Source organism: Bradyrhizobium paxllaeri, assembly GCF_001693515.2.
In the GTDB taxonomy this organism is placed as follows: domain Bacteria; phylum Pseudomonadota; class Alphaproteobacteria; order Rhizobiales; family Xanthobacteraceae; genus Bradyrhizobium; species Bradyrhizobium paxllaeri.
Genome location: NZ_CP042968.1, coordinates 7,385,895 through 7,500,787, shown reverse-complemented (window position 1 = coordinate 7,500,787; position 114,893 = coordinate 7,385,895). Strand labels below are relative to the sequence as shown.

Annotated in this window: 98 protein-coding genes and 1 tRNA gene (2 of these 99 cut by a window edge); 51 read left to right on the top strand and 48 right to left on the bottom strand. The window is 61.3% G+C overall.

From position 1 onward, the window contains the following. A protein-coding gene (locus tag LMTR21_RS35865; RefSeq protein ID WP_246174921.1) for a substrate-binding domain-containing protein crosses the window boundary here: on the bottom strand, nt 1-463 show its 5' portion. Its footprint begins 431 nt before the window's first position; 463 of the gene's 894 nt are visible here — the first part of the coding sequence; its start codon is at nt 461-463; the stop codon falls past the left edge of the window. A gap of 84 nt (nt 464-547) precedes the next feature. Here LMTR21_RS35865 and LMTR21_RS35860 point away from each other — a divergent pair, with 84 nt between their 5' ends. The 4 genes from LMTR21_RS35860 to LMTR21_RS35845 are packed head-to-tail and all read left to right on the top strand — an operon-like array spanning nt 548 to nt 3,615. Next, nucleotides 548-1,240 (top strand): ABC transporter permease, encoded by a 693-nt coding sequence (locus tag LMTR21_RS35860; protein ID WP_065752178.1) that lies wholly within the window; start codon nt 548-550, stop codon nt 1,238-1,240. Between the two features lie 2 nt (nt 1,241-1,242). After that, a complete protein-coding gene (locus LMTR21_RS35855; RefSeq protein WP_141688232.1) occupies nt 1,243-1,965 on the top strand; it encodes an energy-coupling factor ABC transporter ATP-binding protein in 723 nt (240 codons plus the stop codon). 16 nt (nt 1,966-1,981) lie between these two features. Beyond that, nucleotides 1,982-2,809 (top strand): ABC transporter substrate-binding protein, encoded by an 828-nt coding sequence (locus tag LMTR21_RS35850; protein ID WP_065752311.1) that lies wholly within the window; start codon nt 1,982-1,984, stop codon nt 2,807-2,809. After that, a complete protein-coding gene (locus LMTR21_RS35845) occupies nt 2,809-3,615 on the top strand; it encodes a molybdate ABC transporter substrate-binding protein (protein WP_065752176.1) in 807 nt (268 codons plus the stop codon). The genes LMTR21_RS35850 and LMTR21_RS35845 overlap by 1 nt, the downstream gene beginning before the upstream one ends. An 81-nt stretch (nt 3,616-3,696) precedes the next feature. Here LMTR21_RS35845 and LMTR21_RS35840 read toward each other — a convergent pair whose 3' ends face one another. Further along, a complete protein-coding gene (locus LMTR21_RS35840) occupies nt 3,697-3,909 on the bottom strand; it encodes a hypothetical protein (RefSeq protein WP_141688231.1) in 213 nt (70 codons plus the stop codon). A 173-nt stretch (nt 3,910-4,082) separates the two neighbouring features. On the opposite strand from LMTR21_RS35840, the gene LMTR21_RS35835 reads away from it, so the two are divergent. After that, nucleotides 4,083-4,412, top strand: a complete 330-nt coding sequence (locus LMTR21_RS35835) for a hypothetical protein (protein ID WP_065752310.1) — start codon at nt 4,083-4,085, stop codon at nt 4,410-4,412. A gap of 62 nt (nt 4,413-4,474) precedes the next feature. Here LMTR21_RS35835 and LMTR21_RS35830 read toward each other — a convergent pair whose 3' ends face one another. Next, the gene (locus LMTR21_RS35830) at nt 4,475-5,494 is read right to left on the bottom strand and encodes a lytic transglycosylase domain-containing protein (protein ID WP_065752174.1); all 1,020 of its coding nucleotides are present in this window, start codon (nt 5,492-5,494) and stop codon (nt 4,475-4,477) included. A 122-nt stretch (nt 5,495-5,616) separates the two neighbouring features. On the opposite strand from LMTR21_RS35830, the gene LMTR21_RS35825 reads away from it, so the two are divergent. The 4 genes from LMTR21_RS35825 (at nt 5,617) to LMTR21_RS35810 (ending at nt 10,242) form a co-directional block, all read left to right on the top strand. Next, entirely contained in the window at nt 5,617-6,798 is a 1,182-nt protein-coding gene (locus tag LMTR21_RS35825; protein WP_065752173.1) for an MFS transporter, read from the top strand. A gap of 55 nt (nt 6,799-6,853) precedes the next feature. After that, nucleotides 6,854-7,804, top strand: coding sequence for an oxygenase MpaB family protein (locus LMTR21_RS35820; RefSeq protein WP_065752172.1), 951 nt, complete (start codon nt 6,854-6,856; stop codon nt 7,802-7,804). 92 nt (nt 7,805-7,896) lie between these two features. Beyond that, the gene (locus LMTR21_RS35815) at nt 7,897-8,244 is read left to right on the top strand and encodes a hypothetical protein (RefSeq protein ID WP_065752171.1); all 348 of its coding nucleotides are present in this window, start codon (nt 7,897-7,899) and stop codon (nt 8,242-8,244) included. Between the two features lie 207 nt (nt 8,245-8,451). After that, the gene (locus LMTR21_RS35810) at nt 8,452-10,242 is read left to right on the top strand and encodes a peptide ABC transporter substrate-binding protein (protein ID WP_065752170.1); all 1,791 of its coding nucleotides are present in this window, start codon (nt 8,452-8,454) and stop codon (nt 10,240-10,242) included. 375 nt (nt 10,243-10,617) lie between these two features. Here the strand turns inward: LMTR21_RS35810 and LMTR21_RS35805 are convergent, their stop codons facing one another. The 9 genes from LMTR21_RS35805 to LMTR21_RS35765 form a co-directional block, all read right to left on the bottom strand. Then, the gene (locus LMTR21_RS35805) at nt 10,618-11,208 is read right to left on the bottom strand and encodes a LabA-like NYN domain-containing protein (RefSeq protein ID WP_065752169.1); all 591 of its coding nucleotides are present in this window, start codon (nt 11,206-11,208) and stop codon (nt 10,618-10,620) included. Nucleotides 11,209-11,252: 44 nt separating this feature from the next. Next, entirely contained in the window at nt 11,253-11,780 is a 528-nt protein-coding gene (locus tag LMTR21_RS35800) for a cupin domain-containing protein (RefSeq protein ID WP_084030533.1), read from the bottom strand. A 264-nt stretch (nt 11,781-12,044) separates the two neighbouring features. Continuing rightward, nucleotides 12,045-13,715 (bottom strand): thiamine pyrophosphate-dependent enzyme, encoded by a 1,671-nt coding sequence (locus LMTR21_RS35795; RefSeq protein WP_065752168.1) that lies wholly within the window; start codon nt 13,713-13,715, stop codon nt 12,045-12,047. Nucleotides 13,716-13,747: 32 nt separating this feature from the next. After that, complete coding sequence (locus LMTR21_RS35790) at nt 13,748-14,635, bottom strand: branched-chain amino acid aminotransferase (RefSeq protein ID WP_065752167.1); 888 nt, start codon at nt 14,633-14,635, stop codon at nt 13,748-13,750. Between the two features lie 26 nt (nt 14,636-14,661). Then, nucleotides 14,662-15,519 carry an acyl-CoA acyltransferase gene (locus tag LMTR21_RS35785; protein ID WP_065752166.1) on the bottom strand — a complete coding sequence of 286 codons (858 nt, stop codon included), beginning with the start codon at nt 15,517-15,519 and terminating at the stop codon, nt 14,662-14,664. A gap of 48 nt (nt 15,520-15,567) precedes the next feature. After that, complete coding sequence (gene metA, locus LMTR21_RS35780) at nt 15,568-16,671, bottom strand: homoserine O-succinyltransferase MetA (protein WP_084030532.1); 1,104 nt, start codon at nt 16,669-16,671, stop codon at nt 15,568-15,570. A gap of 27 nt (nt 16,672-16,698) precedes the next feature. Beyond that, complete coding sequence (locus LMTR21_RS35775; RefSeq protein ID WP_065752165.1) at nt 16,699-17,973, bottom strand: O-acetylhomoserine aminocarboxypropyltransferase/cysteine synthase family protein; 1,275 nt, start codon at nt 17,971-17,973, stop codon at nt 16,699-16,701. An 83-nt stretch (nt 17,974-18,056) separates the two neighbouring features. After that, nucleotides 18,057-19,001, bottom strand: coding sequence for an amino acid--[acyl-carrier-protein] ligase (locus LMTR21_RS35770; protein WP_065752309.1), 945 nt, complete (start codon nt 18,999-19,001; stop codon nt 18,057-18,059). A 32-nt stretch (nt 19,002-19,033) separates the two neighbouring features. Further along, nucleotides 19,034-20,260: an acyl-CoA dehydrogenase family protein gene (locus LMTR21_RS35765; protein ID WP_065752164.1), complete on the bottom strand. Its 1,227-nt coding sequence runs from the start codon at nt 20,258-20,260 to the stop codon at nt 19,034-19,036. 239 nt (nt 20,261-20,499) lie between these two features. Here LMTR21_RS35765 and LMTR21_RS35760 point away from each other — a divergent pair, with 239 nt between their 5' ends. From LMTR21_RS35760 to LMTR21_RS35725, 8 genes are all read left to right on the top strand, one after another. Further along, on the top strand, nt 20,500-20,766 hold the full coding sequence (locus tag LMTR21_RS35760) for an acyl carrier protein (RefSeq protein ID WP_065752163.1): 267 nt from the start codon (nt 20,500-20,502) through the stop codon (nt 20,764-20,766). Between the two features lie 130 nt (nt 20,767-20,896). Next, nucleotides 20,897-22,714: a long-chain-acyl-CoA synthetase gene (locus LMTR21_RS35755; RefSeq protein ID WP_065752162.1), complete on the top strand. Its 1,818-nt coding sequence runs from the start codon at nt 20,897-20,899 to the stop codon at nt 22,712-22,714. Nucleotides 22,715-22,756: 42 nt separating this feature from the next. Then, complete coding sequence (locus LMTR21_RS35750) at nt 22,757-23,002, top strand: phosphopantetheine-binding protein (protein WP_065752161.1); 246 nt, start codon at nt 22,757-22,759, stop codon at nt 23,000-23,002. Further along, a complete protein-coding gene (locus tag LMTR21_RS35745) occupies nt 22,989-24,371 on the top strand; it encodes a class I adenylate-forming enzyme family protein (protein ID WP_065752160.1) in 1,383 nt (460 codons plus the stop codon). The genes LMTR21_RS35750 and LMTR21_RS35745 overlap by 14 nt, the downstream gene beginning before the upstream one ends. Further along, a complete protein-coding gene (locus LMTR21_RS35740; RefSeq protein WP_065752159.1) occupies nt 24,364-25,092 on the top strand; it encodes an SDR family NAD(P)-dependent oxidoreductase in 729 nt (242 codons plus the stop codon). The genes LMTR21_RS35745 and LMTR21_RS35740 overlap by 8 nt, the downstream gene beginning before the upstream one ends. Nucleotides 25,093-25,646: 554 nt before the next feature. Then, a complete protein-coding gene (locus LMTR21_RS35735) occupies nt 25,647-26,690 on the top strand; it encodes a TAXI family TRAP transporter solute-binding subunit (RefSeq protein ID WP_084030531.1) in 1,044 nt (347 codons plus the stop codon). Beyond that, nucleotides 26,687-27,319 (top strand): hypothetical protein, encoded by a 633-nt coding sequence (locus tag LMTR21_RS35730; RefSeq protein ID WP_065752158.1) that lies wholly within the window; start codon nt 26,687-26,689, stop codon nt 27,317-27,319. Before LMTR21_RS35735 ends, LMTR21_RS35730 begins: the two co-directional genes overlap by 4 nt. Nucleotides 27,320-27,353: 34 nt before the next feature. After that, a complete protein-coding gene (locus LMTR21_RS35725; RefSeq protein ID WP_065752157.1) occupies nt 27,354-27,974 on the top strand; it encodes a DsrE family protein in 621 nt (206 codons plus the stop codon). Between the two features lie 128 nt (nt 27,975-28,102). Here the strand turns inward: LMTR21_RS35725 and LMTR21_RS35720 are convergent, their stop codons facing one another. The 7 genes from LMTR21_RS35720 to LMTR21_RS42185 form a co-directional block, all read right to left on the bottom strand. Beyond that, entirely contained in the window at nt 28,103-29,533 is a 1,431-nt protein-coding gene (locus LMTR21_RS35720) for an HlyD family type I secretion periplasmic adaptor subunit (RefSeq protein ID WP_065752156.1), read from the bottom strand. Continuing rightward, complete coding sequence (locus tag LMTR21_RS35715; RefSeq protein WP_141688239.1) at nt 29,520-32,222, bottom strand: type I secretion system permease/ATPase; 2,703 nt, start codon at nt 32,220-32,222, stop codon at nt 29,520-29,522. The genes LMTR21_RS35720 and LMTR21_RS35715 overlap by 14 nt, the downstream gene beginning before the upstream one ends. 122 nt (nt 32,223-32,344) lie before the next feature. After that, nucleotides 32,345-33,949 (bottom strand): heparin lyase I family protein, encoded by a 1,605-nt coding sequence (locus LMTR21_RS35710; RefSeq protein WP_065752155.1) that lies wholly within the window; start codon nt 33,947-33,949, stop codon nt 32,345-32,347. A gap of 835 nt (nt 33,950-34,784) precedes the next feature. Beyond that, the gene (locus LMTR21_RS35705; protein ID WP_065752154.1) at nt 34,785-36,749 is read right to left on the bottom strand and encodes a heparin lyase I family protein; all 1,965 of its coding nucleotides are present in this window, start codon (nt 36,747-36,749) and stop codon (nt 34,785-34,787) included. 921 nt (nt 36,750-37,670) lie between these two features. Further along, entirely contained in the window at nt 37,671-38,408 is a 738-nt protein-coding gene (locus tag LMTR21_RS35700; RefSeq protein WP_065752153.1) for a class I SAM-dependent methyltransferase, read from the bottom strand. A 514-nt stretch (nt 38,409-38,922) separates the two neighbouring features. Beyond that, nucleotides 38,923-39,957: a DUF354 domain-containing protein gene (locus LMTR21_RS35695; RefSeq protein ID WP_065752306.1), complete on the bottom strand. Its 1,035-nt coding sequence runs from the start codon at nt 39,955-39,957 to the stop codon at nt 38,923-38,925. 67 nt (nt 39,958-40,024) lie between these two features. Further along, nucleotides 40,025-40,285 (bottom strand): hypothetical protein, encoded by a 261-nt coding sequence (locus tag LMTR21_RS42185; RefSeq protein ID WP_488225949.1) that lies wholly within the window; start codon nt 40,283-40,285, stop codon nt 40,025-40,027. 385 nt (nt 40,286-40,670) lie between these two features. Here LMTR21_RS42185 and LMTR21_RS35690 point away from each other — a divergent pair, with 385 nt between their 5' ends. The 5 genes from LMTR21_RS35690 (at nt 40,671) to LMTR21_RS35670 (ending at nt 48,924) form a co-directional block, all read left to right on the top strand. After that, entirely contained in the window at nt 40,671-42,641 is a 1,971-nt protein-coding gene (locus LMTR21_RS35690; protein ID WP_084030526.1) for a heparinase II/III family protein, read from the top strand. A 551-nt stretch (nt 42,642-43,192) separates the two neighbouring features. Then, nucleotides 43,193-44,296 (top strand): Gfo/Idh/MocA family protein, encoded by a 1,104-nt coding sequence (locus LMTR21_RS35685; protein ID WP_065752304.1) that lies wholly within the window; start codon nt 43,193-43,195, stop codon nt 44,294-44,296. 36 nt (nt 44,297-44,332) lie between these two features. Beyond that, a complete protein-coding gene (locus LMTR21_RS35680; protein ID WP_210250544.1) occupies nt 44,333-45,193 on the top strand; it encodes a hypothetical protein in 861 nt (286 codons plus the stop codon). 593 nt (nt 45,194-45,786) lie between these two features. Next, nucleotides 45,787-47,709, top strand: coding sequence for an asparagine synthase (glutamine-hydrolyzing) (asnB, locus tag LMTR21_RS35675; protein WP_065752152.1), 1,923 nt, complete (start codon nt 45,787-45,789; stop codon nt 47,707-47,709). A gap of 57 nt (nt 47,710-47,766) precedes the next feature. Further along, on the top strand, nt 47,767-48,924 hold the full coding sequence (locus tag LMTR21_RS35670) for an O-antigen ligase family protein (RefSeq protein WP_065752151.1): 1,158 nt from the start codon (nt 47,767-47,769) through the stop codon (nt 48,922-48,924). 109 nt (nt 48,925-49,033) lie between these two features. Here LMTR21_RS35670 and LMTR21_RS35665 read toward each other — a convergent pair whose 3' ends face one another. The 8 genes from LMTR21_RS35665 to LMTR21_RS35630 form a co-directional block, all read right to left on the bottom strand. Then, entirely contained in the window at nt 49,034-49,942 is a 909-nt protein-coding gene (locus LMTR21_RS35665) for a hypothetical protein (protein WP_187399267.1), read from the bottom strand. Between the two features lie 214 nt (nt 49,943-50,156). Next, on the bottom strand, nt 50,157-51,143 hold the full coding sequence (locus LMTR21_RS35660; protein ID WP_084030547.1) for a polysaccharide deacetylase family protein: 987 nt from the start codon (nt 51,141-51,143) through the stop codon (nt 50,157-50,159). Between the two features lie 522 nt (nt 51,144-51,665). Then, complete coding sequence (locus LMTR21_RS35655; protein WP_084030525.1) at nt 51,666-52,814, bottom strand: glycosyltransferase family 4 protein; 1,149 nt, start codon at nt 52,812-52,814, stop codon at nt 51,666-51,668. Nucleotides 52,815-52,832: 18 nt separating this feature from the next. After that, nucleotides 52,833-55,166: a non-hydrolyzing UDP-N-acetylglucosamine 2-epimerase gene (wecB, locus tag LMTR21_RS35650; protein WP_084030524.1), complete on the bottom strand. Its 2,334-nt coding sequence runs from the start codon at nt 55,164-55,166 to the stop codon at nt 52,833-52,835. A 73-nt stretch (nt 55,167-55,239) separates the two neighbouring features. Then, nucleotides 55,240-56,190: an FkbM family methyltransferase gene (locus tag LMTR21_RS35645; protein WP_246174919.1), complete on the bottom strand. Its 951-nt coding sequence runs from the start codon at nt 56,188-56,190 to the stop codon at nt 55,240-55,242. Beyond that, the gene (locus LMTR21_RS35640) at nt 56,187-57,524 is read right to left on the bottom strand and encodes an oligosaccharide flippase family protein (protein ID WP_065752149.1); all 1,338 of its coding nucleotides are present in this window, start codon (nt 57,522-57,524) and stop codon (nt 56,187-56,189) included. The genes LMTR21_RS35645 and LMTR21_RS35640 overlap by 4 nt, the downstream gene beginning before the upstream one ends. Before the next feature lie 21 nt (nt 57,525-57,545). Continuing rightward, complete coding sequence (locus LMTR21_RS35635) at nt 57,546-58,619, bottom strand: Wzz/FepE/Etk N-terminal domain-containing protein (RefSeq protein ID WP_065752148.1); 1,074 nt, start codon at nt 58,617-58,619, stop codon at nt 57,546-57,548. Between the two features lie 143 nt (nt 58,620-58,762). Continuing rightward, on the bottom strand, nt 58,763-60,256 hold the full coding sequence (locus LMTR21_RS35630; protein ID WP_065752147.1) for an undecaprenyl-phosphate glucose phosphotransferase: 1,494 nt from the start codon (nt 60,254-60,256) through the stop codon (nt 58,763-58,765). 314 nt (nt 60,257-60,570) lie between these two features. Here LMTR21_RS35630 and LMTR21_RS35625 point away from each other — a divergent pair, with 314 nt between their 5' ends. From LMTR21_RS35625 to galE, 3 genes are all read left to right on the top strand, one after another. After that, a complete protein-coding gene (locus LMTR21_RS35625) occupies nt 60,571-61,992 on the top strand; it encodes a polysaccharide biosynthesis/export family protein (RefSeq protein ID WP_246174896.1) in 1,422 nt (473 codons plus the stop codon). Between the two features lie 397 nt (nt 61,993-62,389). Continuing rightward, nucleotides 62,390-64,405, top strand: a complete 2,016-nt coding sequence (locus LMTR21_RS35620) for a coiled-coil domain-containing protein (protein ID WP_246174882.1) — start codon at nt 62,390-62,392, stop codon at nt 64,403-64,405. 33 nt (nt 64,406-64,438) lie between these two features. Next, the gene (gene galE / locus LMTR21_RS35615) at nt 64,439-65,494 is read left to right on the top strand and encodes a UDP-glucose 4-epimerase GalE (protein WP_065752146.1); all 1,056 of its coding nucleotides are present in this window, start codon (nt 64,439-64,441) and stop codon (nt 65,492-65,494) included. Nucleotides 65,495-65,735: 241 nt separating this feature from the next. Here the strand turns inward: galE and LMTR21_RS35610 are convergent, their stop codons facing one another. Then, nucleotides 65,736-66,626, bottom strand: a complete 891-nt coding sequence (locus tag LMTR21_RS35610; protein WP_065752145.1) for a LuxR C-terminal-related transcriptional regulator — start codon at nt 66,624-66,626, stop codon at nt 65,736-65,738. A gap of 694 nt (nt 66,627-67,320) precedes the next feature. Between LMTR21_RS35610 and LMTR21_RS35605 the strand changes: the two genes are divergently transcribed. Next, complete coding sequence (locus tag LMTR21_RS35605; RefSeq protein ID WP_065752144.1) at nt 67,321-68,013, top strand: sigma-70 family RNA polymerase sigma factor; 693 nt, start codon at nt 67,321-67,323, stop codon at nt 68,011-68,013. A 180-nt stretch (nt 68,014-68,193) separates the two neighbouring features. Here LMTR21_RS35605 and LMTR21_RS35600 read toward each other — a convergent pair. Then, nucleotides 68,194-68,278: transfer RNA gene (locus LMTR21_RS35600), tRNA-Leu, on the bottom strand. A 168-nt stretch (nt 68,279-68,446) separates the two neighbouring features. Between LMTR21_RS35600 and LMTR21_RS35595 the strand changes: the two genes are divergently transcribed. After that, on the top strand, nt 68,447-68,989 hold the full coding sequence (locus tag LMTR21_RS35595) for a disulfide bond formation protein B (protein ID WP_065752143.1): 543 nt from the start codon (nt 68,447-68,449) through the stop codon (nt 68,987-68,989). An 824-nt stretch (nt 68,990-69,813) separates the two neighbouring features. Here LMTR21_RS35595 and LMTR21_RS35590 read toward each other — a convergent pair. The 3 genes from LMTR21_RS35590 to LMTR21_RS35580 all read right to left on the bottom strand — a co-directional run bounded on the left by LMTR21_RS35590 (nt 69,814) and on the right by LMTR21_RS35580 (nt 71,925). Beyond that, the gene (locus LMTR21_RS35590) at nt 69,814-70,260 is read right to left on the bottom strand and encodes a hypothetical protein (protein ID WP_065752142.1); all 447 of its coding nucleotides are present in this window, start codon (nt 70,258-70,260) and stop codon (nt 69,814-69,816) included. 105 nt (nt 70,261-70,365) lie between these two features. Beyond that, nucleotides 70,366-70,725: an ElaB/YgaM/YqjD family protein gene (locus LMTR21_RS35585; RefSeq protein WP_057862569.1), complete on the bottom strand. Its 360-nt coding sequence runs from the start codon at nt 70,723-70,725 to the stop codon at nt 70,366-70,368. Nucleotides 70,726-70,791: 66 nt separating this feature from the next. Beyond that, on the bottom strand, nt 70,792-71,925 hold the full coding sequence (locus tag LMTR21_RS35580) for an AI-2E family transporter (RefSeq protein ID WP_065752297.1): 1,134 nt from the start codon (nt 71,923-71,925) through the stop codon (nt 70,792-70,794). 264 nt (nt 71,926-72,189) lie between these two features. Between LMTR21_RS35580 and LMTR21_RS35575 the strand changes: the two genes are divergently transcribed. Beyond that, a complete protein-coding gene (locus tag LMTR21_RS35575; protein WP_065752141.1) occupies nt 72,190-72,960 on the top strand; it encodes a L,D-transpeptidase in 771 nt (256 codons plus the stop codon). A 34-nt stretch (nt 72,961-72,994) separates the two neighbouring features. Continuing rightward, complete coding sequence (locus LMTR21_RS35570) at nt 72,995-73,639, top strand: DUF2865 domain-containing protein (RefSeq protein WP_065752140.1); 645 nt, start codon at nt 72,995-72,997, stop codon at nt 73,637-73,639. Between the two features lie 44 nt (nt 73,640-73,683). Here LMTR21_RS35570 and LMTR21_RS35565 read toward each other — a convergent pair whose 3' ends face one another. After that, entirely contained in the window at nt 73,684-75,777 is a 2,094-nt protein-coding gene (locus LMTR21_RS35565; RefSeq protein ID WP_065752139.1) for a methyl-accepting chemotaxis protein, read from the bottom strand. Between the two features lie 201 nt (nt 75,778-75,978). On the opposite strand from LMTR21_RS35565, the gene LMTR21_RS35560 reads away from it, so the two are divergent. Continuing rightward, entirely contained in the window at nt 75,979-76,131 is a 153-nt protein-coding gene (locus LMTR21_RS35560; RefSeq protein ID WP_141688227.1) for a Thivi_2564 family membrane protein, read from the top strand. An 85-nt stretch (nt 76,132-76,216) separates the two neighbouring features. On the opposite strand, the gene LMTR21_RS35555 is transcribed toward LMTR21_RS35560, so the two are convergent. From LMTR21_RS35555 to cysD, 4 genes are all read right to left on the bottom strand, one after another. Next, nucleotides 76,217-76,417: a CsbD family protein gene (locus LMTR21_RS35555; RefSeq protein WP_057837434.1), complete on the bottom strand. Its 201-nt coding sequence runs from the start codon at nt 76,415-76,417 to the stop codon at nt 76,217-76,219. A gap of 86 nt (nt 76,418-76,503) precedes the next feature. Then, on the bottom strand, nt 76,504-78,666 hold the full coding sequence (locus tag LMTR21_RS35550) for a malate synthase G (RefSeq protein WP_065752138.1): 2,163 nt from the start codon (nt 78,664-78,666) through the stop codon (nt 76,504-76,506). A gap of 132 nt (nt 78,667-78,798) precedes the next feature. Beyond that, nucleotides 78,799-80,715: an adenylyl-sulfate kinase gene (gene cysC / locus LMTR21_RS35545; RefSeq protein ID WP_065752137.1), complete on the bottom strand. Its 1,917-nt coding sequence runs from the start codon at nt 80,713-80,715 to the stop codon at nt 78,799-78,801. A 24-nt stretch (nt 80,716-80,739) separates the two neighbouring features. Further along, nucleotides 80,740-81,534, bottom strand: a complete 795-nt coding sequence (gene cysD / locus LMTR21_RS35540; RefSeq protein ID WP_065752296.1) for a sulfate adenylyltransferase subunit CysD — start codon at nt 81,532-81,534, stop codon at nt 80,740-80,742. A gap of 255 nt (nt 81,535-81,789) precedes the next feature. On the opposite strand from cysD, the gene cysG reads away from it, so the two are divergent. The 12 genes from cysG (at nt 81,790) to LMTR21_RS35480 (ending at nt 93,228) form a co-directional block, all read left to right on the top strand. After that, on the top strand, nt 81,790-83,226 hold the full coding sequence (cysG, locus tag LMTR21_RS35535; RefSeq protein WP_065752136.1) for a siroheme synthase CysG: 1,437 nt from the start codon (nt 81,790-81,792) through the stop codon (nt 83,224-83,226). Further along, nucleotides 83,223-83,537 (top strand): DUF2849 domain-containing protein, encoded by a 315-nt coding sequence (locus tag LMTR21_RS35530; RefSeq protein WP_065752135.1) that lies wholly within the window; start codon nt 83,223-83,225, stop codon nt 83,535-83,537. The genes cysG and LMTR21_RS35530 overlap by 4 nt, the downstream gene beginning before the upstream one ends. A 12-nt stretch (nt 83,538-83,549) precedes the next feature. After that, nucleotides 83,550-85,205: a nitrite/sulfite reductase gene (locus LMTR21_RS35525; RefSeq protein ID WP_057862577.1), complete on the top strand. Its 1,656-nt coding sequence runs from the start codon at nt 83,550-83,552 to the stop codon at nt 85,203-85,205. Further along, a complete protein-coding gene (locus LMTR21_RS35520) occupies nt 85,192-85,707 on the top strand; it encodes a DUF934 domain-containing protein (protein WP_065752134.1) in 516 nt (171 codons plus the stop codon). Before LMTR21_RS35525 ends, LMTR21_RS35520 begins: the two co-directional genes overlap by 14 nt. A gap of 5 nt (nt 85,708-85,712) precedes the next feature. Further along, a complete protein-coding gene (locus tag LMTR21_RS35515) occupies nt 85,713-86,435 on the top strand; it encodes a phosphoadenylyl-sulfate reductase (RefSeq protein WP_246175959.1) in 723 nt (240 codons plus the stop codon). 138 nt (nt 86,436-86,573) lie between these two features. Continuing rightward, nucleotides 86,574-87,563 carry a sulfate ABC transporter substrate-binding protein gene (locus LMTR21_RS35510; protein WP_065752295.1) on the top strand — a complete coding sequence of 330 codons (990 nt, stop codon included), beginning with the start codon at nt 86,574-86,576 and terminating at the stop codon, nt 87,561-87,563. Between the two features lie 90 nt (nt 87,564-87,653). Continuing rightward, on the top strand, nt 87,654-88,439 hold the full coding sequence (gene cysT, locus LMTR21_RS35505) for a sulfate ABC transporter permease subunit CysT (protein WP_065752132.1): 786 nt from the start codon (nt 87,654-87,656) through the stop codon (nt 88,437-88,439). A 106-nt stretch (nt 88,440-88,545) separates the two neighbouring features. Next, the gene (cysW, locus tag LMTR21_RS35500) at nt 88,546-89,430 is read left to right on the top strand and encodes a sulfate ABC transporter permease subunit CysW (protein WP_065752294.1); all 885 of its coding nucleotides are present in this window, start codon (nt 88,546-88,548) and stop codon (nt 89,428-89,430) included. Further along, on the top strand, nt 89,427-90,476 hold the full coding sequence (locus tag LMTR21_RS35495; protein WP_065752131.1) for a sulfate/molybdate ABC transporter ATP-binding protein: 1,050 nt from the start codon (nt 89,427-89,429) through the stop codon (nt 90,474-90,476). Before cysW ends, LMTR21_RS35495 begins: the two co-directional genes overlap by 4 nt. 141 nt (nt 90,477-90,617) lie before the next feature. After that, nucleotides 90,618-91,154: a CAP domain-containing protein gene (locus tag LMTR21_RS35490; protein ID WP_065752130.1), complete on the top strand. Its 537-nt coding sequence runs from the start codon at nt 90,618-90,620 to the stop codon at nt 91,152-91,154. 104 nt (nt 91,155-91,258) lie between these two features. Continuing rightward, the gene (locus LMTR21_RS35485; protein WP_065752129.1) at nt 91,259-92,434 is read left to right on the top strand and encodes a DUF3734 domain-containing protein; all 1,176 of its coding nucleotides are present in this window, start codon (nt 91,259-91,261) and stop codon (nt 92,432-92,434) included. A 5-nt stretch (nt 92,435-92,439) separates the two neighbouring features. Next, the gene (locus LMTR21_RS35480; RefSeq protein WP_065752128.1) at nt 92,440-93,228 is read left to right on the top strand and encodes a 3-hydroxybutyrate dehydrogenase; all 789 of its coding nucleotides are present in this window, start codon (nt 92,440-92,442) and stop codon (nt 93,226-93,228) included. A gap of 30 nt (nt 93,229-93,258) precedes the next feature. Here the strand turns inward: LMTR21_RS35480 and LMTR21_RS35475 are convergent, their stop codons facing one another. The 4 genes from LMTR21_RS35475 to LMTR21_RS35460 form a co-directional block, all read right to left on the bottom strand. Further along, nucleotides 93,259-94,089, bottom strand: coding sequence for a sulfite exporter TauE/SafE family protein (locus tag LMTR21_RS35475; RefSeq protein WP_065752127.1), 831 nt, complete (start codon nt 94,087-94,089; stop codon nt 93,259-93,261). 289 nt (nt 94,090-94,378) lie between these two features. Next, on the bottom strand, nt 94,379-94,615 hold the full coding sequence (locus LMTR21_RS35470; protein ID WP_065752126.1) for a hypothetical protein: 237 nt from the start codon (nt 94,613-94,615) through the stop codon (nt 94,379-94,381). A gap of 56 nt (nt 94,616-94,671) precedes the next feature. Beyond that, on the bottom strand, nt 94,672-96,039 hold the full coding sequence (locus LMTR21_RS35465; protein ID WP_065752125.1) for an oligosaccharide flippase family protein: 1,368 nt from the start codon (nt 96,037-96,039) through the stop codon (nt 94,672-94,674). 203 nt (nt 96,040-96,242) lie between these two features. Then, the gene (locus tag LMTR21_RS35460; RefSeq protein WP_065752124.1) at nt 96,243-97,079 is read right to left on the bottom strand and encodes a protein-disulfide reductase DsbD domain-containing protein; all 837 of its coding nucleotides are present in this window, start codon (nt 97,077-97,079) and stop codon (nt 96,243-96,245) included. A gap of 137 nt (nt 97,080-97,216) precedes the next feature. On the opposite strand from LMTR21_RS35460, the gene LMTR21_RS35455 reads away from it, so the two are divergent. Further along, on the top strand, nt 97,217-97,867 hold the full coding sequence (locus tag LMTR21_RS35455) for a YqgE/AlgH family protein (protein ID WP_065752123.1): 651 nt from the start codon (nt 97,217-97,219) through the stop codon (nt 97,865-97,867). Between the two features lie 114 nt (nt 97,868-97,981). Here LMTR21_RS35455 and LMTR21_RS35450 read toward each other — a convergent pair whose 3' ends face one another. Together LMTR21_RS35450 and LMTR21_RS35445 are read right to left on the bottom strand one after the other, a co-directional pair. Further along, nucleotides 97,982-98,869: a TauD/TfdA dioxygenase family protein gene (locus tag LMTR21_RS35450; RefSeq protein ID WP_065752122.1), complete on the bottom strand. Its 888-nt coding sequence runs from the start codon at nt 98,867-98,869 to the stop codon at nt 97,982-97,984. Nucleotides 98,870-98,967: 98 nt separating this feature from the next. Beyond that, nucleotides 98,968-99,747: an SDR family NAD(P)-dependent oxidoreductase gene (locus tag LMTR21_RS35445; RefSeq protein ID WP_065752121.1), complete on the bottom strand. Its 780-nt coding sequence runs from the start codon at nt 99,745-99,747 to the stop codon at nt 98,968-98,970. A 110-nt stretch (nt 99,748-99,857) separates the two neighbouring features. Between LMTR21_RS35445 and LMTR21_RS35440 the strand changes: the two genes are divergently transcribed. Beyond that, nucleotides 99,858-100,592, top strand: a complete 735-nt coding sequence (locus LMTR21_RS35440) for an SDR family NAD(P)-dependent oxidoreductase (protein WP_065752120.1) — start codon at nt 99,858-99,860, stop codon at nt 100,590-100,592. An 89-nt stretch (nt 100,593-100,681) separates the two neighbouring features. Next, entirely contained in the window at nt 100,682-101,056 is a 375-nt protein-coding gene (locus LMTR21_RS35435; RefSeq protein WP_065752119.1) for a CsbD family protein, read from the top strand. Nucleotides 101,057-101,217: 161 nt separating this feature from the next. On the opposite strand, the gene LMTR21_RS35430 is transcribed toward LMTR21_RS35435, so the two are convergent. Both LMTR21_RS35430 and LMTR21_RS35425 read right to left on the bottom strand, forming a co-directional pair. Beyond that, nucleotides 101,218-102,948, bottom strand: a complete 1,731-nt coding sequence (locus LMTR21_RS35430) for a DUF459 domain-containing protein (RefSeq protein ID WP_065752118.1) — start codon at nt 102,946-102,948, stop codon at nt 101,218-101,220. 225 nt (nt 102,949-103,173) lie between these two features. Then, complete coding sequence (locus LMTR21_RS35425) at nt 103,174-104,556, bottom strand: lytic murein transglycosylase (RefSeq protein ID WP_141688225.1); 1,383 nt, start codon at nt 104,554-104,556, stop codon at nt 103,174-103,176. Nucleotides 104,557-104,809: 253 nt separating this feature from the next. Here LMTR21_RS35425 and galU point away from each other — a divergent pair, with 253 nt between their 5' ends. Next, nucleotides 104,810-105,688, top strand: coding sequence for a UTP--glucose-1-phosphate uridylyltransferase GalU (galU, locus tag LMTR21_RS35420; protein WP_065752117.1), 879 nt, complete (start codon nt 104,810-104,812; stop codon nt 105,686-105,688). Nucleotides 105,689-105,798: 110 nt separating this feature from the next. On the opposite strand, the gene LMTR21_RS35415 is transcribed toward galU, so the two are convergent. Next, entirely contained in the window at nt 105,799-107,322 is a 1,524-nt protein-coding gene (locus LMTR21_RS35415) for a sensor domain-containing diguanylate cyclase (RefSeq protein WP_065752116.1), read from the bottom strand. A gap of 131 nt (nt 107,323-107,453) precedes the next feature. Here LMTR21_RS35415 and LMTR21_RS35410 point away from each other — a divergent pair, with 131 nt between their 5' ends. The 5 genes from LMTR21_RS35410 to LMTR21_RS35390 all read left to right on the top strand — a co-directional run bounded on the left by LMTR21_RS35410 (nt 107,454) and on the right by LMTR21_RS35390 (nt 111,664). Continuing rightward, on the top strand, nt 107,454-107,711 hold the full coding sequence (locus tag LMTR21_RS35410; protein WP_057833971.1) for a DUF7662 domain-containing protein: 258 nt from the start codon (nt 107,454-107,456) through the stop codon (nt 107,709-107,711). Between the two features lie 256 nt (nt 107,712-107,967). Next, nucleotides 107,968-108,471, top strand: a complete 504-nt coding sequence (locus tag LMTR21_RS35405) for a copper chaperone PCu(A)C (protein ID WP_084030521.1) — start codon at nt 107,968-107,970, stop codon at nt 108,469-108,471. Nucleotides 108,472-108,626: 155 nt separating this feature from the next. After that, a complete protein-coding gene (locus LMTR21_RS35400) occupies nt 108,627-110,381 on the top strand; it encodes a PQQ-dependent dehydrogenase, methanol/ethanol family (protein ID WP_246174853.1) in 1,755 nt (584 codons plus the stop codon). Between the two features lie 135 nt (nt 110,382-110,516). Beyond that, nucleotides 110,517-111,017: a c-type cytochrome gene (locus tag LMTR21_RS35395; RefSeq protein ID WP_065752291.1), complete on the top strand. Its 501-nt coding sequence runs from the start codon at nt 110,517-110,519 to the stop codon at nt 111,015-111,017. Then, complete coding sequence (locus tag LMTR21_RS35390) at nt 111,017-111,664, top strand: hypothetical protein (RefSeq protein ID WP_141688223.1); 648 nt, start codon at nt 111,017-111,019, stop codon at nt 111,662-111,664. Before LMTR21_RS35395 ends, LMTR21_RS35390 begins: the two co-directional genes overlap by 1 nt. Nucleotides 111,665-111,689: 25 nt before the next feature. On the opposite strand, the gene LMTR21_RS35385 is transcribed toward LMTR21_RS35390, so the two are convergent. Both LMTR21_RS35385 and LMTR21_RS35380 read right to left on the bottom strand, forming a co-directional pair. Then, complete coding sequence (locus tag LMTR21_RS35385; RefSeq protein WP_065752114.1) at nt 111,690-114,566, bottom strand: EAL domain-containing protein; 2,877 nt, start codon at nt 114,564-114,566, stop codon at nt 111,690-111,692. A gap of 120 nt (nt 114,567-114,686) precedes the next feature. Beyond that, nucleotides 114,687-114,893: the end of an NAD(P)H-quinone oxidoreductase gene (locus LMTR21_RS35380; RefSeq protein ID WP_065752113.1), read on the bottom strand. Its footprint extends 792 nt past the window's final position; only the last 207 of its 999 coding nucleotides appear in the window; its start codon lies beyond the right edge, outside the window; the stop codon is at nt 114,687-114,689.

Here is a 114,893-nt window from a genome sequence, read left to right as displayed (position 1 = left end):
CGACCAGAATGCCTTGCTCGCGTCGGGCAAAGCCGAGCACGACGGCATCGTGCAATCCCGCCGCATCGGCGACCGCCTCGACATTGGCTCTTTCGTCGTCGCCGTGCAGCCGATGCAAATGGATCGCCGCGATTATCACCTCGCCACGCGTCAGCCGCCGCAGGCCTTCCTCGCTGCCTTCGGGGAGGCTGGCGAGGCCGGAATTGCTTTCGCGCAAGCCCCATTCCAGCAGCGGATCGTGGCTGCCGCCGACGATCGGGGGCGCCGACACCTGGGCTAGGCCGGCCGGAGCGATCAGGCCGGCGGATACCCAGCGGTCCAGCGCGGCGCGCGAAAACAGCCAGCGCCCGGTCACCTTGCTGCAAGGCACTGCGCGGTCCGCCACCAGCTCGTAGAGCTTGCGTTCCGAGACCCGCAGATAGTCGGCAGCCTCGTCGGTTGTCAGGAGTTCCCGCATAGGCATAAATATGCACCTGGATGCAGCATTTCCGCAAATTGACCATGTCAGGACCGTCTGCGCAAGATGTTTTGCCAAACGGAATTTCCAATGTCTGCCGACACATCCGCCCTGCAACTCGTGCTCTCCGGCGATCCCGCGCTGTTCGCCATCGTGCGGCTGTCGCTCTATGTCAGTCTGTCAGCGGTGGCGCTGGCGGCGTTGATCGGCATTCCCCTCGGCGCCTGGATTGCGCTGACGAATTTCCGCGGGCGCCAGGGCGTCATTGTCCTGCTCAATGCCTTGATGGGCCTGCCGCCGGTCGTCGTCGGTCTGGCGGTGTATCTGGCGCTGTCGCGCTCCGGACCGCTGGGCTCGTTCGGCCTGTTGTTCACCCCGGGCGCCATGATCGTCGCGCAGACCGTGCTGGTCACACCGATCATCGCCGCGCTGACGCGCCAGACCATCGAGGATCTCTGGATCGAATACCGCGACGAACTCACCGCGATGAATCTCGGCCCCCTCGGCCGCGTCGCGGCGCTGATCTGGGATGCGCGCTTCAGCCTCGTCACCGCGCTGCTCGCCGGCTTCGGCCGCGCCGCGGCGGAGGTTGGCGCCATCATCATCGTCGGTGGCAACATCGAAGGCTTCACCCGCACGATGACGACGGCGATTGCGCTGGAGACGTCCAAGGGCGACCTGCCGCTCGCGGTCGGCCTCGGCCTCGTGCTGATCTCAATCGTGATCGCCGTCAACGCGCTGGCCTGGACCGCGCGCCGTGCCGGCGAGCGACTGGCGGGATGACCATGCGCGCGCCGTCAAGCGAACTGCCGATTGAATTCGATGGCGTCACGGTTGCGGCCGGCGACGTCACGATCCTCGATAACATCGCACTCACGCTTAAGTCGGGACCGCCGACGGTGCTGATCGGTCCGAACGGTTCGGGCAAATCGACGCTGCTGCGGGTGGCGATGGGGCTGCTCGCGCCCTCCCGCGGGCGCATCACCTGGGGCGGGCTGGAAAACGTGCCGCCGCACAAGCGCGCGATCGTGTTCCAGCGGCCGGCAATGCTTCGACGCAGCGCCGCCGCCAATATCCGCTTCGCGTTGCGCGCCGCAGGCACCCCACGTGCCGAGCATGCGCGCCGCACCGGCGAACTGCTCGCACTGGTTGGTTTGCAGGCGCTCGCCGACCGCGCCGCGCGCCGGCTCTCCGGCGGCGAGCAGCAGCGGCTGGCGCTTGCGCGTGCGCTCGCACGCGATCCCGCGGTGCTGTTTCTGGACGAGCCGACCGCGAGCCTCGATCCGGTCGCGACCAAGGCGGTGGAAGACATCATCCGCGCGGTCAGTGAACGCAACATCAAGGTCGTGATGGCGACCCACGATTTCGGCGAGGCGCGCCGGCTCTCCGGCGACGTCGTCATGCTCCACCGCGGCCGCATCGTCGAAACCGGCGCGGCTACGTCGTTCTTCGGCGCGCCGCGAACCCTCGAGGCGAGGACGTTCCTCGCCGGTGAATTGTTGATTTGAGGAGAAACGAATGAACATGCTCACGCGCCGTTTGCTGATCGCAGCCGCTGCCACTCTCGCACTCGCCGGCAACGCCGTCGCGCAGGACAAATCGATCGTGGTCGCCTCGACCACCTCGACGCAGGATTCCGGCCTGTTCGGCCACATCCTGCCGATATTCAAGGCCAAGGCCGGCATCGACGTGAAGGTGGTGGCGCAAGGCACCGGTCAGGCGCTCGATACCGGCCGCCGCGGCGATGCCGACGTGGTATTCGTCCACGCCAAACCTGCCGAAGAAAAATTCGTCTCCGAAGGCTTCGGCGTCAAACGCTACCCCGTGATGTACAACGACTTCGTCCTGATCGGGCCGAAGAGCGATCCGGCCGGCATCAAGGGTTCGAAGGATATCGTCGCGGCGCTTTCCGCGATCAAGGCCAGGGGCTCCGACTTCATCTCGCGCGGCGACAAGTCCGGCACGCATCAGGCCGAGCTCAATCTCTGGAAGGTTGCCGGCGTCGATATCGCGAAAGACAAGGGCCCCTGGTACAAGGAGATCGGGCAGGGCATGGGCGCGGCGCTCAACACCGCGTCCGCCTCCAACGCCTATGTGCTCGCCGACCGCGGCACCTGGCTGTCGTTCAAGAATCGCGGCGATCTCATTATTGCTGTCGAAGGCGACAAGCGGCTGTTCAACCAGTACGGCGTCATGCTGGTTAGCCCGGAGAAGCATCCGAACGTCAAGAAAGACCTCGGCCAGCAATTGATCGACTGGCTGGTATCATCCGAGGGCCAGAAGGCGATCGCCGATTACAAGATCAACGGCGAGCAGTTGTTCTATCCCAACGCCAGCGATTCCGGCGCGTGATGCGGACCCGGCTTTCGGCGGCGCTTGCGGTTTTCCTGGTCATGATGATGCCGGCGATGGCAGAAGAAGCGGTATTGCTCCACGCCGCCGGCAGCTTGCGCGCGGCACTGAGCGAGGTGGCAAAGGCGTTCGAAGCAGCAAACCTCGGCAAGGTGCAGCCGAAGTTTGGCGCCTCCGGTCTGCTGAAGGACGAGATATCGGCGGGTGCAAAGGCAGAAGTGTTTGCCTCCGCCAACATGGAGCACCCGCAGGCGCTCGCGCAGGACAAACGCAGCGGCCCGGTGGTGCTGTTCGCGCGCAACCGGCTGTGCGCGCTGGTGCGGCCCGGCCTCGAGGTTACGCCGGCCGCGCTGCTGGACCGCATGCTCGATGCGTCGGTGAAGCTCGGCACCTCGACGCCGAAAGCCGATCCGTCGGGCGATTACGCCTGGGAGGTTTTTCATAAAGCCGAGAAGATCAGGCCCGGCGCCTATGCCACGCTCGAGAAAAAGGCGCTGCAGCTCACCGGCAGCCCCACCAGCCCGCCCGCACCGCGGGGCCGCTCGGTCTATGGTGAACTGATCGCGCAGAACGCGGCCGACGTCTTTCTGACCTATTGCACCAATGCGCTCGCCGCGCAGCGCGAGAATCCGGCGCAGCAGATCGTGCAACTGCCCGATGCGCTCGCGGTCGGCGCCGATTACGGCCTGACCGTGCTGAACGGCGCCTCGGCGCCGGCGTACAAATTTGCGCTGTTCATTCTCTCGGCGGACGGTCAGCGCACGCTGGCAAAACACGGCTTTGCCGCGCCGGCCCTGCCGCAATAGGAGACTTTTCGATGCGGCGCTCCTCGCCGCCGTCGTGCTGGTGATCCGAGCGCAGGTGACGATCAGCCCGGTGCAATAGGTTCACGATCCGAGCGCTGTGGGCGGTGTCTCTTCGTCAGGCTTGGTTGTGGGCTCCACGATCCGCCGATAGGTCGGCACCCACGCGCTGTCCCATGCTTCGAGCGTCGCGCCGCACGCCGTGCACTCAAAGCTGTCGATCTCGCGCGAGGGCGCCATCGCTTCGGTGCGGTGGTAGACCGCGCCACATCTGCATTGCCGCTGCTTTTCGATCACCACAAATCTTTACGCTGCGACTCATCGCCGGACAACGCTACTCTTGTCGCAGGAACTTCGCGTTCATCTTCGTGAATATTTGTTCAAGCAGCGAAGCGCGGTCGTTATGTCGCACGCCGGAACGTCGGGCGCTCCCGCTGGTTAGCCCAGACATGTTTCACTGGAGTTCGATGATGAAGAAGCTAGCTATCGTATTCGCCGTTGGTGCTGCTGCGCTGATGGGAGGTTCCGCAGCCAACGCCGCCGACAATGCGGTGAAGGCAAGGAATGCGCCGGGTGCCGCCCAGACGTCCACCGACTTTAGCGCCCAGCACCGCCATTGGCGCCATCACCACCACCATCACGGGCGCCACCACCACTGGGGTCACCATCACCACCGGCCTTATTACAGGAGCTATAACTACTACGCGCCGCGCGCGTACGGCTATTACGGTCCCCGCTACTACGGTCACCGCCACTACGGCGGCCCAGGCGTAACCTTCAGCTTCGGCAGCGGCTGGTAAAGCAGGCTGACGAATTAAAGCCCGCGAGCAATCGCGGGCTTTTTTCGTTTGACGAACCGTCGCTACAACTCCCGTGCCGCCCTCGATGATTTTCGGCCGGAAGATTCCGACGCGAGGCGCACGGCGGATTTCTTCCCTGATTTCCGCGCTGCCAGCAGCACAGCGCGGGCCTTGGCCTTGCTCGCCGCCGCACGGACGCGTCGAGCCACCGAGCTTGCTGCCACACGCAGCTTCCTGACGGCCGCGTTCTTCTTCTCCTCGGCCTCACCGGCTTCCGCCTTGCGCACCATCGCGCTGGCTGAAGGCGTCAGGTCGACATTGACCGTGGCGACCTGGTCTTCCCGCGACAGGCCGCCGACACCCTCGCATGGCGCCTTGTGCGGCAGGTCGGTCGGCATGTAGACGGTGCTTTCCTCGTCGATCCAGGCTTCGGCCTTGTGGCCGGTGATGATCTTGACGTAATCGCGCGTTTCCTTTGGCAACGAGCTGCGCCGCGACAGCCACTTTTCGATCCTGCCGCCGCCGGCATTGTACGCCGCCGCCGCCAGCCCGAGATTGCCGAACTGATCATGCAGCTTGCGCAGGAACTTTGCCGACGCCGGGATCGCCTGCAGCGGATCGAATGGGTCTTGCAGGCCCACTTCGACCGCTGTCTGCGGCATGAACTGTGCGATGCCCCGCGCGCCTGCGGAACTGACTTCCCTAGCTTTAAACCTGCTTTCCTGCCAGAGCAGGCGCACGAAAAATCCGATCGGAATATCGTTGTCCTCGGCGGCAATCTTGACCGCTTCACAGATCACGTCGGATGCCGCGGACGCCGTGCTGACCGAGACGGCTGCATGAGCATCGGCATCGGCCGTCGCTGCAGATGGCGCGGCAACAATGCTTGCTGCGTCCAATCCTTGCGAGGTTTCGACCGAAGCGGTCGCAGTTCCCGTGGGAGAACTCGACACCGCGGCGGGTTCCGATTGCGCTTCCGCGACGACGAACAATTGTTCCGCCCATACCGATCTGATGTCGGAACTTTCAAAATCCACCGAGATCACAAACACAGCAATCACGGCGGCGAAAACATATCGCATCAACTTCCATCCATGGTGTGTGATGGCGGTCGGTTAGAATTTGGATGTGGAAATTTCGCGGATGAACTGCGGCAGAGCCGTGTTCTTATCGCCCGTAATTCTACCGTGTGGAACTTTGGATTATGCGTGTCAGCGGACCGATCGCCTACATCGCTCTTTACGCTGCGCTGTATGCAGCATTCGGCGTGGCGTCGCCGTTCTGGCCGAAATATTTCGAGACCAGATCGCTCACGCCCGAGCAGATCGGGCTGATACTCGCGGCCGCGCTAGTGGTGCGGCTTGTCGCGGGACCGCTCGTCGGAATGTTCGCCGACTTCCTGCAAGCGTTGCGGCTCGTGCTCGCCGCCTGCGCTGCGCTGGCGGCCGCTGCGGCCGTGGCGTTGCTGCGGGCGGATAGCTTCTGGCTGTTGCTTCTTGTCGCGTTGGTGCAAGCAGCGGCACTGGCGCCCACGACGTCGATCGCCGATGCGTTGTCGGTCAATGCAGCGAGGCCCCAGATAGCGGGGAGGCCGTTCGAATATGGCTGGATCCGCGGTGCCGCGTCCACTGCTTTCGTCTGCGGCACGCTGATCATCGGGCAACTTATCACTTCCAGCGACCTCACGCGTGTGATTTGGCTGAACGCGGTCCTGTTGATCGCCGCCGCCGGCGTTACGGCGCTGGTCCCCAGGGTTTCTGCTCCGGCGGCGCATATCAGCGCATCGAAGCTTGCGTATGAAATTCGCGGGCTGCTCGGGATTGCGCGATTTCGAATCCTGATCCTCGTCTCCGCGCTGATCTATGGCAGCCACGCCGTGCATGATGCCTTTGCGGTGATCCGCTGGAGCAATGCCGGAATAGATACCACTGTCATCAGCATCCTGTGGTCGGAGGCCGTCGCTGCGGAAGTCATCGTGTTCTTTCTGATCGGCCCGGCATTGCTCAACCGGCTGGGCCCGCGTGGCGCAGCGGTGCTGGCGGCCACCGCCGGAATCATCCGCTGGTCGGTCGCGGGGACAACGACATCAGTCGTGGCGCTCGCAGTGGTACAGCCGCTGCACGGATTGACATTTGCGCTGCTGCACCTCGCCTGCATGCGGATGATGGCGGTTCTTATCCCGACACATATGGCCGCAACCGCTCAAGCTGCCTACGCGTTCGGTTCTGGCGCGGTGACGGCTGCGCTGACGCTGTTCTCTGGATTCTTCCACGCGAATTATGGGGGAGGGGCGTTCGTCGCGATGGCGGTTCTCTGCGCGCTCGCATGGCCGCTCGTCTGGTTTGGCTTTGCGGATGCGCAAGACACGCCTGCCCGTGCCCGCTGAATTGCGGTAGAATCCGCCTCGCGAAAAGCAGGTCAATCGTTCGAAGGTTCGCCAATTGGTCTCGGAAAGTGATCTTGAGTCTACGCTCGATGTCGTCAGGGCCGGCGCCGCCGGACCGGCCGAGGGCATTTTTGGTCCGGCGTCGGTGACGTGGAAGATCGACCGGGAAGCCGTCATCTTTCTCGGCGCCGGACGCGCCTTGCTGCTTCAACTGGCGCATCCCTGGGTCGCCGCCGCCATCGCCGAGCATTCGCGCACCTTTGCCGATCCGATCGGCCGCTTTCACCGTACCTTCGAGGTGATGTTCACGATGGTATTCGGCTCGCTCGACGGCGCAACCGCCGCTGCCCGGCGCCTGCACCGGCGGCACACCGGCATCTCCGGCAACTTGCCCGAAGCGGCCGGCCGCTTTGCCAAAGGCTCGTCCTACAGCGCCAACGATATCGCCGCGTTGCGCTGGGTTCACGCCACCCTCGTTGAAACCGCCTTGATCGCCTACGACCTCGTCTTGCCGCCGCTCTCGACGGAAGAGCGCGAGCGATACTGGACCGAAAGCCGGCTGTTCGGATCATTGTTCGGGCTGAAGCCGGAGGATCTGCCGGCGGATTGGGCGTCCTTCGCGGATTACACCGCCGCGATGGCGCAATCGGATACCCTGTCCGTCAGCCCCGCGGCGCGTGACGTGGCCCAGCAGATCTTCGCCGGCGCGCGGCCATGGCTGCGACCGCCGCGATGGTACCTGGCGCTGACCGCGCAGATGTTGCCCGAACACCTGCGCACAGGTTTCGGCCTCGATCTCGACGAACGCGACCGGAGAGCCGCGGAGCGCGCGCTGAAGTGGATACGCCGCGTATATCCCCATCTGCCGGTCCGCCTCCGCTACGCCGGTCCCTATCACGAAGCCCAGGCGCGGCTGCAAGGAAAGCCGCGGCTCGGCGTTACAACCCAATGGCTTAATCGGGCATGGACCGGACGACCGCAACTGGATGATCGTCGGGAGCGGTGAGATCAATGGGCATCGGCGTGTCATTGCAGTAAAAAGCCTGACTGCCGACGATTCCCGAGAACCAACCTTGCAGAATGGGGCTTTTTGGACCGATGGACGAGGACGACGACCCGATCGAGGAGATTTCGCGGATCGAAGCGCAGCTCGAGGAACTGGCCGAGACTGCTGAGCGATGTCGCAAGATCACGCTGGTCTCGAAGTTGGCGATCGCTGCCGGGGCCGGACTGATGCTGGTCACGTTACTCGGCCTGCTCGGGTCCAATCAGATCGCCGCCATCGGCTCCATTGCCGCGGTGCTGGGCGGCATCGTATCGCTCGGCTCGAACGCCAGCACCTTGCGACAGACCATGGCCGCCATGAGCGACGCCGAGGCGCTTCGTTCGGACCTGATCGGCAGGATCGACCTTCATGTGGTCGGTGACGAGACGCGCCACGCCTAATTCGCAGGCGATGCCATTGAGGCGTGACGTGTCAATTAGGTGGCACTGCCGCCGCAATTCCCCACTGCCGGCTGACGCCGCGTCATCTTGCCTCGGATCGGCCCGGCATGATGGCCCGCATCCTGCTTTGACAGCTTCGCGCCGACCTGATCCATTTCCAGTATCGCGCGTGGCGAGGCATTCAGCACCAGTTGAGGAGTAGGTCTCATGAAAGAACGGGAAATTCGAGACCTGATTGCAGACGTCAAGACCGGCCACCTGTCGCGACGGGCCTTTGTTCAGCAGATGATCGCCATCGGCCTTTCGGCGCCGATGGCCGGGATGATGCTGAGCCAGTCCGGGGTCGCGATGGCCCAGACCGCGCTTCCCTACAAGCCGACCAAGGCCGGCGGCGGCGGCGTGCTGAAGCTGATGTACTGGCAGGCCATAACGCTGCTCAACCCGCATTTCGCCGTCGGCACCAAGGATCAGGAAGGCTCCCGGATATTTTACGAGCCGCTGGCGGGATGGGATGGTGACGGCAATCTGGTTCCGATCCTCGCAGCCGAAATTCCGAGCAAGGAGAATGATGGATTGGCCGAGGATGGCCGCTCGGTGATCTGGAAGCTGAAACGCGGCGTCAAATGGCATGACGGCATGCCGTTCACGGCCGACGACGTCGTCTTCAACTGGGAGTACGCCAAGACGCCGGAGACCGCGGCAGTCTCGATTGGCAGCTACAAGGACATCACGGTCGAGAAGGTCGACGACTTCACCGTCCGTCTCACCTTTGCCAAGCCGACGCCGTTCTGGGCCGATGCCTTTGTTGGCAATTACGGCATGATCATCCCGAAACACCTGTTCAAGGATTACGTCGGCGCCAAGTCGCGCGAGGCGCCGCACAATCTGAAGCCGGTCGGCACCGGCCCTTATCAATTCGTGGATTTCAAGCCGGGCGACATGCTCCGCGCCAAAATCAACCCCAACTACCATATCGCCAACCGGCCGCATTTCGACGAGGTGGAAGTCAAGGGCGGTGGCGATGCGGTGTCGGCGGCGCGCGCGGTGCTGCAGACCGGCGAATATGATTATGCCTGGAACATGCAGGTCGAAGAGGAGATCCTGCTGAAGCTGGAAGCCGCCGGAAAGGGCAAGTTGAACATCACGACGTCAGGCAACGTCGAATTCATGCAGCTCAACTCGACCGATCCCGCGGTCGAGGTCGACGGCGAACGCGCCAGCATCAAGACCAGACATCCGCTGTTCAGCGATCCAGCCGTACGCCAGGCCATCAATCTCCTGATCGATCGCGCCTCGATCGAAAAATTCATCTATGGCCGCACGGCGAAGGCCACCGCGAACTTCCTCAACAACCCTGAACGCTTCCGGTCGAAGAACACCAAGTTCGAATTCAACATCGAGAAGGCCAACCAGATCCTGGAGGCTGCTGGCTGGAAAAAGGGCGGCGACGGCATCAGGGTCAAGGATGGCAAGCCGCTGAAGTTCGTATTCCAGACCTCGATCAATGCGCCGAGGCAGAAGACCCAGGCCATCTTCAAGCAGGCCTGCCAGAAGGCCGGCATCGACGTCGAGCTGAAGTCGGTGGTGGGATCGGTGTTCTTCTCCTCCGATACCGCCAATCCCGACACCTACACGCATTTCTATTGCGACGCGCAGATGTACAACACCACCATGCCGCAGGCCGATCCGCAGTTCTTCATGAACCAGTACACATCATGGCAGGTGGCGAACAAGGATAACAAGTGGCAGGGGCGCAACGTCTCGCGCTGGCAAAGCAAGGAATATGACGAGATCTACAAGCAGGTCGAACGGGAGCTCGACGCGGTGAAACGCGCAGCACTGTTTGTCAAGCTCAATGACCTCGTCGTGACGGACAATTACATCCAGCCCATCGTCTCCCGCACCCGCGTCGCCGCGCTCGGCAGCAAGCTGACCGCGCATATCTCGGGCTGGGATGCCGATCTGTGGCAGCTTGGGAGTTGGTATCGGGAGGGGTGAGGGCGTGCCGTGACGGTAAGCGCCAATTAGCCCGCCGAGCCGAAGCTGCAAAGCAGCGCAGGATTGCGCGTATCAGTGGCGAAGCTGCAGAGCAGTCGCTTGTCTCAATCCTGTCTCCTTTGCGCAACATTCGACCTGTTCCTTGTCTGGGAACAGCATTTGCGACTCCACACGCGAAGATAATCGGCTCGGTGTGTCGAAGAACCGGGATGGCGGATCGAGCGTTTTTCATACTGATGCATTTGAGCCCGGTGGGCCGCAGCGCGAGAATGCCTGCGGTCTTTTCGCTCCAGGATTCGTCGGCGCGATTGCAACATGGAAAACGCGAGGCCACCATCGCGCGTGGAGCGTTGCCTGATCATTTGAAGCTCGTCGTCAGTTGTCGTGGCGGTGCAATGATAATGTGTGGTGGCGCGCCTCGCGCGAGGCTGGCCGCTCGGACGGATCGCGGCCAAGCTTGGGCTTCAACTCCACGAGGTCGATGAAAGCGTCGGCCTGCCGCCGAAGTTCATCGGCAATCATCGGAGGATGGGTGGCAATGGTCGAGACGACCGTGACGCGAACGCCTCGACGTTGGATCGCCTCCACCAACGGGCGGAAGTCGCCGTCACCCGAGAACAGAATCATGTGATCGATATGCTCGGCAAGCTCCATGGCATCAACAGCGAGTTTGATGTCCATGCTGCCCTTCGCCTTGCGATGGCCGCTGGCGTCGGTGAACTCCCTCATCGGTCTGGTGGCCACGGTATAGCCGTTGTAGTCGAGCCAATCGATCAAGGGCCGGATCGACGAATACTCCTGATCCTCGATGACCGCGGTGTAGTAAAATGCACGAACGAGCGTGCCGCAACTCTGGAATTCAGCCAGCAGTCGCTTGTAATCCACATCGAAGCCAAGCATCTTGCTGGTCGCATAAAGATTGGCGCCATCGATAAGGAGCGCGATCTTGGTGGAGGAAGCGGACATTAATGCGTGGCTCCCAAATCGAACAGCAGGGCGCACTGCAGACATCAGTTCACGTTGTGTGATTCGCGGCGCAACGAAACGACATCGTAGGTAGCCTTGACCGTTGGATCACTTAACAGGACAGGATCTTGTTGTCGCGTAGAGCGAAGCTTGCCGGGCGCGAAGAGCATCCGCTTGAGCTTGTTGACGGCGCGAACGGCCAGATCGAGACCAGAGGGAATGGTCTGGCGGAAGAAGGCGATCTTCTTGACATAGCCTTCGACATGCCATTTGGCGTGTGCGCCGTTGCGGAAAAAGATTACGTCGCCGGCGCCATAGCGCTTCGGTGGCAAGTCCTCGCTCTCGAGTACGATCGATCCTTCGAGGATCATGATGGTCTCATCTACATCGTAGAACCAGTGGAACTTACCCTCGGTGCAGGACCAGATCACGGTTGTGGCAGCGCGATCCGCGCTGGTCGACAGCACGTGCGAGCGGGCTTCTGGATTGCCTTCAACGATCCAGGACGGCTCGATCGGCGATGGTTTGAGCTCCGCGTTGCAATTGTCGGTTTCAATAAGAGTAAGCGGCATCGATCACCTCGGCGGATTGAACAAGCAGGGATGGTTCAGCAGCGTTCCGGTGGCGCTAGTTGCAGATCGCAAATTCTTCCAAGACCTTTGCGATCAGATTATCCCAAAAAGAATGAACAAGCTAATTTGCCGCAAGCAACTCGAGCGGTTCGCTCGACGAGGCGCTCGATGGGGAGTTACCTCTAAAGGGGCACCTCGGACTGTATCGTAACTTGAGATGAAGCCGAGAGAGCGTGCAAGCCTTCGTAGCTTCGTTCTTGAATTTCAGGCTACCGGAGCACTATGTGCGCCAGCCGACGCTGCAGCGAGGGACCGGTCGATCGTTTGGCGTACGTCGGATCGGACTTCGATCACGACGGGGCCGTTCGCGGACATTGCTTCCGTGACGATCTCGGCCACGTGCGCTGCGTCCGTGATCGTGTAGCCCTGCGCGCCGAATGCGCGGGCGAGGGCAATAAAATCGGGATTAGACAGGTCCGTACCCCAAGGACGTCTCGGAAATGCTCTCTCCTGATGTGTGCGGATGGTGCCGTAGGACTGATTATTGGAGATCACGATCTTTATATTGAGCCGGCGGGCAACGGCCGTTGCCAACTCATTCCCGGTCATCAGGAAGCCGCCGTCGCCGCAGAACGCGATCACCTGACGATCCGGATAACGAAGGCCCGCACTCAGGGCAGAGGGAATACCGCTGCCCATTGCGCCACAGGCGGAGCCGAGCAGCCGGGCTGACGGTGTGAGGCGGAAAATCCGGTGTACCCAGGCGGCGAAGTTGCCGGAATCGGTCGTTACGATGCCATCTGCGCGGAAAAGTTTGGCGATGGCCGCAACCGCATGGCCGAGGACATCGGCGCTGGGGGTGCGCTGCTCGGGCCACGCGTGCACCGCTTCCCTGGTTTTCGCTACGGCTTCGATCCACTCGCCGCGCTCGCGCGCGACAGCCGGTAACTCAAGCGAGGATCTTACGAAGGGATGTGCCGACGCCACGATCGCAAGATCCGTATGGAAGTGAGTCCCGATCGCATTCGGGTCGGGGTAGACGTGAACCAGAGGCTGAAGCGTCGGCGATTGCCGCGGAAACCGAAATCCCAGGGAAGACAAGTCGCCGAGCCGGGTTCCGACCGCAATGATCAGGTCCGCTTGCTCAAAGAGCCTGACATGAGCCGGCGACATGAAGAAGCCAAGGTGCCCGATCCAGAGCCGGTGATCGTTCGGATACTGATCCTGCATCTTTGCGGTTACGGCGACCGGCACGTTCCAGTGCTCGCTCAGTGCGACCAGATCCTCGCGAAATTCCGCAGTGCGACACTCTCCTCCGACCAGCAGAATCGGTCTCTCCGCGTCGTCAAGCAAGATCGCCGCCTGTTCGACGGCGGCGCGACTGGGCTCGGCTCGCGCTACGCCGTGTACTCTGGCGGAGAGCTGACCGGCCTCCATCTCGAGAACGTCTGCGGGAAGCTCGATCACAACTGGCCCGGGCGTGCCGCCAAGCGCCACGGAAAATGCGCGTGCCATCATCTCGGGCACCTGGGCGGCGGACTCGATTCTGGTGGACCATTTGATCAGACCACTGAACGCGCGCCCGGTGTCGATCTCCTGCACTGCGTCACGATTCAGGTTCGGCGTCTCGACCTGACCAATCAGCAAAACGAGAGGTATGGCCTCCTGTGAAGCGACATGGAGGCCAATCGCTGCGTTGGATGCGCCCGGTCCGCGGCTTGCCATCGCGACACCGGCGCGGCCGGTGAGCTTGGCGTCGGCGATTGCGGCAAGACTGGCGCTTCCCTCGTGGCGGCAAGTCACGAGATCGATTTCGTCGCGTTCGTACAGCGCGTCAAGGAGTGCAAGAAAGCTTTCGCCGGGTACGCTGAATGCCCTGTCGACGCCGTGGGCGATTAGAATATCAACGACTAGATCGGCGACCCGGAAAGTCATGCGACACCATCGTGTTCAAGAGGTCATCACCATCACGCCGCAAGCCTGACGGCGTGTGCGAAATCCCAATACAGCTTCCGCGCACGCGCATAGAAGGGGCCGGGCGTCAGCTGACGGTCGTCGATCCGGATCACCGGCGCGACCTTGGCGAAATTGCCGCTTGAAAAGATCTCGTCTGCGGCGACGAAATCGGCATAGCGCAGGGTGGTCTCTATTACCGTGATGCCGTCGCCGCGCAAGAGTTCGATCACGCGCTGCCGGGTGATGCCGTTCAGGAACGTACCGTTCGGCGCCGGCGTGTAAACAGCACCATCCTTTGCCATGAACACGTTGGCATTGCCGAATTCCGCGACGTTGCCGAGCATATCCAGCATCAGGCAGTTCTGGAAGCCGCGCGAGGCCGCCTCGATCAATGCACGCGAGCAGTTCGGGTAGAGACAGGAAGCCTTGACATCGACCGGGGCGCATTCGGCGGTCGGCCTGCGAAACGGCGACAGCGTGATCGCGTTGCCGACAGGCTTCGGGATCGGCGCTTCGTAGATGCAAAGGCACCAGTCGGTCGTTTCCGGATCGTAGAGCACGCCGCCGCCGACGCCGCTCTGCGGCCAGTACATCGGCCGGATGTAGAGCTCCGCATTGGCCGGGAAGCGCGCGATGCCTTCTCGCGTCAGACCCAGCCAGGTGTCGAGATCGACGATCGGCTTGAGCCCGAATTTCACAGCGGATTGATTGACGCGCGCGCAATGCTGGTCCAGGTCAGGCGTCACGCCTTCGAAGGCGCGTGCACCATCGAAGATGGTCGAGCCGAGCCAGAGCCCATGGGTGCGTGGCCCCATGATCGGCACATTTCCCTCGTGCCATTGTCCCTGGAAGAACGTCCATGTCCGCGAGTGGCTGACGGATTTACTGTTCGGAATCATGACGGTTCTCCATTTCGGCGACTGAGTTACGGTCCATAGATCACCAGCTCGGTATCCGACAGATCGGCAAGCCGGGGGCGCTGCGGGCCCATGAAGTATTTGCGGCCGCGCGGCGCGCGATAGAAGCCGAACAGGTCGTTCATGTGGCCATTGGCGTCGAGGGCGACCGAGATCCGGCCGCGCCGGAGCAGGAAGCGGCCGATGGCGCCGGCGCAGGCGATATAGTCGGCCACATCGTGGCAATAGATCAGCTGCATCGCCGGCGCGATCCGGCGGATCCGTATCGGTTGCAGGACGAACGGAAAGCTGTGGCCGTCTGCCGCGCGGCACACCAGGCTTAGGCAGCCGTAGGCCGCGTGCCGTGCAAGCAGCGCGACGTCGGCGTTGGAGAGACCGTCGATCGCCTTCGCGTCCCGCTGCACGACTTCAACACGCATTCCCTTCGCCGAACGCGACAGCGCGGGAAAGGAAAAGAACACGCCGCCGCAATAGGCGCTGAATCCCTGAGCCTCGATGGTCGGCCAGGTCCAGCGCGCCGGGCTGATGTTGACGTAAGTGACATCCTTGTGGCGTTGCGCGACCTTGGTCAGCATCGGCGCGTAGTTGCGGAAGGTAGGTTCCACATACCAGCTGGAGACATTGCAGCGGATGCAGGTCTCGCCGCTGTGGTCGCGCGCAGCATAGATCAGCAGCAAAACACCAACGGGCGTTCCCTCATGGTCGAGCATGTAGCCAAAGCGCGGGAAACCTTCGGGCACCTCGCGCACGGACGTGCGCCGGAGCCCTTCCATCCAGTAGTCGCGCGAGCGGCTCTTAAAGCCGCGCATCAAAAGATCGGCGACGGCGGGAAGATCGGCTATTCCTATCTCGCGGCATCGGATCATCGTCCGAACCCTGTCATACGATCCGATCCCGCCTCTTGCGGCCCCGCGCTACCCATGGTGGCCGGGTGCACGGTGTCCGTCGCGATCCGGATCCGAATCCGGTCTCGTTCGGTACCTTTCGTTAAGGAGCTGCGGCGGCCTCGAGCGCCCGGCTCGCTGCGACGCCATATATAACAGCCAGTTGCGGTAGATGTGCGTGGCCGGCCGATGCCAGGCGTTTCTCAGATCTCTCGCCAGGCGATCGGCCGGGAAATCGGCGAAGAATTCCGCACATCTGTCCGAAAGGGCTTTTTGCCGGTACGTGGTCAGGAGCTCTTCCGCCTCCGCGCCAAAATAGCCTCTCGGTATCGTCGGACAGACTTCGTTTTCGCCGCGGAGGAACCGGCCCATGTCCCTTCTGTATTCGCCCAGCAGGGTCTGGGTCTCGTATTCCGGATGGCCCTGGAAATAGACGAAGAGGCTCTTCTTCTGCTGTTTGACGAAACAGTCGACGCCGGACTGTGCCGACGTGGTGAGAACGGAGTATCCGCAGCTCGCGAGCTCTCCCTCCGTTACCTCATTCCAGCGGGCGTGCGGTATTCTGAACGTCGCCGGGACGTTGTGCATCAAGGGATGCTTTATCGTCTTCGTTTGAGCGAAGACGCCGATGCATTTGGCCGGCAGCTTGTGGCGCTCCACGCCATCCATGTGCAGGACGGCGCCATGGACGGCCAGACAGGAATACACCGATGACAGGGTATTCTCCCGGGCCCAGTCGACGAGCTGGACGAAGGAGTTCCAATATGGCTCTTCCGTCAGGTTGGCGGCTCTCGGCTCGGTGCCGGTCACGATCACGCCGTCCAGGCTTCCATTGAGCAGATCGTCGGTGCTGCGGTAGTAGCGACGCACGTAGTCGTGTCCCCATTCCGAACGGGGCGTCGTCGCCATCGTGTAGAAGTGCAGCCTGACGACGAGCCCTTCGGCCGCCGCACCGACCAGATCAAACAGCTGGCGCTCGGTGGACATCAGGGCGGCGTCGGGCATGTTGTTGATCAGCCCGATATCGAGGCACTCCACGCGCTTTCCCGGCGACGCCATCGCGGCGGTGCCTCCGTTCGGCGCTCTCGAGAAGAGGTGATGTTCGTGCGAGTCTATGTCGATTAGCACGGGCATCGGAATGCCTTCATGGTTGACTTAAAATCAATCCGCGGCTTCGAGCGCCTGATCGAGGTCGGCGATGATGTCGTCGACGTGTTCGATTCCTACGCTCAGCCTGATCATCTCGGGCCGCACGCCGGCCTTTTCCTGCTCTTCGGGCGACATCTGCCGGTGCGTGGTCGACGCCGGATGACAGGCGAGCGATTTCGCATCGCCAATATTGACCAGCCGCTTGACCAGCTTCAGCGCGTCATAGAACCGCTTGCCGGCCTCGAACCCTCCGGCCACGCCGAAGGTCAGCAGCGAACACGCCCGGCCGCCCAGATATTTCTGCGTCAGCGCGTAATAGGGGCTGTCTTCGAAGCCCGCATAGTTCACCCATCCGACGCGGCGGTCGTTGCGCAAGAAACGCGCGACGTCCTCGGCATTCTCGACGTGGCGCTCGATCCGCACCGCGACGGACTCGATGCCCTGGAGCAGCAGGAAGGCGTTCATCGGCGCCAGAATGGAGCCGGTGTTCCTCATGGCGACGGCGCGGCAGCGCGCGATGTAGGCGGCAGCCCCGTAACGTTCGGCGAAGACCAGCCCGTGATACGATTTCTCCGGCTCGTTCATCACAGCAAAGCGCCGGCCATGCTCCGCCCACGGGAATTTGCCGGCGTCGACGATGATTCCGCCAAGCGTGGTGCCGTGTCCGCCCATGAACTTCGTCAGTGACTCCACCACGACATCAGCGCCGTATTCGATCGGTCGGAGCAGGATCGGGGTTGGTACCGTGTTGTCGACGATCAGCGGCACGCCGTGCCTGTGGGCGACCTCGGCAATCGCTTCGATGTCGCAGATGTTTCCAGCCGGATTTCCGACGCTCTCGCAGAACACCGCCCGCGTGTCGTCGTCGATCAGTTTTTCCACACTCGTCGGACGGTCGTCTTCGGAGAACCGGACCGTGATGCCCTGCTGCGGCAGGATGTGCGCGAACAGCGTGTAAGTGGTGCCGTAAAGTTGCGGGACCGACACGATGTTGGTGCCCATCCCGGCGATGTTGGTCACCGCATAGTTCACCGCGGCCTGGCCGCAAGCCACGCTGAGCGCCTCGACGCCGCCTTCCATGGCAGCAACGCGCTTCTCCAGCACCGCATTGGTCGGGTTGCCGATCCTGGTGTAGCGGAAGCCGTCCACTTCGAGGTTGAAGAGTGCGGCGCCATGGTCGGCGCTGTCGAAGGCATACGAGGCCGTCTGGTAGATCGGCACCGCAACGGCCTTGGTGGTCGGATCGTCCACGAAACCGCCGTGGACGGCGAGAGTCTCGCGTTTCATCGAGGTTGGCCCTTCGGCTCTTCGGGCGCGGGCTACCTCGGGACTTCGCTGGTGCATTGCAATTCCTCGAACGCTGAACTCGTCTAGCGATCCATCCGCGGGAAGCCGAGCAGGTCCCGCACCGCGTTCGGCCATCTGGTGACGTTGCTGCCGTGGGTGTGGAACATGGCGACGGCGAGACGGTCCATGCCGAAGGCCACGCAGGCGGTATGGGCCGGCTCCCCGGAGGCATCCGTGATCCCCCAGGTGGTGCCGAAATGATCGCGGTGGTAATTGAAGCTCATGCAGGCGGTTGGTTGCTCCTCGGAGCGCAGAGGCACCAGCAGCTCGAACTTCAGCGCCTGCTGCTGCTGGCTCACCGCCATCATCCGTCCGACCCGGCCGAAGAACGGATCGCTGGCGTAGTCGATCCTGAAGGCCAGGCCGAGATCGGTGGCGATCTCCTTGGCAAGCATCATCCAGCGCTCGCGGAATTGCGAGACGTGATCGGGGCTGCCGATGCAGACGTATTCGCGCATCCTGAAGGATTGCAGCCGGTCGAGATGGCGCGAGGGCTCGCGACGGAAGCAATCGGCGGCGACGTCGAAGCACCAGCCCTCCGCCGGCACCGGGCCGCGGCTCGCTGCGATCGGATAGACCGGATAGCAGGCGGCCGGCGACAGCACGAGGTCGGCCGGCGACAGCGACGAGGTCCAATCTCCCCCGGCATCGAAGCGGTCGACCGCGCGGTCGATCTCACTCTCCGTGCCGTGCAGGCCGCAGACGCAGCCGAGCAGGTTCGGGAAACTCTTCAGATAGCCCGATCGCTCGAGCTGGCCGCGGTTCATGACGGGAGGGAAGCGCATCACCTCGGCATCCGGTTCGCGATACCGCGTGATCAGCGCCGCAAGCCGCTCCACGATGTCTTCATAGAGCGCGGTGCGGCCATAGACCCCCGGCGAGCCCATCCGGTGGAACAGCACATCAGTGAGATGGTCCAGCGGATCGGCGGTTTCTTGCGGTGCAGCGGCAAACATGGCCACGTTCATGTCGAGCCCCATTCCTTTCGAGGAGAAAAAAATCAGTCGCGCAGGGATGCCGGAACGGCGCTCATCAGCGCGGCGCTACCCATATTGGCGAGGATGCGATCATTGTTGATCATGATTGGAGCTGAAAGAACGTCGCGGAGGTGACGGCCAACGCTGACGTCGGTGTCGTTGCGGTAGCCGGACAAGCCGCAGGCGCGCATCGCGTGCAGCACGGTCGTGACAGCGAGCTCGGAGGCCTCCACCTTCAGAAGGTTGATCGACGACTGAAAGTCGATCGACGACAGCGCGCGCTCATCGTGTTCGCGCGCCGCATAGGACTCGAGATTGGCGGTGATGATGGCCCGCAGCTTCGTCAGCGTCATCCTGGCGGCGGTGAAATGTGACGCGCCGGGAGGCATGTTGCCGCCGGCACCGCGCGCGGCCTTGCGGATGAACAGCTGCGCGCGGTCCACTGCCGCGGCCGCGATTCCCGCCCAGACCGACGACCAGCACAAATGGGCAACCGGCGTCATCGTCTGCGCATGGATCTTGTCGTAAGACACAGGGAATATCTGTTCCGCGGTACCCTTGAAGTCCAGCTTGAAGCCGGCGCTGCAGGTTCCGCGCATGCCGAGCGTCTCCCACGCAAGGGTGGGCTCCAGCGTATAGTCGTCCCGGGTGATGGCCAGCATCACCTGATCGGATCCCGCGGCGGCGTCGTCGCGGCGGGCGATGGTGACGATGCCGTCCGCCTCGGCGCCATACGAAATCACCGTCGCGTCGCGAGCCAGCGAAATCTCGGCGCCGGCGCGCTCCACCGCCGCCGAGCTGAAACGAATATTCCCGCCGTTCTGGCCTTCGGTGGTCGACGACGCGAGCAGCAGCTGCTCGGCGGCTACGCGGCACATCAGCCTTTCGTGCCAGCCGCTACCCGCGCCGTGGCGAACCAGACACGCCACCTTGGTCTGATGCATTGCGAAGATCATCCCGGCCGATGCGCAGGCGCGGCCGAGCGCGTAACACATGTCGGTCACCTCGGATATCGATGCGCCGTCTCCGCCGAATTCGATCGGGATCTGAACGCCCAGAAGCCGCTGCTCTCGCGCCGCGTCGATGGCCTTCCGCGGGAAGCGCGCCTCACGGTCCACCGCTTCGACCTCCGTCGCCGCTGCTTCCGCGACAGCCGCCGTCCGCTGCCGGAACGAGGCGCGGTCGGAGTAGGATTGCAGTTGGTTGCTTTCCGGGGCGAAGTTGCGGAGCTGGACTTGCTGCAGGTTCATAGCCAATGTCTCCCATTCGAAAATCGTGCGTCCCGCACCGCGTCGAAATGAACTCAGCGCCAATCTGAGGGGCAATCTAGCCGACCGTGTCTGCGGAGTCGGCGGTGCAAAAGAGGGTGTCGATGGGTAACGCGCTTCCGGGCGAGGTACCTCCGAAGTAGAACTATTGACCTCGGTTGCAGTCAGCTATCGTTGCGTCGATTACGATCGTGCTGCGTTACGCGATATGTGGGGTTGAAATGCAATACGTTGCCAGCGTCCAGGACCGTGTTCTTTTCGTCGTCAGGAGCGTCCTCGAGCAGAACGCGATCAAGGCGGATATTCACCCGGAGTCGCGGCTGGTAGATATCGGGCTGGACTCGATGGATATGGTCGCGCTGATGCTCAAGGTCGAAGCCGAGTTCGATCTCATCCTTCCTCAACCCGAGATCACGCCCGAGAATTTCCAATCGGTGAGGACGCTGGAGGCGATGATCCTCAACCAGCTCGGACCCGGAACGGGATAAACGACTTGAACAGCAATGCTTCTTCGGCCGAGCGAAGCGGCATTCACAATGATCGCAAGTCGCGCCCGTTCCGGGGCGCTGCGTCACCCGCCGCGCCGACACCGATCAAACCCATCTGCATGGTCAGGTCATGGAAGCAGCGGTAATCCAGCGGGCGACCGGAAGAAGCGCTCCGCAGCGCGGTCCCTCCGTCGCCAAGACCTGGCTGAAGGCCATCGAACTGACCTCGCAGATCGAGGCCGGGCCGCATCGGCTGTTCGCCGATGTCGTGGAGGACTGGGCGCAGCGGCAGCCCGGACGCCCTGCGTTGCTCTCGGATGGTCGGACCTTCACCTACGGGGAACTGGCCGGGCGGATCAACCGGTATGCGCGCTGGGCACTGGGCTTGGGCATCCGTACCGGCTCCACCGTCTGCCTGCTGATGCCGAACCGGCCGGACTACCTTTCCTGCTGGCTCGGCATCAGCAGCGTCGGCGGCACGGTGGCGCTGATCAACACCAGGCTGGTCGGTCGGTCGCTCGCTCACTGCATCGACGTCGCACGTGCCGATCATGTCATTCTTGCCGCCGAGTGCGTGGATGCGTTGCAGACCGCACTTCCGCATCTGGACCGCGTGCCGCAAATCTGGGGTCTCGGCGCCGGCGGTGTCGGCTCCGATCTGGACGCAGCCCTCGCCGCCGCGGATACAAGCCCGCTTTCCTCCACCGAGCGCGGCCACGTCACGGTCGATGAACGCGCGCTCCTCATCTACACCTCGGGCACCACGGGACTGCCGAAGGCGGCGAACGTCAGTCATCGCCGCATCCTCTCCTGGGGCGGATGGTTTGCCGGGCTCACGGACGCTTCCGTGGACGATCGTCTGTATGATTGCCTGCCGCTCCATCATTCCGTGGGCGGCGTCGTCGCGCCCTGCAGCATGCTTCACGCAGGCGGCTCGGTCGTGATCGCGGAGAAATTCTCCGCGACAAACTTCTGGGACGACATCGTGGGTTTCGACTGCACCGTCTTCCAGTATATCGGCGAGCTCTGTCGCTACCTGCTGAAGGCGCCGGCGTCCGGGCTGGATACAGGACACCGGCTGCGGCTCGCGGTCGGCAACGGATTGCGCGGCGACATCTGGGAGGCGTTCGCCGGGCGGTTTGCGATTCCGCGTGTCCTCGAATTCTACGCCGCGACGGAAGGCAATTTTTCGCTGTTCAACGTCGAGGGAAAACCCGGCGCGATCGGCCGGATCCCGCCGCTGCTGGCGCATCGCTTTCCCGCCGCGATCGTGAAGGTCGATGCCGACAGCGGTAGCCCGGTCCGCGGTAAGGACGGGCTCTGCATTGGCTGTGCTCACGGCGAGGTCGGCGAAGCGGTTGGGCGCATCGGCGCCGCCGATCGGGGCGGCAGTCCCTTCGAGGGGTATACCGATACGGCCGCGACCGCGAACAAGATCCTGCACGACGTTTTTGCCGAAGGCGATACCTGGTTTCGCACCGGCGATCTCATGATGCGCGACGAGCAGGGCTACTTCCATTTTGTCGATCGGGTCGGCGACACGTTCCGCTGGAAGGGCGAGAACGTCGCGACCGGCGAGGTGAACGACGCGATCAGAGACTGCCCCGGCGTTCTCGATGCCTCGACCTACGGGGTCGCAGTCCCCGGTGCCGACGGCCGTGCCGGCATGGCGGCTTTGGTCGTGGATCAGGACTTCGATTTCTGGACCTTCACGGAACACCTGGCGCATCGCCTCCCGGTCTATGCGCTTCCGATCTTCGTCAGGTTCTGTCGCTCACTGGAGGCCACCGAGACCTTCAAGCAGAAGAAGCAGCAGCTGATCCGCGAGGGATTTGATCCTTTGGTCGCGGGCGACCCGTTGTTCTTTCGCGATCCGGTGACCGGCGACTTTCGTCCGATCTGTCGCGCCGTCTACGCGAGCATCGTGGAGGGCAGGTTCAGGTTCTAGGCAATCGGCTCGAAAGCCGTTTTTTGAGAGGTGAGGTGTTCCATGTCGGTAAGGTCGAAGATTTTCGCGGCGATGCAGCAGATCGCTGAAGAACAGAAGGTCAAGCTGCCGCCGCTGCTGGACGATCTATCGCTCCACGACACCGGGTTCGACTCGCTGGCATTCGCGATCCTGGTCGCGCGGCTGGAGGACGATCTCGGGATCGATCCTTTCACCATCGCAGAGGATGCGGCCTTCCCGTCGACGATCGGCGAGTTCGTCAGGGTCTACGAGAATGTCCCCGCCTGAGGTCCTGGCGCTGCGTGAGTATCTCGGCCCGGAGCCGAAGGGCCGCACGATTTCCGATGCCAGGTATAGCGTATCGCTGACCGACATTCTCAGGCACAGCTGCCTGATCGGCAGATCCCGCGAACTGTCCGGCCGATCGGTGCTGCTTGCGGTGTCGGGGCAGCTGCATTCCGCGCTTGCCATGATCGAGCTCGACGGCGTCGCCCGCCGCATGCTGCTGTGCCCGCCCGACCTCGATCCGGATCACATCCAGGCCTTGCTTGCGGATGCCGAGATCGATGCGATCGTTACCGATCGGCCGGATCGATATGATACCGGCGCGTATCTTGTCGCCGGCGTTGGCGTGACCGAACGTGCGGCCGCGAGATGGAGGACCGAACGCGCGACAGAGTGGCTGATGCTGACCTCGGGGACCTCCGGGCTGCCGAAGATCGTCGGACATACGCTCGATGGGCTGGCCGGCGCGATCGTTGCCGACGGACCGGCGCGCCATCCGAATGCGACCTGGGCGACATTCTACGACATCCGCCGCTATGGCGGCCTGCAGATATTCCTGCGCGCCGTGATCGGCGGCGGATCGATCGTGCTGTCGGAGCCCGGCGAAGCCATCGCCGACCACGTGGCACGGCTGCGGGCGGGCGGCGTCACGCACATCTCCGGAACGCCGTCGCACTGGCGCAAGCTCCTGATGAGCGGCGCGGCCGAAAACTTCTCGCCGCGCTACGTCCGCCTGTCCGGCGAAATCGCCGACCAGGCGGTGCTCGATGCCCTGGCCCGGGCGTTTCCGCATGCGTCGATCGGCCATGCCTATGCTTCGACCGAGGCCGGCGTCGGTTTCGCGGTGGACGACGGGCGCGAGGGTTTTCCCGCCGATCTGATCGGGCGGAATCGCGACGGCGTCGAGATGAAGGTCGTCGACGGTTCGCTCCGGATCCGCTCCCACCGCACGGCGCACGCCTATATCGGTGCCGCCGCGCCGCCGCTCGCCGATGCCGAGGGCTTCGTCGACACCGGCGACATGGTCGAACTGCGCGGCGAGCGTTACCATTTCATCGGCCGGCGCGGCGGCATCATCAACATCGGCGGGCTGAAGGTTCATCCCGAGGAGATCGAGGCCGTGATCAATCGGCACGAATCGGTGCGGATGTCACGGGCGCGGTCGCGCAAAAGCCCGATCACCGGCGCCATCGTGGTCGCCGACATCGTGCTCGCCGACGGCACCGATGCGGATCGCCAGGAAACCATCCGCACGGAAATTCTCGCCCGATGCAAGGATTCGCTGGCCGCATACAAGGTGCCTGCGGTGATCCGCTTCGTTGAGCGGCTCGAGGTCACGGCGGCGGGAAAAATGGTGCGCGCCGATGCGTAACGTCCTTGTCACCGGCGGCAGCCGCGGCATTGGGCTTGCGATTGCGCGCAGGCTCGCCGCATCCGGCGACTACAACGTGGTCGCGGTCGCGCGTCGCGAGAGCGAGGATCTCGGACGGGCGATCCGTGAAACGCGCGCGGGGCGGCTGCACTTCAGGGCATTCGATCTCAGCCGGATCGACGAGATTCCCGCCTTCGTAAAGGAACTGCGCGATGCCTTCGGCGCGCTCTACGGCCTCGTCAACAATGCCGGGCTCGGCACCGAAGGATTGCTGGCCACCATGCACAATTCCGAAATCGAGGCGTTGATCCGCCTGAACGTGCTGTCGCCGATCGTTCTGACCAAATACGTGGTGCGCCACATGATGGCCGACGGCGCCGGGCGCATCGTCAACATCTCCTCGATCATCGCCTCGACCGGTTACAACGGCCTGTCTGTCTATGCGGCATCCAAGGCCGCGGCCGGAGGCTTTACCCGTTCGCTGGCTCGCGAAGTCGGCAAACTCGGCATCACTGTGAACGCGATCGCGCCCGGCTTTGTCGACACCGAACTGACCAGGTCCCTGGACGACGACGGTCGACGGCGCATTGCCGGCCGCAGCGCGTTGCGCCGTCTGCCCGAGGCCGGCGACGTCGCTTCCATGGTCGAGTATCTCCTCGGCGAAGGCGGCCGCAACATCACCGGCACCGTTCTGACTGTCGACGCCGGCAACACCGCCTGATCGCGCGACGGCAGAGATGCACGCTCGCGTCGCATGCTCCTTTGAGCGGAAGCTGGCTGGCGAAAACTCGTGCAGCCTCGCGCGCAGCAAGGAGTAGGGGAGTTCGAAACGACAGGTTGAATTGAAAACATTCCAGATGCGGCGCTCTCCCGCCGACCTACGGTGGTTGCCGAAATCAAGCTCTCGATCTGGTTGGTAATCGCGTCGCCTGATGCTGAGAGCCGCTTCCTTGGATGTACCTCTTAAGAGTTTCCCAGCAGCGGGCAAGCGAAGTGCATAACGTGCGTGATGACGCTTTGTAAAAACGTCATCTCACCGTGCGGCGGTGATGGCATGTGGGTTGCCCCATGAAGAATCGGTCATTCCCAGGCAAGGATGACGTAGCTTTCGCCTACGAGATCGTGGGCACGTCGCACGTCGATTCGGACAGGACACCATTTACCCGGAATACGATGATGCGCCTGCAGGCGGAGGGACGAGCGGCGCCTGTGTGAACCGCTGCTTCCGGTTCCGACGATCGGCCGCACCTTCAAAGCTTGAAGAGGAATTGATTGATGAACCGGCTTTTTGGTTTAGCTACGCGACTTTTTCTTATCATTTTGGTCTCGTTGCCCGTGATCGTTCAGCCGTTTGCTGCGGAGGCGCAGACGCCGAACGCCCGGACGCAAGGCGATCGTTTGCTGGCTCGCGCGCCGCCGTCACAGAAGCCGCAAGTGACGATGAATGCATGGACAGTCGGTATCGCGGGAGGCCTCATCGAGGGTGCGCCGATCCGCCTGGCGGCGGAGATCGCCCGCGTCGTCGATGATGGAAATAATCTGCACGTTCTGCCGATCGTGACACGCGGCGCCACGGAGAATGTGAATTCGCTGCTCTATCTGCGCGGCATCGACGCCGCGATCATCAATTCGGATGTGCTGGAGGAATACAAAAGCCAGGTGCCGGATATTCAGCAGCGGCTTGCCTACATCCTGAATCTATTCCCGTCCGAGCTGCATATCTTCGTTCGTCCCGAGATTCAGAGCCTGAACGAGCTGTCCGGCAAGAAAGTAAACTTCAATACCCAGGGTACCGCGGCGGCCTATTCCGGCCCGCTGATCTTTAGCCGGCTCGGCCTCGACGTGGAAAAGACGTTCATCCCGCATCAGGTCGCGCTCGAACAGATGCGCAAGGGCGAGATGGCGGCGGTCGTCTTCATTACCTCGAAGCCGGTAGACGCGTTCGTGCGCGGCCGTTGGGAGCCGGGGTTCAAGTTCCTGCCAATCCCCTATGACAGCAAGTTCGAGGACTATTATCTGCCCGCCACGCTCGACGCTGCGGACTATCCCAATCTGATCAAGCCGGCCGAACGGGTAACGACGATTGCCGTTCCGACCGCTCTCGTCGCCTTCAATTTCTCAGCCAAATCGAACCGCTTCCAGCGCATCGCACGTTTCGTCGATCATCTGTTCTCGCGAATCGACAAGCTGCAGCAGCCGGGCTTCGACCCGAAATGGAAATCGATCAATCTCGCGGCAACGGTTCCTGGCCTGGCGCGCTTCCCTGCGGCGCAGGCGTGGCTGGAACGCCGACCGCGCGCAGCGCATGCATCACAATGAGAAGCGCGGCTATCCCGATCGTAGCTGGAATCGCCCTCGCAAGCGGGATTGCCTGGACGCGAGGGGCAGAAGGCCCGACGGCCCAGCTTCGCGACTGCAGCCCGATGGAGGGCGTCGAACGGCCGGAGTGCCCGGACAAGGCGTCGCCGGCGGCCGCGCCCGTGCAACAGCCGGTCTCCAAAGGAGATAGCTGGATCGTCAGCCAAACGACATCGCCCGTCGACTATTCACCCGTCGCCATCGCCACGATCTTGTCGCACGATGGTGCCGTCGAATCCGCAATGAAGCTTTCGATTCACTGCCGCAGGGGGCGAACCGAACTGGTGGTCGCGGGGCCCGACATCCGTGGCCGCGGCAACGATTACGCGGTTTCCTATCGCGTCAACGACGGTCAGCAGGTGCAGATCGCGGCAGCGCTGCCGGTGTCCGGAGCAGGGGTCGCGTTCGGCGGTGACGTCATTCGCCTGCTGCAGTCGCTTCCGGACGCTGGAAGCCTCAGCGTTCACCTCGCACACCGGACAGGAGCCGCGGTGGATGGAACGTTTTCGCTCGGAGGGTGGGAAGCGGTGCGCGCGAAGATGATCGTTGCGTGCAAATGGTCTCACCCGGCCGCGAAGCCGAGCAGATGATCGTGTTGATGAAGTTTGTGCATAGGAGAATCCGATGAACATGTTTCAACATATTGCCAGCGTAACCACCATAGTAGCCGCTACAGTCCTGTTCGCCCCGTCATTCGCTGCGGCAGAGCAAGGCGGACGGTACTGGGTGCCGACAACGACGTATCCCGCTATGTACCAGCCGCCCGTTGCAGAAAGAGCTGCTGCCCCGCGTAAGGCCGCCAAACATAGTAAAGCCGCCAAACATAGAAGGGAACGGTCCCTGCTTGCCGCCCACGCGAGGCTTGCGTCCGACGCCAAGGCGCACCGTTTAGTTCTGCAAGTAAACACGAACGACCCCGCGGCGATGAACCTCACGCTCAACAACGCAACGAATGTTGCGCAGTACTATAAAGATCTCGGCGAGAAGGTGAAAATCGAGGTGGTCACGTTCGGGCCGGGCCTGCATATGCTGCGCGACGACACGTCGCCGGTAAAGGCCCGTATTGAGGAGATGGCGCTGAGCAGGCCGGAGGTATCGTTCAAGGCCTGCGGCAACACTCAGGAAAGAATGCACAAGGCCGAGAACAAGGACATCCCGATCATTTCTCAGGCAGAGGTGGTGAAATCAGGCGTCGTGCGCGTGATGGAGTTGCAGGAAAAAGGGTGGTCCTACGTAAAGCCATGAGCGAAGCGGCGCTCAAGACGATCAGCGACCCCCGCGGGATGACCTTTCTTCGAATCGTCATCCCGCTTTATCGTTTTGTTTGAGTATGATCTTTCGGAAAACCGCTGCACGCTTTTCCGGATCATACTCTAGCGCTCCCGCAAGGACTCCTGCTTGTATCTTGCCAGCGGCGAGAGGAGATAGCTGATTATCGTGCGCGAGCCTGTTTTGATCTCAACCGTCACGGCCATCCCGGGCCCGAGCTTGACGAGTTTTTCGTCAACCTGCATGGCTGCGCGGTCGAGCGAGACGCGCGCGGCATACTCCAGCTCCTGACCTTTCGGCTCGCTGCTGCTCGTCGCCGCACCCATAGCTCGATCATTTGAGGTGCCCTGCCTGTCGCGGGTGATTGCGTCAGATGAAACGCTGATCACTTCGCCATGAAGAAGCCCGTAGCGCGTGAAGTTGAACGTGTCGACCTTGATCTCCGCTTTCTGTCCCGGATGCACGAATCCGATGTCGCGGTTGGAAAGCATGGCCTCGATCTCGAGCTGGCTCTCGCTCGGAACCACCACGGCGAGCGCCTGGGCGGGCGTCACCACGCCGCCCACGGTATGAATGGCAAGCTGTTGCACGACGCCATCGACCGGTGCAGTCAAACGCTGAAGTTTCGTGCGCCGCTCCGCCTTGATCGCCTCCTGCGCGGCGCTCGCAGACTTCTGTTCCGCTTTGGCTAGTGCGTCATAGGTCAGCCGCCGATACTCCGCGGCGGTCCTCTCTCTGGTTTCCTTCAGCAACGCCAGGGCGGCATCGGCTTCGCGAAGCCGGCTTTGCTGCAGCACGAGATCCTGCTGAAGGCCGACCAGTTCCTGGTATTCGGAGAGATAGACGACCTTGGAAGCCAGTGCCTTGTCGACCAGGTTCTTGCGGATGTCGACGCGCTCCTGCAGCACCGGAATCGTCGCCTGCAGCTTTGCGACGCTCGCCGAGGTGGTCGCCCGTTCCGCGTCCTTCTGGCCCTGCTGACGTTCGATCTCGGCGAGCTTGGCGTTCTGTTCGGCGCGCTGGCTGATCAGGAACTGGCGGTGCATCTCGACCTCCGCGGCGCTTGCGCTCTGCGGCGGCCGGAAGGCGGCAAGCGGATCCTCCGCCAGCGCGGCGCGCAGCCGGGCCACGTCGAGTTCGGCCGCAATGAGATCGCTCTTCTGACGTTCGTGATCGGCTTCCGTCATCGTCGGATCGAGTTCGATAAGAACGTCGCCGGCTTTCACGGTCTGCCCGTCGCGGACGTGGATGGCGCGGACGACGCCCGTCTCGAACGGCTGGATCAGCTTGGTGCGTCCGCCGGGCACGATCTTGCCGGTCGCGGAGGCGACGATATCCACGCTGCCGAACGTCGCCCACAGTAGCGCGACGCAGAACACCGCGATGATGCTGGCGCCGATAGCGCGCCCGATCGGCGAGGGCGGTGTTTCGGTGATCTCAAGCGCCGCCGGCAGGAATGCGATTTCCTGCTCGCGTCGGCGGGCCGGAGCCGGTCGGTTCGGAAACGGGACGATGTTTCGGCTAGCGGACGTCATGGATACCGGCCTGCAGATAATGGAGGTTTGCGTAACGCCCGTTCGAGCGGATCAGCTCATCATGGTTGCCGTCCTCGACGATGCGGCCATGTTCGAGCGTGATGATGCGGTCGGCATTGCGCACCGTCGAGAGCCGATGGGCGATGACGAACACGGTTCGGCCAGCGGAAATCCGCTTCATGTTCTGCTGGATGGCACGCTCGCTTTCGTAGTCGAGTGCGCTGGTCGCCTCGTCGAGGATGAGGATGCGCGGGTCGGTAATCAGCGCGCGCGCGATCGCGACACGCTGGCGTTGTCCGCCGGACAGGCTGCTGCCGCGTTCGCCGACGACGGTGTCGTACCCCTCGGGCAGTTCCAGGATGAAGTCGTGCGCGCCGGCGAGCGTTGCTGCCTCGATGACGCGATCCATCGGCATGGCCGGATCGGCCAGCGCGATGTTCTCGCGAATCGAGCGGTTGAACAGCACGTTCTCCTGCAGGACGACGCCAATCTGGCGCCGCAGCCAGGTCAGATCGACCATTGCGAGGTCGACGCCGTCGACCAGCACGCGCCCGCTCTCCGGCACGTAGAGACGCTGGACCAGCTTGGTGATGGTGCTCTTGCCAGAGCCGGACGAGCCGACGATGCCGATGACCTGCCCGGGCTGGACGTTGAATGATACGTTGTGAAGCACCTCGGGACCGTCGATGCGATAGCGGAATGTCGCATGCTCGAACGTGACCTGCCCGTCGATCGGCGGCAGTGCGGCACGGCTCGGACTGAAGCTCGGCTCCGGCATGGTGTTGAGGATGTCACCGAGGCGATCGATCGACAGTCGGGCCTGGTGGAAATCCTGCCACATCTGTGCGAGGCGCAGCACCGGCATGCTCACACGTCCGGCCAGCATGTTGAACGCGACGAGCTCGCCGACGGTGAGATCGCCACCGATCACAAGTCTGGCGCCGAAGTAAAGCGTGGCCGCGGTGACCAGCTTGTTGATCATCTGGACCGCCTGGCTCGCGGTATTGTTCAGGCTGAGCACGCGGAAGCTCGCAGCCACATAGCCGGCGAGTTGCTCTTCCCACCGTCGCTGCATCTGCGGCTCGACCGCCATGGCCTTCAGCGTCTCGACGCCCGTGACGCTCTCGACCAGGAATGCCTGGTTCTCGGCTCCCCGGTTGAATTTCTCATCGAGGCGCCGGCGAAACAGCGGCGCAGCGCCCGCGGAAATAGCGATGTAGAACGGGAATGAGGCCAGAACGATCAGCGTCAACGTCGTCGAGTAGTAGAACATCACCACAAGGAAGACGACGGTGAACAACAGATCGATGACAAGCGTAAGCGCCGAGCTCGTCAGGAACTGACGAATATTCTCAAGCTCACGGACGCGCGCGACCGAATCGCCGACCCGGCGAGCCTGGAAGTATGCGATCGGCAACGCCATCAGATGACGAAACAGCCGGGCGCCGAGCTCGACGTCGATGCGGTTCGTAGTGTGCGCAAACAGATAGACGCGGAGCGTTTCAAGAACGGCCTCGAACACCGTCAGCGCAACAAGACCTATGATGAGAACATCGAGTGTACTCATGCTTCGATGCACGAGCACCTTGTCGATGACCACCTGGAAGAACAGCGGAGAGATGAGGGCGAAGATCTGCAGGAAGAACGATGCGACCAGCACCTCGCTGAGAAGACGGCGATACTTGTGGATCGCGCCGACGAACCAGCTGATATCGAAACGGCGGGCGAGATCGGTCAGGGATGCGCGCCGCGCCATCAGGATGATGTCGCCATCCCAGATCGCCTCGAGCTCGGCCTGCGTCATTGTTTCGGGCTGGGGAGACAGCGGGCGCTGAACCAGAAGCTTGTCGTCGACGACCTTGCCCAGGATCAGGAAGCCGCCGTCGCGCAGCATGGCGATTCCTGGCAGGGGAGTAACTGCAAGCCTGTTCCAGTTCGTCTTCTGTGCCCGCGCCTTGAGCCCGAATTCCTTGGCACAGCGCAGGATCTCGGTAACACCGAGCCGCGCCGCGCCCATTCGATGCCGGATTTGGCCCGGATCTGCCGCGATGCCGTGGCAACGCAGCAGAATTGCCACGGCCACAAGCCCAGATTCGTCGCCGCTCTCGGGTTCGGCGCTCACAATCTCGGAGTTGATGGCCGGCTGGACAGCCATATCACTGCGTCCGCCGAAGCGCGTACTCATCAATGTATTGCGGGCATGCATGATGGCATCACGGGCGCGCGTCGAAGCTTCGCGGGCACGTCCAGCCAGCTCGCGTCCGCGGTCAGTCACGTCGGCAACGGCACGAAGCACTCGATTGGCGACGTTTTGCGACCCCGTGAGGATCAAGCGGCCGTCCCAGATCTCCTCAAATTGCGTGCGCGTCATCAGCTCCGGACGCGACGCGGTCGGATGCAGCACGAGCGCTCCGTTGTCGTCGACCTTGCCGAGAAGCAGAAATCCGCCGTCACGCAGCGATGCGATTCCAGGCAGCTGGAGACTCGCGAGTCGCGTCCAATGCGTTGTTCGGGAGCGGACCTCGACTCCAAACTGGCGCGCGCAACGAAGCAGGGCGCGGATACCTATTGTGCTGCTTCCGCAGCGGTCGCGGAGCTGGTCGGGCTCGGCGTGGACGCCATGAAGGCGCAGGAACAGAGCCAAGGCTCGAAGCCCATGGTCTGCGGCGTGGGCATTCCCATCTTGCATCGCCATAATGTTTTAACTCAACCCTTCGCGGCTACCGGCCGCGTTTGATGTTCCTTCTCTGCATTCCCAAACTTTGATGATCCCGCACCCAGGCGCATCAGCGCCTGGGTGCGGAAGCACGATCAATGTTGCGGTCTGGTCAGGAACGAAGTCTGACCCGCAGTAGCTCCGTTCGACAGGTTTGCCACGATCTGACCGGAATCTCCCCGACCAGTGCTACCAGCCAGATACTGGTTCAGCAGCGCATAGCTCTGGCTTGCCAGGCTCGCGGTGGATGTGCCCACCGAGCGCGCGTCGCTAGTCGCGGTAATCGCCTGCGGCGCCGAGGTAGCAACGCCGCCTCCGATGACGCCCCTGAGTTGGCTCATCAGAGCAGGCGCGGCGTTCGCCACGGCCTGGCTGGCCTGGTCCTGGTTCTGGTTCTGGTTCAGCCAGGTCAGGGCGCGGCCCACCTGCGAGGTCGTGGTCGCGGCGGTCGTGGGGGGATTGGTCACACTGGTGGTCTGCGACTCGGTTGCCCTCGTCGCGTATCGCGAAGTCGCCACGGTGATGGTTTGCGGCGCAGCCGACGTCACATCACCGGTGACCGGGTCCTTTGCGCTTGCGGTCAGCGTCAGCGTAGATTCGTGGCTCCTGCGGGCGTACGAGTTCAGCACCAATCCGGCATCGACCTGAGCAGCCGTCAAGGTGATGTTGTTCCCCCTGTACGTCCGACCATCGAGATTGCTCGTGATCGTCTCGTACTTCGGTAGACCGTCGATGCGCACGGTCACGCGGTCATTGGTATCGGGCGTTGAGACGTTGACTCCCAGGTCGACCGCCCCGCCTCTGCCCCTCACCGACAGCGTGGGATCCGCGACGGTGAGAGCCGGATTCGTGACCGACGACGTAGGCCTGGTCGGCGTGGTTGGGGTGGTAGGCGCGGTTGGCGTCGTCGGCGTGGTCGACCTTGGGGGAGTGATTGGTGAGGTGGGCGTGGTTGGCGACGTCGGGGTGGTTGGCGAGGTGGGCGTTGAGCCCGTCACCGGCGCGTACGATCCGGTTGACATCGTGAAATCTCGAAAATTGGCGGCAAGAGTCTGGGAATTTGCCGACCGATAGATGCCTTCCATCCAATAGGTGGCGTACCCATAGCCCAAGGGACCATTATAATCCACGACCTGCTTGCCGTTTATGAAAACGTCCAGATACCCGCTGCTGTTGTTTACAAAGTTGGCCCGGACGTCGATATCGTAATACTGGCCACGCTGAATAGGATTGGGGTCCGTCCAGAGCGTAAGCGTCTTGACGTTTCCGGCGGCGTTACTGGCGTTCACGCCCGTCGGGACATATCTGGCAACAATTGCGAGATGTTCGCCGTTAAGGTTGATCGATAATGGAGGCGAGGTAGGCACGCCGCCAGCGATGTCATCATTATGCATTTCGCCGGTAACCACCCACGATGCGGTGTTCGTGGCGCCGGGCTCCAACATGAAGTGATAGCCGATGTTGACCGGAGTTCCGAATGGAACCTTCGGAGCCCTCTGAACTTCGGAACGATCAACATTCGACCCATCGTACCAGGCACGATCACCGGCTCGAACTTCGAAGCGCAGCGTGTGATTGTCCGGCGACGTCAGGGCATAGCTGTCGCCCGACGTGTGCACGGTGGTTGTAACGCCATCGATCTGGAAGGCGGTTTGCGGCCTGTTAGAAAACGACGTGATCGTGCCGTCATTAGTAGCCATTTCGGGACTCCATCGAGTTACAAGTGTTAGGGAATTCCACTGCCGCGCATCGCGATGGCGCACGACATACCGCATGCTCGCAGCAACCGGCATCGCGAACACATTTCAACGCATCGCGGCCTCAGACCGCGAGCGGATTTTCAAAGCAGTGGGATTTCGCCCCCCCGACTGCTGGCTGCGGGGTTAATAAGCAAAAATGGCGAAAAAACTCTCAAAGTATGATTTATACCCATGCATATAGCCCAATACGTGCCCAATCTGTCCATATCGGGTGGATTCAAGGCACATGCGCGATTTATCCATCAGATTGCGTCGTCGCCAGCGCGGCCGTCTCGGATTTCTTCGAATTCCGCGCGCGTCATCAGCCTGGGACGCGACCAGGCCGGATGCAGCACAACGGCACCCGTGTCGTCGACCTTTCCGAGCAGCAGAATCCGCCTTCATGTTCGAGGGTAGTCCGACGGTGATAATTGTCTTCGATGCGCCGAAGGGCTTTCTCGATATCCGCTACGACGCGCGAGAAGATCCTTGCGCAGAGTTCTCATGGGCAGGACACGACGAGAGCACCCCGCCTGCGGTCGCGGATGGGTCATGATCGGCGCTGCGGGCAGGTTCGGCCACTTCTAATACACAATGGTTTCAGGCTTCGTTTCCGAACGCGGCTGAGTTCTTCAACAGCTTGCTAGATCTGCGGTGTGGGGCATTCCCATTCTGGATCGCCATTTTTTTCTCAACACCGCGCGGCGACGGACCGCGTCCAACGTTCCTTCTCATGCATTCACAAATTTCGATTGGGGGCGCACCCGGGCGCCGAGCACCCGGGTACGCAAGTGGATCATTGTCCAGGCCTGGTGAGGAACGAATCCTGACCCCGCGTGGTGCCATTCGATACAGTCCCCACGATCTGACCGGGATCGACCCGGCCTGGGTTAGCGGCCATATACTGGTTCAGCAGCGCAAAGCTCTGGCTTGCCAGGGACGCTGTGGTCGTGCTTGTCGCAGTCGAACGATCAGTCATATTGATCGTCTGCGGCGCGGAAGTCGCAACCCCGTCGGCGAACAGGCCTCCAAGCCGGCTAAACAGCGCCGAACCCGGGTCTGTCGGAGACGCCGTGGTCGTGGCGGTCGCAGAGGGAGCGTCCGTCACGGTGATCGACGTCGGTGCGGAGGCCGTCACCGTGCTGGTGCCCAGGTCCCCAGTCGAGCCTGTCAGCGACCCTGTGGTCGAGATGGTGGTCGCAGTAGCCGTCACTGTGGAGGTCTGCGGCGCAGTGGTGGTCAGGGTGGTCACAGACGGCGCACCCGCCACGGTGATCTGCTGCGGCGCGGATGTCGCAACGGCGCCGGTGACCGGGTCCTTGGCGGTTGCCGTCACCGTGAGCGTGTCGACCGGATCACGCGAGCCTCGGTAGTACGAGTGCAGCGTCAGTCCGCTTTCGACCTGCGCCGCTGTCAAGGTTATGTTTTTTCCCTTGAACGTGTGGCCGAGGCCGTCGGTGATCGTCTCGTACGACGCCAATCCCTTGATGTTCACGGTCACGGCGTCGTTGGGGTCGGTCGTTGACACATCCACTCCCAGGTTGACCGTGCCGCCTCTCCCGGTCACCGACAGCGTGGCATCCGCAACGGTGAGGACCGGCTTGGTCACGGTTGACGGTGAGGTTGGCGACGTTGGCGAGGTTGGCGAAGTCGGCGACGTTGGTGTCGCATCGATCTGCAGACCCGTGAACGTCTTCAACGCGCCCGAGAGGTTCGCCGCAAGGCCGGTAGTATCCTTGATGCTGGCGCCGTTCGGGAGATTGACCCCGGTGATCGCCAGCGCCGGCGTGTCCGCGTCAGTCGGTGCGACGGTCGTCTTGAAGGTGAGCGCACTCGTCCCGGACCCGCCCACATAGGTGGCGGTCGCGCCATCGTTGAGCGACAGTGTCGGCGTACCGGTCACGATCACGGCCTCGCTGAAGCCGAGCGTCAATGTGATGGTATCACCGTTATCTGCGATTCCCGTCCCCGGTGTAGCGGACGCCTGCGTCACGGTCGGCGCGAGGTTTGGCGGGGTGGTTGGCGACGTGGGCGTAGTTGGCTGCGTCGGGTCCGTGATCGGCGCGTACGACCCCGTGGTCATCGTGAAATCGCGAAAATTGGCAGCAAGAGTCTCATCTTCTGCCGACCGATAGATGCCTTCCATCCAATAGGTGGCGTACCCATAGCCCAGGGGGCCATTATAGTCCACGACCTGCTTGCCGTTTATGAAAACGTCCAGATACCCGCTGCTGTTGTTGGAAAAGTTGGCCCGGACGTCGATATCGTAATACTGGCCACGTTGAATAGGATTGGGGTCCGTCCAGAGCGTGAGCGTCTTGACGTTTCCGGCAGCATTACTGGCATCCACGCCCGTCGGGCAATATCTGACAACAATTGCGAGATGCTCGCCGTTAAGGTTGATCGATAATGGAGGCGAGGTAGGCACGCCGCCGGCGATGTCATCATTGTGCATTTCCCCGGTAACCACCCACGATGCGGTGTTCGTGGCGCCGGGCTCCAACATGAACTGATAGCCGATGTTGACTGGGGTTCCGACCGCAACCTTCGGAGCCCTCTGAACCTCTGCGCGATCAACACTTGAACCATCGTACCAGGCATGATCACCAGCTCGAACTTCGAAGCGCAGCGTGTGGCTGTCGGGCGCGGTTAGCGCATAGCTGTCACCCGACGTGTGAACAGTGTAGCTAACGCCATCGATCTGGAAGGCGGTTTGCGGCGTTGAAGTAAACGACGTGATCGTGCCGTCAGTTGTAGCCATTTCGGGACTCCATACGAGTTGCAATAGGGAATTCCACTGCCGCGCATCGCGATGGCGCACGACATACCGCATGCTCGCAGCAACCGGCATCGCGAACACATTTCAACGCATCGCAGCCTCAGGCCGCGAGCGGATTTCAACACAGTGGGATTTGATTTGCCCCCCGACTGCTGGCTTGGTTGGCTAATGAGCAAAAATGGCGAAAAAACTTTCAAAGTATGATTTATACCTACGTATGCAGGCTCAATACGCTCCCACATCGGGTCGCTTCAGCACACGCGCGCTGTTTCTCCATCAGATTGCTTCGTCGTCAGCGTTGCGGAGATCGAAAGCGACGGAACCAGCCGAGACGAACGTTGGTTCACTTTGACGCGTGGCGCGAATTCACTCTCAGGGTCGGTGCCGCGGATCGTCACCGTCCGGATTGGGCGCTAGTCGCCAAAGCTCCACATGATCACCCGCGAACCGCGCTCTGCGAAAATGCTGTCTGCGCACGGAGCTTAAGCGCGGCATGCGGTGGTGATCGCGTTGGGGCTCAAACGAAACAGGGAAGCAGCGCGGCTTCATCACTCATGAAGTCGCTCGAGCTATTGCGGCTGCGACTGGCAATATTGCGCGCAACTTCTCGGGCGGTCTCGTGGATGGAACGCGGAGTGCCAGTCGAAGTCAGCGCCTGACGGTTGAGCAGATGTTGTGTGGCGTTGGACAAAAGACGGCGCGCACTTCGATGCGGTTGGGCGTGAGCATCAATGGGCTGTCTCTCCGGACAAGGCGGACAGCCTGACCCGAATAGCGTCGGAAAGGGGGACCAGCCCTTGGACGCTGCAGCGGGCCGTTCCACGCGAAGCTGGCTTCACGCTTGAGGCGTGGCGGCGCTCCACCGGCGCTTGATAAATCTGACCCGTCGCTAGAACCTGCAGATCAGGCGGGAAGGGCGGTGCTGAGCTGCAGGCCCGCCCTCGCGGGGAGAGCCGGTTTGCGGATGATAAAGATGATGTCGTTGTGATCGGCGCTCAGGTAGCCCAGGGACAGGACCTGAAGCGCCTTCTTGTAGCCTTCCACCAGCTTCTGCTTGAGGCTGTCGTCGTTCAGGCCGAGGCCGCTAGGCATCCCGTATTCGGCAGCCAGGACCAGTCCGTTCTCTCGGCAGAACGCCCGAATGCCTTCGCGAGACACCACCTTGTCGTAGGTGACCGGGTAGGGGCCGTAGCCTGGCTTGCCGGCGTTCTTCCATCCGAGGATCAGGCGATAGAAGAGCACGTGAAACCAGTGCGGCGTCATCCTGGCGGTGAAGCCGTGTACCGAATAGGGGTCAGGGATCATGATGATGATCAGTCCACCCGGCTTCACCCACCTGTTGAAGTTCTCCAGGACCTGCTGCGCGCCCGGCACGTGCTCCAGGACGTAGGAATTGAAGATGACGTCGAAGGTCCGCTGACCGAAATCGGCCGTGCGCAGATCCCCGACAACGCCTTCGTGGAGGTCCTTCGTTTCATCACACCGGATGCGAAGGGCTTCGGAGTCGAGGTCGATGCCGGTCAACACATAGCCGCCGTCGCCGATGTCGAGATCCCACTGCTGGCCGCAACCAGCTTCGAGGATCTCAAGAACCTTGCCAGGATGCTTGATCGAGCGAATCTCGCGGGACAACACCTCCATCGCGTGATCCCAATCGTTCGTCAGCGCAAGCCGAGGTCGTGCTTTCATCGATTTGGCTCCCTTGGCGCAGGCTGACTTCCCGTCCGGCCTCACCGATGCGGCGCACTCAGCAGGGACGTCCAGCCCCGGCGACCTGGGCAACGCTGTGCGGAAGGTTCAGGTAAACGTGGTTAAACGCACGTATCCTACCGTCAAATTCGCCTCAGGTGCCGGCCCTTTCGGATTACCCCGGCTCCCTTGGATTTTGCATTATCGCCGACTCAATCGACCAGCGAAGCCGAGCTCATTGTGCAGACATCCATGATGCATCGGAGGCCTCAACCGCATTGGCACCCGGAAGCCAGCCGCGGAAAGGACAGGCTGGCCGTGTGGTTCAGACCCGGCGACGACGCACACTCAGAGAAATGGCCGAAGACAAATAACCTGACCGGAACTGGCCATTCCCCCAACCCGCCCGCCACCGGCCAATTCCGAAATGAGGATGATGGCTGCGCAAGTCCATCCAGCCATTTGGTTAGTGGCGGCCGCCTAGTTCGAGAATCTGCGAATACAGTTGGTTGTAAGCAATTTTGCCCTTGTGGAGCAATTCCAGGTTCGGACCGCGCTCGGTGGCGTTATCGAGGATCTTCAGCGCTGTTTCCGCGTCAAGGTCCGGCCGGTGCTGCATGCACCCACGCCGCAGTAAGTAACGATCAACATCGAGCAGCTCCGATCGGTAGATCGAGACCGTTGGGATACCGAGCACTGCCATTTCCCGGGTCATCGTCCCACCGGCGCCAATGAATAGATCGCAATCCGGAGCTATGTCTGCCAGGTCAAGTGCGGTATCGACCACGCGTATGCCTTTGAATTTTTCGGCTCTGTAATGCGCCCCCTGCGCACGCCCCCTTGGCAGGACGGTCAAATCGACATGATTGCGAAGCCCAAGCAAAAGACCATCCAGGAAATTGATTTCACTCTTGTAGTACTGAGCGGTCCAGGGCTCCGGCCTCACATAGACCGCTCTGCGCTGATCCTGCGCCGTCCTCTCAGTGCGTCGCGACATGAATTGATCGGCAAAATACCATAGATACATGCCTTCCTTTATTCCCGGAAAGTGACGTACCTTGGCGGCACGAGCCCCCTGCCAGCGTACTCTGCTGAAATCAAGGAATTCCGGCAGCATGATCACATCGGCGAACAGAAAAGATGGCACGTTTCCAAGAGCGTGCTCATTGTCGTTCAAATAAATTGATCGGGCACCGAGAAGTCGCGCGACGACCGGTGAATAGAAGGAGCTTTGCGAAACCGCCAGTTCAATTGAACGGCCCTTGAGAAAACGGTGCAAGTCGCGCACTCGCACCGGATACCCTAGAAGCTTTCTGGCGAAGTTGGCCCCGTAGTGCTTGCCGACGACTTCGTAATCGAGCCGATGCAGCTTCAGCAGATCAATCGTGTTCGCAAGCGGTCGAGCCGTTATGGTTACTTCATGTTCCCCTTGAAGCTCGTTTATAAGCCTTCGAAACATGTTGATGTGCGGCGAGTTATGGAGATCAAACCAAATGTTCATCATCCGTCCAAACTTGCTTGCCGGCCTAGACCACGAAACCGAAATCCACGTCCCTCCAATTCGGCCCTCAGTTCTCGGATATTATGTATTTCACCGCTGAACGTAATTGTTGCCCGTTGGCCGAGATCACTGGCTGATGTCCCATCGGGGACAAGTCGATAGTTGCAAGGCGACGCTGCCCGAAGGCAATGCTGGCTTCCTGGCTCAACCAAACTCCACTGTCGTCTCGCCCGCGGTGACTCAGGGTTTGCGTCATTGCAGATACGCGACTTTCGAGGTTTTGCAGGCTGCAACCACTACGCTCCCAAATACCGGAAATTCCGCACATGCCTGAAAAGAGCTCCCGACAAGACGCCAACGCATGGCATCCAAACTCACACACATCAAAGCATAGTCGTTTGAACCGGTCCGCAGCTCTACCCTTTCGGATTACCCATTCTCGATCTGCAGAAGGAGCCGAGACCAGCCGATGGGGGAATGGACGGCCTTACTGTGATTTCGTACAGGATATGTACGCCCCCCGCGTTGGCTTGCAAACAAACAGACAAGGCTCGTGGAGGCGAAACCAAACCCAGTGAAGTCGTCTCATCGAGGATCCAGATTTGAGATGGCGTGTGGGAGAAAGCGCGAAGGCTTTTACATCGAACGCGGTCAGACATTGAGCTTTGATCGAATTATTTCAAGCGGCGTGACATCAACCATGTGAGGCGCTTTTGGAATCCGTTTTAGGCCGGGCCGCCTGGTACCGTGACCGTCTGGCGGCAATGAGCGCGGCGGAGATTGTTCATCGCCTGGTCGAAACTGCCAACAAGCAAACTGCGCGGTGGCATAGTGGCGGCTGGGAGGGGGTTGAGTCACTTGGTCCGCTGACCACCATACTTGGCATTCGTTCCCGGATTATCGCCTCTCCATCGGATCTATCCGCTTTCATAAGCTGCGAAGCCGACAACGTCCGTGCGGGCAGTTTTTGCCTGCTCGGTGCACGCTGGCCGAAGCCTTCTTCGATTCCACCAGATCCGTCGTTCTGGCGTATCTATCCTGAGGACGGCGAGCCATTTCCGCAATGGGACGCCTATGCCTTCGATATTTCATTCCGACACGGCATGAACACGCGAGATATGAAGCCCGTTTGGGAGCTCAATCGACTGCAGTTTCTGGTTCCTCTCGCCGCCGATGCGGTGCTTAAGAAACATGACGAGTCCGTGCTTTTGACCGGCATGATCAGGTCATGGATGGCGGGCAATCCACCCTTTCGTGGACCAAGCTGGATTTTCGGTATCGAAGCCGCACTTCGTATCATCTCGGTCGCGCTGGCGCTCTCGATCATCGGCGTCGATCGCCTTGACGGCGTTACACGCAGTGCGGCGCTTCGTTTCTTCTTTGCACATCTCGACTGGATCAAGCGATTTCCGTCCCTGCATTCCTCCGCTAACAATCATCGGATCGCCGAGCTTGCCGGACTGGTTGTTGGTTCGACCATGGCTCCGGGATTCCCTGATGCAGTGGCATTGCGCGAGAATAGCTGGCGTGCGTTGCTCGCGGAAATTGATCAGCAAATTCATCCCGATGGTGTGGGGGGCGAACAATCTCCCAGCTATACTGCGTTCTCGATTGAGCTGTTTCTTGTTGCGGCCACCGCCCTTGGACGCGAAGCCAACCTGCCGGCAACTACCGTGGATCGGCTTTCGGCGTGGTCGGAGTATTCCCTTTGGCTGATGGACGCCGATGCAAAAGTGCCTGCGATCGGAGATTGCGACGATTGCCGAGCCATTGCGACAACACAGGCGCCTGAGCCAAGATACGTCGCGTCCGTTGTCGCAGCCGTTTCGGGCTGTGTTGGCCGCCCAGATCTTGCTCCGCCGGCCAAAGATCCAGGCATTCGCGATGTAATCCTGCGCTCCGCCGCGGTAGCGCCGGCACAACGTGCTGGAATGCGCTCATTTACGAGCGGGGGCTACTCGGTAATCCGAAGCAGGCATAAGGATCCTGTCGTTCTCACGTTCGATCACGGACCAGTTGGCTATCTGTCAATTGCTGCTCATGGCCATGCAGACGCGCTTTCCATCTGGCTATCTGTCGGCAGCCAACCTGTTATCGTAGACGCCGGAACGTACCGATATAATCCAAATAGGGAGCTGCGGGACCAGTTCAGGGACACCGCGGTTCACAACACTTTGGGTCTTTCCGGGATTGGATCAAGTCGTCCATCCGGGCCGTTTAATTGGGCGAGCAAGGCGAAAGCGCGCCTCATATCATCCGAAACTACTCCAGTTACGCGGGTTGTGGCAGAGCATGACGGCTATGTCGGGCCATATGGCGTAAGGCACCGGCGTACGGTGGAGTTTGATGACGTTTCGCAGTTCACGATTATCGACGAACTCGTCGGAGTTCCGACAGATGGAAGCGTTACAATATCGTTCCTCATAGACCCGACTTGCCAGTCAACGGTCGAGCCGGATCGGAGCGGAGTGCTGATCACACGCGGTAATCATCAACTTGTTCGGATAGCAAACGCCGGCCCATTGAAAGCCAGAGTAGTTCGGGGCGATCAAGCGACAGGACTTGGCTGGTTGTCGCCACGTTACGGCGTGCGCGTCCCTACCGATCAGGTCCTTTTTGAGGGGCATCTCCACAAACCCTCGACCTTCGCAATTAGCGTGCTCTCGTGTGAGGGCTCAATATGATCATGCGGTGTTTGTAGATGACCCATTGGCCGATACTGCCCTCGTATTGGCGGCCGCAGCAAAGCAAAGCCTCGAGTGCCACCGGGTAGGCCACCCGCCGTCGTTGTACCGATCCTCAATCAATCCTGGTCCGGGGCTGCCGCGGCTCAATGGACCATCTTAGCTACCCCATACGCTACCCATTAATAGCAATGTCCCCTCCGTGACTCGGATGGTACCGATCATCTACCTGCGTTGGCTAGGGCGGCCGGATATGAGCTATTCGTTCTTTACCAATTTGCCGTCCTCCACGAGTGTCACCAAGCTTCCCGCGCTTTCGCACGATGTCGGCGGGGCAGCTCCAGCCAGGGTCGGTATGGGTAGATTGGCCGTCCTGCTGGTATTGGCAGCAGCGACTTTCCTACTCATTGCCGTTGCCGCCTATTTAGCAGCCCTGCTCTATCATCGCCTTCTGCGGTCCAGTGTCGAGCAGAAGCGCCCCGTTGGTGTTCTCATCGGGGACGTGCATTTCTGGGGGATTGAAGGCCGTGGCCCATGTTATGGAGATTGCTATGCTCAATGTTGGTCTGATTGGGCTCGGCAAGATGGGGCTTTCCCATCTCGCGATTGTCAACACGCATCCCGCGGTCAAGCTGGTCGGAATTTGCGATAGTGCGAGTTATTTGTGCGGCATCCTCCACAAATATACCGGCATCGAGGTTTTCTCCAATTATCGGGAAATGCTCGATAAGAAATCGCTCGATGCAGTCATCATTGCGACGCCTTCGCGATTTCATGGCGAAATGGTCCGCGAGGCCCTCAATAGAGGCCTGCACGTGTTTTGCGAAAAGCCATTTTGCCTCGATGTGTCCGACGGTCTCGATCTGGCGGAGCTGGCTGAAAGGAAAGGTGTTGTCAACCAGGTGGGGTATCACTACCGATTCGTCGGGGCGTTCAACGAGGCCAAGCGTCTACTCGATGCGCACGCGCTTGGCCGGCTTCATCACGTCAGGGTTGAAGCCTATGGCCCGGTGGTGTTGCGACCCAAAGGGGCGACATGGCGATCGAAGGGCAGCGAGGGCGGCGGCTGCCTCTATGATTACGCATGCCATGCAATCGATATCGTGAATTATCTCGTTGGCAGGCCCGATGCTGTGTCCGGGACGGTGCTCAACAGGATATTTTCCCGGGACGTGGACGACGAGGTCTACGCGACGATGCATTTTGCCGATGGCATGACGGGGATGATCGCCGCCAATTGGAGCGACGACAGTTTGCGCAGAATGTCGACGCAGGTCACGCTCTGGGGCACGAATGGACGTATGGTCGTTGACCGCCAGGAAGTGAAGACATTCATTCGAGCCGCGGCGGGCGGCGCTGTTGCGGCGAAAGAGGGTTGGGATATTCGTCATACAACCGACTTTCATAGCGATGTTTGGTATTACCTGCGGGGTGAGGAATATTCTGCGCAGCTCGACCACTTCTTCCAATGCATCGTTGAAGGTCGCCGGGAGAATATCTCGTCCTTCGATTCCGCGGTTCAAACTGATTGTGTCGTGTCCGCGATGTTGCAGAATGCGGGAGAAGCGTGGCGGCAAGTGGATTCCGGATCCAGGAGCCCAACTCTGAGCCCGAACGGGTCTGGAGGCTTCTTGTCCGCGGTCATGGGGCGCTGAGATAGATATACTCTCCCACCAGGGGAGGAGGGGCCAGTGGATCGAATATTGTTCGGCGATAATCAGTTCTTCGGCATCAATCACATGTCCGAAGAAAAGGCGCGTGCGCAGGCCATCCGCTTCGCGGATATACACGAAATTACTGATTTGCTGGATGCCGCCTATGACAGCGGCATCCATGTCTTCATGTGTACGACGCATGATCGAATCGCTGAGGTCTGCGCGCATGTCCGTTTGCACCCGGAGCGATACTCGAAGCTCGAATTCTATCCTTGCATGCCGTACGCCCATAAATATGCGAATGCCGTAACCGAGCACGGAACGATGGAGGCGTTGAAGCGGTTTTTGCCCGCAGAGGGAGCCCTTTCTGCGCTGGTGAGGGGTAGTGTATCTGTAGCCAGGCGCGATGTGGAGGGTATGGCGCGGCTCCTGATCGACGCCGAGATGAAAATGTTCAGTGGGCTGAAGACGCCGGTTATCTTTCTTCAGAACGTGGTCACCGACCTGTTGCTCGGAATGGGGATCAAGGACGCGTTTCGCATTTTTGCTGACCACGTGCAGGACCGCTATAAGGCCGAGCCAGGCTTTATAACAATGAACATGCCGCGTCTTCTGGATGCTCTGGAGCAAGTTGGCATAGAAAATCCGATAGTATGTGCGAACATGAACAAGCTGGGCTTTCGGATGTGCGGCGGTATCGACCTATATGAAAAGACGATTGCGTCGCGCAAATTCAGACCCGTGGCAATGTCTGTCTTGGCTTCCGGAGCGATCGAGCCGCGCGAGGCAATCGAATACGTCTGCAGTCAGAAAATAGAATCGATCGTATTTGGAGCTTCCAGCAAGAGCAACATTCTGAACACGAAGCGTCTCATCGACGAGTATAGTGTCGCGTAGGCGCCGCTAGTCTTCACCCGGCTGTATAGCAACCGGGATGGAGCAGCATCTTTCTGGCGTGTCCAGGCCAGAGACACCTCGCCCAGCTTCCGCGGACGATTGCGGAAGGGGTCGGGCGCGGCGCATGCTGTGGCTTACGTGGACGGCTGACTCGGTTCATGGCCGAGTTACTTACAATTGGGTAGCCCCGTAGCCCCAGATAACAATCCTTTTGCCTCTGGTTGCTCAGCGCGCCCCAAGGCTATTGTAGCAGGATGCTCCAAGGCGATTGTAGCAGGATGAAATATTGCGGTGTTTGGACTTGGCTACGTCGACATGACGCGGCTGGGGGGTGGCGATGCGTCCGTCATTTTCTAGGATGCCTCATTGAACTCCTGACGGCCGTTACGGTCGAACTCGTAGGCAGGGCGATGCGTAGCCAACAGCATTTGCACGAGAGGCCGAATGTCCGCGCGCCCCACACGGTCCAGTCGGGTAACGTGTCATTTTGCTTTCTGGCGTTGTTCAGCTGGATTGACAGCTTAATCGCACCGGTCAACTCGACCGAGCATGTGCCGGCGATCATCTAACTGTCTCTGGATAAGGCATTTGCGATGTGCGGAATATTTGGTTGGGTTCTTGGGGCAGCGCAGAGCAGGGATCGCGAGACTCTTATCAGCCTTACGGATCTGATGTTTCATCGAGGGCCGGACGGCTCCGGCTACTGGCTCCACAAGACGTCAGATGAGCGGTTTCAAATCGGCTTCGGCCACCGTCGGCTTTCGATTATTGATATCGGTGGTGGCGCGCAACCAATGTCAAGCGAGGATGGCCGATTCACGCTAATCTTCAACGGCGAGATCTATAATTATATTGAACTCCGGCAGGAGCTTGTTGCCCTGGGCCACCGGTTTCGCACGAACTCAGACTCCGAGGTGCTCATTGAAGCATATCGCGCCTGGCACCTTGATGCAGTCCGAAGATTTCGCGGAATGTTCGGCTTTGCGCTCTGGGATGAAACAGAGCAGCGGCTAATACTTGCCCGGGATGCCTTCGGCAAGAAGCCCCTGTTTCTCGCTGAGCTGCAAGGCGTTCTTCTCTTCGGCTCGGAGATCGAGCCGCTCGTTCAGTTTCCGGGCCTCGATAGAGAGTTCGATTCCGACGCACTCGGCCACTATCTTCTTAATCGCTACGTTCCGGGGCCGTCCACGTTCTTCCGTGCGGTGAAGAAGCTGCAACCTGGTCACTATGCCGTATGGCAAAGCGGGACGCTGAAAACGACTCGGTATTTCACGCCGCCGTTTGCGACGACAATGCCGGACGTCAAGTCCTTTGACGATGCGATTCGTTTGTTTGAAGGGGCATTCGATGAGGCCGTCCGAATCCGTATGCGCAGCGATGCGCCGTTCGGAGCCTACCTTTCGGGTGGTCTCGACTCGTCGGCGGTCGTCGCAACCATGGTCAAACATAGCGCGGAGCCCGCGCGAACGTTCTCGGTGGGTTTTCGGGAGGCGGAGTACTCAGAGCTCGACCACGCGCGTGTCATTGCGGGCCGGTTTGGGACCAACCACAATGAACTAGTGGTCGCGCCCGACGCCTTCATGGAACATTGGTCAACCGCTGTCGTGCGCCGCGGTGCTCCGGTAAGCGAGACATCTGATGTCCCGATCTTCATGCTTTCGGAGATGGCCTCTCGTAGCGTGAAGATGGTACTCACGGGAGAAGGCGCCGATGAGTTGATGGGAGGATATCCGAAGCATCGGGCTGAGCAGTGGATAGATTTGTATCAGTGGCTGATGCCGCAGCGGGTACACGAGCGGCTGATCTACCCGTTGGTGCATTCATTGCCCTATGGGATGCGGCGCGTGAAGATCCTTGCGTTAGCTGCGAGCGAGCGCGATCTTGTGAACCGCATGCGAGTGTGGTTCGGCGGCACTTCGGTTGCCGAAGTTGAGGCGATGCTAGGCCGGCCCGTATCGGCAACGCCGCCCGACATCTATCCGTACTCGTCGGGGCTGAAGTCAAGTCTGCGGCGTACATTGTTCTTCGATCAGACATCCTGGCTTCCAGACGATCTGTTGGAACGAGGCGATCGAATGATGATGGCAGGGTCCATCGAGGGCCGGATGCCATTCATGGATACAGTGCTGGCGAGTGTCGTTGCGCGCTTCCCGGACGAGTTCCTGACGGGCGGCAAAGGCGGCAAGACAGTGTTGCGTGCGGCGATGGACAAGATTCTGCCACCGGAGATCGTGCGACGGAAGAAGGTTGGATTCCGTGTTCCGATCGGAGAGTGGTTCAGAGGCCCTTACCGTAATTTCATACATGACATGCTGGTAAGTGACGCATCAAGTGTAGCGAGGATATGTAACAGGACGAAGCTTCGTGGCCTCGTGGCTGAACATGTCGGAGGCCGGCAGAATCATGAAAGGGTCATCTGGTCATTGACAAATCTCGAAATGTTCATCCGAACATTCAAGCCATCACAGCGCGATCAGTTTGAGGGCAATGCTGCGAGGGCTGCAGGAGGACGCTAATTGTGATCGATCCAAGAGATTGTCGAGAAAATTCGATCCCCTAAGGAGTGGCCGGGGATGTTCGTAAACGCGTTGTTCTTGTTTCTTATGTTTCGGTGCAGTGCCGATATTCTCAGCCCTGGGGAAAAGGGGACGACGTTGGTCGCGCTTTACGTCGGCGGGGCGTTGGCGCTGACGGCCATAAAGATTGCAACGTTTGGCACCACTCGCGGTGACATGGCTATTGGCCTTGCCGTCTGTTGGCTGGCGATAGTTAACCTGCTCTGGATTCCTGCCGAAGCGACCTCACAACTCTATTTTTCCGTAACAGTCTTGCTGCCGATCATATTCCTGTTGTTCCTGTCGCGCTGCGAGCCGTCAATCTTTGTCGATTTGCGAAAGCGAACGTTGAGATTTGGTATACCGGTGTTGTGCGGATTATTGCTCATTTTCGTTTTCAGCGAGGGCGAGCCGGAGGCAGATCTGTTGACGAAATTCGGCGGAAATGCCGGCACCGGGGAAGGAGAGAAGTCTTTCCATGTGGTAGCCCAGACGATAGCCAAATTTTCAATCTTGTTGATCAATCAATGGATCGGTCTTTCAGTCATTGCTTTGGTCCTGCTAACCGTTCTCAATGTCCGATCTGCCCTCCTTGGTTTCCTGCTCGCGTTCTTGATCAAGAAATACAGCACATTCAACTTGAGGGTGTTTCTGGTGACGCTTGGCGTTTCTGTCGTCGCCATCGCCGTTCTTCTGTCGAACTCCGAATTTGTGGATGGCTTCCTCCAACGAATTCTCTATCGAGATCGGGTTTTCTTTGAGCAAGACACATCCAATCTGATGAGCGGGCGCGACGAAATTTGGCGCTACTATGTTCAAATGCTGGAGAACTCATCGCTGTTGGAGCTGTTATTTGGGCGCGGAGCGGTCTGGCAATATGGTTCCTTCCCGTTCCTTGCTCATAACGACCTTCTCAATCTGATGATTTGTTACGGACTTGTCGGCACAACAGCCGTTCTTTATGCGTGGTATGTGATCCTATCGCGTCTGGAGGCTGAATACAGGATGCCCTGCGTTGCATTGTTTCTGGTGCTCTTTTTCACGAACGGTGTGGTCTTCCATCAATCCAACCTGTTGTTCGTGCTTTTCATGGCCGGGAAAGCACAGCAAAAAGAGCTATCCGAGAGTTTGGTTGACGAGATGATCAAGCCGCGCGGTCTGCCGGCACGTGGATGACCTCGATGCTGTCATTCAATCTGACAAACGATGAGCTGAGGCTTGTACCGTTGGGCTGCCGCCAGGTCTTGGATGCTGGTTTTAGCTGCCACGTTGCACATGCAATCCGTCATTGGGGAACGGTCAGCTTTGGTCCACAGGGCGTGCCGTCTCCGCAGGGAAACCCATCCCATATTTCGATGTCCTCTACCCACTGATACAGTGGGAGTGAACCACCAGAATAGACTTGCGTGACCATAATGCGGTCTATGGGATCGTTTCCGCCAAGCAATGATCCGAAGCGATCGAACACGACTTGCCCATTGATGGCCTGCCATGCGCGTCCGTCGCGCTGAGAACTCCGGTGCCAGAAGAATTCGAACTTGAACCATTCCCCAACCGGCACGGGAGCTGTACGGTTCGAGATCTCCCAGAAACTCTTGGCCGGACCATCCGACAGATCGTCAGTTTTCAAATGCCAGTACGGCCTGTTCAGGCGGTCGACCAATATATAGGTAATGAGCCTATGTTGTGCATTGGTCTTCCATTCGAAGAGGACCCACCAATTGTTTGGCCCGAGCTTCTTCAGTAAGTCAGGCTGAAGTTTTATCCAGTAGCTTACGTAAAGGTCGCCTTGCAAAGTAGAGGTTGACGGCGTGAGAAGATATGGATTTTGCGTGGCACTGCTGCCGCGCTTCCGCATTTCGCTGTAGAGAACGGAGGTTTGTTGACCGCGGGGTCCCCTGACTCTCTGGATTTCGTTGAAAACGTAATTGCTCACCGTATTAGGCGTAACTGGTGTATCGGCGAGAAGTTGCAGCTTTCCAGTGCCCCGCCAAATTTGAGGCGCCCAGTTATGATCGGTCAATGCATCGGAACCCTTGATATCCTGCCAGCAGGATGTCTGACATTCGTACGGCTCACTCAACAGGCTCCCGTTGAAGCTGGACTTGAAAAGAAGCTCGGCGGCGTGACTGGGCGATGCTGATCCTTGGGAAAGCAGAAGGGCACCCAGGCGCAAACCGATGCTCACGATCAAGCCGAGTGCTGGCGGGCGGACTGTCCATGAAGCGGAGGCTGATCCAACAAAGTGGTTCACGCTGAGTGCAGTTCTTTCGGGCATTCTGAACCTGGTATCGACCGCCTTCCGCGAACCCTAATCCGATGAATCACTAGTCCGAAAAGCGGTCGCTTCATTTCCGGTCCTGCGCGGGTCGAAATAACTTCGAGCGGGATCCGTTCGTGGGACGGGCTCATAGCGCCTGGACGGCCTCCATGATGCCGCTCATTCGAGCCGTGAAGCCCGAACGACTGCTAAAGCCGATTCTGGGGAGTGCAAAGTGATTCATCTTGTGCTCGCGCAGTTGTCCTTGTCGTGTTGTCACCGCTGTTTGAAACCCAACTTCGCACGCGAGATGCTCTTCACGAACATCGCACGCTCTAGGACCGCCATACGGATATGCAACGTGTCGAACGGACCGTTGAAGCAAATTCTCGAGGTAGGCGCGGTTATTGGCCAATTCGGCACGCGCCGAGGGCTCGTCGAGCGTCGCGAGCGCTGCATGTGAGGTCGTGTGGCCGCCGAATGACGCGAGCGGATGACGCGCAAGAAGGCCAAGCTCGCGTTCATCCAGGAAATAGGCGTCATTCAATGCCACCAGCGAAATTCCATTCTGTTTGAACGTAGGCGCGAGCATCGCACTCCGCCGGTAATCCTGGTGAACCCACCGGGTCACCTCGGCCAACGCGGACGTCTTGCTTCGAGTATCAGGACAATGAAACTGTCGACCCAATGCGTCTATTGCAACAGTGTCTTTAGAGAGAAACAATTTGCGCAAACCCAACCACCACGACTGCATGGATCGCGTAGGGGCTCCGGTAGGTACGTACATCATGAACGGCGCGTTGTGTCGTTCCAGGATTGGAAGCGCCACAGAGACATTGTCACGGTAGCCGTCGTCGAAAGTCAGAACTGCATAACGGCTAGATTGATCGTTTCTTGCCAGTCGCTCGAGGCATTCATCGAGGCTGACGATCGACCATCCTTCTCGTTGCAGCCAATCGAGTATGTACTCAAGAAACGAAACTGATGTTCCGGTCATCAATTCCGCCTGACAGTCGCGCTGTATCTCATGCAACAGTATGATGGCCGCGCGAGCTGCGAAGCGTGCCTGAACAAAGGGGAGTTCTCCAGCCCGACTCACGCCGTAGTAGAGGCAATCCTTCAAGATCTGGGTCATCTGGGTCACGAACATATTCGCGGATAAACAGGTTGAAAGAAAACATTGAAGGCACGGTACGCATAGTTGCCTGCACGACGCATGCAGGAGTGAGTTGTCGGCCAGGGTGCGTGGAGTATCTGATCGCGGCAAAGAACCGCTGCCGCAACGAGATAGCTTCTTCTACAATCAGAATCGCACCGGCGTCATTCGCAAAAGTAAAGATGGTCGGCAGTTTCAGTTCTCTCCGAAGACCGTCCACCTATGTGGAGCAAAGTGTAAGCAAAAGCGTTGAGAATAACACCCGTAGAAACCCGCAGATCGGGTTCACTCGGCGTGTAAGCGCTGTCAATTGTGGGTTACTCCGGAAGGTGATCGCGGGCCATGGCCAGGACGAGGTCAATCTGCTCATCACCGTTGTGACCATGCGGCGCGCATTGCCGCACCCACTGCATCTGAACGAGGTATTGCGCCCACGTTGCGGATCATTCCCGATAAACGTTGCATACTTCGGATCGCGGCGACCAGCTCGCTCCCGACCATTCACCTAGCGCGGGCCGTCATCGAACTTTTAGAAGTGACCAGACACCGTTCCGTGCGCGAAGCTCCGCGCCACACCCCAACGAGCTTGTCGACATAGCCGCCAATCTCAAATCGAGCAGCATGTTGGACCCGCGCTTGATTCCCGAGCCGGGCGCGAAGGACGGGATCAGTCAGAAGCCGTTCCAACGCTGAGGCCAAGGCTGGGGCATTTTTCGCGGGCACCAAAAGACCTGTCATCTCGTGCTCCACAATCTCCGGCAGGGCGCCCACCGGTGTGCACACAACCGCTAGTCCATGGGCAAAAGCTTCCACCACGCACATCGGCAGATTCTCGACCCAGGAGGGCAGGACAAGAACATCAGCCGCCCGTAGTTCAGCCGTTACGCCGTCGTCATCGAGCCATCCGGGCACTGTCACGCAACCGGCAAGTCCACGGCGTTCGACCGAGAGGCGGGTTTCTGCGACTGCGCCATCGCCGGCGAGCGTCGCCTGCCAGTCATTGCGATGCCGGATTATCTCGAACGAATCGAGGAGATCGCCAATTCCCTTGGTCGGGCCAAGGCGACCGAGAAACAGGATTCTTACTGGGCCATCAGAGTGAGAATGATGACGCTGCGCCCTGGTCGAATTGGGCATAATGACTAAGCGGTCTGCCAGCTCCGGCAACTTTGTCGCGACCAGATCTGACCATACCCGACCAAGCACGATTACGGATTTGGCTTTGGTAAAGAGAGCGTCTATCCGACGACGCATCTGTTCATTGCGCGATTCCCAGAAGGTGCCGAACTCACCTGAATGGAGATGAACGACGTACGGAATGCGCAACGTTGATGCAGCGGCTGCAACGATCAACTTCCGGTAGACGCTTGCGTTTGCAGAAAGGTTTATATGAATGACGTCGATCCCCTGCCACGCATGCAGGTAGATTATTCTCAGAAGAGCCCAAGTTAGCACGATGGGCGACAGGTATATGTTGTCGCCTCGACTGACCACGAACCGAAGGTCAACATCGACCTGCGGATGCTCGCGAAATTCGTGTCGAATGGCATCCATCATGCGATCGATTCCACCTCGTCCTCCTTCACCGCCGGGCGTGACCACTACGACATTGAGCCGCGACGCCGATTGCCTGTGAAACTTGTTGAACATCTGTCGAAGGACCTTGGGTCAACCTATCGATCGTTCATCATTGGTACGCCGCGATCGAGTTCCGCTACGGGGCCTCCTGGCCTGAACGGTCACCGATCGCAGGCCCGGGGTCAGCTCGGCGTTGATCAGCTTTTCAAACGACAGCAGCGGGGATACGAACTTTCTGGATGCGTAGACCGTATGGTTCGAAAGAATAACCAACACGTCCGCCCAGCCATCGACTTCTTCGATGGGGAGGAGTTCGAAATCCCAATCCTTTACGAGGGGATCGTGGCAGCGGATTTCATATCTCTCCGAGAGAATCCTTGCGACCTCCAAAACGGGAGTTTCGCGAGCATCGTCGACGTCCGGCTTATAACTCACTCCCAGAATGCCGATCTTCCTGACGGATCTGTCGATCTTGTTTTGAATTCGCGCGACGATACGCTTCGGCATTCCGTCGTTCAGTTCGCGCGCCGTTCTGATGAGGTTCAAATCGCCGCCGACGTCTTCAGTCAGGAACCACGGATCGATGGCGATGCAGTGTCCTCCGACGCCGATTCCCGGTTGCAGAATGTTGACGCGCGGATGCTTGTTCGCGAGCCGAATCGCGGCTGAGATGTCGAACCTGAACCTATCTGCAATCAGCGAGAACTCGTTCGCGAGAGCGATATTGACATCGCGGAAAGTGTTTTCCATGAGTTTTACGCACTCCGCGGTCACTAGATTCGTCTGATGAATCGCGCCCTTCGTGAATGTCGAATAGAGGCGTGCCGCTCTCTGTGCTGCTTCTGGCGACGTAGCACCAATGATGCGGTCATTGTGGACGATCTCATGTAGCGTATTGCCGGGAATCGCGCGCTCCGGGCAGTGCGCGACTTGGACTCTCAAATGCTTCGACTGCAGGAGCGGAAGTATGATGTCTTCGCAGGTCTTGGGCTTGATTGTCGATTCGATGATGAGGAGATTTCCGTTCTTCATAACTGGAAGAAGATCGTTCACGGCCGAAAGAACGAAGGACAAGTCGCATTTCTTATTCTCATGCGGGGTCGGTACAGCGACAACGAAAACGTCCGCTGCTGCAGGCTTCGTCTGAGCGTTGAAGTGTCCCGTCTTCAGAGCTGCCGTCAACAACTCCGGAATGCCGCTCTCTTCAAATGGGCAGTGTCCACCGTTGATTTCCCGGACCTTCTTCTCGTTGAGATCAAAGCCAACGACCCTTATGCCCGCGTTGGCAAACAAGAGGGAGGTCGGAAGTCCCATGTAGCCAAGACCAACAACGCAAACGGTATCCCGCGTTGGCAGCGCTGGCTGCGCATGTTGGCCCGTGACGATGTCGAGAATTCTTTTGGCGGTGTGGCCGTCGCCAAATGGATTCGTCCAAGGGCTCATGGGGCGATGGAGGGCTGCGACCATCGCGTCCGCGTTTCGGTGCACCAAAACGTTCGCGCCGACGTCGACAGTTTCAGGCCGCTCTGTGCGATCGCGAATCGTCACGCAAGGTACGCCAAGGATACAAGCTTCTTCCTGGACACCGCCGGAATCAGTAATAACTGCTGCGCAGTTCGAAAGAAGGTTCAGGAAGTCCGAATAGCCGACGGGGTCTGTCCAGGTCAGATTCCCAGGCAGATCAATCTTGCTTTCCCCGAGAACCTTCTGTGTGCGATAGTGGATTGGCCAGCACACCCGCCCGGGGATCTTCGCAATCAGCTGGATTATTTCCTTCAGTGCATCGGGATCGTCGACGTTCGCCGCCCGGTGGGACGTAAGAAGGTAATATCGCTTCGTTTGCAGTTTCAGTGCAGAAAGAATCTTGCTCGTTTTCTCCGCGTGAATCCGGTGAGAAAGAAGAGCATCGACGATCGTGTTGCCGACCTTGAAGATCTTCGAATCCGGAAGACCCTCTTTTTTCAGGTAACCGACCTGCAAGTCGGTGACGGCAAAAAGATAGTCCGAAATATGATCGGCGATGATTCGGTTGCTCTCTTCGGGCATCGTTTGGTCAAACGAGCGCAATCCGGCTTCGACGTGCCCGACCTTGATGTTGAGTTTGCGGGCCGCGAGCGCGCCAGCCACAACGGTGTTGGTATCCCCTTGAACGAGCAGGAGATCGGGCGTTTCAGATAGCAGGATCGGTTCGAGCGCGATCAATATGCGGCCCGTTTGGTGTGCATGACCGCCGGAGCCGACATTCAGATTGTATTTCGGCGCGGGAAGATCGAGTTCGGAGAAGAAGATCCCGTCGAGCTTCTCCGAATAATGCTGTTTCGAATGAATGATGAAGTAATCGAGTTTTCGCTTCTGGCATTCGCGAATGATCGGCGCCATCTTGATGATTTCCGGGCGAGTGCCAACGAGAATTGCGATTTTCATCTTTTCACCATGAGCGGCTTGAGCGCGACCATCTGATGAGACGCGGTCAACTGATTTCGGATTCGTTCACGATTCAGTGCATGGATAGCCTCGTGCTGGCGGCAGCTTCCACTATCCGTCGGTGGAAACCGGACCGTGGAGGGCAGGTTACAAAGTTGTAGCCAAGCTTCGGGTCTTTCTTCACGTGATCCAGTGCGCCGAGTTCCTTGATCTCCGTTATCCCATCGGCAGCAATGGAGAAGATCGGAAATCCTAGTGCGTCGAACACGAACCGCGTCGTGGCGTGGCTCGGATCGCTGCCATGATCTTCGTAGATGATCAGCGTGTCGCGCTTCAGTACTTGGTGCGCGCCCCTTAGAGCGGAGATTTCGGCGCCCTCGACATCCAGCTTGACGACGATCCGATCGTTGTCGGTCAGGTGCAGTTGCTGTGCCAACGCATCAATCGTTGTTGAAATGACCGGTTCGACGTGTGTTGAACGGCCATCCTGCGTCTCGGCGATGTGTCGCGCGGCATGAGGTCCATTGGAGAAGAAGAACAGGCGCTGCCCGTCGTGCTCGCTCAATGCCTTGCGACAGATCTTGAAGCGTTGCCCGTTGGCGTTGCAGTTCTGTTGCAGAATCGCAATCGTCTCCTGTGAGGGCTCGACAGCAATGGTGCGTTTGCGACCGAGCATCTCTGAAGTGACGAGAACGGACCAGTATCCGATGTTCGCGCCGCAATCAAAGAACAGATAGTCGACGTCTTTCAGCCGCTGTAGAAGCGCCCCTATCTCCGGCTCGTAGTCGAGCGGGGGCTGACGGATGAACCCATTCCAGTAGACGTCGTCCAGCCGAAAGTACAAACGGCTACCGTCGGCGAAATGGACACACGATAACTGGGAATGCAGAAGGGGCTTCATCGCCTGCATGGCGAGTCCCATTCCGCGCCCGGTAATCCTTGCAATCGCGGCGTGCATCAGCCTCACCAACCCAATCGATAGCCGGCTTCCCGAAACTTCGTATTCGAACGCACCCATGTTCATGTGCTCATCCGTGTTGCTCGCCGTCTGGCGATGCTCAGTAACGTGGTGGTGGGGGTGAGATCGATTCCTTCCGCGGCGTAAAGGTAGGCAGCCATCCAGGCCTTCGTCGCGACCCACACGATGGAGACGACGATCGCTGTTCCCCAAATCCCGAATATCCAGGTTGCTCCGACCATGGCCACAACCCCCACTGCGGAGGTGGTGACCATGATGTTCATCGCGGCCCGTTGGTGTCCGGTCATGGTCAGTGCGATACTTCCGACGCCGAAGTAAACCGACAGCAACATACCGATCGCGAGGACCATCAGTACGCCGTGGGCACGAACGAAATTCTGTCCGAACGCCATTAGCGCGGTGTCGCCGACAAGTGACAATGCGACGACGCATGCAAGGACTCCGACAAAGGCAGCCAGTGTTGCACCCGACATGACACGCGTGATCTCCGAGCGACGATTCTCGTCGAACAGGCGCGCCATGAGAGGTGCTGCAGGAATACAGAAGGTTCCCAGGAAGAAATCGAGAAGTAGCGCGATCCGATTGGCGGCGTAGTAATATCCGGCGGCCTCCGCACCAACGAAAACCGAGACGATGACGATGTCGATTGTACCGAACAGGACGGTGGCAATACTGGTTACCCAGAACGGTCCGGAAGTGGAAAAGGCGCCGACAATGCTCTCCTTCGATTGTCTCACCGCCATGGTGAACAACCTATGGCCCTCGGCAAGATGCCTCACGTGAATTTGCTGGAGGACGATCAGCAGGATCAGGACGCCGGTTGCGATCAGGAAAACATCTGCTGCCTTCAGTGGATGACCCGTCGTTGCGAAAAGAGCTCCGCCCAATAGGATGATGAACAATCGCCACAATACGTCCTTAGGCACGAGTGCGAGGTTGATCGAGCCCAACGCGCGACCGACAGAGCTCTGCATTTCGATCAAGGCCAGTGGGACGATCAGAAGCACGCTCGCGGAATACTCCCAGCGTCCGAATACTCCTTCCCGACCGTGAGCGACAACGAACATGCAGAGAGCGATTCCTGTCGCCACGGTACTGCCCAGACATGCCAGGCGAACCCGCTGTACGACGATTGAGCCGATCGCCGTGTAATCTTTCTGGGCTGCGAGAATTGGTATTTCGCGCAGCACACGGAGTGGCTGACCGACGAGGCCAAACGTCGAGGCAATCATGGCGAAGGACATCAGCGACACGAGGGTGCCATACTCCTCGATGCTCATCATCCTGGCGAAACTGACGCCAAAGGCGAAGGAGATTAGCGCACCGGAGCAACGATAGATGAAGGTCAGCACCGATTTCCAGACGAGGGATTCGAACATCCAAGACCTCGATTCACCTCATTAAGTGCTGCTTGCACGCCATCCAGACCGGGGCGCCGGTGCGGATGTGCGTTTCGACAGATCTCGCAGCATTCCAAGAGCGATGCCGAGAAGTAGCCCTCCGATGGTCGATACTCCAAGCACGATTCCGGCTTTCGGCGTGCTGGCGGTCAGGGGACGTGAGACCTCAGTGAGCAGGCGAGACTCGACCGACGGCGAGCCCGGTTGCTGCTGCATGGCTTCCAAATAACGTTGCGCACGGAGGAAATTATCATAGGTCCTCGTCGCGGCGTCCGAGGCGGCTTCCAGTTCGCGAAGCTCAGCTTGCATCTTCGTCGTCGCATGCGACTCGGATGTCCCTGCATCGGCAGTACCTCGGGAACCCGCGATTTCGTTCTTCTTGTAGTGATCCGCCACTGCCTTCTTTGCAGCGGACGCCTGGCTGCTCAATTCGTTCGTGCGCTCCTTGACCCACCGCTCACTCTGCAAAGCCGATTTGTACCTCGCGTCCATTTGACCCATGATGTACGTATCGACGACAGCGGCCAGGATCTGCGCCGCGCGATCGGGATCGCCGGAGCTGAAGGCGATCTCTACAATGTAGGTCGAGCCGGCGCGCTTCGCCGAAAACTTCCGTGCGAATGAGTCCGTCGCATAGCGCATCAAGCTGTATTCCGATTCTGCCTTGCTCCAACCGAGCATTCGGGATACCGCCCTTTTCATGCGTAGCGAGAAGCCTTGGGAAGCGAATTCGGGATCTTTTGCCAAACCAAGCTTCTGGATCACGATGCGGGCGACACCCTCAGATCTTAAGACTGCGATCTGACTTTCCACGACCGTTGACACAGACGAGGCGTCTCCCGGCGCCGCCTTCGAGTCTATGATGAGCTGCGCGTTGGCGGTGAACGTGGGTGCTGCTGCGATGAGGTAGAGCACAGCGACAACGATCGCTACCGAACACGTCAGGAGCATGATCGAGAGGTGCCGCCTTATGAAGGCCAGTCCCTCTGCCAGGGGCTCGAAAGGCGACCGAAATTCTGGCGGTGTCGTGTCGTCCTGGTTTTCCGAACTATCAGCTTTATAGATCTGCAGCATTTTCACGTACCTGCACTGAAAATTGAGCTACTCATGCTCGGCGCATCAGATGCTAGCGGACACGACGGGTACGCCGGCCCAATGTGTCTCGCGATTTACCAAACAAAAGGCTGGTTGGCGGAAGATGCGCAGATGAAATCGCACTAATAGGCGTTCCAATACACCTTTCTGGAAATGAGGGTCATGATCATGATCTTGAGATCGAGAGCGAGCGACCAATTGTCGATGTAGTAGAGATCGTGCTCCACGCGCCGCTGCATCTTCTCAAGCGTGTCGGTGTCGCCACGGTAGCCGTTGACTTGCGCCCAACCGGTAATGCCGGGCTTGACGTTATGGCGACGGGAGAACGACGAAATCAGCTCGGCGAACGTCTCGTTCTGCGAGGTTGCATGCGGTCGGGGCCCTACGAGCGACATGTTGCCAGCCAGGACATTGAATAGCTGCGGAAGCTCGTCGATATTGCTATGACGCAAGAAGCGTCCCAGACGAGTCACTCGCGGATCGTGTCTGACGACCGGTCTGAAACTGTCGCCATCTTCCATAACTGTCATCGTTCGAAATTTCAGGACGCGAATGGGCTCGTTGTTGTAGCCGTGCCGTGTCTGGCGGAATAGCACCGGCCCGCGGGAGTCGAGCTTGATCGCGATCGGAACGATGAGGAAGAGCGGGCTAACTACGGCAAGGCAGGCGATTGCGGCGACCACGTCGAATGCCCGTTTGAGTGCTCTGTTGAAAGGATTCAGGGGGCACTGAAAGATCCGCATTGTCACCATGTTGCCGAACTGGGTGATCCGCGACACGGCCATGAGATCGATGGATCCAACGGGGACGACATGAACGTCAACCGGCAGATCTGATAGGGCGCTCGCAAGTGCTAGAGCCGAACGCACATCCTGCTCCGAAGTCAAAATGACGATGTCATCGGCACGAAGAGGCCGGCAGTTTGCGACTAGTTGGCGGATATCAGGTAGCGCTTGAACCGCGCCGGGACCAGTCACTGCGGAGATGCCTGCGGGATTCGCCGGAAAGTCGAATGAGCGGATGGTTCGAATTCCGGTGGCGAGTGCTCGAGCGGCGAACTGGGAGCAGTGACCCGGACTGCCTATGAGTATGATGCGCCTGGCGTCGATCAATCCTGATGCAATGGCAGGCTGGAGTACCGAGAACCATACCGCCCGTGTGCAGAGTACCGCAAAAAGGACGCTTACAGCCTGTGCGATAACAACCGCACGCGAGAAACCATCCGAGATTTTCAGAAGGAATATCGTCGAGATGAAGAAGGAGAATACGAAGAGGACGCTACTGGCGCCGCTCCAAAGGAATACGTGCCGGGGCTGTGTTTGGATGCGCGAATATTGCCGGAGCCACAGGGAAGCGAGCAACTGCAACGTGGCGATCAGAAGGGATTCCTGGATGTACTTGGGGGCATCCGGCGAGCCCTGCAGGATCAGATGATAGAGGACCGCCGCAGAATAGGCCGCCAAGGCGACCAGCAGGAATTCGGTACTCGCCGACAATATTAGTAGAACAGCCAGGTGGTGCCTGCTGATGCCCGCTGGCACCGCTCTTCCACTATCGACGGAACGAGCCTGAGGCTTGGTCGAAGCCGGCAAGTTGGTAAAGGACGCATAAGTCATGGCGCTCCGCCACCCAGCCAATCACATCAACGTCCCGGAAGTCAGTAGCATTCGGACCACTAGGAGGAAATTGCCTATAAATGGGTAGTGCGAGGAGTAACTACGATGGTCGATTGAGCCGCGCCGGTGCCGGACTAAATTGTCAAAGTCGATCCTGAATGGCCAGTACCAGCAGAGACAACGAAACGAACATGGCGTTGGGCGCGCGCCAGTGAGGAAGTAAACCGTTGGTTTTGCGGATCGCCGTCGATGGTTGTCCGACGGGAGCGATGTCAATGCGCTGCCGTCGGCGCAGATCTGAAGGATTTCACCGGATGAGAATGGGCACGCAGGCATTGAAAGTTATCGCCTTACCGAGCTCGATGTTGCGCAACTGTTTCCATATCGATGTGCTTGGCGATAATCCCCGCCGTTGCATCAAATTTGGCTTGGCGGCCGTTGGTGTGATCATTTTCGTGGCTCAAGCAAGGGCCGAGTATCGAGTGAGCGTTGGAGACGTGCTGGAGGTCGCGGTGGCAGGGGTGCCGGAGTTGCGGCATCGTGCTGCCGTCCAGATGGACGGGAATATCTCATTGCCGCTGGTCGGAGCGCTTCCGGTGGCCGGCCAGCCCTTACCGCAGATCGGAGCAAAAATCGGAGCCGCACTGGCCAGCAAGGTGTTTCGACAGAGGACACTGGATGGCCGTGAGAACGTCATCGTGATAAACGCAGATGAAGTCACGACGACCGTGGCGGAATACAGGCCGGTGTACATAAACGGAGACGTGTCGAAGCCGGGTGAGTATCCTTATCGTCCGTCCATCACCACAGGCAAGCTCGTCGCGGTGGCGGGCGGCTACGACATCATGCGTATCAGAATGAACAACCCGTATCTCGAGTCTGCGGACCTGAGAAGCGAGTATGGGTCGCTTTGGACAGAGTTTGCCAAGGAACAGGCGCGTATGTGGCGCATCAAGAGTGAGCTGGGAGAGGTGGCGCACCTTAATCCTGGCGTTCTGACCGACGGGCCCACGGTTCGATCGGCGATTTCGGAGATCGTCAATGCCGAAACGGAGTATTTGAAGACGAAGCAGAGTGACTATCAGCAGGAAAAAACTTTCCTTCAGCGCGGCGTCCGACAGGGAGAGGAACAGGTCCGCGTGCTCTCCGAGCAGCAGAAGAAGGAGGAAGAGGGATTTCAGTCAGATCTCGAAGAATTACAGAAGGCGTCCGATCTCTACGGCAAGGGTTCCCTGACCAGTCCTCGCGTTACGGATGCGCGGCGCGCGGTGCTGCTGTCATCGACCCGGAAGCTGCAGACCTTCGCGCAACTCCTGCAGGTCAAGAAACAACAGGACGAACTCTCCAGAAGGCTGACAAAGCTCGATGACCAGCGGAGGCTCGACCTTCTCCGTGAACTGCAAGACACCAGCGTAAAGCTCAACCAAATTCGCGAAAAGCTGCAGAGCGTCGGCGAGAAGCTTCAGTACACCGCGATGGTTCGATCACAGCTCGCGCGAGGAGCCAGCAGTAAACCCAACATCGCCATCATTAGAAAAGGCGAAAAGGGGACGGAACGGATTATCGCAAGCGAAGATACCGAATTGCAGCCAGGTGACGCAGTCGAGGTCGTCTTGCGATACCAGGACGGTCCAGACGCGCCACCCCGAAGGCAAAGCAGTTCATCAACCGTTCCATTTGTGATGGGCCGGACCGATGCGACCGGGGACGATTCGCTGCGCCCCCGGGGGAGGTGACGAGGGCGGCCGCAACTTCGGAAGGTTGTCGGTGGCGAGTGGAGGGACCTTCCAAAGCGTAGTCGCAGGTTGGCGGCACTGGGTTTCGAAAGGGCTTTACGTTCAGTCTCGAAAGACGGTCTCAGCTTTCCGGTCTCCCACTTGATCGATCGGCTGCTGTCCCGCGGCCATGAGGTTCTCTGTGTGGACAATCTCTTCACCGGACCAAGCAAATGATCCGGGGAATGCGGCGGCGACCGCCATACGATGAGCGAAAATACCCGACCGTAAACAGTTCTCGCAGCCCAACCTCCAAAGGAGGTAGAGAGGGGGTCATCCATGCGAGTTATAGGATTCGCATCAGCGGAGCGCATAATGGCGCATCACAAGCCATATCACCAGCGAGAGGTGATTGCAGATGGGCCGCGCGGTCATTCTCAACGAGGAAATGAAGACCGCCTGCGGAATCGGGGGCGCATCGCGTAGAAAGCCGGGCGAGGCGCCGCTTTCGCAGAAGACAACGAGGCGCATACCCACACAGGGACGATCCGCGACGCCGTGGATAGCCGCGGCGATGCTCGCGATGACATGGGCGCCGGAAATCCAGGCTTCCCCGGATCAAGCGCGACACCTGGCGGATGCCCAGGACAAATTGGCTGCTCGCAGTTTCGCTTCTGATGGAATGGCAAGTTACGGCGACTTCGGGGCCTTGGCGCGAAGCAGAGGCAGCAACGAAGGGGCGGCGCAGGTTGCGCAAGCAACGACCCATGATGCGGGACAGGCTCAGGAGCGAGAACACCACTGGGCGGAGACCTTGTCCCGCGAACTCACCATTGCGAGGCGCGATATCGCGCTGCTGCAACTTCTCGAGCGGGAGCAGGGGCGGGCCGAGTGGCTGGAACAGGAGCTTGCAGCTGCTCGCCGCGACGTCGAAATCCAGACCGAACTGGTTGCGAAAGCAGGTGAGGAAGCGTCCCGGCTAAAACAGGTGCTGGCGAGTGGCGCGTCGGCGTTGCAGACTTCATTGCAACAAGAGCGCGAGCGGTCGGCGCGGCTGGAGCAGGATCTCGCGGCCGCCCGCCGCGACGCCGAAATCCAGACCGCACGGGCTGCGAAAGCAGCCGAGGAAGTCTTGCAGCGAAACCAGGTGGCGGAAGCCGGTGCCGGCGAGCTAAGGCAATCGATGCAGAAGGAGCGCGAAAGGGCAGACGCCCTCGCCCATGACCTCTTGGTGGCACGGAGCGCGATTGTTGGGCACGAGGCCGAGGCCCGAAAGGCCGTAGACGAAGCGCCTCAGCTTCGCAAGTCTGCACAGGACGAACACGACCGCGCGGAGCGGCTGGAACAGGATCTAGCGGCAGCGCGGCGCGAGGTCGAAACCCAAACGGCACTGGCGACGAAAGCGAGCGAGGAAGCGTCACGGCTGAAACAAGTGAGCGAGAGCAGCAAAGCGGAGCTGCAGAAATCGCTGCAACAGGAACGCGAGCGGTCCGCGCGGCTGGATCAGGACATTGCAGCAGCGCGGCGCGACGTCGAGACCCAAACGGCACTGGTGGCTAAGGCAACCGAGGAAGTTCTGCGGTGGAGGCGGGTCGCGGAAGCCGATGTTGCCGAACTGAGGCAATCGATGCAGAAGGAGCGCGAAAAGGCCAACGCACTTGCGCAAGATCTCTCGATCGCACGCAGCGCGATCTATGCACATGAGGCTCAAGCCCGCAGAGCTGCAGACGAGGAGGCCAAACTCAGACAGGCAGCTGCAAACGGCGCGCCGTCGCTTCGCAAAGCCGCACAGGAAGAGCGTGATCGGTCGAAGGAGTTGGAACAGGCTCTCGTAACGGCACGTCGCGATCTCGAAACGCAGGCTGCCTCGGTGACCAAGGCGGGCGAGGAGGTAGCGTGGACGAGGCAGACGGCAGAGCGCGACCTAGCCGCGTTGCGCAATTCATTGCAGCAGGAGCGGACCAGGTCCGAACAGCTCGAACACGACCTCGCGCTGGCGAAACGGGCCGCGCCCAATGCCGGGGCGGTCGGCTCGAGGGACAAGCCGGCGGAAAACGCAAAGCCAGTCGTCAAGCCAGTCGCCGACCGGGCACCAGCAGCGGACGTTCGGGGCGATGCCCAGGCCAATTCCAAGGCCAATGCCAAGGTCAATTCGAAGGAAGCTGCGGTGACAGCAGGGCTGGTTGCGCGCGCAAGTGTGCTGCTCGGGCAGGGAGACATAGGCGCGGCACGGATTGTGCTGGAGCGCGCGGTCGAGATGGGCAGCGCCCAGGCGAGCTTCTCGCTCGCAGAGAGTTATGATCCCTCGATCCTTGCCAAATGGGGAACTTACGGGACGCGAGGTGATGCGACAAAGGCGCAAGACCTCTACGCGAAAGCTGACGCCGCAGGAATCAAGGAAGCAAGGCAACGGCTTGAGGCGTTGCGCAGGTAGCATCAGTTTGAGCGAATACGGAAAGAATCCGAGATGATCCTGTTGACCGGAGGTGCTGGCTACATTGGGTCCCATGTGTCTGTCGCGCTATCTGACGCTGGGCTCGATGTCGTCGTCGTCGACAACCTCTCCAACAGCAACAAAGCGTCTCTCGAACGGGTACAAACCATCTGCGGGCGATCGCTCGTCTTTCGGCATGCCGACATCTGCAATGAAGAGGCGGTCTACGAAATACTGCGCGCTTACGATGTATCCGCTGTTATTCACCTCGCGGGGTTCAAGGCGGTGGGCGATTCCAGCGTTCGGCCCATGGCCTATTACGAGAACAACGTCGTGGGAACGATGCGGCTTGTGTCAGCCATGACGAGAGCAAGCGTGAAGACGCTTGTTTTTAGCTCGTCCGCAACTGTCTACGGTTGTCCGGAGTATCTGCCGCTCGATGAAAAGCACCCCCTCAAACCGACAAATCCGTACGGTCGCACAAAGTTCTTTATCGAGGAGATGCTGAAGGATCTCTGCAATTCCGACCCCTGCTGGCGGGTCGGTATCCTGCGGTACTTCAATCCGGTCGGCGCGCACGAAAGCGGGCTCATCGGAGAAGATCCGGTCGGCATTCCCAACAATCTGTTGCCATTTGTGGCACAGGTGGCGGTCGGGAAGCGTGACAAGGTACTGATTTTCGGAAACGACTATGACACTGCAGACGGCACCGGCATCCGCGACTTCATTCATGTCGTCGATCTCGCATGCGGTCATCTGAGCGTATTGAACCACCTGAAGCAACCGGGAATGCTCACGGTCAATCTTGGAACGGGTAGCGGCAACAGCGTTCTGGAAGTGATCCGGACATTTGAGGCCGTGAGCGGCAGGTCCGTTCCGTATGAATTCGGCGAACGTCGGCCAGGTGATGTCGCCGCTTGTTATGCCAACCCCACCTTTGCGCGAAAGGCGCTAGGTTGGAAATCAAGGCGATCGTTGGCGCAGATGTGCGCGGATCACTGGCGTTGGCAATCGCAGAATCCGGACGGTTATCGCGGTACGCAGCCTTTGCAATACCGGGTGAGCAAACTGAAGGTCAGAGCAGGGTAAGCGGGGACCAGAGGGCGATCGAAGCCTTGCACGGCATCCGAGCGCGTGGATGATGTACGGCCCGCACTCACGACCTGAAACACGATGGCGCGATAGAGCAACACGACAACACGCAAAGACGATTGCGGCAGCGTGGCGGCCGCTGGCAACCGACCAGCCCCGTACCATGACGCGCTTCTACTGGCGCACCGCGATCCGCGCGCCGAACCCGAGCGAGCGAGATTGTCGGTGCCTGCTCAGCCTATTTGCCGAGCCGCAGCACTGCGTTGGGCTTTCGGCCGACGTTCTTGCGTATCAGGTTGATGCCGGGAACCTCGACGTGACTTGTTTGGCCGTTCATCACCAGTTCGGGTCCGTCGATTTGCTGGATGTTTGAGATCATCTTGATCGGCTTCGGAAGCCGGTCGCCTGTACTGCAGCCGTCATTTATCGGTTGTACCAGTGGACCGTTGTTCATCCCCCAAATCGCCGCTTGGGTCCGGTTCTGAACCCGAATCTTGCGCAAGATCGCCTTGACGTGAACCTTCACGGTCGCCTCCGCGATATCGATCTTGCGCGCGATGGACTTGTTGGAATCGCCAGCGATCAGGCATTGCATGATCGACTTTTCCCGGGGGGACAGCTGTTGCGAAATGCCGCGTTCCGTCGTGAAAGCGATCGTCCGATCCTCATCGTTGCGCGGCTCTGCCTTGGCAAAATGGTCGCGCTCAGAATCCAGAATGGACGACATGAATGCCGGTGGAAAGATCGTTTCGCCCATCATCACCAGTTCGATGGACTTGACGAATACATCGCACGTCATGACGTCGATGAAATAGCCGCTGGCGCCGGCCCGAAATGCCGACACCATCTCGTCCAGCCGATAGTGATCGGCCACGACCGCAATGCGTGCTTTCGGATGCCGCTCCCGCAGGAGCTCGATTTGTTCGACCGCGGATTCAAAGTCGTCGCCCGAATGGACGATGAGAACCAGCGATGGGTGTGATTGGAGTTTGTTCGGCGACAAGTCATCTATACATGACACCGAAGCGAGGGTGCGAAAATTTGCCGCGCTTAGAATTCTGGCAATTCCCTCTCTGATTAGAACGCTTTTCCCGACGATGAATGTTGCAAAACCTTGCCGCCTCGGCATTTTACTCTCCCAGCCTTTACGCAAATGGACAATTTCGAAAACACTGTTGAATTCCGGAGTCTCGAATTAGCGATTTGGCCTTGAATTAGCAGGTTTTTTTGATCGTTCTGAGTGCTGCCCTCCGTCGTTTCGTTTCTGGATTTTGGTGGCGTCAGTCGCGGTAGAATCGATTCTTTTCTACAACAGTAGGTTGGTATTTTTCGTGGGTCGAAAAATTACTTAAGCGTTTGTGAATGTTAGATTCGAATTAGCGTTATCCCTATATACCTTTGGTTATAGGTCTTCCGGACGTGTGGAGGTATGTCGTCCGTAATGGGAATCGTCGTTTTGCGTGTTGCAGCCGACATTCTCTGAGCGAGTAAAGAGTGCGTAGTCCATCGCGCGTTGTAGTTCGATCGAAGCTGTCGCGTATCAGAACTTGACCCCGCGCGTGTCTTGAAGGTGGAAGGGCCTACTCGCCCGGAGTACTACCGCCCCGCAGTTATACGGGTGCCTTCGTCTTCGAGAATTGTGCAGAGTGTCTTGGCGAATTCGCCGGCAAGGCGACGTTAACCTTTCGCCGCCTTTGTCTATCGCGATGCGGCATTGGCCACACCGTCATGGTGATATATATTGTTACGGTATCGAGCTGGGGTGAACGAACTAAGGCCGGGGGCGCGGGGTTTAACATTGGGGACAGGCTGAGGACTGCCCAATGCGAAGTATCACCGTTGTGATTGCGGATCGGCATCCCGTGGTTTTGAAGGGCTTGAGCAACGTGCTCGGGGCCCACTCCGATTTCAGGATTGTTGCATCTTGCACAGATGGTCCGGGCTCTGTCGAAGCAATTCGGAATCTGGCGCCGGACATAGCCGTTCTCGATGGCTCGTTGCCTGGCGTGACCGGTCCGGAGATTCTCTCCATCGTAAACATCGAGAATCGTTCCACGCGCTTCGTCTTCTTCATCTCATCTGAAGTGGAACGCGAACTGGTCATGTCAGCCGGGGCCGACGGTTACAGTTTCATCTCGAAGGACGTGACCCCTGAAATTCTCGTGCAGTCGTTGCGCCAGGTTGCGGGAGGCCGGCGGCTGTTGCCGCTGCCCCCAGCCGATCAGGCGGCACTTCGGGAGCAAAGCGCGATCACGGAGAACGCACTCGCTGTGCTGACGGAGCGGGAGCGCCAGATCATGCGGTTGGTGTCCGAAGGACTGTCGAACAAGGAAATTGGCCGACGCCTGAACATCAGTAACGGCACCATCAAGGTGCATCTTCATCACATCTTTCAGAAGCTTGAAATCAGCAACCGCACGGTACTGGCCGCCATTGCGATCTCGCAGGATGACGGTGCGGGTCTTGCCCCGGAAAATGAATCGTCGCGGATTCGTCGTGGCTTGCAACAAACGTAGGGCAAGACTGGAATATCGCAGCACGAACGGGATTCACGTCGACACCGGAAGTCTGAATCCGCGCTTGTTGGCCAGGCGCACTCACGTGCAAAACACGCTGATCGTTTTCCGTCCGTTGAGGCCCGGTCCGCCCTGCGGTTCTCGATGGCCGCGCCACGCGTAGCCCGCAAGGGCGAAGCGTGGTGCCCCTGGCCGGAATCGAACCAGCACTCCTTGCGGAACTCGATTTTGAGTCGAGCGCGTCTACCAGTTCCGCCACAGGGGCCTTCGGACACGGGCTGGAGGCCGGTGCGGCGAAGCCGGCGGAATATAGCGGGCGGCGCTTCCGGGTCAACCCGCGCGGATGTGATATTGACCTGTCTCGACAGGCTGGTGGCGCCGGGATAGGACGCTGTTGCCTGTTTGAGCACCAATTGTGCTCCGGAGAACGTCCGTGACATCAGCTGCCGCCCATTCACCGTCCGTGCGCCGTGCCGCCGACCCGGCGGTCGTGGCGGCACTGGCGTTGGCCGTGGTCGCCGCCGCCACGTTGGCGGGCGCCTGGTTCTTCCAGCTCGTGCTGGATATCCGCCCCTGTCCGCTGTGCCTCGAACAGCGCTATGCCTATTATCTGGCGGTCCCGCTCGGCCTCCTGGTGGCGTTTGCCGCCTCGCGCGGGGCACCGCGGCAGGTCGTGCTGGCCGGGTTTGCGGTGCTGCTGCTTGCAGCGCTCGCCAATGCCTGGCTCGGCGGCTATCACGCCGGCGTCGAATGGCAATTCTGGCAGGGCCCGACCGATTGCTCCGGCCCTGTGGCCGATCTCGGCAGCGCCGGCACGCTGCTGCAGCGGCTCGACACCGAGAAAGTGATCCGCTGCGACGAAGTGCAGTGGCGTTTCCTCGGCCTCTCGCTCGCCGGCTACAACGTGCTGATCTCGATGCTGATGGCGCTGATCGCCCTGTGGGGCATCGTCTCGGCGAAGCGGACGGCATCGTAGCTTCGTAGGGTGGGCAAAGGCGCGATAGCGCCGTGCCCACCGTCGATCACCGATCGTGCTGCTTGATGGTGGGCACGCTTCGCTTTGCCCACCCTACGAGGCTGCGGCAAATCACTTCTGATTTTCCGAAATCGTGTCAAGCCCGGAATTGAAAAATATTCCGCTTCCGTTCTCACCCAAATCAATCGCATAACTCCGCCCGTCTCACGGCAAGATGAGGGGCGTTGGCCATCGTCACGAACGCGCGGTGAGATGCGATGGACGCAAAGCGCGTCGGCGCGCAAGGTGGTTGCAGGGCGAGGTCGAACTCGTGAGCGGCCGACGGCGCGCAAGATGACGGCGCTCGTTGCGTACGGCAAAACCGTGTGGTCCTGACACCCGTGGCTGGTGCCAAGCTGACGGAGGTTTGCGAAGCCCAACCGGGTTTCGATGAGCCGCTAATCCGGCAGCGACGGAGGCCAGAGGAATTCGGCTCCGGGGAGATCACGGCATAAGCCGTCAACCCATTGCGCAGGGAAGGCCGGGATGCTCCCGCTGTACCTGTATGCTCGTGTGCGTCTCTTGCTATGCGCAACGGCACACGAGACCTCGGGTGCAGCAAGCATCCGGTCTTCCCTGCACTCTCTGATTGGAGAGGGCGGGCAAACAAGATGCAAACCTCGGGCAATTCATGTCGCGAGATCGCCGCCTCATATTCAGTCGTCGTCACCCGCGAATGCGGGTGATCCAGTATTCCAGAGACGCGAGTGATTGAATTGAAAAGCCGCGGCGTACTGGATCCCAGCATGCGCGGGGATGACAGTGGTGAGGTGCGTCGCTATCCGCTACTCCGCCGGCGCCTCGCTGTTGCTCGTGTTGGCGCGGCTTGCCAAAAATCCCAGCGCCAGTCCGCCGACGGCGAGAATCGGGATCAGCTTCTTGACGCCGATGGCGCGGATGACCTGGATGCCGGCCGCAACCAGCATCGGATCGGACAATACGGTCTGGGCGGTGGACTTCGCCACTTTCGCCGCCTGTTCGGCGCGCGCCTCGATCTGCCGCTTGCGGATCATATAGCTGCCGGCCGCGATCATCGCGACCACAAAGAAGATGGCGGCGCCGGTCAGGCAGGCCTGCACAGGGCCGTAATTCTGCAACACGAACACGAAAGCCGCCGCGCACAGAAACGCGGTCGTGACCAGCAATGCCATCGCTGCCGCTGCCGCCAACGTCGTCTGCCGCAACACCGTGGCGGTCGATTCCTTGAAATCATCGATAAATCGTTGAAACATGGCGCGCCTCGATCCGAAAAAAGCGTCAACAAAACAACCAGCATCTCGTCGCCGCCGTGGCGATGCAAAGGAACGGCTCTCCCGTGCGCGCCACCCTGCGCCGGATCACCTGCGCCAGGTCACGCCGATCAGAAAGCCGATACCCAGCGCCAGGGCGACGGTCGCCAGCGGACGCTGCGTGATGGCGTCCTCCAGCGTCTCCTCGATCGAGGACGCCGCGTCCTGGGCAGCACCCATCATCGCGCTGCCGCGCTCCGACATGTCCTCGACCGCCTGCTCCGCATTGGCGCGGGCCTGATTGTAGCCGCGCCGCGCCTGCTTGCCTGCGGTGCCGGCGAAACTGTTCAGCGCTTCGGTGATCTGCTCGGTCAGGGCTGCGATATCGTTTTTCACGGCGGTTACATCCTTTTCCAGGCGTTCGTAGGTCGCTTTGTCCGTCAGGTTTTTCATTGCGGCGTCAGACATCGAAAGCTCCCGGATATTGAATTGATCTACGGAACAAACGCTCCGTCGAAGGGGAAGTTCCTCGGCCTAGTCCTCCGGCAGTTGCGGCGCATCCGGCGGCATCAAGTGCTCTTTCAGGATCAGCGCCACGATCAGCAGGGGCGCAGACAGGAAGGCGCCCATCGGTCCCCACATCCAGGTCCAGAAGGCGAGCGCCAGGACCACGGCGAGCGCGTTCAGCGCCAGCCGCCGGCCGACGATCATGGGTGTCAGGAAATGACCTTCCAGGAAGGTCATCACGGCAAACAGCGCCGACGGCAACAAACCTGCACCGAGGGTCGGAAACGCAACCAGCCCAACCGCGACCAGCACGGCGAACATGGCAACCGGGCCGATGATTGGAATGAAGTTCAGGATCGCCGCCAGCGCGCCGAGACCTGCCGGGTTGGGCATGCCGGTCGCCGCGCAAATCAGCCCGGTGATGATGCCGACGCCGACATTGATGGTGGTCACCATCAAGAGGTAATTGCCGAGATGCTCCTCGATCTCATTGAGGATCCGCAACGCCCGCAGCCGCCACTCGCGCTCGCCGAAGTGCATGATCAGGGCGCGGCGAAGCTCCCGCCAGCTTGCGATGAACAGGATCAGGGTGGCGATGAACAGCAGGAATTCGGCAAAGGTCGGCGACAGGAATTCCAGCGTCGGCTGCACCCATTCGATTTTCGGCAATTGCAGCGTCGGCGTCGTCAGCGTGTCGGGGCCGCCGAGCATGCTCTGCAGCTGCTGCCACAGCGCGAGCGGCCGGTCGAATACATGCAGCTTCTCCTTCAGCTCCGCGCCGAGCTCCGGAAGCTTGGCGCTCCACTCCACCGCGGGCGAGGCGATCAGGCCGATCATGAAGGCGACCGCGGCGCTGCCGGCGGCGACGATCCCGACGGCTGCAACGGCGCGCGGAATGCGGTAACGCTCGAGGAAACTGGCCGCTGGCGACAGCATGGTGCCGACGATGAAGGCCATCGTAACCGGCAGAAAGAATGCCTTGGCAAGATAAAGCCCGGCGATGACGCAGATGATCAAGAGGCCGACGAGGGCGATCGCCACCACTTCCGTGCGGCGAATGACCGGCGGCAATTCGGCCTTGCTGTCCGGCACCGGCTCGCCCTCATGCGGAAGCTTGCGTTCTCCGGGCAGAGGTTTGGTCGGTGGGGATTTGGTAGCCAACGGCTTGGCGGGAGCGGGCTTGCCGGGCGCGGGTTTGGTGGGAGTGACGCTCACAATGGTTTTCCCTCGCCCGAAGCGGCGATGACACAGCAAAAGCAACGTCGCAAAACGGAACGCGGTCATAACGTGGCGCGCCGGCACGGGTTCCAAACGCGCGGGATGTGCGCGATGTCGCGCCGCACAGCCGCAGAGGAACCGCGGGCCTGTCGTTGCGTTTTGTTGGGCAGAGCATCCTGCGATGCATACATCCAGCGGGGCAGTCCCATGACACAGTCTTCCGAACGCCGGCCTTCGTCGCGCGTGGCAAGCGCGCTCGTCTTCGTCAGCGCACTGTTGACACCATTAGTGATTTCCAGTGCATCGAATGCGCAGGCGTTCGGCTACGCCTATGCCCAACCGAATGCATATCCCGCCGATGAGGTGATCGGATCCGACGAGGGCGCGACGCCCGAGCGGCTGCGCCGCGCCGTCGTCGCCTTTGGTACGACGGAGGCGCCGGGCACGATCATCATCGATACCGGCAACACCACACTTTATTATGTGCTCGGCCAGGGCCGGGCCATCCGGTATGGCGTCGGCGTCGGTCGCGAAGGCTTTACCTGGTCGGGGGTGCAGACCGTCAGCCGCAAGGCGGAATGGCCGGACTGGCATCCGCCCGCGCAGATGATCGCGCGCCAACCTTATCTGCCGCGCTTCATGGCCGGCGGTCCCGGCAATCCGCTCGGCGCGCGGGCGATGTATCTCGGCACCAGCCAATACCGCATTCACGGCACCAACGATCCCTCGACGATCGGAAAATTCGTCTCGTCGGGCTGCATCCGCCTGACCAATGAGGACATCACCGACCTGTTCAGCCGCGTCAATGTCGGAACGAAAGTCGTGGTGCTGCCGAAGAACGCGCCGGTGATGGCGCGGGGCGGAGATGCCAGGACCGGTATCACGGTTCGTTCGGCCGGCGCGCAGCCGCGGCCGCTCGCGATTGCGCCGCCGTCGGGGCGCCAGGCCGTGAACCTGACGGCGTCCCAGCTCAACTGAAATGGTGCGTTGCGTGCACGAGAGGAGAAGGTTGATGCGATTGGGAAAACTGGCAGCATGGGGGGTAGCCGCAGTGGTGTGCGCCTCAGTGCTGGCGCCTGCCGCGCAGGCCCAGGACTTCTTCTCGCAATTATTCGGCGGCTTCGGTCGCCAGCGCTACCAGCCCTATATCCAGATGCCGTTCCCCAATGAGGATGGCCGCGTCTACGCGCCGCGCGGGGAGGGACGGGCGAGGCAAGGCGGTGGCGGCAGCCAGGCCTATTGCGTGCGCACCTGCGACGGCCGTTATTTCCCGCTTCCGGCGTCCGACAATGCCAGCCGCGCCACGGCCTGCAACGGCTTCTGCCCGGCGAGCGAGACCAAGCTGTTCTACGGCAGCAGCATCGACGAGGCGACCGCCGACAACGGCAAGTCCTATTCGGAGCTGCCGAACGCATTTCGCTATCGCAACGAACTCGTCAGCGGCTGTACCTGCAACGGCAAGGACGCAGTCGGGCTGGCGCAGGTCAAGATCGAGGACGACCCGACGCTGCGCAAGGGCGACATCGTCGCCGGCGAAAACGGCCTGCTGGTCGCAGGCCGCAGCGGCGATAAGCGCGGCGCCGAGTTGAATTTTTCACCGGCCTCCAAAAAGGTCCGCGCCAAATACGGCCGCGTGCCGGTCGTAGCGAGGGAGTGATCGCCGGTCGTCATGACCGGACTTCACCCGGACGTGGCAAGCGGTCAAGCCGCGCGGATCTTGCCGAGGAATTCGGTGACCTGATTGCCGAGGTGCTGGCTCTGCGTCTCCAGCGTCTGGGATGCGTGCTTCACATCCTCGGCAGCGGCGGCCGCCGCGTCCGCATCGGCCTTCACGCCGTTGATGTTGTCGGACACGTTCTTGGTGCCCTGCGCGGCAAACTGCGTCGAGCGCGTGATTTCCTGCGTCGCGGCGCCCTGCTGCTGCACGGCGGCGGCGATCGCGGTCGCGACCTCGTTGACCTCGCAGATGATGCTGCCGATGCCCTTGATGGCGTCGATGGCTTCGCCGGCAACCCGCTGGATGTCCGAAATCTGCTCGGAAATCTCCTCGGTCGCCTTCGCGGTCTGGCTCGCCAGTGATTTGACTTCGGAGGCGACCACCGCAAAGCCGCGGCCGGCCTCACCGGCGCGCGCGGCCTCGATGGTGGCGTTGAGCGCGAGCAGGTTGGTCTGCGCGGCGATGGTGTTGATCAGGCCGATGACTTCGCCGATCCGTCCCGCCGATTGGGCAAGCCCCTGCACGGTGCCGTCGGTGTCGCGCGCCTGGCCGACCGCGCGGCTGGCAATGCTTGCCGCGTGCGCCGCCTGCTGGCTGATGTCGTTGATCGAGACGCTCAGCTCTTCGGAAGCGGCCGCAACCGTCTCGACGCTCATCGAGGCCTCGCCGGAAGCTTTCTCGGCGACCTGCACGCGCTCGTTGGTCTGGCGCGAAATCGTCGACAGGCCGGACGAGGTGGTCCGCGTCTGGCCGGAAGCATCGCCGAGCTGGTTGAGCGTCTGGCGCACCATGCCCTCGAACTCGCCGACATAGCTCTCGATCGCCTGTTGCCGCGCCATGGCGCCGGCGTTGCGCTCGCGCTCCTGTGCCTCGATCCGGGCCTTGTCGGCGGCCTGCTGTTTGAAGGTCTCCAGCGCGCCGGCCAGCGCGCCGATTTCGTCGTGGCGCGCGGCGTAGCCCGTATCGACGTGGAGGTCGCCGGCGGCGACCTTCAGCATGGCGTCGCGCATGCTGTGCAACGGCTTGATGGCGCGACGGACGACGATGACCTGGGCGCCGAAGGCCAGTGCGAGTGCGCCGATCAGCAGTGCGAGCTGCATCGAAAGCGAACGCCGGGCGCTGGCATATAGATGCGCGGCATGATCCTTGGCGGCGTCAAGCGCGGCTTCGGCCACGTTGACGGCGGCGGAGAGGCGCCCGACCGTGACCGGGGTCCACTGGTTGGCGCTGAGTTCGGTTTTCTCGCCGGCCACAATCTGCGTCAGCAGCCGGTCGCGCAGCGCGAGATAGGACGGCTCGAAATAGGCGGTCTTGGTCGCGGCGATCGCGCTCGAGATCGCCGGCGGCAACGGCATGCCCGAGGCGGTCAATTCCAGCGCGGTCCACGCGGCGTCGATGCCGCCGGCATATTTCGTATAGGCAAGCCTCGCCTCCGGCGCGACCTTTCCGGCGCTGAGGCCGGTCGAGACGATCAGCGAGGCTTCGCCCGCGGTGTTGCGCAGCAGCCAGGCGATCTGCTTGATCGCCAGCAACTGGTCGATCGTCGCGTCCTGATGGTTGACGGCGGCGCTAAGCGCCCCGGACAGCTTTTCCAGCGTTTCCAGCATGGCGCTGGCGGCAGCAAAGTATTCCTTGGCCAGTTCGGGCCGGCGCTGTGCCTTCGGCTTGGCCATCGCGTCCCAGAATTCCTTCTGCAGCGCCGTCATCGTCTTGAACAGACGGTCGAAATCGGGAACGAGCGTTTGCGCTTGCGCGAATTCCACGCTGCCGAGCAGGCCGAGCGCGTTGCTCATCGCCGGCATTTCGGTATCGCGGATATTGCGCAGATATTTTTCGATATCGGCGTCCATCGGCGCATCGGAATTCAGCAGCCGGTTGGTGGTAGAGCGATCGGTACGCAGATTGTGCATCGCCTTGAACATGCTCGCGGAGGCGTCAGCGATGACAGCTATGCGGCTCGCCGCCTGCAAGCGACCCCAGGAATTCCAGGCATTGAGCGAAAATCCGACCACCACGCAGAAGGAGGTGACGAGGATGACGGTCTTCAGCAGCGCGGATACGGTCAGACGATTCAACATGATGCTCCCCCCAAGACGCCCGGTCATTTGGGGGAAAACGGTAAATGGTTTGGCCAGTGATATCCGCGTAGAAATACGAGGATCCTTGAAAAGATTGCGATTTTCCGGGCGGCGGACAGTTCCCTCGCTTGGAACTCGCCGCTCTCATTCACGTTAACAAAGTACTACCAGCGCACTCATATGAGCGCCGAAGGGGGCCACATGCTTGTCAGTATCCTCATCACGTTTCTGGTTGTTATCCTCGTCCTCTATCTCATCAACCTCCTGCCGCTCGACAGCCGCGCCAAGCAGATCGCCCGCGTCGTGGTGATCATTCTCGGCGTGATCTCGCTGTTGAGATACATCACAGTTTAAGCTGTGTGCGGCCGACTTGCCGCAGCGGGACGTCGCAACGAAAAAGCCCCGGCATCGAGCCGGGGCTTTCATTTCGAATACAGTTTTACTTCAAGGTGCTGAACCAGTCGTCCACGTCCTTGCGGATCTGGTCCTTGGCAAAGCCGTAGCGCTGCTGCAGCTTGCCTTCGAGTTGCTCGCGGCGACCTTCGATAACGTTGAGATCGTCATCGGTGAGCTTGCCCCACTTCTCCTTGGCGGAACCCTTGAACTGTTTCCAGTTGCCTTCAACCCTGTTCCAATCCATCGCCTTCTCCTTCCGTGTTGGGATGGCGATCAACGGACAAATGGCTCAGGCGTTCCTCGCGATCGATGCGGCATCGTGGCCGCTGATTACACCGCCGCCTTGGCTTCGCGGCGGCGCGCGGTGAGGATGTATTCGGTGTAGCCGTTCGGTTGCTCGCGCCCCTTGAAGACGAGATCGCAGGCGGCCTGGAACGCCACGCCGTCGAACGCAGGCGCCATCGGCTTGTAGAGCGGATCGCCGGCGTTCTGCTTGTCGACGACGACCGCCATGCGCTTCAGCGATTCCGTCACCTGGTCCTTGCTGACAACGCCATGCGCCAGCCAGTTCGCCAGATGCTGGCTGGAAATGCGCAACGTGGCGCGATCTTCCATCAGGCCGACGTCGTGAATATCGGGCACCTTGGAACAGCCGACACCCTGGTCGATCCAGCGCACGACATAACCGAGGATGCCCTGGCAATTGTTGTCGATCTCCTGCTTCACGTCATCGGGCGCCCAGTTCGACTGCGACACCGGAATGGTCAGGATGTCGGCGAGCTTTGCGCGCTGGCCGCCCTTGGCGAGTTCCTGCTGGCGCGCGATCACGTTGACCTGGTGGTAGTGCAGCGCGTGCAGCGTGGCCGCGGTCGGCGACGGCACCCAGGCGGTGGTAGCGCCAGCCTGCGGATGGCCAAGCTTCTGCGTGAGCATGTCGGCCATCTTGTCAGGCGCGGCCCACATGCCCTTGCCGATCTGGGCATGGCCGGGCAGGCCGTCGATCAGGCCCATATCGACGTTCCAGTCTTCGTACGCCTTGATCCAGGGCTGCGCCTTCATGTCGTTCTTGCGGATCATCGGCCCCGCTTCCATCGAGGTATGGATCTCGTCGCCGGTGCGGTCGAGGAAGCCGGTGTTGATGAAGCAAATGCGCTTCGATGCATTCTGGATGCAGGCCTTGAGGTTGACCGTGGTGCGGCGCTCCTCGTCCATGATGCCGACCTTCATGGTGTTTTCCGGCAACCCGAGAAGCTTCTCGACGTCGCCGAACAGATCGCAGGTCAGCGCGACTTCGTCGGGGCCGTGCATCTTCGGCTTGACGATATAGACCGAGCCAGTGCGGCTGTTCTTGGTCTTCGAGGAGCCCTTGAGATCGTGGATCGCGAGCAGGCCGGCCACCGCTGCATCGAGCAGGCCCTCCGGAATCTCCTCGCCCTTCTCATCGAGCACGGCGTCGGTGAACATGTGATGGCCGACATTGCGCATCAACAAGAGGCTGCGACCATGCAGCGTGATGTCCTTGCCATCAGGCGTCTTGTAGGTGCGGTCGGGGTTGAGCGAGCGCTTGAGCGTCTTGCCGCCCTTTTCGAAATCGGCCGAGAGCGTGCCGTCCATCAGGCCGAGCGTGTTGCGATAGACCAGCACCTTGTCTTCGGCATCGACAGCGGCGACCGAGTCTTCCATGTCGAGAATGGTCGAGACCGCCGATTCCAGGATCATGTCGGCAACGCCGGCCGGATCGTCCTTGCCGATCACGTGGTTGCGGTCGATCTTCACTTCGACATGCATGCCGTTGTTGACCAGCAGCACCGCGCTCGGTGACGCGGCGTCGCCCTGGAAGCCGGCGAACTGCGCGGCCGTTTTCAGCGCGGTGGCATTGCCGCTCTTCAGCTTCACCGCAAGCTGGCCGGCGATGACGCTGTAGGATGTCACGTCGGTATGGCTGCCGGTCGCGAGCGGCACGGCGGCGTCAAGGAACGCCTTGGCCTTGGCGATCACCTTGTCGCCGCGCGCCTTGTTGTAGCCCTTGCCGCCTTCGCTGGGATCATGCGGGATTGCGTCGGTGCCGTAGAAGGCATCATAGAGCGAGCCCCAGCGCGCATTCGCTGCGTTCAAGGCGTAGCGGGCATTGGTCAGAGGAACGACGAGCTGCGGTCCGCAGATCTTGCCGATCTCCTCGTCGACATTTGCGGTCTCGACCTTCTGCGTGGCCGGCTCGGGCAGCAGATAGCCGATCTCCTTCAGGAACGCCGTATAGGCGGCCATGTCGAACGCCTTGCCCTTGTGGGTGCGATGCCAGCCGTCGATCTTGGCCTGCAGCGCGTCGCGGAAGGCGAGCAGCTCGCGATTCTTCGGCCCCAGCTTCTTGATGATGGCGGCGACACCGGCCCAGAACGCGTCGGGTGAAATCCCGGTTTTGGGGGTCGCCTCCTTGGCGATGAAATCGAACAGGACAGGGGCGATCTTCAATCCGTGGGCATCGACACGCTTCATGATGGGCTTTCTCAAAAAGAAATGGCGTTTGCAGGCTGTTTTCAGGCCAAAACAGCAAAAAACGCGCCAAAGGGGCGGCGTTGGCCGCCCTTTTAGCCCTAAAGCCGGGTCGATGAGAAGAGCCTAAAAGTCCTAGATATTGGCCGCCAGATCCACCAGCTCGTCGAACAAAATGCCGGTTTCGCCCAGCATCCGCTCGATCTCCTCCGTTGCGTCCGCAACCGAGCGAACCGAGGTATCGATCCGTAGCTCGCAGGCGGTCGGCGGCTGGTAATCATTGGTGATCCCGGTGAACGACGGCAGCGCGCCGGAACGCGCCTTGGCGTAGTGACCCTTGGGATCGCGGCTCTCGCACACCTCGGCAGGTGCGGCGACATGCACTTCGCGGAACATGGTGTCGGCGATGCGGCGCGCCGCGGCGCGGTCCGCGATCGCAGGCGAAACCGCGGCGACAATCGCGACATGGCCGTTACGCGCCAGATGGGTCGCGACCTCGGCCAGACGGCGAATGTTTTCGCTGCGATCCTGCGGCGAGAAGCCAAGATCGTTATTGAGCCCGGCGCGCAGGGTATCACCATCCAGCAGGATCGGCGAGCCGCCGCGCGAGAACAGCCGGCGCTCCAGCGCGCGGGCGAGCGTGGATTTGCCTGAGCCCGGCAGGCCGGTCAGCCAGATCACCGCGCCGTTGTGGTGGTAACGCGCCGAGCGCTCTTCGGGACGCAGCGCGGATTCGACCGGCACGATGTCGATCGGAACGGCGCGCTGTCCAGCGTCGACCGATAGTACCAGACCACCGCCGGCGATGCGGCCATTGACTTCGATCACCAGCCGGCCGGTGCGTGGATTTTCCTGATAGGGATCGGCCGCGATCGGCTGCGCCAGCGAGATATCGATTTCGCCGACATGATTGCGCGCGATCGCCTTGGTCTCCTCGTTGGAGAGCTCGCCGGGATCGACCGCTTTTTCGATTGCGACCACACTGGCGCGGGTTTCCCGCGTGCCGAGGCGGATCAGGATCTGATCACCCTTCGACAGTGGCTTGTCGTGCAGCCAGAAAATCCGCGCGCGAATTCGCCTTGTGTCGCGCGGCGTCGCGCCGGCGTGCGCAATGACATCGCCGCGTTCGATGAACAATTCGCGGTCGAGCGTGATGCCGACCGAGCGGCCGGCGCCGTGGCTGCCCGTCAGCGGCGTCACCGGCCAGCTCTCGACGGATTTGATCTTCGCAATCTTGCCAGCGGGCATGATGACGATTTCGTCGCCGGTAGCGAGATGGCCGGACTCGATGCGGCCCGCCACGATGCGGCGGTCGTCGAACTTGTAGATCGCCTGCACCGGCAGGCGCAGCGCGAGCTGTTCCAGCGGCCGTGCCGGTTCGAGGGCATCGAGCGCCTCGACCACGGTCGGTCCCTGATACCAGCCGATCCTCGGCGTGTGCTCGGCAACGCCGTCACCATCGCGCGCGGAAATCGGAATGATCGCCGTTGGCGTTACGCCGAGGCCGATCAGATGCGCGGAAATCTCGTCGCTGATCTCCTTGAAACGATCAGCGCCGAAGTCCACGCGGTCCATCTTGTTGACGACAACCGCGACCTGCTTGATGCCCAGAAGATGCAGCAGATAGCCGTGCCGCCTTGTCTGGTCGCGCACGCCTTCCAGCGCGTCGATGATCAGCACGGCGCCGTCGGCCTGCGAGGCGCCGGTGATCATGTTGCGGAGGAATTCGGCGTGGCCGGGCGCGTCGATCAGCACGACGTCGCGCGAGCGGGTGCGGAAGCGGATCTGCGTGGTGTCGATGGTGATGCCCTGGTCGCGCTCGGTCTGCAGAGCATCGAGCAGGAACGACCATTCGAACGGCATGCCGCGCCGCGCGCTGACCGCCTTCAGCATCTCCAGCTTGCCCTCGGGCAGGCTGCCGGTCTCGTGCAGCAGGCGGCCGACAAGGGTGGATTTGCCGTGATCGACATGGCCGACGATGACGATGCGGACCTGCGGGCGCGTGGTGCCGTTCGGGGTTGCCGAAACGCTGGCGGGAAGGATCATGTTCATAGCGACGCTCACACCAGGTGTCCGTTAGAGATAGCCGGCGACGCGCAGCCGCTCGAAAGCATCTTCGGTTTCATGATCCAGCGCGCGGCCGGCGCGCTCCGGCACCTTGGTGCCGTCGAGTTCGGCGAGGATCTCGTCGATGTTGGAGGCAGCCGAAGCCACCGGATTGGTGATGTCCTGGTCGCCCAGCGAGCGATACCGCTTGCCGTCCTTCGACAGATACAGCGGGATGATCGGAATGTTTTCGCGCTTGGTGTAGGCCCAGATGTCGGCCTCGGTCCAATGCAGGATCGGATGAACGCGAAGATGTGCGCCTTGCGGCACTGAAGCGTTGAACTGGTCCCAGAACTCCGGGGGCTGGTCGCGCACGTCCCAGCCGCCTTCGAGCCCGCGCGGCGAGAATACGCGCTCCTTGGCGCGGGTGGCTTCCTCGTCGCGGCGGATGCCGGCGATCAGGCCATCGAAGCCGTATTTGTTAAGCGCCCACTTCAGCCCTTCGGTCTTGCGGGCGGCGGACCGCGCGGCCGGCGGCAAGGTCGGATCGACGGCATCGATCGGCGGGCAGGGCTCTACCTTGAGATCGAGGTCCCACTCCTTCCCGAAGCGGTCGCGGAATGCATACATCTCCGGAAATTTCTTGCCGGTATCGACATGGAGCGCCGGAAACGGCACGCGGCCGAAGAAGGCCTTGCGCGCCAGCCAGATCATGACGTTGGAGTCTTTACCGAGCGACCACAGCAGCGCGAGCTTCTTCAGCCGCGCGAACGCTTCGCGCAGAATGTAGATGCTCTGCGCCTCGAGCTCGTCGAGATGGTCCATCGAGGGCGGCGGCAGCATCTCGCCGGGAAAAATTTTCGGCACAGAAGATGCTTCATGCAGGGCTGCGGACTGCAACCTGCGTCCGCTGGATTCAGGGTTGAGAAGATGCATCTCTGGGCCTTGGACTTGGGAGTGGAAAAATTCTAAAGTTGCGCCGCAATAGAGAAGAAATAATTTTCTCTTTGTGGCTCTTGATCGAGACATAAATAGAAAATAATTTCAGTCAACCCCCCAATTGGGGAAAGCGAGTGTCTGATGCGCTATCTGCCTGTGTTCCTGGATTTGCAAAGCGGCAAGGTGTTGCTCGTTGGGGCGGGTGACCTCGTGCGCGCAAAATTGCGCCTGCTGATTTCGGCGGGCGCGCAGGTCCGCTGGTATGCGACCGACGGCAATCATGATCTGGCTGGCCTCGACCCCAATGACGCCGCGCGGATAGAGCTGGCTTCCGGCGATCCGCTGTCAGCTGATCTCTCCGGCATCATCGCAATCCTCTGTGCCGGCGCCGGCGACATCGGCGTAGCGATGTCGGTGCGTGCGAAGGCGGTCGGGCTGCCCGTCAACGTGATGGACGACCTTGCGCATTCCACCTTCATCTTTCCGGCGATCGTCGATCGCGGCGACGTCGTCGTTGCCGTCGGCACCGGCGGTGCGTCGCCGGTGGTCGCACGCCGCGTGCGCGAGCGCATCGAAGCGGTGCTGCCGGCGCGCATCGGCGATCTCGCCGCCTTCATCGGCAGCTTCCGCAAATCCATGCATGCGCGCATTCCCGAATTTTCGTTGCGCCGCCGTTTCTGGGAGCGCGTGATCGACGGTCCTATCGGCGCACTGGTGCTCGCGGGCCGCAAGGCCGAGGCCGAAAAGGCGCTGAACGAAATCACCGATCCTTCCGCGTTTGCCGGCGCGAACCAGGATGGCAAGGCCGAGGGCCGGGTGACGCTGGTCGGCGCAGGGCCGGGCGATCCCGATCTGCTCACCATCAAGGCACTGCGGGCGCTGCAGGATGCCGACGTCGTTTTCTATGACGAGCTGGTGTCGCCGGAGGTTCTCGACCGTATCCGCCGCGACGCCTCGCGCATTCCGGTCGGCCGCCGCGTCGGCAAGCCCGGCATCGGCCAGGATGCGATCAACAAATTGCTGATTGAGGCTGCGAAGGCCGGACAGCGCGCGGTGCGGCTGAAGGGCGGAGATCCCTTCATCTTCGGCCGCGGCGGCGAGGAAATCGAAGTGCTGCGCGCAGCCGGCGTCGCCTATTCGGTGGTGCCGGGCATTACCGCCGGCCTCGGCGCCGCTGCGCAATTCGAGGCGCCGCTGACCTATCGCCACGAAGCGCTGCGCATCACCTTCCTAACCGCGCACAAGGCCAAGGACGCCGAGACCGTCGACTGGTCGGTGCTGACAGACAAGAAGATGACCATCGTGGTCTATATGGGCATGACCGCTGCGCCCTCGGTGCGCGCTGGCCTGCTGGCCGCCGGCCGGTTGCCGCAAACGCCGGTCGGCGTGTTCGCGCGGGTGACGCGGCCGGATGCGCAGGCCGTGGTCGGCACGCTGGAGAATCTTCCGGCGCTGGTCGAAAAAATCGATGGCGGTCCCGCCATCCTCATCATCGGCGACGTCGTCGCGCATTCCGCGCCGTGGCGTCAGTCAAACCTCAACCAAGTCATCTCCAAACTGCTGGAAGCTGCCGAATGACCTCTCCGCTCGAACAGAAGAAAATCAGAATCACGGGACCGTCGGTGGTGACCGCCAACCGCACCTGGGATGGCGCCGTGGTCTACCGGACCGCAGATCGGGGCTGGTCGACGGCGCTGGCCGATGCCGCGATCGTCGGCACCTCCGATGACGCGCGCGCGTTGCTTGCCGAAGGCGTCGCCGATGACGTCGGCGCGGTCGGCGCCTATATCGCGCCGGTCGAAGTCAAAGAGGGCGGGGTGGTCGAGCCCGGCAACCTCCGTGAACATATCCGGTCGAAGGGCCTCACCATCGACCTTCTTCCGGCCTGAGGCTGATCCATCATGTATGCATATGACGAACTCGATCGCACGCTCATCAACGAGCGGGTTTCGGAATTCCGCGATCAGGTGAAGCGCCGCCTCTCCGGCGAGCTGACCGAGGACGAATTCAAGATCCTGCGGCTGCAGAATGGCGTGTACCTGCAATTGCACGCCTACATGTTCCGCGTCGCGATCCCCTATGGCACGCTGTCGTCGAAGCAATTGCGCCGGCTTGCGCATGTCGCCCGCCGCTACGACCGTGGCTACGGCCATTTCACCACGCGGCAGAACATCCAGTTCAACTGGATCAAGCTTGCCGAGCTTCCGGATGCGCTGGCCGAGCTCGCCGACGTCGGCATCCACGCGATGCAGACCTCCGGCAACAACATGCGCAACGTCACCTCGGATCAGTGGGCCGGCGTCGCGCCCGGCGAGGTCGAGGACCCGCGCATCTGGTCGGAGATCCTGCGCCAGCACACCACGCTGCATCCGGAGTTCTCGTTCCTGCCGCGCAAGTTCAAGATCGCGATCACCGCATCGGAACACGACCGCGCCGCGATCAAGATCCACGACATTGGCTTGCGCCTGCACAAGAACGCCGACGGCGAAACCGGTTTCGAGGTGCTGGTCGGCGGTGGCCTCGGCCGCACGCCGTTCATCGCCAAGACCATCAAGCCGTTCGTGCACGGCCGCGACATCCTGAGCTATGTCGAGGCGATCCTGCGCGTCTACAACCAGTATGGCCGCCGCGACAACATCTACAAGGCCCGCATCAAGATCCTCGTCCACGAGCTCGGCATCGAGAAATTCGCGCGTGAGGTCGAGGAGGAATGGAAGCTGATGGGCGATGTCGGGCTGACGCTCGATCATTCCGCGATCGAGGAGGTGCGTTCGCGCTTCTCCTATCCGGCTTACGAAAAGTTGCCGCACATGCCGGACGAACTGAAGCAGGCCGCGGCTGATCCCTTGTTCGAGCGCTGGCGCAAGAACTCGGTCGCGCCGCACAAGGTGCAGGGCTATTCGATCGTGACGCTGTCGCTGAAGCCGGTGGGTGGCCCGCCCGGCGACGCCACCGCCGACCAGATGGATGCGGTCGCCGATCTCGCCGACAAATATTCGTTCGGCGAAATTCGCGTCGGCCACGAGCAGAATTTGGCGCTGCCGCATGTCGCCAAGCGCGACCTGCCGCAGTTGTGGAGGGCGCTGGATAGGCTCGGGCTCGCCACGCCGAACGTCAACCTCGTTACCGACATCATCGCCTGCCCGGGGCTGGATTACTGCTCGCTGGCCAATGCGCGCTCGATCCCGATTGCGCAGGAACTGACGCGGCGTTTCGCCAACCACGACACCGCCGACATGATCGGCCGGCTGCACATCAACATCTCCGGCTGCATCAATGCCTGCGGCCATCACCATGTCGGCCATATCGGCATTCTCGGCGTCGAGAAGAACGGCGAGGAGTTTTACCAGATCACGATCGGCGGCCGCGCCGACGAGAACGCGCAGATGGGCGTCTTGATCGGCCCGGCCGTTCCCTATGCGGAAGTTGCCGACGTGATCGAAGACATTGTCGAAGCCTATCTCGCGCTGCGCGACCGTCCCGAGGAACTGTTCGTCGATACGGTGAAGCGCCTGGGCGTCGAGCCATTCAAGGAGCGGGTCTATGCCACTCGTTAAGCAGGGAAGAATTATCACCGATCTGTTCGTCCATGTTGCCGACGGCGCTGAATTGCCGGGCGATGGGGCGATCCTGATTTCAGCGGCGCGGTTTCTCGAGGATCCAGAAGCCATTCTGAAGCGCGCCGGCAAGACCGGCGTGATCTGGCCGAACAGTCGCGCCGTCGATGATCTCGTGCCCTATCTCGAACGGCTTGCTGCCGTGGCGCTGGTGTTCCCGACCTTCCGCGACGGCCGCGCCTACAGCCAGGCGCGCCTCCTGCGCGAACGCCACGGCTATGATGGCGAGTTGCGCGCCACCGGCCAGATCCTGCGCGATCAGTTCGTGTTCATGACGCGCGCCGGCTTCGACGCGTTCGAGGTCAAGAAGGATGCCGACGCCGATGCCTTCGCCGAGACCATGAAGCGCTATTCGGTGTTCTATCAGCCGACCGGCGACGGCCGCGTCACCGCGCTCAATCGGCGGATGCAATTGCGTCATTCGGAGAGTGCGGGACAGTGACCACGATCTCATCGCACGCGCTCGCCACGGAGCCGACGATCCTTCATTCGGCGCAGACGCTCGACCATGCCTTGCGCGACGCTTCGCCGGCGCAGGTCGTTGAAACCGCGCTGAAGACCGTCGGCCGTGAGCAGCTTGCGCTGGTGTCGTCGTTCGGTACGGAATCGGCGGCGCTGCTCAAGGTGATGGCCGATGTCGATCCCGCGATTCCCGTGATCTTCCTCGATACCGGTTGGCTGTTCGAGGAGACGCTGGCCTATCGCGACACGTTGATCGCTGCGCTTGGCCTTCGCGATGTCCGCTCGATCAAGCCGCTGGATGAAGCGCTCTCGCGCCAGGATCCCGATCGCGAATTGTGGTTTACCGATCCGGACGCCTGCTGCCGCATCCGCAAGGTGGAGCCGCTGGCGCGGGCGCTCAAGCCGTTCTCGGCCTGGATCAACGGGCGCAAGCGTTTTCAGGGCGGTGCGCGTGCCGAGATTCCCGTCGTCGAGGAAGACGGCGCGCGGCTGAAATTCAATCCGTTTGCCAACGTGTCGCGCGAAGAGATCGAGGCGATCTACAAGCTCGGCAAGCTGCCGCCGCATCCGCTGGTCGCCTCCGGCTATCTCTCGGTCGGCTGCATGCCGTGCTCGAGCCGGGCTGCGGCGGACGAGGACGCGCGTGCGGGCCGCTGGCGCGGCAGAGCCAAGACGGAATGCGGTATCCACACGACGAAAACTTCGTAAAGCCCGGTTCTGATAGGACAATGAACCTGCGGAACCAAAAACTATGAAACGCGGTTTCATTGACTAGGCGACCTTTCGTCGCGACTTATGCGCTTCCGCTTTGATGATATGTTTCATCGAGCCGAATGGAGATCAATGATGATCCGTCGCATTCTGCCGCTGGTTGCCGGATTGCTCTGGGCGAGTTCGGCCTTCGCCGCCGACGTTACGCTGCTCAACGTGTCCTACGATCCGACGCGTGAGCTCTATGCCGATTTCAACAAGGCGTTCGTCGCGGCCTATCAAAAGGAAACCGGCAAGAGCGTCGAGATCAAGCAGTCGCATGGCGGCTCGGGCTCGCAGGCGCGATCGGTGATCGACGGCCTGCAGGCGGATGTCGTGACGCTGGCACTGGCCTATGACATCGATGCCATCGCCGCCAAGGGCCTGGTGGCGCTGGATTGGCAGAAGCGTCTGACGCTCAATTCCTCGCCCTATACCTCGACGATCGTTTTTCTGGTCCGCAAGGGCAACCCCAAGGCCGTCAAGGACTGGGACGATCTGGTCAAGCCCGGCGTGCAGGTGATCACGCCGAACCCGAAGACCTCGGGCGGCGCACGCTGGAATTACCTCGCAGCGTGGGGCTTTGCGGAAAAGAAATTCGGTTCGGCTGACAAGGCAAAGAAGTTCGTCGGCGACCTCTTCAAGAACGTGCCCGTGCTGGATACCGGCGCGCGCGGCTCGACGGTGACCTTCGTCGAGCGCGGCGTCGGCGACGTGCTGCTGGCGTGGGAGAACGAGGCGTTCCTGGCGCAGCGCGAATTCGGCAAGGACAAGTTCGAGATCGTGGCGCCGCCGCTGTCGATCCTCGCCGAGCCGCCGGTATCTGTCGTCGACAAGGTTGCCGACAAGAAGGGCACCCGCGCCGTCGCCGAGGCCTATCTGAAGTATTGGTATACCAAGGAAGGTCAGGAAATTGCCGCACGGAATTCCTATCGTCCGCGCGATTCGGAAATTGCGAAGGAGTACGAAAAATCCTTCGCCAAGGTCGAACTTTTCACGATCGACGACGTTTTTGGTGGTTGGACCAAGGCGCAGAAAGATCACTTCGGCGAAGGCGGCATTTTCGACCAGATTTACAAGAATTGATCTGGCGAACGGGCAGCCGGAGCGGAAGCAGGGGGATATGTGAGCACAGCGGTCGCGCGGCGAAGCAGCTTGCCCGGGTTTGGTCTCACCATGGGACTGACCCTGACCTGGCTTTCCGTCATCATCCTCATTCCACTCGCCGGCCTGTTTCTCAAGACGCTCGACCTCTCGCTGGCACAGTTCTGGGAAATCCTCACCAGCCGCCGCACCTTGAACGCGCTGAGGATTTCGTTCGGCCTTTCCTTTGCGGCGGCCTGCGTCAATCTGGTGATGGGCACGATCATCGTGTGGGCGCTGGTGCGCTACCGCTTTCCCGGGCGGCGGCTGTTCGATGCCATCGTCGATATTCCCTTTGCGCTGCCGACCGCGGTGGCGGGCGTCGCGCTGACGCAATTGTTTGCACAGAAGGGCTGGCTCGGTGCGCCCTTGGCTGAGCTCGGCATCAAGGTCGCCTTCACGCCGATCGGTATTTTCATTGCGATGGTCTTCATCGGTATTCCCTTCGTGGTGCGCACGGTGCAGCCGGTCCTGATCGATCTCGATCCCGAGATCGAGGAAGCGGCCGCAAGCCTCGGCGCCAACCGCTGGCACACTGTGTTCAGGGTGATCATGCCAAGCCTGATTCCGGCGCTGCTGACCGGCTTCGCGCTGGCGTTCGCGCGCGCCGTCGGTGAATACGGCTCGGTGATCTTCATCGCGGGCAATCTTCCGAACGTATCGGAGATCGCGCCGCTCTTGATCGTGATCCGGCTTTCCGAATTCCGATATGCCGATGCGACGGCGATTGCCGTCGTCATGCTGCTGGCTGCGTTCGTGATCATCTTCGCCGTCAATCGCCTGCAACGCTGGGCGCAAACCCGCGTCCCCGCGCATTGAGGGTCTGGAGATGTCGACGCAAACGACCTTTGTGACGCCAGCGACCCGGTTGCAGGCCTACAGCTCCACGGCAGATCTCGCCATCTCCCCGCCGTCCGGACGCGACATGAGCACCCGTGCGCGCGCGACGGCTGCCTCCAAGGATCTGCGGAGCGAACTCGGGCCGATCCGCTTCATCATCATTGCGCTCGCGGTTTCCTTCCTCACGATCTTCGTCGTGCTGCCGCTGGTGGTAGTGTTCGCATCGGCCTTTTCCAAGGGCATTAGCGCCTATTTCGCAGCGCTCGCCGAGCCGGAGGCGCTTTCGGCGATCAGGCTGACGCTGCTGGTGGCGGCGATTTCGGTCGGGCTCAATCTGGTGTTCGGGGTGATCGCCGCCTGGGCGATCGCCAAGTTCGAATTCCCCGGCAAGACCTTCCTGATCACGCTGATCGATCTGCCGTTCTCGGTCAGCCCTGTCATTTCGGGTCTGGTCTTCGTGCTGCTGTTCGGCGCTCAGGGCTATTGGGGCACGTGGCTGCAGGCGCACAATGTCCAGATCCTGTTTGCCGTGCCCGGTATCGCGCTGGCGACCATCTTCGTGACGTTTCCCTTCGTGGCCCGCTCGCTCATTCCCCTGATGCAGGAGCAGGGCACGCAGGAGGAAGAGGCGGCGATCTCGCTGGGAGCGTCAGGTCTGCAGACCTTCTTCCGCGTCACTCTGCCCAATATCAAATGGGGCCTGCTCTATGGCGTATTGCTGTGCAATGCGCGCGCCATGGGCGAGTTCGGCGCAGTGTCGGTGGTCTCGGGCCATATTCGCGGCGAGACCAACACCATGCCGCTGCTGGTCGAGATCCTCTATAATGAATATCAATTCGTGGCGTCGTTTGCGATTGCTTCGCTGCTGGCGATGCTGGCCCTGATTACCCTGGTCGTGAAGACCGTTCTCGAACAGCGTCTGGACGAAGGACAACCCCCAAGGGACGAGTTAAGGGACGAGCCAAAGTGACCATTGAAGTCAAAAACATCGTCAAGAAATTCGGCTCGTTTGCCGCGCTCGACAATGTCGATCTGAAAGTCGGCAAGGGCGAATTGCTGGCGCTGCTCGGCCCATCCGGTTCGGGCAAGACCACGCTGCTGCGCATCATCGCAGGCCTTGACTGGCCGGATGCCGGCGAGGTGACGATCGACGGCGAGGACGCACTGGGACACGGCGCCAGCGAACGTCATGTCGGCTTCGTGTTTCAGCACTACGCGCTGTTCCGCCACATGACGGTGTTCGAGAACGTCGCCTTCGGCCTGCGCGTACAGCCGCGCGCCGTGCGCAAGGACGAAGCCACGATCCGCGCCCGCGTCAAGGAATTGCTCGACCTCGTGCAGCTCGATTGGCTGGCCAACCGCTATCCGAGTCAGCTCTCCGGCGGCCAGCGCCAGCGCATTGCGCTGGCCCGCGCGCTCGCGATCGAGCCGCGTATCCTCCTGCTCGACGAGCCGTTCGGCGCGTTGGATGCCAAGGTGCGAAAAGAGCTGCGGCAATGGCTGCGCTCGCTGCACAACGAGATCCACGTCACCTCGATCTTCGTCACCCACGATCAGGAAGAAGCGCTCGAAGTCGCCAACCGCGTGGTGGTGATGGACAAGGGCCGCATCGAGCAGATCGGCTCGCCCGGCGAGGTCTATGACAATCCGGCCACTGCCTTCGTCCACGGCTTCATCGGCGAGTCCATCGTGCTGCCGGTGGAGGTGAGCGGCGGCTCGGTGCGGCTCGGCGACCGGCCGCTCAACATCGCCGCCGATGGCGCGGTCTCCGGCGCCTCAAAGCTGTTCGTTCGCCGCCACGACATGCAGATCGGCCCGGCCGGAACCGGCTCGCTGGAGGGCGCCGTGCGCCATGTCCGCTCGTTCGGCCCGATCCAGCGGGCGGAGGTGGCGTTGACGGGCGGCGAGGGCAAGACCGTGATCGAGATCGACGCCCCCCGGGACCGGGAACTGCAGGCCGGCGAGATCATCGGCCTTCAGCCCCGCCGCTACCGGATCTTTGCCGCGCAGGATTGATCTGTCATTCCGGGGCGCGAAGCGAACTATGGTGCGCCCTTGCGCACCTGAGAATCTCGAGATTCCGGGTCTGGTGCTGGCGCACCATCCCGGAATGACGGTCAGATTAAGCCCCCCGTTCACCATTCAGCCACGGTTGGTATGCAACAACGGCCGTCCAACCTTGGGGGATTCCTTTCCGTGAAACGGGCGACCACCGCCATTATCGGGCTTTTGCTGCTTGCCGGCTGCTCGGCAGACGTCAAAATCCCGGATCAGCCGGCCATGTATCTCGATATGGCTCAACCCGGCGCCACGCTCGATCCGGTCGCCGCGGCGGTCATGATCTCGCAATACCGCCAGAATAACGGCCTCGGCGCCGTGGTGGTCGATCCCGAGCTGACCAAGCTCGCCCAGCAGCAGTCGCAGGCGATGGCGGCCCGCAACAAGATGGACCACAACGTAAAGGGCCCGCTGGAGAAGCGGCTGGGGGCCTCCGGCTATCCGGCGACGACAGCGGTCGAAAATGTCTCGGCTGGCTATCACACCCTGGCGGAGGCCTTCTCCGGCTGGCGCGACTCTCCGCCGCACAAGGCGAACATGCTCAAGAACGGTGTCACAAAATTGGGCATTGCGGCGAGCTATGCTCCCAACACCAAATACAAGGTGTTCTGGACGCTCATTCTGGCGTCGACCTGAGGCGCGATAAAGCAGGCGTGATCCTTGCTTGGAACCCGCCTGATTGACGTCGTCGCGAACTGCCGCCACGGTGCCGCGTCTTTGTCAGCCATCTGACGGTCATTATGGATCATTCCGATACCGCGCCGGCAACCACGCCCGCCAAGGCGCAGCGGGTGCTGGTGCTACAAGGCGGCGGCGCGCTCGGCTCCTACCAGGCCGGCGCGTTTCAGGCGCTGTGCCGTGCGGGCTTCGAGCCGGAATGGATTGCGGGCATTTCGATCGGCGCCATCAATGCCGCGATCATTGCCGGCAACGGCCCCGAAAAGCGTGTCGATCGCCTCAAGGAATTCTGGGAGATGGTGTCATCCCCGGTGCCGTGGAATCCGATCTCAAATGGCGAACGTGCGCGCTCGTTGTTCAACGAAACCAGCGCGGCGCTGATTGCCACGTTCGGCGTGCCGGGCTTCTTCACGCCGCGCATTCCGCCGGCGCCGTTGTGGCCGCCGGGCAGCCAGCAGTCGCAGAGCTATTACGACACCGCGCCGCTGAAGAAGACGCTGGAGCGGCTGGTCGACTTCGATCGTATCAACGATCTGAAGACGCGGCTCAGCATCGGTGCGGTCGGCGTAGCCTCGGGCAACCTCAAATATTTCGACAATTTCGAGTTCAGGAAGCTCGGCAAGAAAATCGGCCCGGAGCACATCATGGCCTCCGGCGCGCTACCGCCCGGATTCCCTTCCGTCGAGATCGAGGGCGAGCACTATTGGGACGGCGGCATTGCCTCCAACACGCCGCTCGATCACGTGCTGGGCGAGGAGACCAACCGCGATCTCCTGATCTTCCAGGTCGACCTGTTCAGCGCGCGCGGCGACCTGCCGACGTCGCTCCTGGAAGCAGCCGAGCGCGAAAAGGACATCCGCTATTCCAGCCGCACCCGCATGACCACCGACAAGAACAAGCAGGTGCACAATGCGCGCAAGGCGTTGCGCGAGCTGCTCGGAAAGCTGCCCGATGATCTCAGGAACGATCCGGCGGTGGCCGTCCTCTGCAACGCGGCCAGGGAAAACACCGTCACCGTGGTGCACCTGATCTACAAGAGCAAGAACTACGAATCCTCGTCGAAGGATTACGACTTTTCGCATGTCGCGATGATCGAGCACTGGGATGCGGGGGTCCGCGACGTTCATCTGTCGATGCGTCACAAGGATGTGCTCGAGCGCCCGCAATCTGGCCAGACCATGATGGCATACGATATGACGGGGGATGTTCCCAGGTCCCCCGGGAGCAAGCAGGAGTGAATGCAATGGGTATATTAAAGGGCAAGACTGCTGTCGTGACCGGTTCGACCAGCGGCATTGGACTGGCTTACGCGCGCGCTTTCGCCGGTGCCGGCGCCAATGTCGTGCTCAACGGCATGGGCGTGCCGGCCGATATCGAGCGGGAGCGCTCCGGCATCGAGACCGACTTCAAGGTCCGCGCCGTGCATTCGCCCGCCGACATGACCAAGCCGGCCGAGATCGCCGAAATGATCGCGCTCGGCGAGAAGACTTTCGGCTCGGTCGATATTCTGGTCAACAACGCCGGTATCCAGTTCGTCGCCCCGATCGAGGAGTTTCCGATCGAGAAATGGGACGCGATCATTGCAATCAATCTTTCATCGGCATTTCATGCCATTCGCGCCGCCGTGCCGGGCATGAAGAAGCGCGGCTGGGGCCGCATCATCAACACGGCGTCAGCGCATTCGCTGGTGGCTTCGCCTTTCAAGTCGGCCTATGTCTCGGCCAAACATGGCATCGCCGGGCTGACAAAAACGGTGGCGCTGGAGCTTGCGACCTTCAAGATCACCTGCAACTGCATCAGCCCGGGTTATGTCTGGACACCGCTGGTCGAGCACCAGATCCCCGAAACCATGAAAGCGCGCAACATGACCAAGGAGCAGGTCATCAAGGACGTGCTCCTTGACGCGCAGCCGACCAAGGAGTTCGTGACATCAGAGCAGGTCGCAGCACTGGCGCTGTTCCTGTGCGGCGACGATGCCGCCCAGATCACCGGCGCCAATTTGTCGATCGACGGCGGCTGGACCGCGGAGTAGGGGATGCAACGGCCCGGGAGCGCCTAGCGCCTAATGGGCGGTGCTCCCGGTCACGGCTGCAATACTCTCCCGCGAAAAATGCAGCTCGTTGAAGGCAAGCTTGCTGGCGACCAGAATCAGAACCGAGGCCAGCACCAGTCGCAGCACCGTCTCCGGCACGCGGACTGCACAGTAGCTGCCGATCACGATGCCGGGCAGGGAGCCTATCAGCAGCACACCCATCAGCGCCCAATCGACCGACCCAAGCGCCCAGTGGCCGATGCCGGCGACCAGCGTCAGCGGTACGGCGTGCGCGATGTCGGAGCCGACGATGTTTGCCATCGGCAGGCGCGGATAGAGCAACAGGAGCGCGGTGACACCGACTGCGCCGGCGCCTACGGACGAAATCGACACCAGCACGCCGAGCGCAACGCCGACCACCACGGTCGCGCGGGCGGTCGTCACGTCGTCGAGCAGCTCCATGCGCCGGCGGTATCGATCCATGATCGCCTTGCGGAAGATCAGCGATGTCGCGGTGAGGACAAGCGCAAAGCACAGCACCAGATTGACCAGGCTGCGAGCAGATTCCCCATTGAGGTCGAGCTGCCACAGGACCAGCAATGTCACCATGCTTGCCGGGATGCTGCCGCTGGCGAGGCGGATCACGGCCGGCCAGTGAACGCTGCGGGCAAGGCCATGCACCAGGCTGCCGCCGGTCTTGGTCGCCGCGGCGTATAGCAGATCGGTGCCAACGGCCGTCGACGGGTGGACGCCGAACAGCAGGATCAGCAGCGGCGTCATCAGCGAGCCGCCGCCGACGCCGGTCATCCCGACCAGCAGGCCGACGCCGAATCCCGAGGCAACGTAGAGTGGGTCAATCATTTCCGGGCGCAAGTTCCATTCGCATGTGCGAACATATATCAACGCGGGGGATAAACGTCCTATCGATGGCAGGGGACGGGGTGAAATAAGAATATTTCATGCGCGCATCGGAATCCGGTGGTTATTTTCCCCAAATTGCCGGTGCAGGGCGATACCGATGTTCTGCCATCGCCGAGGGTGCTGGGGATCAGGCGGAACCCGACTAGCCGATCGTGTTCACAGGCCGTCGCGACGTGTGTCGGATAGATTTCGTCGAGATCAGCGAGCGCTCGTCTCGAATAGACGAGCTTCATGCCCGGCGAAATTTTGCAAATGCCGCCGCGATCTCACCTTCGGTGGCGGCCTCACCGGCATCGATCGAGGCGATCGCTGCGTCGATGATCCGCAGTTCTTCCTGGGTCGCCTGATAGTCCTGCCCTTGCAACTCATTCTCGATCTGGTTTGCGATTGCAACGAGCTCGTCCTGCGCCTCTTCAGGCCAAGTTTGAACGCGCTCCAGCAAATTCTTCAGATCGGTTGCAGTCATGGGAAGAATATATCATGCAGGCGGCTGTCTTCCAACCGCTCCAGTGGGCTCCAGGATCAACGCTTCCCGAACGCCAATACGTGCAGCCCGAGCCGCCGGCGCACGATCCAGAACAGAAGCACGGTTTCGAACGCCAGCGAGATCGAGGTCGCAGCCGCCGCACCGTGGCCGCCGAAACGTGGCACCAGCAACACGCAGAGCGCGAGGTTCATCACAAAGGCCAGCGCATAGGCCAGTGCGCAGATGTGCTGGTGGCCGAGCATATTGAGCAGCCGCTCGACCGGGCCGATCGCGGCGCGCACCAGAAGTCCAACCGCAGCAATGAACATGATGTCGTAGCCGACCACGAATTGCGGACCGAACAGCCACAGCAGCGGCTTGCCGAGTGCCAATAGCGCGATGGTGGCGGCGAGCGACGGCCAGAACGTCCACTGGATCGCGTGCGCCACATAGGCTGACAGCCGCTCCTTGTCGCCCTGCGCGTGATATTCGGCAAAGCGATGCGCCGTCGTTGCCGCCATCGCATAGTGAATGAAGGAGACCAGCGCCAGCGTCTTTATCACGGCGAAGTAGACGCCGACCTCTTCCGAGGAGCGGAATTGCTGCAGCACCAGCACGTCGGTGTAGGAGAGCAGCAGGTAAAAACTCTCGACCATCAGGATCGGCAGCGAGATGGCGAGCCAGCCGCGGAAATCATAGGCCCTCGCGCCGGGCTCGACATGGTTGCCGAGCTTGCGGTTCAGCACGATCATCTGGCCGATCATCGCGATCCATACCGCCGCGGCGCTCGCCAGCATCGCGGCGGTGGCGCCGAGATTGAAGCCGAGCACGACGGCGCCGGCGGTCAAGCCGATGATCAGCGATTGCCGCACGATGAATTGCGGCATCAGGCCGAGCCGCATCCAGTCATGCGAACGGGCGATGCCGTCCTGGGTGTTGGCGACGACGAACGCCGGCAACGTCAGGCAGCCGACATAAAGCGGAACGATCGCGTTGGCGTCGATCCACGGCGACAATCCTTTCACCACGCCGGCCAGCAGCAGCGAGATGATCGAGGAAACGATGAACGTCATCCAGCGGCTGCCGGAGAGAAAACCGCGCAGCAGCGCATGCTCGCCGCGGGTACGATATTCCGGAATGATCTTCTGCGCGGATGCCGAAATGCCGAAATCCATCATGCTGCCGAGCAGCAGCACCCAGGTCCAGACATAAACATAGACACCGTAATCCGAGCCGCCCATCCAGCGCGCCAGCAGGATCTGCGAGAAATAGGCGAGGGCGGCACTGAGCACGCGGATGATGAAGATGGTGCCGGCGAGCCGCTTTGTGACGGAGGCCTCATGGGAGCCGCCGAGCAGCGCGCGCAGGCGCGCGATCAGGCCGGCTGGCGGAGCGGTTGCGGATTGCGTATCCATTACGGCCACAAGGGTGCATCCCCGAAACGCGCCGCGAGGTGGCGGCGATGGCCGGATGTATCAACCATTCGTTAAGATTCGGTTGGGTGGGCTGTCTTTGCACTCGTCATTCCGGGGCGATGCGCAGCATCGAACCCGGAATCTCGAGATTCTCAGGTGCGCAATTGCGCACCATAGTTCGCACTTCGTGCGCCCCGGAATGACCCTTCGGGTCAATTCAAACTGACATTGAATTCGTAAGCCCGGTCGCCGCCGACCAGCGTCAGCTTCAGCGCGGCGCCTTCCGGGGTGGCGCCGGGCGGCAGGCCGTCAAGTTCGAAGGCAAAGCGCTTGACGCCGGGCGGGCTGTTGTCAACGAGCTTTGGAACCGGAAGCGCCCAGTCGGGCGTCGGCCCCTCGACGAACAGGCTGACCTCCTTGGCCTCGGGCGCGGTCACGTCGACCAGCACGTTGTTCTTTCCCTCGCGTTTGATGTCGCGGATGGTCAGCGGATTGGAGTCGCCGATATTGGCGGGCTTCGGCACGGTATTGAGCGCATCGGACAGATTGCCGTCCTCGGTGCTTGCCACGCTGGAAAATGCGAGTTCGGCCTGGGCGTCGACGGGAATGCAGATCTTGTCGCAGACCGCGTAGCTGATATGGGCCCGCAGCGTCACCGGCTTGTCGGCATTCTTGGCGACGATCCGCAGCGGCAGCACGACCTGCTGCTTGTATCCCAGCGCGGTGCCGCCTGCGCCGTCGTCAAATTTCATCGGCGCCGGCCACAGCACGGTCACGGCTTCGACATTATCTGACTTGGAGAAGTCGAAGCGGGGAGGTACGCCAGAATCGCCGGGTGTCCGCCAATAGGTCTTCCATCCCGGCTGCAACTGGATTGCAACGCCGCCGAGCAGCACCGTACCGCTGCGCGAACCCGCCAGCAGCCGCACCGCGGAATGCGTGTCGCGTTGCCATGGCGAGGCATCCTCGGCGCGAACCTCCGACGTCGCACACGCGACATATAACGCGGCGACGCCGAGTGCGGCGCGCAAGGGAACTATGACGCTCATGGCACGTCTTTACAGGCAAGTTTCGAGGCAAACCATTGAATTGCGTGTGATCGGACGCCCGATGGTGCCGGAAGCTTGATTGACAGAAACCGTACCCGATATCAGGATATGAGCCAGCAAGAGAAAGGCCTTTGCGGATGAGCCCTGAAGGCAAGACATCGAAGCCTGTCCGCCGCAAAGCCGCCGCCTTTGGCGATCATTCGCCCAGCGACGGCTACCTGGACGGCCGGCTGTTGATTGCCATGCCGGTCATGGGCGATCCGCGCTTCGAGCGCTCCGTCATCTATATGTGCGCGCATTCGTCGGAAGGGGCGATGGGGATCATCGTCAACCGTCCGGCCGGCAGCATCGATTTTCCCGGTCTGTTGGTGCAGCTCGACATCATCGAAAGTGCCGACCAGATCAAGCTGCCGGAGAACGCCGAGACCATGCAGGTGCTGAAGGGTGGCCCGGTCGATACCGGCCGCGGCTTCGTGCTGCATTCGAGCGATTTCTTCATCAAGGATGCGACACTCAACATCGACGACGGCATTTGCCTGACCGCCACGGTGGACATCCTCAAGGCCATCGCCAAGGGCACCGGGCCGAAGCATGCTATCCTGGCGCTGGGCTATGCCGGCTGGGCGCCGGGGCAGCTCGAGAACGAGATCCAGCACAATGGCTGGCTGCATTGCGACGCCGACCCGGATTTGATCTTCGGCGATGACGTCGAAGAAAAATACCAGCGCGCGCTGCGCAAGATTGGCATCGATCCCGGCATGCTGTCGAACGAAGCCGGGCACGCGTAGATCCGATTTGTAGGGTGGGCAAAGCGAAGCGTGCCCACCATTCAGAGCAACGGTCGTTGAGAGATGGTGGGCACGGCGCAAGTGCGCCTTTGCCCACCCTACGGCTGCGGCTACTTACTCCGCCGCCTGCTGCTGCACCGTCGGCTCGGTGCCGGCCACGGTAGCGCGGCGCATGTCGCGCGGCTGCGACTGGTCGTAGCGGCGCACGCGGTGCATGGTCTGGCGGTTGTCCCACATCACGAGGTCATGCACGGTCCATTTGTGGATGTGGACGAATTCCGGCTGCGTGGCGTGCTCGGTCAGATCGCGCAGCAACAGCCGCGCTTCGGGCATGCTCATGCCCATTATCGCGCCCGCATGCGATGACAGATACAGCGACTTGCGGCGATGCACCGGGTGCGTCCGCACCAGCCGCTGCAGCACCGGCTTGAACATCGCCTTTTCCTCGTCGGAATAATCCAGGAAGCCGAGCGAGCCGCGCGAATACATCAGCGAATGCTCGCAGATCAGGTCCTCTATCTCGGCCTTGGTCTCGTCGTCGAGCGCGTCATAGGCCGCGCGCATGTCGGCGAATTCGGTGTTGCCGCCCTTCGGGTTTACCACCCGCGCCGACAGCAGCGAAAATTTTGCCGGGATCGGGCGGAACGAGCTGTCGGAATGCCACAGGCAGTTGCCGAGGTTGAACAAATGGGTGCGATGGTCCTTCGGCAGCGGCTTGCCGTCCTTGCCGAGGTTGGAGACGTCGTTGAGCCCGGATGTCAGCCGGTAGTCTTCCTTTTTGGTCACGGTGCCGCCACGCGCCTTCTCGCGCTGGCCGAAATTCAGCGCAAAGGCCAGTTGCTGTTCGTCCGTGATGTCCTGGTTGCGGAACAGCAGCACGGCATATTTGTCCATGCCGGCTTCGATGTCGGCCGCTTCCTGTGGGGTCAGGGGGTTGCGCAAATCAACGCCCGAAACCTCGCCGAAAAAATGCGGATGAAGCTGCCGGATCGTGACCGTCATGGCGTTTCTCCAGGATGCGGCGGGCGGCTTGTCCCGCTCTGTTTGTGAGAAAAATTACTCCCCGAAATGTCCAAGTCAACGCTGCGGGTGCATGCCCGCTACGCGTTTCGCGCCATCAGGCCGCCGTCGACCGGGATCACCGCGCCGGTCAGGAACGAGGCGGCCGGCAGGCACAGGCTCAGCGTCATGTGCGCCACTTCCTCCGGATCGCCGTAGCGGCCGAGTGCGGTGCGGCGCTTGGCGTAGATCGTCTTGTGCTCCTCGGAAATCCGCTCGGTGATCGCGGTGCGGATCGGGCCCGGGCAGATGCAGTTCACGGTGATGCCCTCGCGGCCGAGCTCGACGGCGAGCGAGCGGGTCAGGCTGGTGACGCCGCCTTTCGCAGCGGAGTAAGGGCTGTGCAGCGCGGTGGCGCCGAGCGCCTCGGTGGAGGCGATGTTGACGATCCGCGGGCATTTCGACCGGCGCAGATGCGGCAGCGCGGCGCGGATGATGCGGGGATGCGCGGTCAGCATCACGGCGAGCGCCCTGTCCCAGGCGGCTTCATAACCGTCATCGTCGATTGCCAGGCGCACGGAGATGCCGGCATTGTTGATCACGATATCGAGCGAGCCGAAATGCGCGGCCACGCCGTTGACCACCTTGGTAATGTCGTCGGGATTGGCGACATCGAGCGCCCACGCTTTCGCCGCGCCGCCCGTTGCCGCGATCTCGCTAGCGACGGCCTGCGTCGCCTCGGCATTGAGATCGGTGACGGCGACATTGGCGCCCTCGGCCGCGAACACCAGTGCCGTGGCGCGGCCCATGCCGCTAGCGGCGCCGGTGACGAGAACGGTCAGGCCTTTGACCGAGCGGCTGAGCTGTTTGAAATCTGACATGATGCGATCCGGACAGAGATGCGAGGCACGTTGCAGGATTGACAAGGCTGGCACCGATCCGCAGACAGGTCAAACCAAGCCAAAGCACAAGCAAGAAAAGGAGCGCGGGGATGAACGAACTGGATTTCAGCGGCAAGCAGGTGCTGGTGGTCGGCGGCTCCAGCGGTATCGGCAACGGCATCGCGCAGGCTTTTCGCGCCAAGGGCGCTCGCGTCGCCGTCTGCGGCACCCGTGCCGGCGCTGCCGACTACTCGCCTGACGAAGGCTCGCATCTCGAAGGGCTCGACTATTTCCGGCTCGACGTCAGCGACGCGCGGGCCATTGAATCGCTGCAGCCGTCCTTCGCGCAACTCGATGTACTGATCCTTGCGCAAGGCGCGGTGATCTACCGTCGCGGCGAATTCGAGATGGATGGTTTTCGCAAGGTGCTGGAAGTCAACCTGATGAGCCTGATGGCGTGTGCGACCAGATTTCAGACGATGCTGAGTGCGAGCAAGGGATCGCTGATCATCGTCAGCTCCACCGCCGCTTATCACTCCACCATGGGCAACCCGGCCTATAACGCCTCGAAGACCGGTGCGGTGGGCCTGACGCGCACGCTCGGCGAGGCGTGGGCCGAGAACGGCATCCGCGTCAACGGCATCGCGCCGGGTCTGGTCGACACCAAGATGACCAAGGCGACAACGGCCAATCCGAAACGCCTCGAAGGCGCGCTGGAGCGGATACCGCTGAAGCGGCTCGGCACGCCGGCCGACATGGCCGGCGCGGCGCTGTTCCTGGCCTCGCCGCTTGCGTCCTACATCATCGGCCAGACCATCGTGGTCGATGGCGGGCTGATTTTGTGAGTCCGGTGCTGTGAGTAAAGGGCGTTTCGAGCGCCAGGAACCCGACCGGGTCTTGCTGGTTACATCCTCTGAAAACAGGAGTAACCGCGATGGACAAGGATCGGATTGCCGGCTCGGCCAAGGATTTTGCAGGTAAGGTTGAAAGCACGGTGGGCGACATGGCTGGCGACGCCAAGACGCAGGCCGAAGGCCGCGCGCGTGAAGCGGCGGGCACGGTGCAGAATCTCTACGGCCAGGCCAAGGACGCCGCCCGTGACGCCACTGACGCTGCCGTCAATTATGCCAAGGATGCTTATGAGAACAGCGGCGACACTGTTCGCAGCGGTCAGAAAGCGGTGGCGAAAACGGTGCAGGAAAATCCGCTCGGCGCGCTGTTGGTCGCAGGCGGGATTGGATTTGCGCTGGCGCTGTTGATGACGCGCCCGCCACGCCGTCCGCCGCCGCGCTGGCGTTACTACGGCTGAGCGCGCGTTTGGCTAACCCTTCGCCGTTGCCCGGCGTGCAGTCGCGTACCTGGAGACGCGCCTTGGCGCAGGCCCGGAACTCCTACTCATGATCGTGATGGATACTCCGATGTGCAAATTGCACATCGGAGCGCGTCGCTGTACGACGCCCCGGAATGAAATTATCGCGTGAAATTGCCCGGCGGAACTTCGGCCGATCGTCCGACATTACCCGGCGGGCGCGGCGCGCCTGGAGCAAACGGTCCACGCGGCGGCGCGGCTGCGGGAGGCGGCGCGGGCTGGCGCGGAGCTGCGCCGAAACCGCCGAAGAAATCGCGCAGCGATGGCCCGTTGTTTTGCGCCGGCCGGATCTGCATCGGTGGCGGCGGCGGCGGTCTCCTCTGCTGCAGCGTTTGCTGCGGCGGCGGTAGCAAGAGCTGTTTTTGTCCGGGCGCTGGCGTTGCTGTTCCGCTCGGCGAGACGGCCGCGACCGGCGTATCGCCCTTGGCCTGCTCGCGGCCGATTTCCCGGCGGGGCCAGGCGTAATCGTCGGCGCGGCCCGCCGGCGCGGCCAACGCTTCACCCTTCACCAGCGTGCGCGCCGCGAGCGCATCGACTGCCGCCGGACGCGAGCCGGGGCCACCCAGCAACTGATCGGTGCCGACGGAAGAGGCCACCAGCGGCATGACCGGTCCGGCCAATGGACGCGGCGCCGGCTGGCCGGGCGCGACACTGGCCTCCGGTGTTGTCGGCTCGATCGGCACGGCGATCGGTCCGGAGCGCGCGGCCAGCAGGCGCGTCACCTCGCGCTCGACATAGTGTGCGAGCTTGCGTGCGCCGGGCTTGGTGAAAAAGACGCCGTCGGCGGTGCGGAGCTGGCGGATCTGGCCTTCGAAGTCGGGACCCTTTTGCAGGAAGCGGCCCGCTTCATCGACAAAGCCGTCCCAGATGTCGACATAGGTGATGCCGGCCTTGCCGGCGCCGTCGCGATACAGCGCATCGAGGAACAGCATGTCCGCGGTTCCCTTTTGGCCGCGGATCGCAGGCAGACCGACCCACAACACCGGCACGCCTTTGGTTTTCAGCACGCCGATTAGCTCTTCGATCTTCTTGGCGTAGAGTTCGACCCAGCGCTCGTCGCGAAACTCGTAGAGCCCGCTGCCCGGGCGGGCGTTCTTCTCGGGCGTGGCGGTTTGCGGCGTATCGTTGTCGGGGGCATCGTCCGGCGACAATTCGGCGTCGACCGGCTTCTCGTCGCGCTTTGCAGCGTCCGTCGAACCCTCCGGTTTCGGCTTGGCGTCGCCGGGCTTGCCATCCGTCTTGCCGCGCGCGTCTTTCTTTTCCTTTTCGTCCTTCTTGTCGGTCTTCTTCTCGGTGACCGCCTCGCGGATCGCCACGCGGTCGTTGAGGCCGAGCATGACCACGATGGCGTCGGGCTTTTCGGTGGCGAGGATGGCCTTGGCGGCTGCGGCCCAATCGGCGGGCTCGCCGCGCGGCTGATATTTGATCAGGCCGGAGACGGTCTTGTGCTTGCGGATCACGCCCATATCGGGCTGCTCGGAATAGGCGTCTTCCAGGCCATAACCGAGCCAGTCGGCCATGGCGTCGCCCAGCACCAGCACGTTACGTTCCGGAACCGTGTCGCGCTTGGCCGGTCCGGGCGCGCGGGAGAAATCCTGGCGCGGCGCCTGGGGCTGCTGCTGCTGTTGAAATGGCGCAAAGAAATCGCCGCCGAACCAGCCGCCGCCACGCTGCGGCGCTTGCCGCTGCGGCGAACCGCCAAAGCCGCCGAAATTGAAAAACTGCGCGGAAGCCGGTCCCACGATCCCGACCAGCATCGCGATCACGACCGCCAGCACGGCCAGCGGACCGGTATCGGTGAACACGCGCAAGAAGGACTTTGGCTTTCGCATCCGGCTCGGTCGCAAAATGGATCGTGAAGCGTCAAATATAGTAGCGGAATCGGGCCGCAAGCGGGCAGATTTTCCTCATAAGCCGGGGTTCCGGCCCGATCGTCAAGGCTTCTGCAAAATCGTGGCTTTCAGGGTTACTTTCGATCCCCTGAAGGCCGGTTTTCATAGCGTTGCCGAGCGAAGTGGAAGCCGGTTCACGTGAAGAAAACGCGTAAAAACAAAGGCCTACCGCCCGCGCAGGCGGTCCAGCACGTCGGAGGAGGCGAAGCCGTCCGCCGGCGTGCCGATCGAGGCCTGGAAGCTGCGCAGCGCCTCCCGCGTCTGGCCTCCGAACTGGCCGTCCGGCGTGCCCTTGTAGAAGCCGCGCTGGGCCAGCAATTGCTGCAGTTCCAGCCGCTCCGCCCGCGACAGCACCCGTTCCTGCCGCGGCCAAGGCTGCACGAACGGCGGCCCACCGCGCAGGCGGTCGGCGAAATGGCCGATGGCCAGCGCATAGGCCTCGGCCGGGTTGTATTTCATGATGACCCGGAAATTCTGCAGCATCAGGAAACCCGGCCCCTGCATGCCGGCCGGCGCCAGCAGATAGGCCTTTTCGGTCGAATCGGAGAAAGGCTTGCCATCGGTACGCCTTAGTCCCTGTTGCTGCCATTGCGCGATCGTCATCGCCTTGGACTTGTCCGCCAGCATGAAATCAAAGCCCTGCGGCAGCACCACCTCATAACCCCAGCTCCGGCCGGTCTGCCAACCGTCCTTCTTGAGGTTGTTGGCGGTCGACGCAATCAGGTCGGCGGCGTTGTCGACGACGTCGCGGCGGCCGTCGCCATCACCATCGACGGCGTAGCGCTTGAAGGCGGTCGGCATGAACTGCGTCGGTCCGAACGCGCCGGCCCATGAGCCGCGCATCTGTTCGGGACGCAGATCGCCACGGTTGAGGATTTCGAGCGCGGTCAGGAATTCGTCCTTGAAATAGGCCTGGCGGCGGCCGATGCAGGCGAGCGTTGCCGTCGAATTCACGACGTTCCGATCGCCCATCTGTGTCGAGTAGTTGGATTCGATGCCCCAGATCGACGCGATGATATACCGGTCGACGCCGTAGGCTTTCTCCGTCGCATCGAATTGCGGCTTGTATTTCGCGAGGATCTCGCGGCCTTTGGCGAGGCGGTTGTCGTTTACGAGGATGTCGAGATAGTCCCAGATCGCCTTGGTGAATTCGGGCTGCGAATCCATCAGGTCCATGATGCGCAGATCAGGCTCGAGTCCAGCAGTGAAGCGCTGGAAATTTTCCTGGGTGATGTTGCGGCGTGCGGCATCAGGCCACATCGAGGCGACGCAATTTGGAAAGTTTGCGGCCGCCTGGCGGATCGCGCTTGCGGTCATCAGCGGATGACCAGAGGCGCCGTCCTCGCCGCTCCAGGGCGGCGGGCCGCCGTCGGGGCCGGGCGCGACCTGCGGGGTGAGCGCGGATTTTGGCCCAGAGAAGAGGTTGCCGAGAAAGTTCGAAACCCCGTTGTTGTCAGAGGATTGCGCGTAAGATGGGCTGACAAAAGCGCTTCCGCTGGAACACAGCAGCGTCGCCGCGATTATGATCACGCCGGCTCGATTGCTCATCGCTCGTTCAGCTAGGCACATGCAGTGTCCGTCCGTCGTTCTCACCCCGGTTCAAAAGGCCCGGTCGCGGTTTCCAATAGTTTAACAGAGGGCAATTTGTTGTCGCCTCCGGCGCGCGCAAGGGCAGGTGCAAGAGGAGGCGAACCGCCACCATACATCCGCCTTTGTTGGGGGGTGCAAACCGGCTATCAACGTGCAATCAAAGGACTTTCCTTATTGCCAAATTTCTCAGTATCAAGGCTCCCGATCTCCCATGAAAATCCGTAAAGCCGTTTTCCCGGTCGCCGGTCTCGGCACGCGCGTCCTTCCCGCCACCAAGGCGATGCCGAAGGAAATGCTGACCATCGTCGACAAGCCGCTGATTCAATACGTGGTGGACGAGGCCAAGGAGGCCGGCATCGAGCATTTCGTCTTCGTCACCGGGCGCAACAAGGGCGTGATCGAGGATCATTTCGACCGGATGTTCGAACTCGACACAACGCTCGCCGCGCGCGGCAAGAAGGCCGAGCAGGATATCCTGGCGCGCGATCAGCCGGAGGCCGGCGCCATGAGCTTCACCCGCCAGCAGGCGCCGCTCGGTCTTGGGCACGCGGTCTGGTGCGCGCGCGACATCGTCGGTGACGAGCCGTTCGCGGTGGTGCTGCCGGACGAACTGGTGCTCAATAGTCCGGGTTGCCTGAAGCAGATGATCGAGGCAGCAAGCAAGCTCGGCCCCAAGTCCAACCTGCTCGCGGTGGAAGCGGTGCCTGACGATCTCACCCATCAATATGGCATCTGCGGCGTCGGCAAGCGCCTCGCCAAGAACTTGTTCGAGGTCGATGGCATGGTGGAGAAGCCGCCGAAGGGTACGGCCCCATCAAATCTCTCGATCACCGGGCGCTACATCCTGCAGCCGGAAATCTTTGAGATCCTGGAGACGCAGGAGCGCGGTGCCGGCAACGAGATCCAACTCACCGATGCGATGAAGACGCTCGCCAAGGCGCAAAGCTTCTACGGCGTCGAGTTCGAGGGCGAGCGCCACGATTGCGGCTCCAAGTCAGGCTTCCTGCGCGCCAACATCGCCTACGGCATGGCGCGCGCCGACCTGCGCGACGGCCTGCGCGCCGAGATGAAGAAGTATCTGGAGAAATGACGGGAAGAGCGCCTTCGCTCTTGCCGTCATTCCGGGATGGTCCGAAGGACCAGACCCGGAATCTCGAGATTCCGGGTTCGATGCTTCGCATCGCCCCGGAATGACTGACCCTAAGCCACCAGCGCGAGCTGCGGGATCGCCGCGACCACCGACTGGTTGCGCCCATTGGCCTTGGCGGCGTACAGCGCCTTGTCGGCCGCTTCGATCAGATTGGTCCAGTCGATCGCCGCCGTGGGCGTCACGCTCGCCACGCCGATGCTGACCGTCGTGACGGGATCTTCCGACCATTGCACGACTTTCGCACGGATGGTTTCGGCGACGGCGAATGCTTCCACCACCGAAAGGCCCGGCAGGAGCACCGCGAATTCCTCGCCGCCATACCGCGCCGGACAATCGCCGGCCCGCCGCACCGAGTCTGAAATACAGATCGCAATGCCGACCAGCACCTGATCGCCGGCCTGATGGCCGAACGTATCGTTGTAGGCCTTGAAATGGTCGGCATCGATCATCAGCACCGCAACGGCGGTCTGGTTGCGCGCCGCCCGCCGCCATTCCGCGTCGATCTCGATATCGAATTTGCGCCGGTTCTTGAGGCCAGTCAGCGCGTCGGTGGTTGCCAGCTCTTCCAGCTTGTCCTCGGCTTCCGCGCGGCGGCGGATCTCGCGCGCGAGAAACAGCGTGGTACCGACCACGAACAGGATCAGCACCAGCATGATTGCGCCGATCCGGATCACTTCCCGGTGCCAAAGGTTGAGGATCGTCGAGAGCGGCTTTCCGACCACGACAAAAAACAGACTGGTGCTGCCGCTTCGAACGTAAAGCCGCGGCGTCGGATCGACCGGCCCGACGCCCGCATAGGCCGCGCCTTCCTTCAGATTGTCCGCGCGCCAGCTCGGCCGCTCGGCCAGATTCTTTCCGATGACTTCGATGTCGAACGGCGTCCGCATGATGATGGTTCGGTCGCGGCGCAGCACGGTGATCGTATCGCCGGGATTGAGCGTGAGCCGGCCGAACAGTTCGTGGAAATAGCTGAAACGAATCGAGCCCACCACGACGCCCATGAAGCCGCCGTCGGAATCGTTGATGCGCCGGCTGAACACGACGGAATAGGCGCTGCGACGCAGCATCGGGCGGCTCATGTAAAGGCCGACATCGGGATTGGCGCGATGAACCTGGAAATAGTCCTCGTCGCTGCGATTCTCCGGCGCCGGGTCGAGGCTTGCCGCATCGTGTGTCAGGTTGCCTTGCGCGTCGAACGCCTGGATCACGCCGAAATGTTTGGCGGTGGCGGCATGATCGAACAGGATCAGGTGCTGGATCTCCCTGGTGACGCCCTTGATCTCCGGCATCACAAGGTTACTGGCGACGGCGCGCAGCGAGAGGTCGTAAAGCTCGATGTTCCGGCTGATGTCGGCATCGATGCCGGCGGCGAGATTTTCCAGGGTCTGGCGCGCGAGTTCCTCCTCGCCGCGGCGCATGTCGAGCATGACGCTGGTGCAGATCGCGGAGAAGCCGATCACGGTCGCGATCGATGAGGCGATCAGGAGCTTGGTCGACAACCGCCAGCGTCGGCGGCCGGAGACTTTCCCGAACCAACCCCTTCCGGCTACGTCGCTTTGCCGTCCGAATAGCATCGTCTGTTCCCGCTATCCGGTATGCGCCTGATAAATTGTTGCGGCCTTAAGCGGCGAGCGCGATATGATAGAGAGTTAACGGCTGGTTGCCGGCGCCGACGGTTTTATGCAAATCGCCATTGGGGACACGCTTGAACGTTTACGACCCGTTACGGGACTACCTGAAGGCGCAGACGCTTTCCGAATTCGTGCTGAGCTTCGAACAGATCGAGGAAATCATCGATGCCGCGCTGCCGCGTGCCGCCCAGCGCGCGTCGTGGTGGGAAACGCTGCGCAGCCCGCAGGAGAAGATGCCGCAGCGCGAGGCCTGCCTGGAAGCCGGCTACATTGCGACGCGACAGGCTGACGCGAAAAGCGTGAAGTTCAAGAAGATGCCGGTGAGGCGGTGAGGGGCGCCGTTCGCCCGTCATCACCGGTGCATGCAGCGCCGCGTTCCGTGCAGGATATTGATTGGTATCGAGTACGCCAGCCGCGCTTCTTCTTGTTGGAATCATTTTCCAGACGCTGGCCCTACCGTCGCCTCAATTTGGGTCGCACTTAAACGACAAGAAGAAAATTGATCGTGGGAGGATGGCGATGAGTCGGACGACATGGTCGTTTGGGCGTCGCACGCCTGTCAGTCTCTGATGGCCACGGCGAGAGCCGATGACCGCGGCCGCGACATCGAGAATTGATGGTGCTCTTGATCGGACAGGATGGGCTGCGCAGCCGGGCAGATCCCGGTTTCTGGTGCTCGGACTGGTCGCCGGACTTGGGTTGACGCCGGGCTACGCTGCTGCAGGCGAAGCGCTACAGGTGACGAACGCCCGGGTGCCGGCTTCCGACGAGGTCGGTGTTGATCTCCCACTCGTGATGACGATCAAAAATGATGCGGCCGAAGCCGACGCGATACTGCGCGTCCGCTGTCCGTTTGCGAATTTCTCCGTAAGACACACCGTCGATCGCGGCGAAGGGGCGCCCGCCATGCGCGAGATCAAGTCGATTCCGATTCCGGAAAACCGGACGATCGAACTCACGCGAGACGGATATCACGTGATGCTGCTCCAGACGCGGCAGAAGCTCGTCGACGGCGAGAAGTTCACATGCGCCGTCGTTTTCCAGAAAGCCGGAACCAAGGAAACGGAGGTGCAGATTTCACGAATGCCTTGATCGTGACAGCGGACTGTTGAAGCCCGCTGAATGGGGCCCGTCAGCGAAACGCCCGGATATGCCGGACGCTCAATCCAACATGAACTGCCAACAAGAACTTGCCAGCAAGGAGGGCATTACTCATGGAGCGATCTTCAGGTCACACAAGAATGTTGATGCGAAGCTGTCTGCTTGCCGCAGCAGCGGCTGCCGCAAGCGCGATGGGCGCACTGCCTGTCTCCGCCGCGGATGAGGTCAGTCAGGAGCGGCTGCTCAACGTCGACAAGGAGCCGGGCAACTGGCTTCATCATCATCAGAATTACTCGGCTCACCGGTTCTCCACGCTGAAGGAGATCAACCGCGATAATGTGAAGAACCTGAAGGTCGCCTGGACCATGCACCTCGGCGGCATCGAAGGCGGCGGCATCTGGAGCCATGGCGGGCTGGAAGGTACGCCGATTGCAGAGAACGGCTTTCTCTACGTCACCGATGGATGGGGTTCGGTCTACAAGATCGATGCGCATGGCGGCCGCGGCGTGCTGGTCTGGAAGATGGATCCCAAGACGGACCGTGACTGGGCTGGTGCCGTGGCATGCTGCGGCGTCGACAACCGCGGCGTCGCGTTGTGGGGCAATCTCGTCATTTCCCATACGCTTGATGGCCGGCTGATCGCGACCAACAAGGAGACCGGCCAGGTCGCCTGGCAGCGTACTGTCGCCGATCCCGACAAGGGCGAGGTGATCACCGGCGCACCATTGATCGTCAAGAACATGGCGATCACGGGCGTTGCCGGCGCAGAGTACGGCATCCGTGGATGGATCGCCGCTACCGACCTCTCGACCCAGAAGGAGGTCTGGCGCACCCATACAATCCCGGGCAAGGGCGAGCCCGGCAGCGAAACCTGGAAAGACAGCAACAACGCGGCTGCCGCCGGCGGTGGTTCGACCTGGGTGACCGGCACCTACGATCCCGCAACCGACACCATCATCTGGGGCATCGGCAACCCCGGACCGGACTGGGATAATGAATATCGGCCAGGCGACAACCTTTACACCGACAGCTCGCTGGCCCTTGACGCCACGACCGGCAAGATCAAGTGGCACTATCAGCACACGCCAAACGATCCCTACGACTACGACAGCGTGGCGGAAAACGTGCTGGTCGATGTCCCCGGGCCCAATGGTCCGCGGAAGCTCGCGCTCGAAGCGGACCGCAATGGCTTCGCCTATGCGATCGATCGCACCAACGGCAAGTTCGTCTGGGGTCTTCCGTTCGTCAAGAAAGTGACATGGACCAAGGGGCTCGACCCGGAGAGCGGAAAGCCGATCGAGTATGACCCGAACAAGCCCGTGCAGACCTATATCGCGTCGGTGACGCCAAGCCGCACCAACATGGAAACCGACATCTGCCCCGGCAACATGGGTGGCAAGAACTGGCCTCCGACAGCCTACAATCCGGATCTGAAGCTCTGGTACATCCCGGTGATCGAGAGCTGCAATCGCATCAAGGTTGAGGTGATGACGCCGGACAAACTGAAGCCGCGCGAGTTCTGGACCGGCGGCGGTCCGAGCCAGCCGTTCAAGATCACCGGCAGCGTGACTGCGATCGATGTGACGACCGGCAAGATCGCCGGAAAAATGGAAACGCCGTTCCCCAATTTGGGCGGCATCCTGGCTACTCCCGACCTCATCTTCACCGGTCAGCCATCCGGCGAAGTGCACGCGCTTGACGCCAAGTCATTGCAGAAGCTCTGGGAGTTCAACACGGGCGGCGGCGTCAACGCACCGCCGATGACCTTTACGGTCGATGGCAAACAGTACATCGCCATTCTGGTCGGCCTCGGCGGAGCCTGGGACAAGTGGTTCATCGATTCGACGCCCGAGCTGAAGAAGATTCAGCCGGGATCGATGCTCTACGTGTTCGCACTCTGACATCTCAAAAAAACGGAGGAGCCGCCACCGGCGGCCCCTCCTGCTCCTTCGACAAGAGATGCAATGATGATCTTCAATCGGTTCCCGGCGGCGGCAGGCGTGCTGCTTGCGATCGTCGTCGCACTGAATTTTTCGATGTCGGCCGCTGCTTACGGTCAGTCGGCGCAGGCGCCGGCCTCGGATCCGACCAATGCCGGCAAGACGGTGTTCAGTCGTGCAAACTGCGTCGGTTGCCACAAATGGCACGGCAATGGCGGTGGTGGTTATGGCGGAGATGCGCTGTCGTTGCGCAAGACCGAGCTGACGCGGGATCAGATCATTGAAACCGTCGGCTGCGGGCGGCCGGGCACGGGGATGCCGTTCTTCATGCGTGGCGCCTACGATGAGGTGAAATGCCACGACATGAACCGCCAGGATGCAGGGGCGCAGATGCCGCCCGAGGGTGGAACGTTTCTGCGACCGAAGGATATCGAAGCCGTCGCCGACTACGTGATTGCGCACATCAAGGGGGCTGGCGAACCCACTTACGCGGAATGCGTCACCTTCTTCTCAAGCACATCGCGGGTATGTGACGTCTACAAGACGCAGGCGCAGAAGCCAAATGACGCGGCCGTCAGCATGGGGAAGGGCCAGTGATGCACAGATTGAAGCTGCCAGGCGTTTTTGCTGCGGGCCTGCTTACCTGGCAGGCGATCGCGCTCGCGAGCTCTCCGGCACGGACCGAGGAATTCAGCGGCAACGATTTGCGTGATATTCGCCTTGGAATGGCCGCGACCGAATTGGCGGAGTCCGGTTACGTCGACTTCTCCTGCGCGGCGGATCCGAAGCGCACATTGACCGGCTGGAAGGATTGGCATGACTGCCCGGCCGACGCGAGTGGGACACGCGCGATCCGATTTGGTTATGATCCGTCGACCAGTCGGGACGGCACCATGGTGGCGGGTCACCCTGCGATACTAACCTTGCTGATCGACGATACCGGCCACATTGCTGGCTTGCAGATCGAGACCGATCCGAAGGCGCGTCTCTATATCAGGAAGAAGGCGTTTCTCCTGGGGCTACAGGCCAAGTCGCGCTACGGCTCGGATGGCTGGGCATGCACCGAGGGCCAGCCGGGCGCGGGAGACCAGCCGGTGGGAGGCGTCTATCTCAAGGAGCGCTGCACCAAGACGGTCAGCGGCCGCTCACTCGTTGTCGAACGCAACCTGTTCCGCCGACCCGATCAGGACATCAAGAATTTTGTCGACGAAACGCGGATCAGCATCCTGCGAGCAAAGGATTAGCTGACAATCGCTGATGCTGGCTGGATCAGCTCGCCGCTTCCAGCCGTTCTTCCGTCAATAGCCGCATCGCGGCATCGGCGTCCATCGGCTCGCCGAAAGCGAAACCTTGCGCGTATTCGCAGCCGAGCTGGTAGAGCTCGACCGCATCCGAATCCGTCTCGGCGCCTTCCGCCACCACGTCCATGCCAAGGTCGTGGGCAAGCGCGATGATCGATTTCAGGATCACCGGCCGCGTGCCGCGGCTGGTAGTGCGGACGAAGGACTGGTCGATCTTGATGGTGTCGAACGGGAAGCGCTGCAGATAGGCCAGCGAGGAATGGCCGGTGCCGAAGTCGTCCAGCGACAGTCCGGTGCCGAGTTCGCGGATCCGCGCCAGCATCTGCGCCGCGTGCTCCGGATTTTCCATCACCAGCGATTCCGTCAGTTCCAGCTTGAGCGTGCCGCGCGCCACCGACGAGCGCGACAGCACGGTGCGGATATCGTGGATCAGATCGTGGCGCAGCAATTGCCGCGAGGAGACGTTGACGGAGGCGAAAATCGGCTCGCGCGCGCGCATCGCGCGCTGCCAGACCGAGAGCTGCCGCGCGGTCTGGTCCAGCACGAACATGCCGAGATCGACGATCAACCCGATTTCCTCGGCGATCGTGATGAATTCGGCAGGCGACATCCGGCCGAGCTTGGGATGATCCCAGCGCGCCAGCGCCTCGAAGCCCGCGATCGAGCGATCCTCTAGCCGCACGATCGGCTGGTAGAGAATGGTGATTTCCTGCCGCTCGATGGCGCGGCGCAGTTCACTCTCCAGCGTCAGGCGGTCGGTCTTGCGGGCGCGCATCGCCGGCTTGTAGACGTCGATGCGGTCGCCGCCGATCCGCTTGGAGTGATACATCGCAAGCTCGGCGTCCTTGATGATTTCCTCGGTGATCTGCGTCTGCGGATCCGACAGCGCGAGCCCGATGGATGCGGTCAGAAAGATCTCGCGGTCGTTGAAGGCGATCGGGGCGCGGATGGTCTTGCGGATGGTTTCGGCAAAGGCGGTGATCCGCGCCGGATCCTGTTCCGATATCAGGATCAGGCCGAACTGGTCGCCGGCCAGCCGCGCCAGCGTGTCCTGGGGCTTGAGGATGCGCGTCAGCCGCCGCGCCAGCGTCAGCAGGATGGAGTCGCCGACCGCGATGCCGACGGAATCGTTGACCTGCTTGAAGCGATCGAGGTCGATCACCATCAGCGTCGGCCGCAGCGTCGGCATGCTCTTGACGAAATTGGCGACCGCGCCGAGGCGATCCATGAACAATTGGCGGTTGGGCAGGCCGGTGAGGTTGTCATGCACGGAGTCATGAAGCATGCGCTCTTCGGCGTTCTTGATTTCGGTGACATCGGTGAGCGTGCCGACCACGCGCGAGACCTCGCCGTCGGAGCCGACCACCGGGCGCGCCTTCAGCGCGAACCACATGAAGTGGCCGTCGGGCGTGCGCAGGCGGAAATCCTGCACCAGCCGGCCGCGGCGTTGGTCGAGCACGCTGTCGAGCGCGGCGCGGAAGCGATCCTGGTCGAGCGGGTGCAGCACCTCGAGCCATTTCGCGGCCGGGCCTTCCAGCGTGCCGCGCTTTAAGCCCAGCAGGCTTTCGGTCTCGGGACTCGTGAACACCTTGTCGGCGGAAACGTCCCAGTCCCAGATCAGATCGCCGGAGCCGGTCAGCGCCAGCGCGCGGCGCTCGACGTCGGAGACGATACCGGTGGTGGCGCCGCCACCGGCGAACGCGTGCTGCATGACCGTAAATCCGATCAGCATCACGATCAGTACGAGACCGCCGAGCAGCGCGGGCCCCACGATGTCATTGGTGACGCTTCCGGCCACGGTCATGCCGGCCGCGATCACCCAGACCACCAGCAGGAACCAGGTCGGGATCAGCAGCACCGCGCGGTCGAAACCGTGCGTTGAGAGATAGACGATCAGCGCAAAGCCGGCGAAGGCGATCAGGACCAGCGAGATGCGCGCAATGCCGGAGGCGACGGCGGGATCGAACAGCGCCAGCGCCACCAGCGAGCCGAGGAAGGCGAGCCAGCCGACCGTGATGTGGGAATAGCGCACATGCCAACGGCTGAGATTGAGATAGGCGAACAGGAACACCAGCAGCGTCGCCGCCAGGATCGCTTCACCCGCCGCGCGCCAGACGCGCTCGGCGTTGTTCGACATGTCGAGCACCTTGCCCCAGAAGCCGAAGTCGACGCCGATATAGACAAGCACCGCCCAGGCGAGCGCGGCGGCGGCCGGGAACATGATGCTGCCCTTGACCACGAACAGGATCGTCAGCACCAGCGCCAGTAGTCCGGAGATGCCGATCACGATGCCCTGGTAGAGCGTGAACGAGTTGACCTTGTCCTTGTAGGCGTCGGGTTCCCAGAGATAGAGCTGCGGCAATTTATCGGTGCGCAGTTCCGCCACGAAGGTGATGACGGCGCCGGGATCGAGCGTGAGGCGGAAGATGTCGGCGGTCGCGCTTTCCTGCCGCTCGGGGCGGTCACCGGTCGACGGCGTAATCGTGGCGATGCGCGACAGACCGAGATCGGGCCACAGCAGGCCCGACGACACGATGCGATAATGCGGGGCAACGATCAGGCGGTCGAGCTGGTCGTCGGTGTTGTTGGCGAGCGCGAACACCACCCAGTTCTGTCCGCCCTCGCGGGCGCGGACCTCGATGCGGCGGACGATGCCGTCAGTTCCCGGCGCCGTCGAAACCTGAATGCGGTCGGTCTCGCTGCGCTGATGATCGAGCACGGCGGTGAGATCGATTGCAGGCGCGTCGCTGCGGACGCTGACCGCGTCAATGGCATGCGCCGCAGGCGCCGCCGCAACAATCATGAGGCCCAGCGCAAGCAGCGCCAGGCACCTGATCAGACGCAATGTCAGTACTCCGCGACCAACGATTCTCCCGGCCCAGCGAACGGGTCGGCGTAGCCGCGATAAATGACATGAAAGCGAAGCAAATCAAAGGGTTTCCACCCACGCTTCGCTCTCGATCCGTTAAACCGCCAACACAATTTTGCCAATATGTGCGGAGGTCTCCATCCGCCGGTGCGCGTCGGCTGCTTTTTCAAGCGGAAACGAGCTGTCCATCAGCGGTTTTACGCGTCCTTCGCGCAATAGTGGCATCACCTTGGCCTCAATTGCCGCGACCATCGCCGCCTTATCCGCATTAGTACGGGGTCGCAGCGTGGAGCCGGTATGCGT

What these genes read in the sequence shown, in the direction of transcription:
- LMTR21_RS35655 (WP_084030525.1), bottom strand. Translation starts at nt 52,814, where the DNA reads ATGTTCAACAAGTTTCACAGGCAATCGGCGTCGCGGCTCAATGTCGTA.
- cysW (WP_065752294.1), top strand. Translation starts at nt 88,546, where the DNA reads ATGAGCACCCGTGCGCGCGCGACGGCTGCCTCCAAGGATCTGCGGAGC.
- LMTR21_RS35730 (WP_065752158.1), top strand. Translation starts at nt 26,687, where the DNA reads ATGAGAAGCGCGGCTATCCCGATCGTAGCTGGAATCGCCCTCGCAAGC.
- LMTR21_RS35555 (WP_057837434.1), bottom strand. Translation starts at nt 76,417, where the DNA reads ATGGATTGGAACAGGGTTGAAGGCAACTGGAAACAGTTCAAGGGTTCC.
- LMTR21_RS35810 (WP_065752170.1), top strand. Translation starts at nt 8,452, where the DNA reads ATGAAAGAACGGGAAATTCGAGACCTGATTGCAGACGTCAAGACCGGC.
- LMTR21_RS35640 (WP_065752149.1), bottom strand. Translation starts at nt 57,524, where the DNA reads ATGTTCGAATCCCTCGTCTGGAAATCGGTGCTGACCTTCATCTATCGT.
- LMTR21_RS35525 (WP_057862577.1), top strand. Translation starts at nt 83,550, where the DNA reads ATGTATGCATATGACGAACTCGATCGCACGCTCATCAACGAGCGGGTT.
- asnB (WP_065752152.1), top strand. Translation starts at nt 45,787, where the DNA reads ATGTGCGGAATATTTGGTTGGGTTCTTGGGGCAGCGCAGAGCAGGGAT.
- LMTR21_RS35620 (WP_246174882.1), top strand. Translation starts at nt 62,390, where the DNA reads ATGGGCCGCGCGGTCATTCTCAACGAGGAAATGAAGACCGCCTGCGGA.
- LMTR21_RS35585 (WP_057862569.1), bottom strand. Translation starts at nt 70,725, where the DNA reads ATGTCTGACGCCGCAATGAAAAACCTGACGGACAAAGCGACCTACGAA.
- LMTR21_RS35610 (WP_065752145.1), bottom strand. Translation starts at nt 66,626, where the DNA reads ATGCCGAGGCGGCAAGGTTTTGCAACATTCATCGTCGGGAAAAGCGTT.
- LMTR21_RS35530 (WP_065752135.1), top strand. Translation starts at nt 83,223, where the DNA reads ATGACCTCTCCGCTCGAACAGAAGAAAATCAGAATCACGGGACCGTCG.
- LMTR21_RS35485 (WP_065752129.1), top strand. Translation starts at nt 91,259, where the DNA reads ATGGATCATTCCGATACCGCGCCGGCAACCACGCCCGCCAAGGCGCAG.
- LMTR21_RS35550 (WP_065752138.1), bottom strand. Translation starts at nt 78,666, where the DNA reads ATGAAGCGTGTCGATGCCCACGGATTGAAGATCGCCCCTGTCCTGTTC.
- LMTR21_RS35590 (WP_065752142.1), bottom strand. Translation starts at nt 70,260, where the DNA reads ATGTTTCAACGATTTATCGATGATTTCAAGGAATCGACCGCCACGGTG.
- LMTR21_RS35715 (WP_141688239.1), bottom strand. Translation starts at nt 32,222, where the DNA reads ATGCAAGATGGGAATGCCCACGCCGCAGACCATGGGCTTCGAGCCTTG.
- LMTR21_RS35770 (WP_065752309.1), bottom strand. Translation starts at nt 19,001, where the DNA reads ATGAACGTGGCCATGTTTGCCGCTGCACCGCAAGAAACCGCCGATCCG.
- LMTR21_RS35460 (WP_065752124.1), bottom strand. Translation starts at nt 97,079, where the DNA reads ATGAGCGTCATAGTTCCCTTGCGCGCCGCACTCGGCGTCGCCGCGTTA.
- LMTR21_RS35520 (WP_065752134.1), top strand. Translation starts at nt 85,192, where the DNA reads ATGCCACTCGTTAAGCAGGGAAGAATTATCACCGATCTGTTCGTCCAT.
- cysD (WP_065752296.1), bottom strand. Translation starts at nt 81,534, where the DNA reads ATGGACCATCTCGACGAGCTCGAGGCGCAGAGCATCTACATTCTGCGC.
- LMTR21_RS35415 (WP_065752116.1), bottom strand. Translation starts at nt 107,322, where the DNA reads ATGCTATTCGGACGGCAAAGCGACGTAGCCGGAAGGGGTTGGTTCGGG.
- LMTR21_RS35775 (WP_065752165.1), bottom strand. Translation starts at nt 17,973, where the DNA reads ATGAAACGCGAGACTCTCGCCGTCCACGGCGGTTTCGTGGACGATCCG.
- LMTR21_RS35490 (WP_065752130.1), top strand. Translation starts at nt 90,618, where the DNA reads ATGCAACAACGGCCGTCCAACCTTGGGGGATTCCTTTCCGTGAAACGG.
- cysC (WP_065752137.1), bottom strand. Translation starts at nt 80,715, where the DNA reads ATGAACATGATCCTTCCCGCCAGCGTTTCGGCAACCCCGAACGGCACC.
- LMTR21_RS35745 (WP_065752160.1), top strand. Translation starts at nt 22,989, where the DNA reads ATGTCCCCGCCTGAGGTCCTGGCGCTGCGTGAGTATCTCGGCCCGGAG.
- LMTR21_RS35390 (WP_141688223.1), top strand. Translation starts at nt 111,017, where the DNA reads ATGCACAGATTGAAGCTGCCAGGCGTTTTTGCTGCGGGCCTGCTTACC.
- LMTR21_RS35725 (WP_065752157.1), top strand. Translation starts at nt 27,354, where the DNA reads ATGAACATGTTTCAACATATTGCCAGCGTAACCACCATAGTAGCCGCT.
- LMTR21_RS35630 (WP_065752147.1), bottom strand. Translation starts at nt 60,256, where the DNA reads ATGACTTATGCGTCCTTTACCAACTTGCCGGCTTCGACCAAGCCTCAG.
- LMTR21_RS35705 (WP_065752154.1), bottom strand. Translation starts at nt 36,749, where the DNA reads ATGGCTACAACTGACGGCACGATCACGTCGTTTACTTCAACGCCGCAA.
- LMTR21_RS35710 (WP_065752155.1), bottom strand. Translation starts at nt 33,949, where the DNA reads ATGGCTACTAATGACGGCACGATCACGTCGTTTTCTAACAGGCCGCAA.
- LMTR21_RS35815 (WP_065752171.1), top strand. Translation starts at nt 7,897, where the DNA reads ATGGACGAGGACGACGACCCGATCGAGGAGATTTCGCGGATCGAAGCG.
- LMTR21_RS35395 (WP_065752291.1), top strand. Translation starts at nt 110,517, where the DNA reads ATGTCGGCCGCTGCTTACGGTCAGTCGGCGCAGGCGCCGGCCTCGGAT.
- LMTR21_RS35860 (WP_065752178.1), top strand. Translation starts at nt 548, where the DNA reads ATGTCTGCCGACACATCCGCCCTGCAACTCGTGCTCTCCGGCGATCCC.
- galU (WP_065752117.1), top strand. Translation starts at nt 104,810, where the DNA reads ATGAAAATCCGTAAAGCCGTTTTCCCGGTCGCCGGTCTCGGCACGCGC.
- LMTR21_RS35480 (WP_065752128.1), top strand. Translation starts at nt 92,440, where the DNA reads ATGGGTATATTAAAGGGCAAGACTGCTGTCGTGACCGGTTCGACCAGC.
- LMTR21_RS35740 (WP_065752159.1), top strand. Translation starts at nt 24,364, where the DNA reads ATGCGTAACGTCCTTGTCACCGGCGGCAGCCGCGGCATTGGGCTTGCG.
- LMTR21_RS35430 (WP_065752118.1), bottom strand. Translation starts at nt 102,948, where the DNA reads ATGCGAAAGCCAAAGTCCTTCTTGCGCGTGTTCACCGATACCGGTCCG.
- LMTR21_RS35845 (WP_065752176.1), top strand. Translation starts at nt 2,809, where the DNA reads ATGCGGACCCGGCTTTCGGCGGCGCTTGCGGTTTTCCTGGTCATGATG.
- LMTR21_RS35700 (WP_065752153.1), bottom strand. Translation starts at nt 38,408, where the DNA reads ATGGAGGTGTTGTCCCGCGAGATTCGCTCGATCAAGCATCCTGGCAAG.
- cysG (WP_065752136.1), top strand. Translation starts at nt 81,790, where the DNA reads ATGCGCTATCTGCCTGTGTTCCTGGATTTGCAAAGCGGCAAGGTGTTG.
- LMTR21_RS35645 (WP_246174919.1), bottom strand. Translation starts at nt 56,190, where the DNA reads ATGAACATGGGTGCGTTCGAATACGAAGTTTCGGGAAGCCGGCTATCG.
- LMTR21_RS35405 (WP_084030521.1), top strand. Translation starts at nt 107,968, where the DNA reads ATGACCGCGGCCGCGACATCGAGAATTGATGGTGCTCTTGATCGGACA.
- LMTR21_RS35625 (WP_246174896.1), top strand. Translation starts at nt 60,571, where the DNA reads ATGAGAATGGGCACGCAGGCATTGAAAGTTATCGCCTTACCGAGCTCG.
- LMTR21_RS35695 (WP_065752306.1), bottom strand. Translation starts at nt 39,957, where the DNA reads ATGAACATTTGGTTTGATCTCCATAACTCGCCGCACATCAACATGTTT.
- LMTR21_RS35685 (WP_065752304.1), top strand. Translation starts at nt 43,193, where the DNA reads ATGCTCAATGTTGGTCTGATTGGGCTCGGCAAGATGGGGCTTTCCCAT.
- LMTR21_RS35475 (WP_065752127.1), bottom strand. Translation starts at nt 94,089, where the DNA reads ATGATTGACCCACTCTACGTTGCCTCGGGATTCGGCGTCGGCCTGCTG.
- LMTR21_RS35565 (WP_065752139.1), bottom strand. Translation starts at nt 75,777, where the DNA reads ATGTTGAATCGTCTGACCGTATCCGCGCTGCTGAAGACCGTCATCCTC.
- LMTR21_RS35605 (WP_065752144.1), top strand. Translation starts at nt 67,321, where the DNA reads ATGCGAAGTATCACCGTTGTGATTGCGGATCGGCATCCCGTGGTTTTG.
- LMTR21_RS35450 (WP_065752122.1), bottom strand. Translation starts at nt 98,869, where the DNA reads ATGACGGTCACGATCCGGCAGCTTCATCCGCATTTTTTCGGCGAGGTT.
- LMTR21_RS35570 (WP_065752140.1), top strand. Translation starts at nt 72,995, where the DNA reads ATGCGATTGGGAAAACTGGCAGCATGGGGGGTAGCCGCAGTGGTGTGC.
- LMTR21_RS35470 (WP_065752126.1), bottom strand. Translation starts at nt 94,615, where the DNA reads ATGACTGCAACCGATCTGAAGAATTTGCTGGAGCGCGTTCAAACTTGG.
- LMTR21_RS35785 (WP_065752166.1), bottom strand. Translation starts at nt 15,519, where the DNA reads ATGATCCGATGCCGCGAGATAGGAATAGCCGATCTTCCCGCCGTCGCC.
- LMTR21_RS35440 (WP_065752120.1), top strand. Translation starts at nt 99,858, where the DNA reads ATGAACGAACTGGATTTCAGCGGCAAGCAGGTGCTGGTGGTCGGCGGC.
- LMTR21_RS35435 (WP_065752119.1), top strand. Translation starts at nt 100,682, where the DNA reads ATGGACAAGGATCGGATTGCCGGCTCGGCCAAGGATTTTGCAGGTAAG.
- LMTR21_RS35800 (WP_084030533.1), bottom strand. Translation starts at nt 11,780, where the DNA reads ATGCCGCTTACTCTTATTGAAACCGACAATTGCAACGCGGAGCTCAAA.
- LMTR21_RS35560 (WP_141688227.1), top strand. Translation starts at nt 75,979, where the DNA reads ATGCTTGTCAGTATCCTCATCACGTTTCTGGTTGTTATCCTCGTCCTC.
- LMTR21_RS35760 (WP_065752163.1), top strand. Translation starts at nt 20,500, where the DNA reads ATGCAATACGTTGCCAGCGTCCAGGACCGTGTTCTTTTCGTCGTCAGG.
- cysT (WP_065752132.1), top strand. Translation starts at nt 87,654, where the DNA reads ATGGGACTGACCCTGACCTGGCTTTCCGTCATCATCCTCATTCCACTC.
- LMTR21_RS35575 (WP_065752141.1), top strand. Translation starts at nt 72,190, where the DNA reads ATGACACAGTCTTCCGAACGCCGGCCTTCGTCGCGCGTGGCAAGCGCG.
- LMTR21_RS35835 (WP_065752310.1), top strand. Translation starts at nt 4,083, where the DNA reads ATGAAGAAGCTAGCTATCGTATTCGCCGTTGGTGCTGCTGCGCTGATG.
- LMTR21_RS35510 (WP_065752295.1), top strand. Translation starts at nt 86,574, where the DNA reads ATGATCCGTCGCATTCTGCCGCTGGTTGCCGGATTGCTCTGGGCGAGT.
- LMTR21_RS35750 (WP_065752161.1), top strand. Translation starts at nt 22,757, where the DNA reads ATGTCGGTAAGGTCGAAGATTTTCGCGGCGATGCAGCAGATCGCTGAA.
- LMTR21_RS35765 (WP_065752164.1), bottom strand. Translation starts at nt 20,260, where the DNA reads ATGAACCTGCAGCAAGTCCAGCTCCGCAACTTCGCCCCGGAAAGCAAC.
- LMTR21_RS35825 (WP_065752173.1), top strand. Translation starts at nt 5,617, where the DNA reads ATGCGTGTCAGCGGACCGATCGCCTACATCGCTCTTTACGCTGCGCTG.
- LMTR21_RS35830 (WP_065752174.1), bottom strand. Translation starts at nt 5,494, where the DNA reads ATGCGATATGTTTTCGCCGCCGTGATTGCTGTGTTTGTGATCTCGGTG.
- LMTR21_RS35670 (WP_065752151.1), top strand. Translation starts at nt 47,767, where the DNA reads ATGTTCGTAAACGCGTTGTTCTTGTTTCTTATGTTTCGGTGCAGTGCC.
- LMTR21_RS35400 (WP_246174853.1), top strand. Translation starts at nt 108,627, where the DNA reads ATGCGAAGCTGTCTGCTTGCCGCAGCAGCGGCTGCCGCAAGCGCGATG.
- wecB (WP_084030524.1), bottom strand. Translation starts at nt 55,166, where the DNA reads ATGAAAATCGCAATTCTCGTTGGCACTCGCCCGGAAATCATCAAGATG.
- LMTR21_RS35735 (WP_084030531.1), top strand. Translation starts at nt 25,647, where the DNA reads ATGAACCGGCTTTTTGGTTTAGCTACGCGACTTTTTCTTATCATTTTG.
- LMTR21_RS35720 (WP_065752156.1), bottom strand. Translation starts at nt 29,533, where the DNA reads ATGACGTCCGCTAGCCGAAACATCGTCCCGTTTCCGAACCGACCGGCT.
- LMTR21_RS35850 (WP_065752311.1), top strand. Translation starts at nt 1,982, where the DNA reads ATGCTCACGCGCCGTTTGCTGATCGCAGCCGCTGCCACTCTCGCACTC.
- LMTR21_RS35855 (WP_141688232.1), top strand. Translation starts at nt 1,243, where the DNA reads ATGCGCGCGCCGTCAAGCGAACTGCCGATTGAATTCGATGGCGTCACG.
- galE (WP_065752146.1), top strand. Translation starts at nt 64,439, where the DNA reads ATGATCCTGTTGACCGGAGGTGCTGGCTACATTGGGTCCCATGTGTCT.
- LMTR21_RS35635 (WP_065752148.1), bottom strand. Translation starts at nt 58,619, where the DNA reads ATGCTGCAGATCTATAAAGCTGATAGTTCGGAAAACCAGGACGACACG.
- LMTR21_RS35455 (WP_065752123.1), top strand. Translation starts at nt 97,217, where the DNA reads ATGAGCCCTGAAGGCAAGACATCGAAGCCTGTCCGCCGCAAAGCCGCC.
- LMTR21_RS42185 (WP_488225949.1), bottom strand. Translation starts at nt 40,285, where the DNA reads ATGTGCGGAATTTCCGGTATTTGGGAGCGTAGTGGTTGCAGCCTGCAA.
- metA (WP_084030532.1), bottom strand. Translation starts at nt 16,671, where the DNA reads ATGCCCGTGCTAATCGACATAGACTCGCACGAACATCACCTCTTCTCG.
- LMTR21_RS35755 (WP_065752162.1), top strand. Translation starts at nt 20,897, where the DNA reads ATGGAAGCAGCGGTAATCCAGCGGGCGACCGGAAGAAGCGCTCCGCAG.
- LMTR21_RS35790 (WP_065752167.1), bottom strand. Translation starts at nt 14,635, where the DNA reads ATGATTCCGAACAGTAAATCCGTCAGCCACTCGCGGACATGGACGTTC.
- LMTR21_RS35425 (WP_141688225.1), bottom strand. Translation starts at nt 104,556, where the DNA reads ATGAGCAATCGAGCCGGCGTGATCATAATCGCGGCGACGCTGCTGTGT.
- LMTR21_RS35660 (WP_084030547.1), bottom strand. Translation starts at nt 51,143, where the DNA reads ATGACCCAGATCTTGAAGGATTGCCTCTACTACGGCGTGAGTCGGGCT.
- LMTR21_RS35805 (WP_065752169.1), bottom strand. Translation starts at nt 11,208, where the DNA reads ATGTCCGCTTCCTCCACCAAGATCGCGCTCCTTATCGATGGCGCCAAT.
- LMTR21_RS35795 (WP_065752168.1), bottom strand. Translation starts at nt 13,715, where the DNA reads ATGACTTTCCGGGTCGCCGATCTAGTCGTTGATATTCTAATCGCCCAC.
- LMTR21_RS35445 (WP_065752121.1), bottom strand. Translation starts at nt 99,747, where the DNA reads ATGTCAGATTTCAAACAGCTCAGCCGCTCGGTCAAAGGCCTGACCGTT.